Raw genomic sequence first — 112,422 nt, 5'->3', positions numbered from 1 at the left:
GCGGATTGATGTATTTCCTGCTTCGTAGGCTGTTACGATCTTCTTTCTGAAATCTAGGGAATATGCTGGCATAGCTCTTTTTTTCCTGCTTTTCTGTTTCTTTCCATTGTACCCCTTAATGCCTCAACAGGCTGTAAGTCCCACATTTTATTGCTTTCCTCTTGATCAATTGTTATTGTTTATTAGATTTAATATATACTAAATTACGTTTTATATTACAAGTAATCCTTAAAATGATATTTCAGGTAGGAGATATTTTGTCGGTTGAGTTATTTGCTCATACTCGACATTTCTTTGTTTATATTGGCGATGGAAAAATAGTAGAGTGGGGACCTTGGGATGGAATGTCTTGGATGGGCGGCAAAGGTCATGTTTTTACAAAAGAATTATTTAAATCTGGCTCAGAATATAAATCGCTAGGTAGTGATGGAGAATTAAAAGAAATTACTCTAGAGCAACGCACAGGAGCTAGTGAGTCTTTGATTAATCAGAGAATTAGAGAGATGACCACAGGGATTGACTATCATTTAGGGCATCGCAATTGTGAACATTTTGCTTATTATGTTACTGGGTACACAGGTTATTCCAAGCAAAGTGTTTCCCATATGTTTACTGATCACGATCCATTTACAAGCAATCCTATGATTCAAAATATCCGTGACCTAAAAGACGAGCTTTTGAGGTCTAGTCATTGTGGAGTAGTTGGCTTATCTAGAGGCGACTTTAAAGGTTCTACTCTTGTTGGCAAACTAAACGATGGTCATTATGTCTATCACTACAGCCATCCTTTAGGTGGTCAGCATCTATATGTGACTACTATTCCTAAATCTCAAAACTTTGAGGCTAGTTATGATTCAGTTCTTCTAGCGTACTATGGCGCATTTATAGGCAGAGGTGAAATCCTGAGTATTGTTAGAAAAGTAAGGGGATGCTAAACGCTTTACTGACCTTAGCTATTTATGTCTAAAAAATACTTTGCATTTAAGAGTGATGAAAAGATGTTAACCAATAGCCCAACTGTATTTGCCGAAGAACTAGCCAATGAGCTAGACAAAATTCCTGAGCAATATTGGTCAAACCTTTTGCAGATTATTCGTTTATTTCGTGAAAGCGTCACGTCAGAATCAGAAAATCATTCCCAAGATCCTACAATTGTCGAAGCCATTGAAGACTTAGGGCTAGTCCATGCCATGCTAGAAGTTAAAGATGAAAAGCCGCTTAGTCTCCAAGAAGCCCTTGCCGAAATGGAAAGAGAATGAACGTAAATTACCTTCCCAGCTTTCTCAAAGAACTTAAAGCTCTGAGAAGTACCCCTTACTTCAAACCCATAAACACCCTTGTATTTGAGGAGATTCCCAAACTTGCTGGGTTAGCAGACATCAAAAATGTCAAAAAATTACAGGGATATGAAAATGCCTATCGAATCAAAGTAGGAGATTATCGAATTGGCGTAATCCTGAATGGAGAAACTGTTACATTTTGTAGGGTCTTGCATCGCAAGGAAATTTATCGCTATTTTCCGTAAACTAACTCTCCCATCACCGAAGCCCAAGGAATTGGTTGCTCCCCTAACCTTTCTGACTCAGCGCCGCATACAAGGTGGATTTATTCACAGGCGTAGATGGACTGCAAATCAGCACAAATGGACTAGCCGATTAACTGCACCATTGAACCTGCATCGGTTTTGGATACTTCGATCAGAGTGTTGAATGCCTCTTTCATTTGGGGCATATGCGTAATTACGAGAATGCACTCGAAATTGGGCGCGATCGCATTGATGGCACTGACGAGGCGATCGCATCCTAATTGATCCTGACTGCCAAAGCCTTCATCGATGATTAGGGTTTGGAGGCTGCTGCCTTTGCGTTGGGCAAGCACGCGGGAGAGGGCAAGGCGCACCGCGAAATTAATTCTAAAGGCTTCGCCGCCTGAATAGGTTTCGTAGGGTCTTGTGCCTTTGGTGTCGGCAATTTCGATGTCGAGGGTTTCGATGAGGCGATCGCTTTTTTTACCAGATTTTTGGGTGATGAAGCGCACATTTAATTGACGATCGCTGAGTTGCGCGAGAATTTGATTTGCTTCCACTTCAATTTGCGGTAAGACATTTTCCAGCATTAGGGCTTGGATGCCATTTTTGCCAAAGGCTTGATGGAGCTCTGTGTGAATGCGTTGCCGATGGCGCGTGGTTTCAATTTGGGCGAGGGTGGCTTGATGTTGTTGGCGGCTTTGTTCTAGTTGTTGTTGCGACCGTTGGAGACTGCCGATTTGGGCAAGCAAACTATCCATTTGCGATCGCCAGTTTTGGAGATTTTGATGGATGGTATTAATTTCGCTGGCATGGTTGCCATGCAACGCTTGAACTTGGGTTTGCAGTTCGGTAATTTGATGGGTGATTTTTTGTAGTTCCTGTTGGGCAGTATTGATATTTTGTTGTAATTGATGTAACTGTTGCTGAAGTTCGGGATATTCCTGTTCGGCACGGTTAAGTTCTTGATATTTCAATAAGGCGGCGGTTAGTTCTTGTTTTTGATTGCGAAGTTGTTGATGGCGATCAGGGGCATATGCCAATTGGGTCAGGGCGCGATCGCATTGTTCCAGTTCATGCTGCACTTCCAAATCAATCAAATTTTTAACTAACCGCTCTTGCAACTGTTGGCTTTTGGTTTGCAGATCGGGGATTTTTTGAGTAAGATTCTCGGCTTGCCGTTGAGCATTTTTTAGTTCTGCAAGCTTGACCTCTGCCCAGCGCCACCGTTCCACATCACCCCGCGCTAGGGCATGGTTTTTTTCATCATAGGCAAATTTATGGATATTTTGCTCAATTAGTGTCATCTCTTCCCAAGCTTCGGGCATATAGGTTTGATGTTGCAGGGAATGATTTAACTCCTCAATTTCACGATCAATATTTGCCAGTCTTTGTTTTGCCTCCGCGATCGCCTTGAGTCTTTCTTGCAAAGTTCCCTTACGCTGAATCAGGTCATTTAAGGGCGCAATTTCTTTTTTGAGATGGCGATATTCTTCGCGCAATACTTCAATTTCGCAATTAGAAGCGGCTTGTTGTTCTTTAACCAGCCAAATTTCCGCTTGCAGATTGCGTGATTCCTGTTGGTGTTTTTGTTGGACTAGTTGCCAATGGTTAGCATCGAGGGGGCGATCGCATAATGGACATGGCGCATTGGGGACGGTCAACTGACGCATTTTTGCTTCTAATTTATTAAAAGCGGCTTCGCTATCAGCAAGACGGGTTTTTAATCTTTCCAAAAAATCGCGCCGTTCCAAACCCTTCTCATGGACACGCTGTTGATAGACCTGCTTTTTTTGCAATAGCGTAATTTGGCGATCTAGCTCTTGGGCATGGCTCAGTAACTGCTCATGGTTTTTGACCTGCGATCGCAATAGTTCTTGTTTTGCCAATAGTTCTTCCAACTTGGCAGAGAGGCGGGTTTGCTCACGGTCTAACTGATGGCGCAGGACTTGATGGCGATGCACTAGGGGCGTTGATTGAGCATGGAGGCGATCAAATTCTTGCAGGATTGCCCGCGCTTTGTGCAGTTCTAAAACTGCGGCATCGATTTCTGGCGATCGCGCGAGAATGGTTTGCAGTTCCTTTTCTTGCTGTGTCAAACTCTCTAACTGGGCTTGATAGTGGCGCAACTGTCCTTTGAGTTCGCTTTGAAGACTGGCGAGTTTATGGCTAAATTCACCACGCCGATCGCTGAGTTGTTGATATTTTTGAAATTTGCCCTCTAACTCCGCCTCTTGACTAGAAATGCCTTGATAGCGTTCATAGTCCTGCAAAATTGCCGATCGCTGGGCAATATAAGCTTCTAAATGCTGCGATCGCTTGGTGTAACTGGCTAACTGACGCTCCATCTGTGCGAGATTTTGACTGAGAGAACTATGCTGTTGCTGTAGCCAAGTTAACTGCTGTAATAGGCTTTGATAGCGTTTTTGTTGCTCTTCCACAATTTGCAACCTTTGCCGATCGCGACTTTCCCATGATTGCAAATCCGTTAATTGCGATCGCAAGATCTCCAACTGTGGTGCGATCGCCTCCCCCGCCACAATCTGCCCCTGCAAATGCGCCAATAAATTCTCTAGAACCGTAATTTCTGCTTTGCTATTGCGGGCAATTTCCTTCGCCCTTTCTGACAATTCATCATATTGCGATAGGGAGAGCATATCCGCCAAGATCTGTTTGCGATCGCTTGGGCGTTTGAGCATAAATTCATCGGCACGACCTTGGCGCAAATAGGCAGAATTGATGAAGGTTTCATAGTCCATTTTTAGATGGGAAATAATCGCCTGTTGCGTTGACTGCACCTTGCGCTCGGTCAGAGATTTAAACTTGCCTGCACTCTGCACCTGAAATTCTAAAGATGTGGAGCTGTTGCGCGATCGCGTGCGAATAATCCGATAAATTTCACCACCTGCAATAAATGTAAAATCAACTTGACATTCCTTCGCGCCCCCATGAATCACATCATCCTGACTCGCCACCCGACTCATTCCCCAAACTGCCCAAGCGATCGCCTCTAAAAGTGAAGACTTACCCGCCCCATTCGCGCCACAAATGCAGGCTACGTGCAGCCCACTAAAATCTAAGGCAAGTTGTTGATAGCTCAAGAAATTCTTTAAGCGTAATTTCTGAGGGATCATTTATGGCAGTCCTTAATAATCACTTGTAGTTATTCTTACGCAATTATCATGATAATGTATACGACAATCCTATTCCACTTAAGTAGGATGTGTTAGCGATAGCGTAACGCATCTCCTTTAAGCAATTGATACGTTACGTTGCACTAACGCATCCTACAAATAATTAAGCCTTCCTACTTATAATTATTAGTCAATATCAAGTTAATATCAAAATCTCAACCCGTAAACTGCTATGGAAATATGGGAAAAAATCAGCCGCCAAAGGGTCAGATACATTGTCGATAGCTACCAGCTAGAGGGTGAAGACAATGCAGATTTTGATGACTACTTAGAAGATCTGTTGCAAGCCTATGCACCACCACAGATCGAGTTAGCATTAGTACAAGTTTTGTCTGAGAGTTGGCAAACTGTTCCCATTGTGCGCGGTGTTAATTTTTTAGAGCGATCGCATCAACTTTTAAAAACATGGGAAAATAGTATTATTAATACTAAGGTTTCACCGTTGCATTTTCATCTAGTTACGGGGCTAGATCCGACACCAGTATTCGGGGACACGAAAACCACAGCGCTGAAAACCCCTTCTGCAAGCCCTATTGCTTAGGAAATATTGCTTAGGAAATATTTGGGGTTATGGATTTGTCTAGGGAATCTCTATTTCGCTATATCGTTATTTAGTTCTAAAAGTGCCGATGCCTAATTTATTTAGTTGGATATTAGATAAATCACCAAAATTGTCGCAATTTAACCATTATTCACCAAGCAAAAAGTCAAGTTTTTATTATTGGGGGATCTTGATTTTATTGTCAATGATGGCCTATGGAGGAAATTACGGGCGATTACCGCTATTTTTTGGCGTGGATTTCTTATTTGGCAGTATTTTTAGCTTTATTGCCACTTATTTATATGGCTTACCCATGGGCTTAGCGGTATCAGCGATCGCTAGTGTTCATACCTATGTGATTTGGGGACAGCCCTATGCAGGAATTTTACTAGTCTTAGAAACCTTGTGGGTGGGGCTAGGAATCAGGCGCGATCGCCAAAGGGGGCAATCGTCGAATATGGTACTGCTGGTGCTGTTTTATTGGATTTGCTTGGGTGTACCCCTATGTTTTGCCTCGTACTTCTTTATTCTCAAATTTAGTACCCTTTCGGCGATCTTAGTGGTGCTAAAGCAGGCAGTAAACGGAGCATTTAATACCCTAATCGCGCACCTGTTGCTAGATTACCTGCCTTTGCGCCAATGGTTATATGTCAGGTATAAAGATGGGATTTCTAAGGACGGCAATAGCGATCGCCGTCCAATTCAGCAAATGCTATTCAATTTACTGATTGCCTTTGTATTTTTTCCAGTTTTAAGCATTGCTGTTTTAACGGGCTATCAGGCTCTAGACTACATCCACAATCAAATTCACACCCAATTAAATTCCAGCACCACCGATGTCGTGAACCAGATACAGGATTGGCACAATCGCAATATGCTGACCCTGAATAAATTGGCAACGATCGCCACAGATCGAGATCTCCTCGAAACCCAATTTGCCGTAGAAACGATCGCCAGAACCAATGTCGCATTTCATCGGATCTACATCACCGATGCAGAAGGCAATGTAATTACGGCTTATCCTGTCATTCCTGAATCATCGTTAAAAAGTGCCAACCAGTTAGTTTCCTTTTACAAGTTTTGGCAACAGGCAAAGTCGACCATGGGAGTGATCGTCAGTGATATTCATACTGAAACTATCTTTAATCAGTCACATATCGATATTATTGTGCCGATTGTTTCAGATAATCAGTTTAAAGGTGCTGTGATTGGGCAAATCAGTTTGGATAAGCCCCAAAATCACCTAATTAAAAGTACCTCGCCTTGGCAAGCTGAAGCAGCACTATTGGGGCGATCGCAGGAAATTATCGCGAATACCGATTCCCAAGGCTTTAAGAATTACCAACGCGGTAGTATTTGGCATCCCGAATTATTGGGTGAAATTAGACCATTTCGAGCAAATCAAGTGCATTGGCTGCCTCGCATTAAAGGGGCAGCGATTATGATCCGATGGCGCAAATCCTATTACATTCAAAGGGCTAACCTGAGCAATCAAGCCCCTTGGACGATCGCCGTGCAGCTATCGCCTGTGGAGTTTATTGATCTTTTAGAAAATCTATATGTGTACATTCTGGCAATTGTGGTGGTAATTATTTTTATCGCTACCGCGATCGCCACTGCCATTAGTCGCCGTCTGATTAAGCCCATCAATAAGCTGATCTATCTCACCTCCGATCTGTCCAATAATCTCGTCCAGCAAACCAACTTAGCATGGCAAGAAACCAAACTAAGGGAAATTGATAGTTTGGGGCTAAATTTTCAATTGATGGCGGAAGCTCTGCGGGGGAAATTTCAGGAAATCAAGCAAACCAATTTATGGCTAGAGGAAAGGGTCGCAGAACGCACCAGGGAATTATTGCAAAGCAAACAGCAACTGCAAAAAATGACTGACGCAATTCCAGGGGCTGTCTATCAGTTTTGCCGCGATCGCGATGGCAATTATTCGGTCCTATTTATGAGTCAGGGTGCTTACGATATCTATGAAATTACAGTGGAAGAGATTTGTGCCGATGTCTATCAAATTATTAACCTCACTTTGCCAGAAGATAGCACCGACTTGTTGCAATCTATAGAAAATTCAGCTAGTGACCTGTCGCCATGGATTTATGAATATCGCATTCAGCCCCCTAGCGGCAAGGTGAAATGGCTATCTGGGCGATCGCAGCCCATATTGCAAGGGGATGGCTGCATTATTTGGAATGGAATTATTACCGACATTACAAATATTAAAAATACAGAGCAAGCTCTGCAAAAGAGTGAAGAGCGTTGGCAATTGGCGATCGAAGCTACCAATGATGGGATCTGGGACTGGGATATGCAGACAAATGTCACTTTCCGTTCTGAACGTTGGTACACAATGCTGGGTTTATCCCAAGATGTTGATCTTGAGCAGCCTCTTGACTACTTGGGCTTCATTCACCCCGATGATCACGATCAGATGCTGCAATTGCAGACAGATTATTTTTCGCGTAAAATACCACGCTGTTCAATTGAATATCGGATGCTTTGTGCTGATGGTGGTTATAAGTGGATTCTCAGCCATGCGATAGGACGGTGGGATGCCCAAGGGAATATTTTGCGCTTAGTGGGTGTAAATACGGACATTACGGAACGGAAGTTAGCGATCGCGGCTCTAGAAAAACGGGAGAGCTATCTAGAAATGTTGGTGAATGTGCAGCGTTATCTACTAGCTGACCATTCTAGTTTTAAAGACTATGGGCATATCTTGTCGCTAATTGGTAAAGTATCAGATTTTGACTCCATGAAAATGTTTGCCTGCCAAGTGGTCAATGATCATGACATCGATCTCGATCGCCCAGAAACTCATCAAGGCAATTGGATTGATGTATTTGGTCATGGTCGCTATCAAATCGATCTCTATGCCGATTGGCGATCAACAGGCATAGCCAAGCCCACCCCGCCCCAGACTTGGCGGTTCATTCAAAAACTTGCGCGATCGCAGTGGCTATCAAGATTAATCAATGGCGAAACCATTAACTATGCCCTTTGTAATATCGCTAACGAAGATTTAGATATTCTCACAGACAAATCCCTCGCCTCGATTTTGATCATGCCAATTATGGCAAACGGGCGCTTCTGGGGATTTCTAAGCTGCCTCGATTATCACAATGACCGTCTCCGCGAACATACTGAGGTTAGTTTGCTGACAATTTCCGCTTCAGCGATCGCTATGCACATCGAGCGCCAAGAGGCACAGATGGAAATGTTGCAAGCAATGGAAGCTGCCCAAACTGCCAACCGTGCCAAGAGCGAGTTCTTAGCCACGATGAGCCATGAAATTCGCACCCCGATGAATGCCGTAATCGGCATGACCAGCCTGTTGCTAGAGACTAATCTAGATGCTGAACAGGAAGAATTTGCCGCGACTGTCAAGCTCAGCAGTGAGAACCTTTTAGCGATTATCAATGACATTTTAGACTTCTCTAAAATTGAGTCTGGTCATCTTAGTCTTGAGGCACGCCCATTAAACATTCGTGAATGTATTGAAAACACCTTGGAGATTTTGGCTGTTTCGGCAAATGCGAAGGAGATAGAACTGGCTTACTGTATTGAGGAGGATGTACCTGAGCAAATTATTGGCGATATTACTAGGCTGCGGCAAGTTTTGATTAATTTATTGAGTAATGCGATCAAATTTACCCATAGGGGGGAAGTTAGTGTTAAAGTGTCGCGGCGATTGCTACAGACAGAGATCGCGCCGAGCAATCGCGCCGAGCTGATGCCAACCTCTTGCCCACCTTCTTGCCAACTAGTATTTACTGTCCAAGATACAGGTATCGGCATTCCCCAAGAGCGATACGATCGCTTATTTAAACCCTTTAGTCAGGTTGACTCTTCGACAACACGCCAATATGGTGGCACAGGGCTAGGATTAGCGATCGCCAATCGCCTCACTCAACTCATGGGTGGCACGATCAGCCTCGAAAGTACAATCAATGTTGGTTCAACCTTTACCTTTACAATCATTGCCGAAGTCGCCCATGGCGCTCCCCAGTCTTGGAGTGACAATGCCATTAACATCAATAATATCAATGGAGACTCGCTCCTCAACTTAGCGGGTAAGCGGTTGCTAATTGTTGAAGACAATATAACGACCTGTCAAGAGTTAGTATTTTTTGCCAAGAGTTTAAAAATGCAACCGAGCGTTACTAACTCTAGCCAAGAGGCAATCGCTTGGTTGAAGCAAGGGCAGAACTTTGATTTTGCGATCGTTGATGCTTGTATCCCCGTTTATTATCAGGGTTCAGGAGCCATATCAGAAGTCGCTCTTCCCAATTTCAATCAATGCCAAATGCCAGTGTTATTGCGATCGCACCTGACACAAATTCCCTTGATCCTGTTAACCCCAAATTGTAAATGTGCGCCGATCAAAGATGATCCAATGATGGCTTTTGTCGCCAAACCGATTAAGCGATCGCATCTCTGTAGCGCCCTACTCAGGGTTTATAACTATAACTCCCCAAGGTTATCACTCAAATCTACCTCCCCCACAATTTTCGATCAACAATTAGCAACGAGAATTCCATTAAATATTCTATTGGCTGAAGATAATGAAGTTAATCAAAGGGTAGCAATTCTATTTCTCAAGCGTTTAGGCTATGAGGCTGATGTGGTGGCTAATGGCAAAGAGGCGATCGCCGCCCTGCATTCTCAGAGCTATGATGTAATTTTGATGGATGTATTTATGCCTGAAATGGATGGACTCACTGCCACAAAAAAAATACATCAAGAATTTGATCGCCCGCCTTGGATTATTGCCCTCACTGCTAACGCCCTGCAAGGCGATCGAGATGCCTGTCTAGAAGCTGGAATGCAGGACTATATCAGTAAGCCTATTCAAATCCAAGAACTGATGTCAGCGCTTGAGCAGGCTTATCTAGCCAAATCCCGATAAAGTGGCTGCACCATTTTATCAGAATCTAGCGAAGCGATAAACTTAACTGCTGAATCGCGAATGGCTTGCTTGTCTGGATCAGTTTTTTTGTCATAGGTATTGACCATCAGCGACACACGCCCATTTTCGGCAAAGCTGTCGCGATGTTGATCCACAAAATGCCAATACAAATAATTAAACGGACAGGCTTGATCGCCAACTTTTTCTTTAACGTCATATTTGCATTTGGCGCAACAATCACTCATTTTATTGATGTAATTGCCGCCCGAAACATAGGGCTTAGAAGCTAGAATTCCGCCATCGGCAAAAGTAGACATTCCCAAAACATTGGGCAACTCGACCCATTCATAGGCATCGATATAGGCGAGCCAAAACCATCGATTTAGTTGTCGTGGATCGGTATTCGTTAAATTACTAAAATTACTCAGTACCATCAAGCGCTGAATATGATGGGAATAGCCATAATTTAAAACATTAGTCACCGCATCACGCATACAGGCTAAGTCTGTATCGGCATTCCAATAAAGCTGTGGCAAATTATTAGTAAATCCAAAATAGTTTTGCGTGCGGGCAGTGGGCATCTGCGCTTCATAATAAACACGAATATACTCACGCCAACCAAGGATTTGCCTGATAAATCCTTCTACAGAATTTAGAGGTACTAAATTATTTTGATCTAAATTATTTTGATCTTCATAGGCGGCGATCGCCATTTCGCATATTTCTTGAGGCATCAGCAAGCCGTTATTTAGATAGACCGACAGCACCGAATGGAAAAGGAATGGCTCTCCTGTTTTGATCGCATCTTCATAAGCGCCAAAGTTAGCCAAACGGGACTGCATAAATAATTTCGCTAAGTCCAGAGCTTGCTCACGGGTGACAGCATAACTAAACCTGTCTAAGTTGCCAAAGGCATCTGGCAAATAGCTTTTCACCAAGTCAATTACTTCTTGGGTAATAGCATCTGGGGCAATTTCAGGAATTTCAGGGATTACAATTTTCTTGGGCAGACTCTTACGATTTTCTTTGTCATAGTTCCAACTGCCACCCATCGGTTTGTCCCCTTCCATCAAGTAGCCAGTTTGCTTACGAAGCTCCCGATAAAAAGTCTCTAAGCGATAGCCCTTTTTAATCTTAGGTTTATATTTCTCAGCATTAGCAATAAAAAAGCTATTGGCAATTTTCTGGACACGACCATTAAACTTATGTGCTAAGGACTCAAATTGCGATCGCGTATCCCATTCCGACGGCTGCATATAGGTAAGCGCCAAGTGAGGATACTCAGCTAACAGGCTATCGATAGCATCGGCATGAAAGCCTTCTGTAAATAGGTTTAATACAGGAAAGCCCTGCTGGTGACAGGCGATCGCAAAATGCCTTTGAGTGCTAAGAATATAGACTAATTTTTGCTTGTGGTGCGGTATGACCATTGCATATTTTCGGGATTCTACAAATATAATCAGTGGCTTTTGCGCGAGCAATTCCTTTGGAAAAGCCTCTAAATTAAGCTGATCATAGAGTATCAATAGAGCGCGATCGCCGCTATTTAATTTCAAGTTTAGTGGTGCAGAAATTGGATGGTTGGCAATTGCTGATAGAAATAGGCAGGCAGTCTCTAGCATTTTGTAAGGTTGTTATTTCTTGAAGATCTGTAAAGAAATTGTGGATAAATAGGTGACGCTCCTATGGGTAAGTAGGTGAAGCCAATTAAACGATCTGACTTATGCAGCGACAAGATGCGACTTTTTGATGAAGTAGGGCTTTCACCCAAATCCCTATATGGGCATTCATTTTATCGCTCTTTGCTCCAAGGCTTTGTTAACGCGATCGATTTGTTTCGGCGCTTCTATTGGCGCGAAAAGATCGCCATATAGTTCCTTTAAGCCTAGCTTTAATTCGTGCAATGTTGGCTGGATATGATTTAAAGTTGTATTCATTTCTTACATCCTTGCTCAAAGGCTTTGTTAGCTGTGATAAAAACGGTCATTTTCTAAGGGAAGTAACGATAAAATTCTTTGCGGTGTAATGTGCGGATGACTTCTACTGTATTGCCAGAAATTTCTATGCCAATGCGATAGTCACCGACTCGAATACGGTAACGGGTTGAATATCCTTGCATGGCTTTTATGTTCGATAGTTCTTGCAAGCTCTGAGTTTCAGGCAAAGTTGTAAAGGCAATTTCATAGATGCGTTGATATACTGATGAGCCTTTCAGGTTTTTGAGGTCTTTTAAAAATGACTGGCGGTACTTTACTTCCATTTTAGTCTTCCAATCTAATCCTCTAAAAAAGCTAGAGCTTCAGCACGGGAGTAAAGAGGAGTGTTTTTACCTTCATCCATTGCTTTATGGAGACAATAATCTTCTATGGCTTCGCTAAGATTTTCTAGAGAGAAGTTGTCGATGGGTAAAAGTTGCCGCCAAATCTCGATGGGGATGACAACGGCGGTGGGTTGTCCTTCTTGGTTGGTTATATACTCAAGGTTTAATAGGGGCATTACATTTACCTTAGTGAATATTTTTCATGAAAGCTGCTTTGATTGTATCAAACATCTTTGTGTTACTCATGCGCTTAACTATTCTCTTAAATCGCAATTTCGTATACAACCGAAAAGTGAATGCGCTTTTATGCTAAAAATTGTTGCTTGGTAGCTCCTTCCATCAGTTCAGCAATATTAGAACAGACTGTGGCAATATCAAGCAGATAGGCTGGATCGCGTTTCATAAATCACCTGTGCAGTATTTAAAATTGCTTTGCGTCGAATCCAGTTTGGGCTGTCTATAACTGCTTGTTTGGTAACTAGGTCAACTTTACGATGAAATATATCTTCTAGTTGCCATTCCATTGTCACTAAGTCTAGAAGGCTATTTTGTGAGTTAGGTGCAAATACTACCAGACAATCAATATCACTATCAGGGCGAAAGTCATCGCGTAGGACGGAACCAAAGAGGGCAAATTCGACTATCTGCCAACGTTGACAAAATTCTCGAATCTGTGACAAAGGAAGATTAATGTTTGTGACTAAACTTGGATTCATTTTATCGCTCCTTGCTCAAAGGCTTTGTTAATTGATTTTAGTCTAAGTTTCTTTTGGAGGATGCCAACCTGCGCTAATCCATTCGCGTCTGACCATCAATGCACAGGTATTGTTAAGCTGCAAAGCGAGAACTGTGGCGCGACCGCAAGCTGTACGCCCGACAATATGTGTGCCATCTTCTGACCAAGCAAAATGTCGATGCCATTTTTGAGTGCGTGGGTTGAATAATTGCACTAGACGACCTGTTTCTGGATCTTGTTTATGGGTTTGAGTTCCTTTAAAGTTGTTGCATAATCGGCAAGCAAGCCATAGGTTCTTTTCGTCATCAGTGCCACTTTGGGATTTGGGAATAATGTGATCGATTTCTAGCATTCCCAAAACATATTTTTGTTGACTACGGCAATAGCCACAACAATCTTTTGCTGCCTTCCGAACCCTTGCTCTAGTTTCTTCGGAAATTTTGCTACTCATACGCTTAAGGGTTGCCTTAGTCCACGTTTGACGCTTTCATTTAGGGCTTGGGCTTTGCGGAGCAGTCCTGCTTGATAAATTTCCATTAACATTTCTAGCTCGGACTGCTCGGCGGTGGTCAGGGTTCTTTCTTGTTGGGTCTGCAAAAGTTGACTTAATTTTTGATCTTGAGATGGTTCCATCTGAAGTTCGGTGAGGGCAATTACTTGCTGATCGCTTAGGGTTGATACATTGGCTAGGTTTAAGTTAGGTTCTTGTTTGGGTGGTTCGAGTTGTATGTTTTGAGATGGGGATGTTTGGGTGTTGGAAATTGGGATGAAGAGGTCAGTTAGTAACTTGTCCCTCAGTAATGAGCGATCTTCTTCGGGGAGGGATTTGATTAACTGGGCGATCGAATCCACTAATTGAGTATTCATTGTATGTTTCCTCTAAAGGCTTTGTTAACTCTCTCGATTTGTTTCGGCGCTTCCATTTGTGCGAAAAGTTCTAGTGCTTTTGCTTTATATTCTTCTGCTTGGTTATGTTCGCCTATTGCCTGATATGTTAGAGCAAGCTGGAAATACTCTTCTGCAAGTTGAGATTTAACTTGAATTCTATCCAACAGCTTAATACATTCTAAATGTTGGCTAATTGTATCATTTAAATATTTTCTTTCCTGGGTAAGATAAAAATTTTGTCTGTAAAAAAGAGCTTTACTTCCACAAAACCTAGCTTGGAACATTATCGGTTTGCAGCCTCTATTGCAGATTTCTTGAACCCTCAGTATCTGAGTTTGCGCTTCTCTCAAATCAGTTTTCAAGTAAAATCTAATTAAATAACATCTTGCGTAACCTTCTGAGAGATAGTCTTTAACTACTTCAAAGTTCTCTATAGCATGAAGCATAGTATCAATAGCTTCACTAGAATTGTTTTGAGCATAAAGCGACAAAGACTTGTAAGCTAGAGAATCTCCAGATTCTCTATACAGAACTTCTAATTTACTTGAATGATTTGAACATTTTAACGACTGCTCAGCGTACGAAATACCTTTATCATATTCACATAAATCATGATAGATAGAAGAAAAAGATCGAAAAATACTACTTTTCATTCTTTCTAGATAGTGTTTTTCTTTTTTGATTTTTTCTTCTTCTAGTAGATTTATTTTATCAATATTATTCAAAGCAATATTGCAATGCTGGATAGCTTTATTAAACTCTCCAAGATGACGATAACAACGAGCCAAATAGTTATGGCAGTCTGAGTGTAGTCTTTGATGACAATAATCTGATTCCGATTCAACATAACATTTAGCTTTTTCAAAGAACTCAATAGCTAGTTTATAGTCAGTATTGTAATAATAACACGCTCCAATTGTCCCCAATAATTGAGTTTTATCTATGCCCTCCAATTTGTCTATCAGTTTCTTTAGGCAATTAGCTATTTGTGATGAATACCCCCAAAACCTTAAGTAAGCGTATCGGTTTCTTTCATAACCAGTTATATTTGTCTTCTCAATAAAAATCAAAAAAGCATTTTTATAATTTTCAATTGTGTAATAGTGATAAAAGGCTTCAAAAACATTTAAATGGTTTTGTAAAAAAGTTTTATCTACAATTGTAGATTCCCAATATTCTGCTGCTTTGAGATTTACTATTTCCCAATTGATTTTATCTTCTAATAAGCGCAATTTGGTGAATTCACGAACAGCAGGGTGTAAATAGTATTCGCCTTTAGCTTCAATCAAAGAAGTTTTACTCAGATAATTTACAACCCCAATTCTTTGAGATTCAGCTACATCCCATAACAAACAAATCAACCCATCAAAAGGAACAGTTTTTACATCCTGATAGCGATAGCAACCCATCCGACAAAGCAGCTTATAAGCATTAGGTTGATTATCTCGCAACCAATCCATTTCCACCGAAATCAAAGTCTCTAGTTCCGAATCTGCCAACAAAGCATCCTTGTATCGACTCCAATAGGCTCCAATATTGCCATCAAAACGGTTTTTAATCGCACCATGTAGAATATCCATTACCTTTGCATTCCCGTTATAGGCAACACACATCTGCAATAACGCCTCAGAATCTGCCCCATTCTCGCAATCATGGAAATATTGCTGCCATGCTGTAATGTCTAGACCCTCCAGTGAATACTCATGTACCCTCGCTCGTGGAGTAATCAGCGATCGCCGACTGGTGATCAGCGTAAACGAAGAGACATCGCGATCGCCCAACACCGCCAACAAAGCATCATAGCCGCGCAACTTCTCCCGAAAGCGATAATTTTCATCTAACGCAGGTTCGAGATTATCGATTAGCACTCCAATAGGATTTGCCCGATCCGCTAACTTCTCTCTCAAAATATCCAAATTAATCCCAAAATCCCGACTAGGCTCCTCATCAAAATCTTTCCGTAAGATTTGCGACACCTTCTCTTCCGCAGGCGTAACGTTCCCCGACTCCAAACCCATCTCGAGCCGAATCACTTTCTTAAAATACGTCTGCAAAAACTCACGCGCTAGGGTTGATTTGCCTACACCCGCCCCAGCCTTGATTAAGACGATTTTGGCTTGTCTGCTGAGATTTGCGAGATTAGTCAGATCGCGATCGCGTCCAATAAACTCAAGGGTTGTTAATTCTGGGATTGATTCGGGATTAGGGATATTTTGGGGATTAGTTGGGGTTGAGGGGCGATCACTGTTTCCGTCCTTATTTTCCTGCTTTTCATATAACTCCACCAAATAGTCGGTTAATACCTTTCTCTTTCTATTACCATCTACAGGGCTTAACTCTGGATGCTTTTGCCAAAAGAATTCATATATTTGTTTTAGGTAGCTATCGGTTGTCTGTCTTGGCTGAACGTTACCATTGCTATCTTTGAGAAATTCTTCACAGCATTTTTCAATCGATTTACCACGACCTTCTTCTCCAAACACAGCAATAAGTGTTGGAATATATTTTGGGTTCAGTAATTTTGATTTCGCGATTTTTAGAATAAATTCATTTAAATTCATAATAGCAATCCCTGTTTAAACATTTTCAATCAATTCTTGAACCCACACGATCAATGGTGGCAAATCTTCAGTGATAATTATTTCCTGTAATCGTTGCCGTAAAGATCTATAAAACGCGCTTTGCCCTCTCTATTACTAAATCCTGTATATAGGGCTTGAGTGAGTCAGGCGTACCCAAATCGATCGCACAACCCAATAATTTTTCAAGATAAATTTGCAATCGAGCCAACGTAAACAAACCCACAGGCTGCGAAAACTCAACTAATAAATCAACATCACTACTAGCCTTAGCCTGATCTCGTGCCACCGATCCAAACAAAAACAGCGATGCAACATGAAAAACACAAATCGCCTCACGCTGTTGGCGCAAGGTATGAATGACCTCATCACAGCGTAAAACCGATGCCGTAATAGTGTTGGCTTCGCCCGAAAGTCTCACAGCTTTAAAGTGTTTGTTAATTTGCTTATTGGCATTATAGGGTATTTTTTCGGGCTGCGATCGCTATTCTACGGTTTAGCTCAGGGCAAACACAGGGCAAATCAAGGGAATCTATGGGTTTAAATTAATCTGGCTAGATGTTTTTATTAAGGTCTTACTAATTTCCGAGACTTACCACAACTAAATCAATGAGGTATCCCATGCAACAAGACAAAATTTCGCAGTTTAAAGTAGTTAATTTATTTGTTCTATTGCTTCCTGCATCACTGTTCTCAATTATATCTCCCCTTCTAAAAACTGAAACTGCAATAGCTGGCAACCTCTACAACAACTGGAATTATGCTGCTGACCGCATTGGAGACAGTCTTGATGTTAACAACACTGGTATCTATGACATTGGTGGAACTGCCGTTAAAGTAGACAACGATTATGTATGGGTAGGCATTACGGGTAATCTACCAATTTCAGGATTGAATACAGGACTCACTTACGGGGGATTTCGTGTCCCCAGTCAAAATATTGGCTACGGTGATTATTTCTTTGACTTTGGCAATAGCAACTTTATAAGCGCTAGCAACTCATCGAATTTGTTTGCTATTCGCTTTGCTGATAACAATGACTCGGCGGCAGCAGCTTTAGGTGTTTATTCTAATGTCAAAGCTAAAAGCGTAGTAACGACAAACGCTGGTTACTGGAATCCTGGATCGCATCGCAGCACTGTTTTTTCTAAAACAGGCGTTGATCCAACAACAGGTGAATTTGCTTGGAATGATCCTTACTATAGTTATCCGATGAATAGCTTTTTTGTTCCCCTTTTTTTATGTCCGAAGTATTGCAAGACAATGACGCGATATATTGGGGATGCTCAGGCTGCAAAGCAAGAATTAGAGATAAGCTTGGTTCCATGATCAATTCGGTTATGCAAAGACTCAGTGTAAATATGCTCATCATGGCTAGTGCTATGGGAATATGTATTCCCAGCTTAGACGGGGCTGTTAATCTTGCGATCGCCGCCGACTTGGTGGATCTCAACTCGCAAATCCAATCGGCGAAAGGGCAAACTAGCTCTATGCAAAGGATTCGTAAACATGGCAAATTGATCATCGGGGTCAAGGATAACCTGCCTCCCCTAGGATTTCGCGATCGCCAACAAAATATGGCTAGTAAATTAATGGGCTTAGAAATAGACATCGCCCGCGAGTTAGCCAAGGAATTAAATTTAGGCTTAGAGCTTCTGCCTGTCACCAATCGCGATCGCCTATCCGTATTACAAAGCAATCAAATTGACCTAGCGATCGCCCAAATTACAGTAACCACTAACCGATCTCGCCTAGTGGATTTTTCACTACCCTACTACACCGATAGCACCGTTCTGATTGCGCCGCGCCATATTTCCATCAGTGAACTTCAACAGGCTAATATTGCTGTTCTCAAAAACTCTACTGCGATCGCCGCGATCCAATGGAAACTGCCACGGGCGATCATTGTCGGTGCTGATTCATACCAAGCGGGTTTAGCGGCTCTAAAGAAGGGAACAGTTCAAGCTTTTGTGGGCGATCGCAGTAGCTTGACGCAATGGTTGCTGGATAATCCTGATTACCAGATTACTGGTCAACCCCTAGCGTTGCATAGCCTAGCGATCGCTTTGCCGAGAGGTTTGCAGCATTTAGAATTGCGGGAGGCAGTATTTGCCATTGTCGAAAAGTGGCGCAAAAATGGCTGGCTTCAAAATAGGATCAAGTATTGGGGGCTATAAAATCCAATAAAATTAAATCCCGTAAAATTGAATAAAAACATCTTGAATTCCTATGATACCTTTGAAATGGCTACTCCTCATAATTTCTGCCCTAGGGTTTGGTAAAACCAAAAAATGGCATAGCCATTTTTTGGTTTGTGGCTAACTGCGATCGCCTGTATAGCCCGAAGCATTGGCTAACTCTTCTAAGCTGCGCCGTCCCGATAACATTTGCCCTTTGATTTCCCAAGTGGGGTATCCTGTAATCCCCTTTTGTTGGCATAAAGCAGTTTGAGGATTTTCTCCTTTCGGATCACACTCTACATAAGGAATTGACTTTTTGGCTTCCCCAAAAATTGCCTTCTGTTCCGCACAGTGTGAACACCAATATGCACCATACATCTTGGCATTGGTCGCTGTTAAATGCTGTGCTAAGCGCCCTGCAAAGGAGTTAGACTGAGCTGCGATCTTGCCTTGACTAGCATAGACCCCCACAGTGCCAGTCAAAGTCACTACCGCCACGATCGCCCCTGTAAAAAACAGATTGCCAATATCCTTCCAAGGATTGCCAAATACTGTCAGTAACCAGATGGTGGTCATTGTCACCGCAGATGAGATGCAATAGAGGCATACCTGTGGCTGTCCACCAATGCTACCCGATGCCAGCAAGTACATCAAATAGCCACTAAATACAAAGGTTGCTGAAGATAACATAAACATCAGATAGGCGGTTAGTTCCTTGAGTTGCGCCTGCGCCTTTGGCTCATCACGTTTTAGTAAGAGAGGCACACCAGCCAGCAGCCCCAAGGTGAGATATCCCAAAGCCCCAAAAATCGTTAGGGGAATACCAAATATCTTGGCATATTCACTGGTCAGTACCAGGTCACAACCGCTACCCTCAACGCTACAAAGAGCCGTTTTCTGTCCTAAAAAATGCGTGACCGTCAAATAGGTGGTAAGGGAAAAGCCAAATAGGGTTAAAACAGTGATCGCAGGGCGCGACCACCGATGCAACCAAGGCTCAGATCTTTTTCGCATAGCTGTTCCTGACAATTTGCACCTACCTAAATCAATAATACTCTGTTGATTTTAATACAAAGCATAAAGCTACGTGCTGAAACCCAAATCAGAAAATCCCTGTGATTCGATTTGGGGGTGGTGGGCGTAACTAGATTAAACCCTATGGTGCAACTAGAAACCCTATATTGCACTTCCAATGATGCTAATGGCTAAACCCCCCCCTGGCAGAATTACTGCTGACGATCAAGATGTGCTTTGTCCTGTAAATTTTAGTGTTTTACCATCATACAGTCTATTGTAATAAAGCTTTAGAAGCGCGGATGGGTGGCAACTAATTTTTGTAACGCGGGTAAAACTGGACAAGGCTCAACGCGATCGCTGCGATTTTCAAGGGTATTCCAGCCAAAGGGAGCCGAATTTGCCGCCGATAGCCAGAGCAGTCGTTTAGCGCGGGTCATCCCCACATAAAGCAGTCGAAACTCTTCTGCTTGTTTGACATAGGTGCATTTTTGCCATGCCCTTTGAGCATCGAGGATCGGTTCGTGATGAATAATTGCGCCAATCTGAATCCGCGTCACTTCGGCAATGCCAAAATCTCCCAAAAATTTATTTGACTCTGGAATATATGGCTCCCCTGGACAAATTCGTTTATGGAGAAAGGGCATAAATACCACATCCCAATCTAACCCTTTAGCTTTATGCAGCCCAATTAAAGTCACCTGTCCACTGACAATATAGCGATCCTCATGGTTCTCACCTTCGATCGCCTCAAACTTCTCCGACTCCACAATTTCTTTGAGAGATTCTATGACTGTGTGCATAGAATAATTGCCAATTAACTGCTGATTGAGATGATCGCCCAATTTATCGGCAGTTGCCAATAGCCCCGCCTCATCGTCATAGAGAGTGAAGGCAATAAAGGGAATCAGGTTATAGAGGGGCAGTTCTATTTTGGCGCGGAGCAGTCCCACGCATTTAGCTTGGGCTTCTTGGGCAATTTCTGAAAGGGGTGCATCGATCAAGGTGGGATAAAGGAACTTCTCAGGGGTGCTGGCAAGCTCATTGAGATCCTGTTGTGAGGAGATTTTTTGGCGACCTTTTAGCACTTCTAGCGCCGCTTTGAGGTTGTCGGGGGAGTGGGGGCGTTCCATAAATTGCAGAATTGCCAACATATCCATTGGCACTCGCGATTGGCGATCGCTTTGTTCCACATCATAGATTTTAATATTATGCCTTTCCGTTAACCATGCTAGGGACTTGCTGATAAATTGACCTTGGTTATGTTGTCTAACTAAAATGGCGATACTTAATAGTGGATTTTGTTGTAGTAACTGCACAATCCGTTTGCCAATTAGTTCCACTTCTTCTTCAATCGTGGCGATCTCATTTCCCAAATGGATTTCTATACCTCGATCAATGGGATCGGGATTTTTTTGCGGATCACCTTCAGGAACAGGGTGAATTTTTTGGGGGTAAAAGGGCTTGTTAACCTCGTTATTCTCATTAGTCTTACTGTAATGATGGTTTACCCAACTTAGGACATAGTTTGCTGCCTGCATAATATTTTGAGTGCTACGTCCCGCCTCCTTGAGGGGCAGTAATCGCCCTAGCTTGTGACAGCGATCGCAAAAATCGTTAAAGAAGCGTGGATCGGCGGTGGTAAATGTGGAATTGATGGCTTGATTGGGATCACCCACTCGCATTAAATTTTTTACTTCCTGTTGAGTGCCTTGTCGATGACTAACCGATAGAATCTCTAATAACTTAGTTTGCAATGGTGAAGAATCTTGAGCCTCATCTTCAAAAACTGCAAAAATTTTCTCTTGCCAATGGCGGCGCACCTCTGGATTGTCTAAGACCTTTAAAGCTCCTAAAATCATGTCGTCATAATCGATCGCTTTCTCCTGTTTTAATAATCTGCCGTAGATTTCATAGATGCCTGCGGCAATTTCGAGAATGTTGCTATCATCGGACGCTGTGACCTGTCGCAAATCATCAGGACTTAGCCCCGAACTCTTGGCATTGGCGATCGCCTCTCTGCCCACCGATGGCAAAATATCTGTCCTCAATACAGTTTGGCGGCGCAACCGTTCCGTATCTTCGCCATCAAAGCCCCGCCCCTCCAATAGCAAGGCGTAAATTTTGGGGTTCTCTTTGACCCACAGACTCGCAGCACTGCGGATTAGACGTAACTTTTGTGCCTCAGAGACAATCGTAGTCTCACCGATGCCCGACAATTCCCGATGGTTATTGGCGATCGTATAGGCTAAACTATGCAGCGTGCTGACGGTGAAGGCACTAGAGGGCAGTCGCAATTCTTTTAAATGCGCTAATACCTTTTTGCGAATATTACTCACCGCCGAACGGGTCAAGGTGACGATTACCAGTTGCTGTTGGCGATGCAATTGAAATTTGGCGATCGCGATCGCGGCTGCCACTGCCATGCCCGTAGATTTACCAGCTCCTGGTACGGCTGCCACTGCCAACTCGCCCCCCTCCCAATCCGCCATTGCCTGTTGTCCTTGGCGCAGGGTTTGACGTAAGCGATCGATAATTTCCGTTGATGCCATAAATTTGGGATTTGTAATCATTTGTCATTAAATCAGAATGACCTCAAAATTTAAGCCCTAGGACTCAGCAATTTCTCAAAATAAAGGCTAAGATATCAATTATGAGCGGTGCATTGCGCCGCTCATAATTATTTAAGTAACTATCTGCTACATTAACCATTCATGAAATAACGCATTATGTCTACAACACAACCAGAGTCCCACGTTGCTCAAGACCGCATTATCTTTTTTGATACCACTCTCCGCGATGGTGAACAGTCCCCAGGCGCAACACTGAACGTGGAACAAAAACTGCTAATCGCGCAGCAACTGGCTCGACTTGGTGTAGACATCATTGAGGCAGGTTTTCCCTTTGCGAGTAAGGGCGATTTTCATGCTGTCCAAGAAATTGCCAAGCTCGTTGGCAGTGAGTCTGGCCCGACGATTTGCGGCTTAGCGAGGGCAACCAAAGCCGATATCGATGCGGCGGCGGAAGCTGTAAAACCTGCGGCAAAGGGTCGCATCCATACTTTCTTGGCAACTTCGGATATTCATTTGAAGTACAAGCTCCGCAAGAGCCGCGCCGAAGTCTTGGCGATCGTCCCTGAAATGGTTGCCTACGCTAAATCTAAAATTGACGACATCGAATTTTCGCCTGAAGATGCAGGACGCTCCGATCCAGAGTTTCTCTATCAAGTATTAGAGGCAGCGATCGCCGCAGGAGCAACCACAGTTAATATTCCTGATACCGTCGGCTACTTAACTCCTTCGGAATTTGGCGCTTTGATCAAGGGCATTAAGGATAATGTGCCGAATATTGATCGCGCCATTATTTCGGTGCATGGTCATAATGATCTTGGTCTAGCGGTGGCAAATTTCCTTGAAGCTGCCAAAAATGGCGCACGCCAAATGGAATGCACAATTAATGGCATTGGCGAACGCGCAGGTAACGCCGCTCTCGAAGAATTGGTGATGGCACTCCATGTGCGCCGTGCCTATTTCAACACCTTCCTCGGTCGTCCCGAAGATTCTCCTGCGCCCCTCTGCAATATTGACACCAAGCAGATTTATAAGACCTCGCGCCTTGTCTCTAATCTCACAGGAATGTTGGTACAACCCAATAAGGCGATCGTTGGTGCGAATGCCTTCGCCCATGAGTCGGGTATTCATCAAGATGGCGTTCTCAAAAATCGCCTCACCTACGAGATCATGGACGCACAATCCATCGGCTTAACCGATAATTTGATCGTGCTTGGCAAGCTCTCTGGACGCAATGCCCTCAGTTCAAGGTTAAAGGAACTCGGTTTTGAGCTATCCGAACAGGAACTCAATGCTGCCTTTATCCGCTTTAAGGAAGTTGCCGATAAAAAACGGGAAATTAGCGATCGCGATTTAGAGGCGATCGTCAATGACGAAATTCGCCATGCCCCCGAAGCTTTCAAACTCGATCATGTGCAAGTTAGCTGTGGCGATCGCGCCATTCCTACTGCCACTGTCACCGTGGTTATGCCCAATGGTCAAGAAATTACCGATGCTTCCGTTGGTACGGGGCCTGTTGATGCCATTTACAAAGCGATTAACCGCATCGTCAATGTCCCCAATAACCTGATCGAGTATTCAGTGCAGTCTGTCACCGCAGGCATTGATGCCCTCGGTGAAGTGACGATCCGCCTCAAGCATCCCGATGTCGGTACTTTTTCAGGACATTCCGCTAATACTGATGTGATTGTTGCTTCCGCAAGAGCCTATCTCAATGCTCTCAATAAGCTCCATTTTGCCCTCCAATCGCCCAATGTTTCCAACCATGAAAGGATTGGCGATCGTGAAAAGCTCAAGCAAGAAGCAACTCTGTAATTGCGGTAAGCCTCAATGCGGTGCGAGTCGCCGCAGCGTCTAATTCTTCCCTGAGAAGAGAGTGTCTCTATGGGCGAACATATTTCTGTTCTGCCTAAATTCCGATGGATCTACAGACCTCGATTAAGGGCAGTAATATGCCATTTTGGGTTTGTCCATTGGTGCTAAACTCGCTGTGGCACAGATAGAGCCGATCGCCTGCACGGTCTAGCAAATCGGCAATCAATCTTTGCAGACGCTGCATATCTGTATTTTGTTGATCTGTCATTGTCCATTGCTCACCATGCCAACCTTTAAGAAAGATTGGTGCAGCAAACAGCGCTGCCGCACCACCCTGTAACCATAGTTCTGAACTCGCATCTAGCCAAAATTGCCAACGGTGCGATCGCCTTGCTGAGCGATATTGAAAGATCGTAGCCAAGATAATGCCATCATCGGGCAGATTAGGCGCATAGGGATCGGCGGTGGCAATGCCTTGGCGGATGAGTTGAATAAATTTTTCGAGAATTACTGGCTCTTGATCCCCAAGACGCTGCCCTAGTTGCCAATGGTGTTGCGCGGTTTCAATTAACTTTTGCAATGTGGCAGTCTGTTCATAATTAAGTTTGCGGGGCTTGAAAAATTTTTGGATTGCACGATCTAAAAATAGAAGTGGTGTAGTCTGTTGCGGTGATTGTTCTGATCGCCATTGACGCAATTGTTCATAGGCTTTGGTGGCTCTATAACCAAGGCGATTCCATTGGGCAAAGGTATCGGCGGCAAGCAATTGGGGCATTTCAGGGTGTGGGGCAAAGCAGGAATCGGCTAACATCCCTGCACGGACAGGATCGATCGCCTCCGTAAGAACCACGAGCATTTCGGCAACATGGTCGCGACTGAGCAGATGTCCTAGTTTGGGATAGCCCAAGAGCATCAGGGTCAGCAGCGATCGCACCTGTGCCGATTGCGAAAGGGGACGCTGATCGTTGAGAGGGAAGACATTAATATTTTTCTTGTGGAGGATTTCGACGATCGCATATTTGGCAATATTGTCCAATCCAGGAGCAATGATGGCGATTTCATTTGCCTTGACTGTTCCTGACTCAATGGCGGCGGCGATCACTTCAGCTACATTGCGAAATAACTTAGCGCGAGAAATGGAATCGATGCTATGGAGTTGGTCGTAGGGTTCGGCAAAGTTATAGCTTGTAGGATTGTTGAGCAGGTCAAGGCATGGATCTGTAATCTGAGAGCCAAGGACTACCGTTGCTGACGGTTGATGGAGAACCTCACACTTGGGTTTTATGTCCTGTTGCCAATAGTCAGGATCGGCTCCTAATCCTAATCTGGCTGAACCATTGCGATTAAATGAGAAAACTCCTTCAGCCCCCTGATCGAGCAGAAATCTACATAAATCGGCGATGATCGCAGGCATTTCATCGGCGCGATCGATCATCACATAGGCAAAGCGCCGCCTTAGTTGTTCTTGATAGCGAGGATTAGGTAGGAGATACTGCACAAACAAATCAGCGACAATGCCATAGGTCAGCAGACCTGCCTCCCAACAATATTTACGCCATTCTTGCAATGCCGCCCCCATCTCTAGCCAGAGCGGTGCTTGGGTGCTGTCGATGCCCTTAGCAAGCATTTCAGGAATTGACTCAATGGCATAACCGCCATAGGCTGCCAATAGCAATAGATCTAACATCCGTCGTACTAAGCGATCGCGACCAACCCCTTCCATTTCCAGATGCCCATCAAGGCGCTGTTGCCAACATTGGGCGGCTAGTTCCTGTTCATTTTCTACCCGCAACACTAGAGGAAACTGCGCCTTAATGCCCAATTCCCTGACTAAAAATGTCCAATAGAGACGCACTTCATTCTGCAAAAAGCTGAGAGGGGTCGAGGCAGTAATAGGATAACGTCCATGGGTAAAGAGCAGTAGGTGATCGCTAAAATTGCGCCGTTGCTCGGAGTCGATCGCCAATAATAATACTTTTTGAGAAGCAGCTTGGGGATTAGCGCGATGACAAAAGTCCTGTTCTGCCCATATGCCGAACTGTTGGATCATGCGTTCTCTTTTGCCATTGCCACTCCCACCTTCAATCCATAGATTCACAACGATTTACTCTTGCTGGTTTATTCTTATACATACCATTTTAATCTTAAATATTTTCTATGACCCCTTGGCGATCGCATCTTGCCCGTAGTCTGCACCAACACCGCAATCAACCTGAGGCACGCTTTTTTCATTTGGCAACGGTGGATGCAGCCCAGCGCCCTCGCAATCGGACTGTGGTTTTTCGCGGATTTCTAGAACATAGCGATCGCTATCTAGATTGTCTTAAAATTGTGACCGATCGTCGCAGTCAAAAATATGACCAGATCACTGCCAACCCCTATGCTGAGGTCAGTTGGTATTTTCCGAAGACACGATCACAATTTCGGATTTTGGGACAGTTAATCTTAATCGATCAAGAGCGTGATGATCCTGAACTGCAAAGTTTTCGTCAAGGTGCATGGCAATCTCTATCCGATGCGGCGCGATCTCAATTTGCTTGGGATACACCGCGATCGCTGCGATTAGATCCTCACAAAATTGCTGAGGTGGCGATCGTAGATGTCTTGCAGCCCCTTGACTGGTTCTGCCTAATACTATTAGCGCCCATGGAAGTTGATCGCCTAGAATTGCGTGGCACACCCCAAAACCGATGGCTATACCACAAAACCCCAGAGGGTTGGACTGAGCAAGCGGTAAATCCGTAGTTTGGCAATGACAGCAATTAATTGTGACAGCCAAGCAGGGCAACCAAGGGGGGATTGCCCCTGCCTGAATAATTCATATCTAATCTTTAGGTTTAAAAATGGCTCGAACAGGCAAATGATCGGAGACTTCCGAAAAATATTGGCGATCGCTGCTAAAGCCTAAATCTTTTTGAGGCGCTAAAATCTGCACAGAACTAGGAATATATTCTTCTTCAGCTCCCTTCGGTGATTGAGAAACAGCAATATGGTCGATCACACAACCAGTGCCGCGATTGGAAAACCGCAATCTACCATCGGCAAACTTAGGTTGTCCACGCTTTTTTAGACAATTTTCCTTAGCATCGGTTTCGATCGCTTTGGTTAAGAAGGTAAGCGGTAAATCCCGCAGTCCGCGATTTTGTTCAGCCCAAGAGGGACTATTAAAGTCTCCTAATAAAATCAAATCGGGATCGGATTGAGGATTTGCTTGATATTGAATAACCTCTTGCCCTAGGCGATCGCTCTGGTTTTGACGGAGGCGATCGCTATCCTTGCCACCGCCTCCCTTTTGGTGCAGTATCACAAGCGTAAAGTCAAAGACGCGACTCTCATTATTTTGGGAATTAGTTTTGAGATAGGTGACGAGGGGCGAGCGTAAAGTGCCAGTGATATTCACCTTGCGCCATTCTGTAACCCTTTGAGCAATCAATAGATCCCGCCGATAAAAAAGTGCTACCCTCTGCTTCTGCCCAGTTTCACCCAAAATAAATTCCCATTTTGGCAAACTGCCCTTAAGTTTCTCTGCGCCAATGGGACTAATTTCCTGTAAGCCAATCACATCAAAATTATTTTCAATAATCTTGGCAATATTAGTTAATTTCTGTGTATTTAAACCATCAAAATTTTGCAGATTAAAAGTGCCGATCCGAATTTGCGGAGTGGATCTAGGGGCGCTAGAACAAGCGATCGCGATCGGTATCAGGCAAACAGCGATCGTAAATGCTTTCGATCTGCGATAAAGCCGCCAAAAATATGTCATTTTAATCATTTGCTCATATGGGTAAATCCTACATTCCGCTTTGAATTGGTGGCTTGGCTGTTGGTAAATGCTTGAACACGGATATGCGGATTACTCAGATTACACGGATTTTTTGAGTTTGGAATAAAGTGAATTTGGCTGCTGAGGGTTTTACTATTGCTTGCGTCATTGGTTTAGGCTAATGACTGATTAATAATTAATATTCTATACCAATCAAACTTGAACGCGGATTAAGGGGATTACGCTGACTGCGCGGGTTTTTTGGATGAGAATAGATCAAAATCAGTGAAATCCATTAATCCATATGCTCTGTGGCTTACCGTCAAATATCAGCTAGTAAGTAATTGTGGCTAATCTGGCAACTTTTCGTCCCAATCTGCGGTCTTGTAAAACATAAGAATTTAGTAAATTGAGGGTATGGACATGGATATGCACAAGTTAGACGGAACTGGAAAAAAGCGCTGGGGATGGGGGGCGATCGCAGGACTAACTATGGCTTTGGCGATTACTGCCCCTAGCATTGCTCAAAATGTGCAAAATATGAGCCTTGGTCGTGGATTCCGTGATGATCCTGCAACCATGAAAGGAACGGCTGGCGGCAGGGTAAGTCTTGCCAGTATTGCTGGAATTACGGATAATTGTCGTGGTTTTGCCAATACTGCACCAAACCATACGGTGACTTTAACGGATAATTTTCCTGCGCTCGATATTTTGGTTCGTCCCGACAATATCAATGATGACCCAACCTTATTGATTAAGGGTTCAAATGGAGATATTTTGTGTGCCGATGAAGAAGGCGGCGGTCGCAGACCACAGATTAACAGCCGTTTGGTCAAGGGCAGTTACCAAATTTGGGTTGGCTCCAAGACTCCTAATCAATCCTTTAATTACACCTTGTCATTAAGTGAAGCGCGGCAAAAATGAAATTCTTGAAACAATCTATGGCGGCTGTCATTTTGGGCAGCCTTAGTTTATTAGCGACATCAGCGATCATTGGTGCAACTAGCGCTCAGGAAAAGCTAAAGCCGATCGCCCCCAGATTTGCGCCCGATCCGCAGTTATATTCTGGTGTGGCGGGTGGGGATACGCCTGTACAGGATCTCGCGGGTGGTCAGGCTAATGGCAAGTGCCAAGGCTTTACTAGATTTTCCCCTAGTCACGCTTTGACCGTGCAGCGCAATTTTGGCTTTTTGAGCCTACAAGTATCTAGCGATCGCAATTTGTCATTGTTAGTTAAAGGTCCCGATGGTACTTATTGTCGCAATGGCAAAAGTCCAGAACTGTCTGGGGCATGGGTATCTGGCAAGTATGAGATTTGGGTGGGTACTGATGATGGAGAGTCTGTCAATTATCGGCTCTCGATTAGTGAGACTAGCCAATAATGGTTCAAAAAAATCGTGCTTCGCACGATTTTTTTGTTGAACTTAGGATTGCTTAGTAATATTCCAGTAAGTAAGTTGTTGATTTGGCTCAATGGCAACGCCTTTTACACCAGTTTGGGCAAAAGCATATTGTTTATTTTGCCAGAGAGGAATAAACGGCACATCTTGGGCAAGAATTTCTTGGATCTGTTGGAGTATTTGCGATCGCTTGGTGGCATCCCTTTCTTGACGCTGGGCGGTAATTAGTTCATTCATTTTGGGGTTGTTATAGAAGGAGCCTTGATATTGGCTGCTGCCCTCAACGCAGCGATCTCCCTCCGCCTTCTCGCATTCTAAAAACGTCTTGATATAGTTATCAGGATCGAGAATGTCGGGAATCCAATCTAATAAGTAGGTGGGGTAAACACCGCGATCAATAAAGGCATAGCCCACAGTATTTTCGACACGCTCAGTTTTGATCTGCAAAATCTTACCCATATTTTTCTGAATCGAAGCCCTCAAGGTGCTGGCAATTATGTCACCATTACCGCCATATCTGGGGGGATACCAAATAGTAATTTGAGCAGGCTTGTCATCGGAATAGCCCGCCTCTTCTAGTAGCTTTCGGGCTAATTGCGGATTACTTTGACCATATCTTTGCTCAAACACGGGCTTAGACTCATCAAAGGAGCTAGGAATTAAACTATAGAGAGGGGTGCGTTGATTAAAAAATATGCGTTCCCCTAGTAAGGGGCGATCGATGGCGGCGGCGAGTGCCTGACGGACACGCACATCATTGAGGGGGGCTTGTTGTGTATTTACCACCATATATAAAATTGTTGCCCCCTTTGCTGAGGCGATCGTCCAGCCATTTTCTTGGGCGTTGGCTTCTATATTTCTCACCTGTGTGGGTGTGAGGGTCTGGAAAGCGACATCCACGGCTCCTGTTTTAAAAGCATTAAGCAAGTTCGAGTTAGATGAAAAGAATTGAATATCAATACCTTTGTTGACAGGATTTCTGCCCCAATAGTCGGGAAAAGCATCTAGCCGTAAGTAACTGCCCTCAACATATTGGGTGACTTGATAGGGGCCCGTACCCACCAATTTGTCCGCTAGAAACTGAACTTTGCCTGTCTTTTTATCAATTAAATGTTTGTAGACATTGGGGGAAATTGCTGATGCCCCTGTGAAGGCAAGAAATTTCGGGAAAAATTGCAGGGGCTGTTTGAGTTTAAAAACGATCTCCGCATCGCTGGGAGTCTCAATTTTATCGATGATATCGCCCAATATAAATGCAGGAGATCCCTTGGCTTTGATGAAGCGATCCAAGGAAAATTTCATTGTATAGGCATTAAAATTAGTACGATCATGATATTTAATGCCAGTCTTGATAGGGATGGTATAGGTTAAGCCATCGGCGCTCAATTTGGGCATATCGGCGGCTAATTGGGGAATTAGTTCGTTTGTGCCTTCTTTGTAAGTGTAGAGGCGCTCAAGACTGTTGTAAAACACATTGCTGGCAAAAAATTCGTTAGCATCGGCAGGATCGAGGGTACGGATTTTGCTGGTTGTACCTAAAACGATGCGCTCACTGGTGCGATCGCTAATTCCTAACTTGTTAGGATTATTGGTGATGCTTCTACTATTGCCACAACCCCACAGTGCGGTTATCACTAGTAAGGCGATCGCAAACCAAGCCAAAAAACGACGCAGCAAATATCTCATTGATCTCTTATGCAGTAAGCCTGTCATCATTTGTATAGTTGTCGCCAATCTTGTTAGGATGTAAAACCAGAATACGAGGGTTGGCGCTTTGTGCTAACCCTCGCTTCTTGGTTTTGATTTGTCTTAACGCAAGTGACTACAGCTATAGATTGTATCAATACATAAGAAAGTATAAAAATGATTATTCGCCTATTTCAAAAACAGGATAGCGATCGCATCGCCAAATTATTTCATGATACCGTTCGCGAAGTAAATATTCGTGATTATTCCCTTGCTCAAGTCAGGGCTTGGGCTCCCGATGATCTGAATTTTTGCGATTGGGAAGCTGAATGTTTAGACACATTTACCTATGTTGCTGAAGAAAAGGGTGAAATAGTTGGCTTTGCTCAGTTAGAGGCAAATGGACATATTGATTGTTTCTTTTGCCATAAAAGTTATCAGCGCTGTGGGGTTGGCACAAGGCTATATCGAGCGATCGAGGCTAAGGCTTTAGAATTAGGGTTAGAGATTCTATTTGTGGAGGTTAGCATTACCGCAAGGGCATTTTTTAAAAGTCGCGGCTTTAGTTTGGTAAAGGAACAGCAAGTATCCTGTCGAGGCGAAAAGTTGACCAATTTTGTGATGGAAAAGTCGCTTAAAGGCTATTTAAGCGCTGACTTGCAGAATTATCAATCAGGATATAAATCAGATTCTAAATTAGTATCTCAATCAACATCTCAATCAGTAGTAGTTGCCACTTTTTATCACTTTGCTAGCTTAGAAAATTATCAAGAAATGCGTCCTGCGATCATTGAATTTTGCGATCGCCACCAGTTAAAGGGAGTAATTTTATTAGCACAGGAAGGAATTAATTCCACCATTGCGGGTACTCGTAATGGCATTGATGCGTTATTGCACTATTTACGGAATGATCCCAGATTACAGAATTTAGAACATAAGGAGAGCTATTGTGAGGTGATGCCCTATGCCACCTTGAAGGTGAAACTGCGGCAGGAACTAATTAAGTTGGGTGTATCGGGCATCGATCCGAGTAAGGAGGTGGGAATTTATGTGGAGCCAAAGGATTGGAATGATTTGATTAGTGATCCCGAAGTGCTAGTCATTGATACGCGCAATGTCTATGAGGTGGAGTTCGGCACTTTTAAAGGGGCAGTCAATCCTAATTTAGACTTTTTCCACGAGTTCCCTGATTATGTGCAGAATCAATTAGGCGATCGCCAGCATACTAAGGTTGCCATGTTCTGCACGGGCGGCATTCGCTGCGAAAAGGCAAGTGCCTATATGCTGTCACAAGGCTTTAAGGAGGTTTATCATCTCAAGGGCGGCATTCTCAAATATTTAGCCGAAGTCCCCCCCGCAGAAAGTCTATGGCATGGAGAATGCTTTGTTTTTGATGATCGCATAGCGGTTATTTAGATACAGCCCTTGGCGATGCAAGTTGTTACAACAGTCGCGGCGGATGGCGGAAGGCTTTAGCGATCGCAGGATTTAATAAGATGATTAGGGCGATCGCACTCACGATCGCCAAGTAAGGATTGATTTTCATCAATTTAGAAGTGGGATGCGAAGTATTTACGACCAGAACATCGTCTAAAATTGTGGGAATCTGGAGGAGATTGTCGGGAGAGGGTGGGGAGATCCAATGCAAACTCGCGGCGATCGCAGGGAACATAATTGCGCTGAAAAAACAAATACTTAAAAACCTAGCCCATGACTTGCGATGCCATAGCCCGATCGCTAACAAGATGGGGACAACACTAATACCCATGAAGGCAATTGCTGATACTAACTGCAAATTGATCGCATCGGGATCAACTAGGGGCATATTTTTTTCGACCAGCCGATAGTCATAAAAATTTACTGCCCGATCATAGATTAGGAAGCCACTGGCACTAATCATAACTACTACTAGCAAAACAATCGGTAGGGGTGGAATGGGGAATTTGGTTTTAGGCATAGGGTTTCCTTATGAATATGTGCAACGCCTTTTAAGGTTGGGTGAGATAGCGGGGTAAATGGCGCATCAACTTGCTAGATTGCAGCATCCGCAAAATATAAAAGCTAGAAGTGGGGAGAAAGATAATCATTGACCAGCCAAATTGATCGGGAACTTCAATTTGAAAGAAATTGGGAAATAACAACATCATGGCTATTCCTAAGGCGATCGCTACAAATCCTAATATTGCAGCATTGGTATTTTTGCCAAAAGACCGCATTTTCCAAATAGAAATATCGGTGATACTCCAAAATACAAATAGGCAAAATAATGTGCCGATCAAGGTGCTAACGCATTGGGCTTGACCTCTGGCAATATCCTGGAAGGTTTCAGAATTGAGCATGGTGGAACTATAGGGAATCTTGAGCAATGCCCAACCGCTCAGGTAATAAGAGAAGATATAACCAATGGTCATGGCGATCGCCCCAAATAGACCTGCGAGGCAACTATAGCCCAAGACATCCCGCAAAAAGTTCTCAATGCGTTTAGTTTTGAGCCAACCGAAGGCAATCCACACTGTTGGCAGCGCCACAACTGCCATGGTTAAAATCGTCATTTGACGCGGCTCAATGGGAAAGGGAAGCTGCACAAATCCTGCAAAAGATATGGTGAGGATGACCATAATATTTTTGGTGAGGTAAATCAATGCTGAAGAGAGAATCTTTTGCTTGATGGCATCCCCTGCGGCGAAGGCTTGGGGCAAGGCGGCGAGATTATTGTCCAGTAACACGATATCAGCAACGTCTTTACTGATTTGTGCGCCGTCATTCATGGCGATCGCCAGTTGCGCCTCTTTAAAGGCTGGCACATCATTCACGCCATCGCCCACCATCCCCACATAGCCGCCCCTTTTCACCATTGCCGAAATCAAGCGCCGTTTCATTTCAGGCACGATTCTGCCGAATACGGAGCCAGAAGCCGCCGCCTGACTAAAGGTTTTTTGATCCATTGCTTCTAATGTTGCTTGCGTAAATACGGCATCATCTGGCACAGCAATACCTGCTTGGCGGGCAATGGAGGTCACGGTTTCCACACTATCGCCCGAAATGACTTTGATGCGAATGTTTTGATTTTGTAAAGAGGCAATCGTGGCGATCGCATCGGGGCGCAAACTATCTTCGAGCAGGACTAAGCCGCGAGCGCGGCGTTGAGTGGGTAATGCAGGATTTTTACCGAGTTCGATACTGCCATCACTGGTGACAATGGCGATCGCCCGCAAGCCTTGCCGCGCATATTGCTTAGACTGCTCTAATAAGTCATCATCTGTTAGCAAAATCTCAGGTGCGCCCACCATAATCGTCACATCTAGATCAATGGCGATCGCGCCCCATTTGCGACTAGAGCTAAAGGGAACTTCACCAATGGCTAAAGCAGGCGATCGGGGCTTGTCGGTATAGGCAGCCATCGCTTTGGCGCTGCTGTTTTGGGTTGCCATGAGATTGGCATAGAGAGCAATCAATTCTCGGAGAGAATCCCCATCGGTATCGCCAAAGGGAATAATCTCTTTGACCGTTAATTTGTTTTGGGTGAGGGTTCCCGTTTTGTCAGTGCAGAGAATCCGCACGCTATTCATGGAGTCTACGGCATTAATTTTTTGGATTAATGTCCGCCGCTTACTGATTTCCACCGCACCGATCGCAAAGGCAACACTAATGGATAGCACTAGCCCTGCGGGGACGAAACTGTTAATAATCACAGAGGCATAGCGGATCGTATCCACCATTGTCCGTCCTGAATTGAGGCTAGAGGCAATATGCAGGAATGCCGCTACGATCAACACTAAAATAAAAATTTCGACTAAGACATCGATTTTTTTCTGCAAAGGGGTAAATACGCGCTTATAGACCCGTGATGACTGCGAGAGTTTGACCGCGTAGCTCTCGTTGCCAATTTTGTCCGCCCGAAATACGCAACTCCCCGATAAACAGAATGAGCCTGACAGGACAATATCGCCAATCTGCTTTGCCACAGGGTCAGATTCACCCGTGAGCAAGGATTCGTCCATTTCCACATTTTGGGACATTACCACTGCCCCATCTACGGGGGCGCGATCGCCAGGATTAAGTTCAATGAGGTCATCGCGCACCACTTCACCCACCGCGATCGCCAACGTCTCACCATCACGCCGTACCCGCACCTGCTGCACCGATAACAGCGCCAATTTATCGAGGGTCAGCTTTGCCTGCATTTCCTGCGCCACCCCCACCAAAATATTCATGAATACTGAGAAGCCTGAAAATATAGCATCCGTAACCTGTCCAAGGGCAATGAGCAGTACCAAAATTATGCCAAAGGTGACATTGAACAGGGTAAAGACGTTTTCTTGAAAAATTTCTTTATAGGTGCGGCTAGAACGCAACACAACCACATTGACATCGCCCCTTTGTTGGCGATCGCGCACCTCTGAAGCACTTAGTCCATTAACTGGCTCATTAACTAGTTCATTAATTTCTGGCGCTGGTAACTCTGATGAATTGGCGGCTATTAGTTCAGACATACAGGCATTTGGTGACAGATGTAAAACTAATAGCAGATATTACCCCTTTTGACAGCGATCATATTACTTAGCAAAGAAGCGGCGCTTCGCGCCGCTTCTTTTTTATTGGTTTTTATAGCCCCGCGATCGCCTGATCGACAATTTCGAGGGCGCGATCGACCTCCGCCGCCGAAACGGTGAGGGGTGGCACAAAGCGCACCACCTTTACCCCCGCAGGGACGAGCAGCAGCCCCGATGTGATCGCCGCCCCCACCACATCACGGGCTTGGATCGTGCTAGATTCTTGCAATACCAGACCATCGATCAAGCCCCAGCCGCGCACCGAGGCGAGATGTTGAGGGTAGCGATCGCACATTGCTTGCAGCCCTGTCCGCAATTGTTGACCGCGCTCTCTCGCATTGGCAATCAGGTTATCCTGTACCATCGTGTTGCAAACGGCGATCGCCACCGCACAGGCAAAGGGATTGCCGCCGAAGGTGCTGGCATGATCCCCTGGCTCAAAAACATCACAATGCGCCTTGCACATCATCGCACCAATGGGAATGCCGCCGCCCAAGCCCTTTGCCGAAGTGAAAATATCAGGCTGAATACCCAGATTCTCATAGCCCCAGAGCTTCCCACTCCGTCCCATGCCCACCTGCACTTCATCGATGATCAGCAGGATCTTATGCTCGTCACAAATTTCACGGATACGGGCAAAGTAGGCGCGATCGCCTGGATTAACGCCGCCTTCACCTTGTAATGGCTCCAGCATGATTGCACAGAGCCGCCCTGCATACTTAGCAACTGCCGCCTCTAGCGCTGCCGTATCGTTGTAAGGGATATAGTCAAAACCTGAGACAAGGGGCGCAAAATTCTTATGATATTTGGGCTGCCCCGTGGCGGTGACAGTGGCTAGGGTGCGTCCATGAAAACTGGCATTGGCGGTTAAAATCACAGGACCGCTAATGCCCAGTTTGGTATGGGCATATTTACGTGCTAATTTAATTGCACCTTCATTTGCCTCCGCCCCAGAATTACAGAAAAAAGCCTTGTCCGCACAGGAATTTTGGACTAGCCACTTAGCCAATTGACCTTGGGGCGCAAAATAAAATAAATTGGAGGCGTGGTGCAGGGTGTTGATCTGGTCGGTTACAGCCTTCACCATCGCAGGGTGAGCATGACCCAAAGTGCAGGTGGCAATGCCTGCCACAAAGTCTAAATATTCTTTGCCATTGCTGTCCCACACGCGACAGCCTTCTCCCCGTTCTAGGGCGATCGGAAATCGCGCATAGGTATTCATCACATATTGATTAAATTCGGCGATCGCATCGGGGGCGACATTAACTACTGGCTCTGCTATGAGGGTGGTTGGCGACATGGGTAAAAACTAGATAAAGTTAGGAGAATGCTGGTAATTTTATTATCTAATGATATAGAAGTGTTTGACTGTACTTCTGTAGTTGAATTAGCGAAACTGCTATAGGTCTAAGAAGCCATAAAAATATGCCATACATAATTCAAAATCAAGGAACTCCCCAAGAACGTATCTGTGAATTACGATATGGCATCAACACCATTGGGCGGGGCTTAGACAACAGTATTGTCGTGGAAGATGATGCTCGCAGCCTGTCTCGCCACCATGCCGAAATCCAGCTAACTGATAACGGCATTTTTTTAACCGATCTCAACAGCAGCAATGGTACTTTTGTCAATCAGACCAAGATTATCCAACAAAAGCTCCGTGATGGCGATTTGGTGCAGTTTGGCAGTGTCGTTTTTAAGCTTGTCGATCATGAAAATGAATCATTGCCTAGCAACTTGCAAGGCACAAATTCGGGACTGTCGATTTTGATGCGTGTCTCACCTGAAAAGTCGCGGGTAAATATGCAGGACTTGCTCAAACAGCAGGATTTTAGCAAAGCTGGCTCTGTACTTATGATTCAGGGTGGTGATGAGTCGCAACGCACGGCGGCTAAGTTGCAAGTATTGCTAGAGGTGAGTCAAGAGCTGGCTTCGCCAGAGGGCTATGCCACACTACCCGCCAAAATCCTAGAGTTGCTGCTCAAAATTATGTCGGTCGATCGCGCTGTGTTGTTACTAGTCGATGAGGTGACAGGCAAATTAGAACCCAAGGCATATCAATTTAGTAACCCTGAGACAAATCCTAATTTGGACTTTTACAGCAGCAGAATTACTAATTTTGTGTTGAAACAGGGGGATGCAATTATTAGTGATGATGTCTTAGGCGATCGCCGTTTTGATAGCTCTTTGTCGATTATTCAGCAATCTATCCAAGCGGCAATGTGTGCGCCGCTAAAGCCAAGGGATCGCGTGATCGGCGTGCTGTATGTGGATAACCTCTCAAGGGGTTCTGCCTATAACCAAGAGGATTTAGAGTTTTTGAGTAGCCTTGCTAATCAAGCAGCGATCGCAATCGAAAATGCCAACCTCTATCAAAATATGCAAGCGGAAGTGATTCGCCGTACCAAATTAGAAAGGTTTTTCCCCGCCGCCGTCAGCAAAAAAATTGAGGAAGGTTGGGACTTAAATCGGATTGTGGAAACCGAAGTCACGGCGCTATTTTCTGATATTAGCGGCTTCACCGAAATGACTGCACAAATGCAGCCTCGCAAGGTTTTGGAGTTTCTCAATGAATACTTTAAGGTCATGGTTGAGCATATTGTGTTTCCCTTTGGCGGCACGTTAGAGAAGTATATTGCCGATGCCCTATTGGCGGTGTGGGGTTCTCCCTATCAAGGACAGGATGATGCAATTATGGCGGTCAATGCGGCGATCGCCATGCAATGGGCAATGCAAAAGTTAAATCAAGAATGGACTACACAAGGACGGGATTTGCAGATTCAGATTCACATCGGACTAAATACGGGCATGGTGGCGGCAGGCAATATTGGCTCTGAGAACCTGATTCAATATACAAATATTGGCGACACGATGAATGTTGCTAGTCGCATCTGTACCGCCGCCCAAGCAGGGGAAGTATATATTTCAGCAAGTACGATGGCAAAGATTGCTCAGTTTAATCTGCCCTTAGAGAAACTAGCGCTAATCAAGGTCAAGGGTAAAGATGAACCACTTCAGTTATATCGGGTGCTTTGGCAAGATGTGGACATCAAAGAGGTAATTAGCGAAACCCAAACTCGACTGCCACTTTTGTAACTTTTTCAATATAAGGGGCGATACAAGGGGCGATACAGGGGGCGACAGCTATAATAGGGATTATTAATAAATCTTTACGATAAGCATTTACCCATGCCAGATCATACCCACATCCATGTCAGAGGCGCAAAGCAGCACAATCTCAAGAATGTTGACCTGACAATTCCCCGCGATCGCTTAGTGGTGTTTACAGGGGTGTCTGGTTCTGGCAAATCATCCCTCGCCTTTGATACGATCTTTGCTGAGGGTCAGAGGCGCTATGTGGAATCCCTGAGTGCCTATGCGCGGCAATTTTTGGGTCAGGTGGATAAGCCCGATGTTGATTATATTGAGGGTTTGAGTCCCGCCATTTCCATCGATCAAAAATCCACTTCCCATAACCCCCGCTCCACCGTCGGCACGGTGACAGAGATTTATGATTATTTGCGGCTGCTCTTTGGTCGGGCAGGATCGCCCCACTGCCCCATCTGCGATCGCAATATTGCGCCCCAAACCATCGATCGCATGGTGGATGCAATTATGGAACTCAGCGATCGCACTAAGTTTCAATTATTAGCGCCTGTCATTCGTGGCAAAAAGGGAACCCATAAAAAATTACTATCAGGATTAGCAGGGGAAGGATTTGCGCGGGTGCGTATTGATGGCGAAGTGCGGGAACTCAGTGACAATATCGAACTGGATAAGAATAAGGTTCACGATATTGAAATTGTGGTTGACAGATTAGTTCGCAAAAATGATATTCAGGAACGCTTAACGGATTCCCTTGCTACCTGTTTAAAACGGGCGGAAGGCATTGCAATGGTGGAGATTTTGCCCTCACCCCCTCAGCCCTCACCCCCAGCCCCTCTCCCTCTGGGAGAGGGGGGTAAGAGTCATATGCTAACCTTTTCTGAAAACTTTGCCTGTCCAGAACATGGCGCGGTAATGGAAGAATTATCGCCACGAATGTTTTCCTTTAATTCACCCTATGGCGCTTGTCCTGCCTGTCATGGTTTAGGACATATCAAGACTTTCAACCCTGAGTTATTAGTTCCCGATCCCTCTTTACCTGTTTATGCAGCGATCGCGCCTTGGGCAGACAAAACCCACACCTATTACATCTCTCTGCTTTCCAGTGTGGGCGAATATGCAGGATTTGAAATTAATACCCCTTGGCACGAGCTATCACAGTCACAGATCGATATCATCCTTCATGGCACGACTGAGAAGATTTTAATCAAGCCTGATTCTCTCTATCGCGATCGCGGTGAGGGCTATTACAAACGCTATGAAGGGGCGATCGCCATGCTAGAACAGCAGTATCAAGAAGCAGGCGAATCGCAAAAACAGAAGTTAGAGAATTATCTGGTCGAACAACCCTGCGCCACCTGTAATGGCACAAGACTCAAACCCGAATCCCTCGCCGTTCGCATTGGGGGCTATAACATCATTGATTTTGTTTCCGTTCCCATTGGCACTTGTTTAGAACGTTTGCAGAATTTAGAACTTGATGCCAGAACTAGACAGATCGGCGATCGCGTCTTGCAAGAAATCACCGCCCGTTTACAATTCCTATTAGATGTCGGTCTTGACTACCTCACCCTCGATCGCTCCACCATGTCCCTCTCTGGCGGTGAAGCCCAACGCATTCGCCTCGCCACCCAGATCGGCTCAGGCTTAACAGGGGTTCTCTATGTCCTTGATGAGCCGAGTATTGGACTCCATCAGCGCGATAACTCGCGATTATTGGCAACCCTCACCAAACTTCGCGATCTCGGCAATACCCTGATCGTGGTTGAGCATGATGAAGAAACCATTCGCGCCGCCGATTATCTGGTGGATATTGGTCCTGGGGCAGGGGTACATGGGGGGCGGATCGTGGCACAGGGCAGCGTTAAGGATATTGAGCAGCATCCCGAATCCCTCACTGGCGCATATCTCTCCAAACAAAAACAAATCCTTACCCCCGCCACAAGGCGCGAAGGTAATGGCAAGCATTTAGAAATTTGTAATGCCCATTTGAATAATCTCAAAAATGTGAATGTGCAACTTCCATTAGGAATGTTAGTTTGTATCACAGGCGTATCAGGCTCAGGCAAATCGACATTAATTAATGATCTGTTGCACAATTCCCTCGATCATCACTTCTCGCGCAAAGTACCCGCCCCTAAAGGCATTGACGCAGTGCAGGGCTTAAAACATCTGGATAAATTTATCGTCATCGATCAGTCCCCAATCGGACGCACCCCCCGTTCCAACCCTGCCACCTATACAGGGCTGTTTGATGTCATTCGCGAAACCTTTGCCCTCACCACTGCCGCCAAAACCAGAGGCTACAAAGCAGGACAATTCTCTTTTAATGTCAAGGGCGGACGCTGTGAAGCTTGCTCTGGTCAAGGCGTAAATGTGATTTCCATGAACTTTCTGCCCGATGTCTATGTGCAGTGTGATGTCTGCAAAGGCGCAAGGTATAACCGCGAAACCCTGCAAGTGAAGTATAAAGAGAAGACGATCGCCGATGTCTTAGATATGACTATCGAAGAAGCGATGCACTTCTTTGAGAATATTCCCTCTGCCCATACCAAATTGGGAATGCTGGTGGATGTGGGTTTGGGCTATGTGCGACTAGGACAATCTGCACCCACCCTCTCAGGCGGCGAAGCCCAGCGCGTCAAGTTGGCAACGGAGCTCGCCAGACGCGCCACAGGCAAAACCCTCTATCTCATCGATGAACCAACGACGGGATTAAGCTTCTATGATGTTCACAAATTATTGGATGTGATGCAGCGCCTTGTGGATAAGGGCAATAGCATCATTACCATTGAGCATAATCTTGATGTGATCCGTTGTGCGGATTGGGTGGTGGATTTAGGTCCTGAAGGCGGCGATCGCGGTGGCGCAATTATTGCTGAAGGGACACCTGAGCAGGTTGCCAAGGTCAAGAAGTCCTATACAGGGCAGTATCTCAAGCAGGTTTTAGCGGAATATCCCCGTGCGGCAATGACATCTTAAGGTCAGTAGAATTATTGTTTGATGAGTTCTATACCCAATTTGCTGCCAATTTCCATGACGTTATTGGCAAAGTCGGTCATATTGGCGATGGGTTTATAGTGTAGTTTTAGGAGTTGATGATTTGGCAGGGCTTGGGTGGCGTAGGTTTGACCGTCATCATCGCTAAATTCGACTTCGTAAACTTCGGGGGCAAGGATTTCAACGATGGTTCCGACTTGTCCTGCTAGGAGTTGGTGTTGGGGTAGGTCGTTTTTTAGAGCAACAATGTCTAAGAGGTTGAGTTTAGGTGGGGGAAGCATTAGTTTTACCTCAATATCTAAGATAATATTTCCTTCTGTAGGGGTAGAGCATTTGCACCACAATCTGCCAACTCTCCACCAAAATCTCATTTTGCAAATGCTCTACCCTCTTTGCTTTCACCGATAAATTGTCCCTGCGTTGTGAGGTTCAGGGCAGAGCATTCCCGAATTAAGGGAATCTGCAAAGTTATGGATTTTTGCGGGAATGCTTTGCCCCTACGTCTGTATTGGGTGATTTGCCTTGAATCAATAGGAGTATGCGTTTGTAAATTTCGTTAATGCTTAATTAACTCAATGCCTAGTTTATTGCTTATTTCCAGAACATTGTTAGCGAAGTCGGTTGTACTTGCGATCGCGCCAAAGGTGACGGTGGCAGCAGTGAATAGTGCTAGTAGTCTTTTTTTGAGTTTGGGAAGGTTGCGTTCTGGTGAGGGTTTCTGTATTTCAAGTTCGACATCTTCGACATCAATGATGAGTTCTTCGCGAATGTCTGACGGAAATTGATCGGCGGTTTGACGGAGGTTGGTGATTAGTTGCAGTAGTTCGGCTACGCTTGCGCCGCTTGTTTGGGTGATATGAGAAGCTTGTAGACTGGCGTTGTCTTTGACTTCATTGGCAAAGTTAGCAATGTTTGCGCCTTGAAGGTTAGTTGTATATTTAGATTCTTGTGACATAGCATTTGCCTCTGCTTTATTGATAATTGGTCTACTGACAGCTAGTTTAGCAATGTCGCGCATATCTTCGTATGACTGATCTCTCTTGTTCACTTTTTGACGTGCTTCTATGGCTTCGATGCCGTCAAGTAATTCGCGGATATTGTAATCACGATCGCTACCTTCAGGAGAATAGTCTGTTTTTCCTCTTTGCTCAAGACTAATCAAATGGTTATAACTCACCGTAACTTTAGGATTGTCAGGCAATGGAACACGCTCATCGACTTCTAGAGCCGAGATGCTGTGATGGATCGATTCAAAGGTATTGCGAATGGCGGCGAGGGAAGATCGGCGGGTGTTGGGATTGCCATCAATACGGATGAAGATTTTCGCATCGGCGAGATCGGCTTTGATGTAGGCGCGATTGCCTTCGGGGAATGCGAGGATTACGCCAGTGCGCCAGTAGGTGCGTTTAGAGATGCTGTGGTGCATTTTGACTATGAAGCGGGAAATGACGCTGCTAAATAGAATTTTGTAGTGATATTCAAGGTTTAGGGTGTTTTCCCATGTGCCTGTGTCGGGTTCTTCTTCGTCAAGGAGTTCGGGAATTAGGTAAGTGGGTTTATTGGGATTAGCATCAAGGGGAAAACATAGCTCGAATTTTTGCATCATGTCGATGATGAATTGCCGATCGCGGTCATTATGATAACAGTCGCGATCGCTTTGATTTTTGGGTTTGAGAACGCGGGTGAGGTTTTGCCAATCGAGCATTCCCTTTTGTTTGGTGCTGAGTTGATTGTCATTGAGAATGCGATATACGCCGCCTGTGACCCATTCGGGATTGAGAACGCTGGTGTCTTGCAGTCTAGTATCTTCAGAGAAATTCAGGACGATGCCCAATAGGTGTAGGAGGCGAATCAGGTCGCGGCGTTCTTGGGAATCGCTAATATTTTGATTATCGCAAATACGCTCATATTCGCCATAGCTGATATGGTCGCGGGTGTCCTGTTCGATTTGCTCCTTGAGTTGAAACCATTGCTGGGGCAGTGGATTAAACACATGATCCATTGCCGCGATTTGTCGATAGATTTCTTGGCGCAGTTCGTCAATGCCTGTCCCTGTTTTGCAGGAGGTTTCAAAGAAGCCTTGAATGTTGGGATATTTGGCTTGCAGGTGGCGGCGGTTGAGTTTGAGAGGATGCTCATCGCTTTTGTTGGCAATAATCAGGACGGGGGCATCTTTGCCGAAGCTCTCAATAATTTTTAGCCAATATTCGACATCGTTGTTGCCTTCGTCTTTGCGAGCATTGAGTACTAAAAGATAGAGGCTGCGCTCGGTCAAAAAGAACTGATGGGTGGCGTGCATAATCTCCTGTCCGCCAAAGTCCCAAACTCTTAGCTTGACTTTCTCTTCACGGGCTGTGATTTGCCAATGTCTGATATCAATACCTTCGGTTTTGTTTTCATCGGGTTTGAAGTTGCGATCGATCAATTGCCGCACCAGTGAGGTTTTGCCGACTGCCCCATGTCCAATCAAGATTACTTTCGCTTCATTCAATAGTCGTACTGATTTTCCAATTCCTGTCTTCCCCTGCATGAAAACTATCCGTCTATTTGGATCATTTAATGAGTCTTTTAGTATTTGTAAGTATCTTTCTCTTCCGATAAATTCTATATTTTGCTGATCTTGTTGCAACTTTTGCCAATATCTGAGAATTGCCGCAGGGTTTTCATAGTCATTGAGAATTTCGGGTGGGATTGGTAAGGGATTATCTATGAGGTCAAGTATTTCAAGATTTGTTAAGTTTGCGATCGCATCTGGGATCTGAGTGATTTGGTTGTCACTGAGGTCAAGTATTTCAAGATTTGTTAAATTTGCGATCGCATCTGGGATCTGAGTGATTTGGTTGTCTCCGAGGTAAAGCTGAGTGAGATTGGTTAGGTTGGCGATCGCATCTGGGATCTGAGTGATTTGGTTGTCTCTGAGGTCAAGCTGAGTGAGATTGGTTAGGTTGGCGATCGCATCTGGGATCTGCGTGATTTGGTTGTCACTGAGGTAAAGCCAAATGAGATTGCTTAGGTTGGCGATCTCATCTTGTATCGCTGTGATTTGGTTGTGTGCAATACGTAGTTCTTTGAGATTAGTTAACTGAAAAATCTCTTGGGGAATAGCCGTAAAACGATTTCCTTTGCCTCTTCCCCCACTAAACCACTTCCCTAAAATCAACTTTTCCAGACTTTGCAACCGTCCAATTTCGGGCGGTAAAGTTTCCAGATCGTTCCCCGACAGATCCAACTCTGTCCAGCCCTCCCGTTCTGCTTGGGCGATGATTGCTCGTAGTTCGGCATCTGTCATAAGGAAAAAGTAGAAAGGAAAAAGGAAAAAATGAGATACATCAACCTAAACTTGAGCTACTTATTCAAGTTCTTTTGCCAAGACTGCGGATGGCGATGTAAATGCATCACTGAGACAATGACGATCTCATCTTGTTCGATTACATAAACAATTCCATAAGGGAACCTCTGTAATCTACATCTACGGATTTTGTCATCCAAAAGACTCCATGCTTGCGGATTTTTGACAATTCGAGAAATAGACGATTTCACCTCATTCAAGAAACGAGAACCCAATCCCGCAGAACTTTTCTCATAAAACTCGATCGCTAGTTTCAATTCGTCTCTAGCTGGAGATAAAAACTTGACATCCATAATTTAAAGTAATGCCTCAATCTCAGCAAAAACTCTTTGTCCATCAATTGCCTCTATCTGACCAGATTGATAAGCAGTTAGGCGGCTCTGAGACTCACGCAACCAAGCCAAATCGATTTCTTCACGATCTGACGAATCAAGGCTGTGCCACAAAACATCAATCAAATGAATCCTTTCTGTAAAATCAAGCTGCAAAGCTTGTTGAATCAAAATAGCGCCATCCATAAATTTATTTTTTTAATAAGGTGACATTATCCAATAATATCCTACAACCTTCAAAATCTTCATGCCGACATCAAAGCAACCTCAACCTCCTCAGACCGCCAAGCCGCATAGGACAACGCCGCCGTAATATCCTCTTTCTCTAAATAAGGATAAGCATTTAAAATTTCTTCAAACGAATGTCCAACCGCTAATAGTCCAACCAACGTACCCACAGTAACCCGCATTCCACGAATACAAGGCTTACCGCCCATCACTTGAGAATCCAAGGTAATTCGCTCTAGGTATTTCATTCTTAAAACCTCACTAAATTACTATCAAGATTGTACATAACTACGCAGATCGGCGATCGCTTCCTCCCCAGTCTGAGCCGTTAAAACACCAGAGCGATACTCAATCAAACCCTCACGACATTTCTCTAGAATTTGCTGCCTTCTCACCTCAGCATTCCGTTTCCTGAGAATATCAATCAATATCTCCTGCTGATCGATTGACAACTGACTAACCGCATCAAGCGCACTTTCAAACGTAATCATAATTCACCCTAATCGAGCAGATTAGTAATATTCTACAAGATTTTTTAGATAGGCGATCGCATTGCAAAGGGGAAATTTTTTCTTGCTAAAAAGTCTAATTATCATCAGAAAGAGGCTGGTGAATGCGAATACGTCCGCGTTGCACTATCCAAAGCTTACCAGTTATATCCTCGCGATCCAAACCACCGATCAGATGTCAAACCTTGCGCCACCACAGTCGCAACATCATGCCCTGCTTGTCGTAATTGCATGATACCGCGATCGCCCAAATTTTCATCTAACTTCAGCTTCACGCAGTTTGCTCCAAAGGAATATCAATATATCGATCCCGCGACATTTCAGCACCATAGGCAATACAAGCATAAATATCTTCTACCTGTAATTGGGGATACTCTTCAATTAATTCAGCGATCGTCATTCCACTTGCCAAAAAATCAAGAATCAAAGACACCCAAATCCGATGACCTCGAATGCAAGGTTTACCAAAACAAATATTTGGATTTATGGAAATTCGAGCTAAAAGTTTTTGTCGATTCATCATTTTTCCATTCAAAACAAGTTTTGTAGATCTGCATCACTTTACTAGTGACATTTTACAAGATCTTTTAGATAGGCGATCGGCTATATTTTCATGCTGACACCAAAGCAGCCTCTACCTCCTCAGACCGCCAAGCCGCATAGGGCAAAGCTGCCATAATATCCTCTTTCTCTAAATTAAGGATAAACCTTTAAAATCTCTTCAACCGAATGTCCAACCGCCAATAGCCCAACCAATGTACCCACATTCACCCGCATTCCCCGAATGCAAGGCTTACCACCCATCACATCAGAATCCAAGGTAATTCGCGCTAGATATTTCATTCTTAAAACCTCACTAAATCACTATCAAGATTCTACATAACTACGCAGATCGGCGATCGCTTCCTCCGCAGTCTGAGCCTTTAAAACACCAGCACGATACTCAGCCAAACCCTCACGACATTCCTCTAGAATCTGCCGCCTTCTCACCTCAGCGTTCCGTTTTCTGAGAATATCAATTAACATTTCCTGCTGATCGATTGACAACTGACTAACCGCATCAAGCTCACTTTCAAATGTAATCATAATTCACCCTAATCGAAAAGCTTTTTGTCCCTTTGGACATCTTTCCACTGAGCGCTCCATCCCTTCCCAAATCTAGAGAATATGCTGGCATAGCTCTTTTTTTCCTGTTTTTCTGTTTCTATCCATTGTACCCCTTAATGCCTCAACAGACTGTAAGAAAAGTAGTTGGTGATTCCGCCTTGGATGGAAAGCTAATAGAGAGGCTTGTAGTTAGCCCAGTAAGGGTAAAACCTTACTGGACTAGTTGATTGGATACTTGTCCATAAAACTAGTAACTATAAAGCCTCAATAGACTGTATCAGGGTAAAACACTAAAATTTACAGGACAAAGCACATCTTGATCGTCAGCAGTAATTCTGCCAGGGGGGGTTGAGCCATTAGCATCATTGGAAGTGCAATATAGGGTTTCTAGTTGCACCATAGAGTTTAATCTAGTTACGCCCACCACCCCCAAAAAGCTTTTTAAGCCTGCGCCTCGTGGCTCTGCGGCGCTGGTGACAATACGATCAATCTGTACAGGGGTTGCTGTGCCTGTGAGACTGCCAGTAACGATTTTATAGCTATAAGCACTAGAAGTAGTATTTTCACCTAAACTCAATAAACCGAGGCTATTGGCAAATTTGTTTTTTTCCATGTAGTAAGCGTGTTGGAGTCGATTCATGACGCTGACATAGGACTTAGCTTCGGCAAATTTGGCTTTTTGGGCTTGATTGAGAAAGGAGGGTAAGGCGATCGCCGCGAGAATGCCGATAATAATAATCACAACTAACAGTTCAACTAGGGTAAAGCCTTGGCTATCTGGCTGTCCTTGTTGATTGCGGCGATCGCGTAGCAACAAACCGACTAACAAACTAATGGCAAAACGTAAACTTTGATTCTTCACTTTCCCTTACCTTGTCTTAAATGTTTGACCCGTAGACCCCTTATGATAATTTACCCACTTTGGGGATACTTTAACTCATCAAAATCCGAAAATATGGCTGACACCAGACTCACCCTAAAATTAGAGTAGCGGCGCTAGTAGTCTGATTCTGGGGTTTTAATGCTATAGACGAAGCAACAAATCGTATAAGTCCTGAGCAAATTTGGAGGGATTCCAGAGAGGGGATAGGGTTTCAGGCTGTTTAGCTTGGTAAAGCGCGATCGATAGGGACTCACGCAAATCGCGATCCTTGCCGAGGCGCTCACCCCACTGCACATATTCCTCCCAGTTCCACGCGATGCCCTCTTGGATGCCTAAAGTTTGGAAAAAAGAATAGCCAAAGCGGGAAAACATTTGCGCTCCGACAATGGTGACAACGGGTAAACCTTGCCAAAATGCTTCTAGGCTATGGGTGCAGCTATTGTAGGGGTAGGAGTCAAGGAGGATATCGGCTAGTTGATAGGTGGAACGATGTTCTTCTTCGGTTTTAGTGCGGGGTGGCAAAAACTTGATGCGACCACAATCAACATGGTAGCGATCGCAGGCTTGCTCATAGATGCCTTTGATCACCTCTAGCTCGCCTTTGCCCTTATGCAGTAGCACGCTGTTGGGAACGCGCTGTAAAATTTGGGCGATCGCCGAGGCTGTAGCAGGGTTAAACTTATGTCCTGCGGAAATTGTGAGATATACCAATTGTTCTGGCGCAATGCCTAAAGATTGTCTAACGGCTTGGCGATCGATGGGAACGCTTGCTAATTCCTGCATAGCAACATAGGAGTCAGGCATTCGCAACAACCGTTCGACAAAGTGCGGTTCGACCTCAGGGGGTAGCAGATGGCGATCGCCTAAAAAATAGTTGTTTTGAGTCAAATATGGTGAAGCAAAACCAGCCCAAGAAATGCAATGCTTAGCGGGTTTCGCCGCCATAATTGGCGCATGGAGGTTGTTCATCATAGCATCTAGGTCAATCAACACATCAAGATCGTCATTGATGAGCTGTTGGGTTATTTCTGCAATTTGCCTTTCTTCACTGGTCGCTTGCATTTTGTACAGGCGATCGCCAAGCTGCTCAAACTGTTGGGTGATCTCATCAGCAGGAAATTGGGCGGTGAGATAGAAATGCGTATCAGGTGCAATTTTGGCTAGCTCGAATAGCCAATCCTTAGAACACCAAGCCACAGAATGGCGGCGCAATAGTCCAGACATGATGCCAATGCGGAGCGATTTGTGGGGTGGGGATTGACTAGCTGTATTGGTAAGGATTTTGGGCGTAAATTGAAATTGAGGATGATCGTCAAAAAAGTTCTGTAACCAAGATTGCCGCGAGTGATCGCCAATAAAGTCAAATAATTGACCATTGAGTACGGGGTCATCGCGGAGGAAAGGCACTAAAAACAGCAAATTAAGGTACAGCGATCGCCAATCTTCGGCACTTAACCAATCGGGATTGGCATAGATTTGCGACTCCAGTTCCAGAAAATAGGTCAAGGCTTGGTCGTACATTCCCGACATTAGGTAACTCTTCACGCGCAGAGAGGCGGCTGACCAATGGCATTGAGGAATTGATTGGGGAATTGATTGGGGAATTGCTGTTTGAATTAATTGAGGATCGCTCGCATTTAACGCATTTAATTCATGGCAAACCTGTAAATATATTTCCGTAACATTGCGCCAGTCGCTATGTATTTGCAAGCCTGAATTAGCCAGAATTATTAATCCTTCGATTAAATTTTCATATATTTCTAGCCTCTCAGGGGCTAAGTTTACCGCTTCTTGGTATGCGGCGATCGCTTCATAAATTTTATGCTCACGGCGATAAAGTAAACCCAAATAGTAATAAGTATCGACATCAAGGTTTTCTAAACTTTGTGGATATTGCGATCGTAATATTTCTAAACTCGTGAATAACAGAGGAACTATCTCTGGGGCGATCGTAAATTTTTGAGCTGTGAGCATTTCTAGGCATTGACCAAGAGCTTCCCAATCGGGTTCTAAATCGGACTCACTAGAGTTAACCGCCGCTTGCAGAGAAGCTTTTAATGCTTGCAACCAATTTTCTAGACTTGGTAAGTTTTCGCAAGCATAGCGATACAACACCCAAGCCAGCCACCAGTTGCCCAAATCTTTTTGTTTATTCCCCTCTATTACTAAACTTTCTGCTAATTTCAATAAAAATTCAGATGCTTCAACCTCGCCTAACGAACTAAGGGCATCTAGCCATGCCATTTGTGCTTCCTGCTCATTACCTTGTAATAGCAGCTCGATTCCTAACTGAAGAGAAGGGTGGTTAGTGTGCGACATAGAGCGATTATAAAACTATAGATGTGATTTGCAACGTGATTTGCGATGTAACAAGTCACATTTATGCTTCCTAACCCCAAGTCATTGGCAGAAACTGATCGTCATTGGCAATTTCCACCGATGCGCCATTGGTGCGAATTACAAATAAGCCCTTGCGATAGGCATAAACATCAACCCCCTCATTAATTTCAATTACCGCCACTGCCCCATAGAGACTGTATTGAGCATACTCTGGAAAAGCGGTTTTAAAATTGATCAGTCGCCCAATCATTTCATCAACATCATCTTTAGACAGGCGCGATTTGCACTCCACCGCCACCACCTTCATCCCGTTTACGCCCAAAATGTCAATTTCCATAGGCATACCAGACGCAAGCGGCGATCGCACCCTTTCCATGGTATGCGTGATCAAAATGCCGCGATCGCGAAACATTCGCACCACCGCAGGGCGGACTAATTCTTCCACAAAGCTTCCCCATCTTGTTGTCAGGCTGTCAACAGCTTTACTTGTACGTTCAACAGTTTTTTCTAATTTGGCTAGACGGCGATCGGCATCAGCAGCACGGCGATCGGCTTCGGTGCGAGATTTTGCCAGACTTTGCTCAAATTCGGCACGGGATGCAGCAATGCTACGGTTAAATTCTATGCGTGATTGATCGAGGGCGGCATTAGTCTGTTCAAATAGTTTATAAATGTCAGCGATGGTAATTGCTTCTGCCATAGTTATTTGTTAATCAGTCCACTGCTCTTATTTTATCGCGCTATTCCTAGCAAAACCCAAAAAGCGATGGGCGGCGCTTCGCGCCGCCCATCGCTTTTTGGGTTTTATGTACTTACCAAAACTTGCTTTGCTATAGCTGGGCAAATCCTTTTAAAATCCTGTCAATTCTTATGTCAAGGGCGATCGCATCGCGTGGATTACAAAATACATTGGCATGGAGTCGAGGGTCAGCACATAGACCGATTACCAAAACATTAATATGCTCAATGTAGGAAGCGTTTAAAGCGGCTTTGCCTTCTTCGTATATGAGCGAAATTCCTGGTTGTATGATCGCTAAATTTTGAAAATATCGATTAGTGATGGCAAAGCAGCGATTTATATATTGGTTGAGCAAGGCAAAATTCACCTCAGTTTTGCCTTGAATGTCGCCAAGGGTATAGGCGATCATGTCGATGGGGGTACGATCGCTAACGAAAGGAGCGATCGCAGTTTGCCAAATTTTTTCGGCAGTATCAAGGACATGGTTCTGCACAAATAATCTGGTGGCAAAGTCCATCGGTGCGGCAGGGTCTAGCCCTAAGTCTGCGAAAACTTGGCTAGTGGTTGTCTGCACAAAGGTCATCTCCGTGCGGGAGGCGATCGCTTTTGCCAAAGTCGTCTTGCCCGAGCGATGAGCGCCACAGAGTCCGAGATTGCCGTCAAATTGGGTCATTAGGATCAATGCCCATAGCACGTAAACGTTCGGCAAGGCGATCGGCGCGTTGTTTTTCCTGTTCAGCCCGTAAAGCTTCCTGCTCAGCCCGTAAAGCTTCTTGTTCAGCCCGTAAAGCTTCCTGCTCAGCCCGTAAAGCTTCTTGTTCAGCCCTTAAGGTTTCCTGTTCAGCCCTTTGTTGCAGAGATTCGGCACGGCGGCGTTCTTGGGCGGTGCGCTGTTGCTCTTGCCAAACTTGGATTTCTGACTGTTGCAACCTTTGACTTAGCTCCACGGGTGACAAAAATCTTTGACCATCAGGACGGGAAATAATTAATTCCTGAGCGATCGCCCAATCAAACCTGATGCCAAGTAAGGGGCTAACCCAATTCATCATCGAAGGAATCTGCACTAAGCGATCGCCAATTTTTTGCCAACCTTCTAGCATTAATTCATCGGGATCGTAAATGTAATATTCCTGGACACCATAGGTTTGATAGAAATTAAATTTGTCTTCGAGGGAGTCAATGCCGCGCCGATCCTTGTTGCTAGGTGAAAGAATTTCAAAAACCACCTGCGGCGCAATATTATCTTCCAACCATTGTTTATAAGAGCCTCTGCGACCTTTAGGGCGACCTAGCGCCACCATCACATCAGGGGCAACCCGTTTTTGGCTGCGCCGGACAGGATACCAAAGCAAGTCCCCCGCAATAAATACATGGGGATCATCGGCATACATGATCTCTAGATTTTCTTTAATAATTACGATCCAGCGATATTGCTCAGTATTGTCTGCCATGGGGTTGCCGTCACTGTCGGGATAGTCGATCTCAGGCAGATCCTCTAGGGCGATCGCCTGAGATTCTAGGGATGCTAGTGGTGCTAAAGGCTGTAGAGTCATTGATTCGCCCTCGCTAAAACCGTATGATTTGCGTATTTTAATTATAAATTCACTTCTAAATTATGCTAAATCCCGAAGACGCGCTTAGCCCTAGCAAGGTAATTGCGGCGATCGGCTAGTCCATTTTCTCCGCCATTGATAATGCGGGTAATGCGAACCACATCATCGCGATCGGCATGGGGGTTAAGATTGCGGGTACTCCAAAACCAGCCTGCACTCAAACAAGCTAAATCATAATCACCTAGGCGCTGAGGGTTTCTAATCAGATCAACTCCTAAGGCTCTACCACATTCTTCGTAGTTAGCGCGTCCAGTCACTTGAATTAGTCCGCGCCCTTTAAATCTTACGCCGTCACCTGCTTGGGTATTGCCAAGATCGCGCCGCCATTCATAGTCTGCGCCCGATGCATATTCTTCATTGGTATTAAAGCCATCGCTTTCATGTCCAACCTGAGCGAGGAAATGGGCTTTGCGAAGGGGTGTGGTGATGTTGTAGCGCTCCAATGTGGTGTTGAGATGGGGCAGTAACTTTTCGAGGCGATCGCGCCGAGCATAGGGGGCGATCGCCATTAATTGCGCCTGATTGATATGATTAGTGCCACTAGCAGTATTAGCGACAGCCTCAGGATAAAGCCCTGCATAGGGGGGCTGATTGGGGGTACGGGGCGGCAGGTTGTTGAGAATACGAATCGTAGTATCGACTAGGGCATCTTTAGGATTAGGATCATCCTTTATTGCCGACACCAACTGCTGCATTCGTTGTGCTGCCAAGTTTCTCAAGCCTGACAGGTTCGGGGCATTGTAAAGACCTTCATAGGGTTTACGGATCGCTGGACGCAAGGGTAAACCACTCATTGCCCGAATCAGGTCATCCACTCGATTATCAATATCATTATGCTTAGGGTCGGGAATATTCGCGATCGCACTGGCTAAAAACTGCGCTGCCTGATTGCGCCATGTGGGTAAATCGGCAGCCGCAAATAGACCAGCATAGGGCGATCGCCCTATGGGACGGGCGGGCAAATTACGGATCACGCGAATCAAATCATCGATCGCCCCATCAAATACATTTCCCTCCACATCAGGAATTTTTGGTACAGATGCTTGCAGTGTGGTGGCGGCGCGATTTCGCCATGTGGGTAAGTCGGCGGCAGGAAAAATGCCTGCATAGGGTTGCCGATTGACAGGGCGGAGGGGCAAATTATTCAATGCACGGATAAGATCATCTACTAGTCCATCTTGCTGATTAAGCTCACCCCTAATTTTCGGCACTAGAAAGCCCAAGGATGCAGCAGCTTGCGATCGCCAAATCTCAATTTGTTTCATGACTTTACCTGATACCTGCGTACAAACGATCATCTCATGGTTAGAAACCGCCCAAAAAATAATTTGATAAATAATTTAGAAGACAAGGGATTACCAAAGAAAATATTACCCAACCAAGATATAATTTTCTGCCTGACACTGATGATCGCCAATGGTAAAAATGGCTCCAAAGAGCTTGCGAGTTTATGGACTGATGTCCGTTGTTGCGTACTTAGCAGCATCCCTTGTGACTCTAATAGCCAACTCATGCCCAAAACTAGGAGTAAAGCGATCGCCAAGATTTTTGCCCAACGGCTATCTAATAATTTTAAAAAATCCGCACCCAACTGATTTAAGGACTTGTTAAATATCCGAAAGCATAGCTGATTTAAGGACTTAATAAATGACTGCCCCATAGAAGAAATCTGTCCTTCTTTGGAGTTCGGCGATTGGAAAGACTGCCGCAAAAATGCTAAGGGCGATTTGCTAACTAACCACCAAATCAATAGGGCTATTGCTGTCAAAGAAACTGCCAAAATATTGCAGTCCGTAAAATGATTAGTTGCCGTCTGTAATGCCGTCTGTAATTCATTTGGCATACTCAAACTATCGGCTAGTTTGGCGATAATGGCACGAATAGGATCGCAGAAATACAGGCGCGTAGCCACGTAAGTACTAAAGCCTATAACATATGGCTGCAATCGCAAGTAAATATACTCAGTAATTACTGTGACGATCTGCTGTGATATTTGACCGATCAAAAAGCTATGAACCGAGATAATTCTCTCTGCGATCGGACTCTGTAAAAATTGTTGATTCACCTTTTGACTAAGATCGCCATCAAGGGTTAGCAGAGTCCTAACAATTGGTACTGTAGTAGAGATTTGATCGTAATAGGTCCAAACGGCGATCGCCCCCTTAGCATTGAATGCCTTCGATATGCCAAATCCAGAAGCGAGAACTGGTAATAGTAGCTCACTGTCTAATTTATAAATAATTGCTGTGCGATCTCGACTAGCAAATTCAGCCATATCCGCTTCAACCTGCATTAAAACATCTAAGCTTAATTGCAACTTCAATTCATCATCATCAATAGTCAACCAACTTGATGCGATCGCCATACATTTCTTTGCAATTAATTGCGATTACTTACGATAGGGAATCAATTTTGTGACTAGATCGACAACAGTATTAATGAGCTTTGACCATTGTGATTCAGCATTTTCTACAGCTTGATTATGGATCTTTAAAATTAATTGTGCTTTTTCAGAGGTAAGCTTGGAATTGTCAAACCCAAATAGATCTCCAATAAAGCGATTGCTTAGGTCGCCATCAAGCTGAAACCTAGTCTGGGCATAAATGCGATCGTTGTGAATAATAGTTTGTTCAGCCTCCCATAACTTCCGTAAAAAGCGAGTGGTGGCTGCATCAGGATCAAGGCGATTGCTAGTTTGATTAATATTTTTACTAAAGTCTAACTTGCTAAATTGCTGCTGCACATCTTTATAGTATTTTTGTTCCTGCTCAAACCGAGCTTGAGAAATAGCTAAAGTGTCCTGCTTATATTTGTCAAACTTTGACTTTAATTTTTCATAGTCGCTAACTTCGCTGTTGTAACTGCTATGTTCTTCGGAGGAAATAGCTGCACCTTTTTTTCTAAGAGCCTCTGCCTTCTGAGATAGCTCAATGTACCTGTCTTGCAAAACATCTTCTATTTTGTAAGTAATGCTGTTGAGAATATCTTCATAAAATTTCCTTGCATCAAACTTATCAGTCGAAATATTACTAACGACAATAGTATTGACTTCCAGAGTCGTAATATCTTCTAAAACATCCTTAAGGGTTTCCCGAAACCCACGAAGACTGCCACTCTGATTATCCTGAAGATCATCTGAACTAGTGGTTTGGGGCAATTCTTGGGTTTTTCCTTTTTTCAATGCCATCTCACTTACACTCCTTTCTTGCCATGGTTTCTTGATGCAATGCGGTCAAGTTGTTGCCTAAATCTGTCTCTAAGAGGCAGTTTGACAAGTCTTGCCCCCCTGCCCCCCCTTAAAAGAGGGGGATTTTTTAATATTTCCCCTCTTTCGTAAGGGAGGTAGGGTGGATCAATCGACCTCTTAGTTTGGTAAATATGTTTGCAAAGTATCAAGACTATGCAAACATCGCCCCCCCTGTATTGCGGGATTCTTGCCTTTAATTGAACCTAACGACCAGTCCCTGAAGTGCTATAAAAAGGAATGGAGGCATTGCCAAAGTCTAAATCTTCTTCCTTCTCAGGGGCAGATTCGCCAGTGAGCATGGCTGTAACCTTTTCGCCGATACCAACTAGAGTTTTGAGGTTGTTGGCGATCGTTTCTGAGCCTTTGGCAACCTGTGATTCATGAAATTCGCGCAAGCTGAGATATTCAGCATCTGTCAGGAATCTAGAACCAATCTCGTTTTCGATGTCACCATCGATCAAGTTGATTGTGGTTTTTAAACGATTACCTGGCTTAGCCTCAGTCTCTCCGTTAGCTGCGACCCATGTGACAATCTTCAGTTGTACAAGCTCCGCAAAAACCGCTACCAGAGCATCTCCAAAGTTTTTGGTTTCCTTCAATTCTTTCTGGAAACGGATCGAAGTTGTCGAAGTTGTTGCGGTTGTGACTGCTATGGAGGTTTCGGTTAAAGGGGTTGCGTAAGTCATGGCTGATTATTGTGTGATTAATATGTGTGTTTACCGCTAAAAACAAGCTTTTTACATGAAGCCCCACATGAAGCCTCATATGAAGCCTCGCATGAAACTTAGTTTAGTAAACTAAGCTTGCCATTATCAAACAGACTAACATTTAGTTATTTGAAATCAATTAATTGGTCTACAGTTGCAATAGTAAACTTTAACATTAAACTTCAATGACGATCCTAATGATAATCAGATACTTCAATTATGTCTATTGGCACGAAACTTTCTTGGGGCAGCAGTAGCAGTTGCGAGTAAATCAACTTACCGCTCATGTCCTGCCGATTGATCACAACGCCCATCGGTCTTGGTAATTGGGCAGCATAGGAATCTGCGTAGTAGCGGTAAATTTGTTTAGCGGCTCTCAGAATCGTCGGATCGATCAGTTTTTTGGCGATCGCTTCGGTTGGACGTTCTAGACTTTCAAGGCGTTGGGCGGCATATGTCACAATGGAGTCCCCTTAAATTTGACTGTTATTGACGTTGGCTGGTTTAGAAATTAATTTCAGTGTTGATTTTTGTAAATAGCTTTGGCTTTGAGTTCTCTGTTGTGAGGTTTGTCTGACCAAAAGTTGCAAAAGGACTTTAACTGACTTTAATTCTTTTGGCAAGATTTGAGCATAGGATTATACATGAATCGTCAACTTTTTGAACTCATTTTGAGTCTATTTTGAACTCATAGTGGCATTACATAATTTTTAAGGTTGCGGTCAAGTTTTTTAATTGCCGTCAGCACTACTTAACTTCAGGCGAAATAGCTTGCTATAGAAAGACTGCGGGAAGTCAACATAGCCCTTGTCACGAATACTGCCGACAACCTCAATGAGGTAGCCGACAAATTCTGAGTTTTCGAGGGTGATCTCGTAGCTCATATCTGCATCGCCATCAAAGGTGACTCGGCATAGCACTAGGTCAGATGGCAAGTTTGCCACGCGCCACACGGACACAAAGGAAACAGCAGGACTGCCTTCAATCTTGCGCTCCCCTGCAATTTCGCCTTGCTTGTATAGGGAAATTGCGTAGGGGAGAGCCTGCCGTCTATTTGGCTCGCGGTAGTAGGGCATATAGATGGAAACTTCTTGGGGGGCCGCAGCTTTGAGTTCGACTGTCATATATTTATTGCTTTAATGAATTTTTCTTGCTGTTTTTCAGAGGCACATATATTTTGAAGCGGGCTTTGCCCGCTTCAAAATATCATTACGAAGAGACTTGATCGATAACCGTGATTTTGCCATCGGGCTGCACTTGCCATACGTCATAGTTGCCCTTGACATCACCGAGTTCGTCAAGATCAACATCACCACTCGCTCCCTGATAGTTGATGTCTTTGCCATCTTTTACCAGTTTTAGGGCTTCGCACACATCACTGACTTCTTGCCCAGGGGCATTGGCGATTTCCCGAATTTTGCCTTTGATTGCTTCACCAGTGCCATCCTTGGCGGCTTCAGCAGCGATCGCCACTAAGGCGGCAGCATCGTAGGAGTGCGGTACAAAAGCCCCTAGCTCCTGTCCTGTTTTTTCCTTAAAGCTCTTGGTAAAAGTATCGAGGGACTTGCCACTTGCACCAGGGACAGTACCGATCGCCCCTGCCAAGATCAATTTGCCATCGGGAGTATTGCCAATGAGCTTAGGAAATTCTTCGGTTTTGACACCATCGGTCAATAAAATCTGTACGCCTTGGGTTAGCCCCTGTTCAAAGGCAGTTTTGATCACCGCACCGCCAGAGTCAGGATAGAGAATCGCCGCTACTGCATCAGGTTTGCCGCCAAAGGCACTCTTTGCCTCTGCATCAAAGGTGGTTGCCTTAGGATCGTAACGGGTGGGGCGGTTTTTATTGGTGATTGTGCCGCCTAGTTTTTCAAAGGATTCCACAAAAGCTTTCTCGAAGCCCACGCCATAATCATTGTTGATCACAAGGGTGGCAACCTTTCTCGCTCCTTTTTTGTAAGCTAAGTTGGCTAGGGCTGTGGCTTGGTAAGTGTCAGGGGGGGCAGTGCGATACCAGTAGCCGTTAAATTCGCCTTTTTTTGCCCTTTCGGTAAAGACGGGGCTAGTACTACCTGGGGAAATCATCACTACCTTGTTAGGGACGGCGATCGCGAGGGCGGCGGTGGATACGCTACTGGCAAAGGAGCCAATCACAGCCCCCACATTATCGACCTTGACTAACTTAGTCATTGCTTCAGCACCTGCGGGCGGATCGGTGCGATCGTCTTCTTTGATAAAAGTGATGGGCTTACCCAATACGCCACCGCATTTGTTGACGGTTTCCACTAAAAAATCAATGGATTTGCCCATCGGCGCACCAATGGAAGAAAGATCCCCCGTTGCAGGTAACAATGCTCCTAGGCGCAGAGTATCCTTTGCGCCACCACTTGCGGCATTGTTGCTTGTGCTGGGACTATTCGCGCCTGTACTAGGAGCTTCATTGACTGTAGTGCTAGGTTGACAAGCCACAATCCAAACTGTGGTTATGACCGTCAACATAGCCAGACAGAATGCCGAGAAAAACCTTTTAGTCATGGTTGCGATAAACTAAGATGATGTTTGACTTGTTTGACTATATTTAAGACTATGTTTGACTATAAGGCTAGGTTTTGAAAACTATGTTTTTGCAAGTTGCTTGAACATTCTGTAAATCTATATTTTCTATCTTCGGTTTTCACCTTGTCCGTACCAAGGTGAAAACCGCTATAAATATTCGGATATATAACTCAGGATTGTTCCTCTAAATTAGGTTGAGTGATGTATTTCTTTACCCATGATACAAATATGGGAATTGCCCCCCAATGAATAAGCATCACCGCCGCCGCGACACCTGTAATTTGCCAGATTGTACCTATGCAAATAGCGATCGCAAAAATGATTGTAAATAACACATTCCAAATTAAATCCCAACTTGGTTTGTCCATCGCCCAAAGTGCTTTAGATGCGGCATTGGCATAGGGACGTGGGATTGCCGATAGACAAATGAGAATCAATATGGGAATTGCTGGAATCCATTTCTGTCCAAATACTAAAGGAACATAAATCGGGGCAAGTAATACCTGTGCTAAGACAATGGGAATAATTACTTTGGTGATGGATTGGAAGCTCTGGAGATAGCGATCGCGAAATTGAGCAGGGTCACTTCTGGCTTCGCATAGGTGCGGATAGAGCGCAGCATCAACTGCGGTAATGAAACTAAGGCTAATCCCTAGTCCTGCATTGAAGGCGAAATAATATAAACCAAGGGCTTTAATTCCTAAGAAATGCCCTGCAATTAAATAATCGAGATTATTGCGGAGGGTAGCCAGCATTTGGATACCAAGAATACTGCGCCCAAAATGGATAATCTCTTGCCAACGATGGAGCGTAAAGGATTTGGTCGATCGCCAAGGATTATTGGAGCGATGCACAATTACCCAAATCGGGGCAACGATTACTTTCGGCAAGACGATCGCCCACATTCCGAAGCCTTGCCAAGCCAGAATCATCGTCAAAATATTGTCGGTGGAAATCTGGAGCGCATTGGCTAAAGCCGATACATGGAGGCGGTTTTCACGCTGCGATCGCGCTGCTTGGATCAGTCCCATCGGTAACATTAAATAAACCAAGCCCATCGCACAGATCGGCAGGATTACTTGGCTGTCTTTATAAATCCATGACATCGGCAAAGCAACCAGACATTGAATTAGAAATAAGCCACCGCAAATAAACCAATTAATGTAATAGGCAGTTTGGGATAGTTCTTCAATATCCTCTTCTTTGGCTTGGATCAGCTTATCGAAAATGCCATTGCGCGTGAATACATTCACAAATTCATTAGTCGTTAGTACTAGCGCCGCTAAACCATAGTCATATTCCGATAGCCATCGCGCTAAAACCACCGTGGCAGCCAAGCGCGAGATGCGAATGAGAATTTCTGATAAGCCTAACCAGCCGATATTACGGGCAAAGCGATTTGCCAGTTTTTTCTGAATGAAGCCAATTACTGACTGGATTAATTGAATTATTAGTTGCATAAATCTGATAGCTGCGCCTCCCATGCCGTCATATATTCTTCCCAAGCATTCTGCACATCCATGCGACCTTGTAAGCCCCATGCTTCCAGTTGCGATCGCGGCTTCATGCAGACTTGATCGATCGCTGCGGCTAGAGCCTCAGGATTATTCGCAGGAACTAGTACGCCGCAATCATTTACCTGTTCCGTTAATCCATCTACTTTCGAGACGATTACGGCTTTGGCTGCGGCCTTAGATTCTAAACAAACATTTCCCCAAGGTTCCCAATTAGAAGGAATGATGATCACATCACATTTTGCGAGAAAAGATGGAACATCAGAGATTGAACCTAGGAAATGAATACGCGGATCATCACCAGCTAAGGATTTTAACAAGTCTTCCTGCTCTCCATAGCCACCGACTAGCAATTGGATTTGAGAATTTTGGACTTTTTGCATCGCTCTCAGTAAGGTGTCAAATCCCTTTTGCTGATCAAATCGACCATAGGCTCCGAAAATCAGAGGTGTATCGATAGATTTAAGTGGTAAGGTTAGAAATTCATCTAAAGTACGACATTGCTGAATGGTGCTAAGTTTCCGTGAATTGACAAGGTGGTGCGATCGCATCCATTTTCGCTGTCCTTGGGAAATTGCGACAACCTTATGGGCAAGTCCATAGGCAAGCCGCAACATCAAATGAAATCGCCAAGGCGATCGCACTTTCCACTGTTCAAAGCTTTCAGCATAGTGATGCTCATGGATGAGTAACTTAGTCGCGAACCTAAGTTTTAATAATCGCCATAGCGATCGCCAAGAACAAGGATCATGCCAAATGACCACATCAGGTTTAATTGTCGATAGATTGCCGAGGGCTTCGCTTTCGGAGAGAAAGAGAAACTCAAATTTTTCTTTGAGTCGGGAATTAGTCAGGCTGCCACTGGTGCTTTTGATGCCACCCACATTGCGATCGCTGAGTAGATGCACAATTTTGGGTTTACGTTCTAGAGAATTTATTGATGATGTCATTGGGGAATCTCCTCACTATTTTTATTACTAATTTTGGGAATTGTTTCTAATGGCAAAGCTTCGCTAGCTTCTATTTGCTCATCATTGGGACGTTCTAGAAATCCCATACCGATCGCGATTAATCCCGGCCAAAATAGATAGGCTAAAATTTCCAGATTTTCGCCAAAGGTATAGAGAAAGATCACCAACAACATGGTTAAGCCGAGTTTGGCGGTATCATTGCGCTGAGATTTAATCAGCAAATCCCCCAAGCTATAGAGCATCGGTACTGCTAGAGCCGCGAAGCCCACGATGCCTTTGACAAATAGCAGTCCATACCAAGTGTGATGGGAACCGATGGGCATATACTCCACCATGTGCGGACCACTCTCGACAATGCCATGTCCCCAAATTGGCGCTTCGGTTTGCCATCGGTAGATCGCAATTCTGCCAAGGGCGGCGCGTACTCGTGAGGAATCCTTACGGGCGGCGGCAAATTGTTCAGAAAAGCTTTCTAATCCATCCATTAATATTGGTAAAGTCACCCCTCCCGTGCTAGCGATAAACCCCGCAATCATTAACGCGATCGGTCGTGAAATCCTTGACAATACCTCTACCAAAATCCAGACCACAGGCAAACAGAGTAGGGCTAATCGGGATTTGGAAATTTGACACATCATGATGCAGCCTGCAATCCCCATGTATTTCCATTTTTTGCAAGGTTCACGCAGAATCATAAAGAAATAAATATTTGCCACAAACCCGAGTGCAGGAGCCCAAGGTGTAAATAGTCGCCAACGGGGTGTATTGTCGCCTGGATCAATTTCATAGAGACGGAATTCAAAAAATTCGGGACCTGGCCCGCCGATCGCTTGCAACGGAGAGACAAATAGTTTGGCGGGTAATTTGGCATGGTAAGCAGCAATGAAAATGGGAGAGAACAAAAGCACCATTGTGCAAACCAGAGCTGCTGCTCGATATAACAGCTTGGGACGAATTGGCAAGCATCCCGCCATCGGAAATAGCGCTAAGATTGCCCATCCCTTTGCCCAACCAATGGATGATTTAATAATCTGTCCCATCTCTAGGTAATAGTCCAGATGTCCCATGATCAGCGACACCTGCATAAACACCATGCCCCCAATCCACATCCAAATGCCAATGGGAATCCTAATCCGATCTTTTAATGGAGTATCTGAATCTTGCTGCCACCAACGCCAACACAATATGCCAAATAGGAGCCAAGGCAAAATTGCACCTAATACATATAACCCACCGATAAAATAAATCCCAAAAGTCCAGACGATTGAATACCACACCAATTTCTCTTCGAGATTTTCGGGTTCGATCTTGAACTGTTCAGGAGTTTGCAAAAATTTGAATATATTCATCGCGATTGTCCTGTTTTACTGCGATCGCTGTTGGGAATAGCCCGTAAAGTGGGTAATTCCGTCACCTCCGCTAGTTCCACTTCCTGTGTACGTTTTTGTGCCATTGACTTACGCTTCCACAATAAAAATGTGCCAGCACTGACCAAGAGCGAACCGATAAAAGCTCCCGCCATTACCAGTTTTGGTTGTGGCGAGGCGGGTTCATCTGCCAAGCTGGGGGGCGAGACTAATTGGGCTAAGGGATAGGCGGTAAAAATATCCGACTTGCTCAGGTCAATTTTGGCGAGGGAGGAGGCAAATACCGCTTCGGCAACCTGAGCATCCCGTTGCAGACGATCCAGTTCCAATTGCTTTTGGGTCAAGTCCCGCAGGCGATCGTCAAAGTTCTCAATTTGGCGACCCAATTCCTCAGCTTGCCCAGCGATGCCACTCTGTTCTGCTTGCACAGCCACCAAATCTCGATATAGACCTTCTTTCCCCGCACTCCCGATCGCATTTAAATTGATCCTTGCCAAATCTTGTAAACTCAAGGGGCGCTTTAATAAAAAACTAGCGCGATCGCTAATCGCTTTACCAGCATTCTTTTGTCTAGCCGCTTCCTTGACCACATTGGGATGATTTTCGCCCCATTTAGAGCTTAAAGTCGTCAAAGTCGCCGATGATTCACTAAAATCCCTAAGATTTTGTTGATAAATGGGATCGGATTGCAAAGTAAAGGCGGCGCTGGCTTCTTCGACACTTAAACCGAGATTGTCCGACAATTGTTGAAGGCGATCGCTCAGCAAAATATCCTGCGCCAACATTTCCGCCCTCTGTTTTCGTAACTGCTCCAAACTCACCGCCACTTCCTTCACTTGATCGCTAGTACTCAGCCCCGACCGACTTTTATAAGCAGCCAATTTCTTTTGGGATTCTGCTAATTTAATCTTTGCCATGTCCAGCGTTGCCTGTGTGCCATCATCGCGCCGCGCAATTTCATCCTCACGCAGTTTCGTTACTTTTTGCATCAGTGTATTGTAAAGGGCAAATCCCCTTTCCTGCGCTTCTTTGGCACTAGGGCCTTCGATTTCCACCTGCAAAATGGAAGTATTATCGATTAATTTGCTTTTGGGTTTGCCTAGTTCTGAAGTTTTGATATTTAAGGATGCCGCCGCCGCGCTCAATACAGGCTCATCATTGAGAATATATTGATAATTGGCACGAGGATCGAGGGAAGATCCGCCTGAAGCCGAAGTACTCGAAGAGGAAGCTTGCCCAATGCTTGGTAAGTTCACATTTGCCCCTACATTGCCTCCAGGCAGAATGATTGCCATTTTGCTCACAAATTTAGGCTTTGTCCTTTTGAGATAAGTTAATGCTCCTCCCCAGATCACCGCATTCAGCACTAATCCGATCGCCACATAGCGCCACCACCCAAAACTTGGCGATCGCTTAGGTGCTTTAAGATCAATAGTTTCGGGGGGTAGTTCCTTACTCATTGACTGCTCCCACCAAAAATATCTTTGATCAATTTGATCGGATTGAGAATATCCCCCACAAAATTTAAAACACCCCTAACTTCCGTTACGGTGGAGTCATAACAGGCGACGCTATCCTGTGGCATTAGGAAGGGATTCGTAATTTGATCCTTAGAATTACGGATTAAATCTTCCACGGAGCGATCAATAGCGGTGGTTTCCCCTGAAAGGCGATCAGTTCGTACTAACACCGCACGGCGCGGCACGTTGGTGGGTGCAGTGCCGCCAACACAGTTGGCAGCAAATACCGCCTGCGAAAATCGCGAACCATAGGGGAAACTCGAAGAATCCTTGCCGATCGCGGAAGAAGCATTACTACTTGCAGGTATGGTTAAATTTGATAGAAAAACCGTAATCCCAGGGGGCGTAATTTGGGAAGGTCGGACAATGCGCGGATCGATGGTATCTCTTTTAGGAACGATGATCCTATCCCCTGCGATCAGGGGAATATCTGCCAAAGGCTCACCCGTAAAGATCCCTGACAAATCCACGGTCAGCTTCTTATTTTGGCGAAGGATGCTGATTTTGGTGATGTCGGCATTGGGCGTAATGCCCCCCGCCCCCCGTAGCGCCGAAGTTAAAAACCTGTCAGGGGCATAGTCCCCCGAAGATTGCGTCAGTTGCTGGGCGCGAACCTCCGCACTGCGATTATTGATCAGCACTCGCCCCGTTTGAAAGGTTTCCCCCGAAACATTTACGGCGATCGGGGCAAGCGCCAGAGGCAATACTGAAATCTGCAAGAATTGTGGTTGGAAATATTTCCTCTCAATCAGTTGAATTTGAATCAAGTCTCGGATGGCTGGCAGATCCAAGCCGACTACAGGCAAAGGCTCTAAATATGGAATAGCAATGGTTCCATCGGTATTTACTTCATATACGCCGTTAAATAATTCGCCTTCAGGAATCAGGATGCGAATGCGATCGCCTGGGGATAGGGGGAATGCAGCTAAGGGCTGGACATGAGTAACATTAGTAAAAGCGATCGCTGCCAAGATTAAACATCCCAAATTAGGCGGCAAAACTAAACTTAACCACCTAATTTTGCATTGTTTATGCAAGCTATACGATCCTCTAGACTGCTCCATTGTTTCGTTCAAATAACATTACAATAGTTTTCCAGATTAGCCATAAATCATATTTTAGACTCCAATTGCGCTTGTAGATGAGGTCAAAACCCATCACTTCTTCAAAGCTTCTGACTGTCGAGCGTCCGCTTACTTGCCAGACCCCACTCAGACCTGGTTTGACATCAAGGCGACTCCATTCGGTCATTTTTTCATCGGTATATTCATTCTCTAGCTCATATTGTCCCACCTCCCCAAAGGTTGGCGGTCTTGTACCAATCAGACTCATATCGCCTGTAAGAATGTTCCAAAATTGGGGAAACTCATCAATACTGGTTTTACGCAGGAATTTACCAACTCTGGTAACACGAGGATCATTACTGTTTTTGAAAAACTTACCGCTATCACTATTTTTAGGTGTGCCATCTGTGGAATTAGCAATCTCATTGGTAATTTTTTGCTTTAGCATTTCCGCATTTTTGACCATAGAGCGAAATTTCCAAATCCCAAAGGGCTTGCTCATCAGTCCTGCCCGTTTTTGCTTAAAGAGAATCGATCCACGGCTCTCCAGTTTGATCGCGATCGCAATTGGGATAAACAAAATTGCCGTAAAACTCAGCCCCATCAAAGCACCGAAAATATCGATCAGCCGTTTGGGAAAACTACGCACCGATGGATGCACTGGCAAAGAGGGATCTAGCTCGATCGCAGGATAGAAAAAGTACATTACATAGGCGATCGCGCAGAGAATGGGCATACCAATCAAAGATCCATAAAGTCTATGCAAAAATCGTGATATTGACTGGGGCTTACGGCGCGATCGTTCATCTTTACGTCTTGGCAAACGATTGGTGCGACTTGCTGGCTCAATATAAAAGACATTCTCAAGCTTGGTCATTTTGAGGATTGACAACACCTGAGAGCTGACACTCCAAAGCACCATTTCTGTGGGTTCCGACTTACCCGCTTGAATATCTGCTTGCCGCAAAGTTTTCAAGCAAGATACCAATGCACCAACCCCAGAGCTATCCATAAACTCTGTATGGGACATATCGATGATGATCTTGCGAAAGCTTTCTTCCTCTTGGCACAACTGGCAAAAGTCTTCCTTTAATTTGCGCGCCTCAGGATTGAAAAGGTTATGTCCTGTACTGATTATAACTGTGTCATTAAAATTGGTGATCTGCACATCTTCCAAACCAGACAGCAAAGATTGATGCTCAGTATTGGTGGGTATATATACCGCTTCAGGATAGAGGCGAGCAATGTCTTCAGAGCGCACAACCAACAAGTCCAAAGCCTTACACGATCGCAATAGTTTTGCCGATAGACTCAAATCACGGATGCGTGTTTTTGACTCAATGAAAATCACTTTGCTTTGAAACAAATATTTAGCCACTAATAAAAAGGGAGTCGCCACACCTGCGCCAGTGGAGATCACCAGTTGCGGTCTTTCTTTCCTTAATACATTGATGGCTAAATATAAATTACGAATAAAATTAGGGATGTTGCGATTGGTGGGACTATAAGCCCAAAAAGCTCTCTCAGTAATTAGTTCCGTCTGTGTTGTCCCTGTTTTGAAGGTAATCCAAGTGCGTTGCGAAATAGTTTGCCAATATTTGCTCAACCCTTGCATTCCCTTAAAATGCCCCCCAGACGAGCAGACCAAAAGCAGTTTTTGATAATTTTGACTAGGGTAGCGATCGCTTAAATATTTGCATAATTCTTGATCTTCGTTAAAACTAAGAGGACTGCGCGGCATCGTGATCAACTTCAAAAACTTCACCAAGTCCGCAGGCGATCGGGCAATTAGTACCCCTTGATTTTCCAAATCCTCCGCTAATTCGATCTGGTGATCATCAACGTGTTCATGAAATCTGACCGTGCGCGGCACAAGAATATAGGGCTTGTCAAATTCTTCAAGTAATAGAGTACTGCCTTCGCCACAGTGAGCGATCACGGCACTAGACTTTGCCACCAGTTGTTTAAATTGCGCCTCTGGAACTACTTTACTAATTTTCACATCATCAGGCAGCCTGGTTGAAGCACCATATTGAATGAATACATCTTCATTGATAATCCCCTCCTTGAGCAATAATCCAATCCAATCCATTAACGAATTGAATGTATACTGCTCAGTGCCAACTGTAACAAGTATCATGGTTAGTTATCCCCTAATTTTTTATTTATGTATTAGGCTAAATTGAGCCTATTTACACTAAAGCCAAAGATGCCTAGGCTATCTTTGACTTTAAAAGCCCTTAGATCAGATGCTTACCTAATTGACAAAAGCGGTTGAAATGCCTATCAAACAAGACATAAGAAGACAGTATAAGCATTAGTTAAAGGCTTTTTAGTGATTTTTATCGCTTAGATTTGCGCGTCTACAATTGCATCCCATCTACCACAACTATAACAGGTTACAGATAACTTTGTTTAACTTTTAGCTGAGATCGCCTCACTCAAACGGGTCAGCGCATGGACATAGGCGGCCGTTCGCATTGAAATTTGCTTTAGTTGGGCAATCTGCCAAATCTTCAAGGTTTCATTAACCATGCTCTGCTTGAGTCGCGCATTCACCTCTTCGAGCGTCCAATATAAACCACTACGGTTCTGCACCCATTCAAAATAGCTGACGGTAACGCCCCCTGCATTGATTAAGATATCGGGAAAAACCTGAATGCCTCTTCTTTCCAGAATAGCATCAGCGCTAGGGGTAACAGGTCCATTAGCAATTTCAAAAATGTATTTAGCGCGAATCTCAGTAGCATTATGTTCTGTAATTTGATTTTCGAGCGCCGCAGGAATGAGAATATCCACATCTAACTTCAACAAGTCTTGATTAGAAATAGTTTCATGTTCCACAATACTGCACACCGAATCTTGGCAATAGACCGCCTGAAAATTGCGTGTAGACTGTTTGTAACGAATGATGCTCGGTATGTCCAAGCCTTGTTTGGCATAGATACCGCCCCTAGAATCGCTCACTGCCACCACTCGATAGCCTGCCTTGCCCAAGGCATCGGCGATCGCAGTACCCACATTCCCAAATCCCTGCACAGCGACCGTGGTTTGGTGGCGATCCATGCCTAGCAATGGCATCAATGTCTCGATCGCAAAAAAAGCACCCATCCCCGTTGCCGACTCACGCCCAAGGCTACCACCCATTGCCAAAGGCTTACCCGTAATCGCAGCAGGACATAGCTTCCGTTGAATATTGCTATACTCATTAATCATCCAACCAATAATCGTGGCATTAGTCTGCACATCAGGTGCGGGGATATCGACATCAGCGCCAATAAAATCAGCGATCGCATTGATATAACCACGACTAAGACGCTCCAATTCAAATTTTGAAAGCTGCTTTGGGTCAACGGCGACCCCACCTTTTGCCCCACCAAATGGAAGACTAACCGCCGCACATTTAAAAGTCATCCAAAATGCTAAAGACTTTACCTCATCCATATTTACATCAGGATGGAATCTAATCCCACCTTTAGTGGGACCGCGCAGATCATTATAGCGAACGCGATAGCCTTGAAATACCTGCAAACTACCGTCATCCATCCGCACAGGAATAGATACCTGCAAGCTTGCCTTGGGAAACTTGAGACACTCGATCGCCTCCTCAGAAATATCCACATGGGCGATCGCATCCGCTAAACGTTTACTAGCTTGCTCAAATAAAGATTCAGACATCAAAACTCCCACGCTTCAAGGTTTATGCTTACTATCTATCAGTAGCTAGGCATCAGAAAACTAAAAAACGAGAAAGCCTTCCCGCATACTCCGTGGGCGAGACAACCTCTAATTTTAGTTTTGAATTATGGTGAGCTACTTATAAAATTATAGATGTTTTTAGAGCCTTCTGCTAAAGATGCTTTCCTGTTAGCCAATAGGTAATCATCTCTCCTTTTCCCTTGACATGAATTGAACCACGCTGCTCAAACAGATACTGATCCTTGAGAATTTGATAAGTCACATCTGTGACCTGAATACAATCAGGTAGACCATTGGATTCCATACGACTGGCAATATTCACTGTGTCACCCCAAAGGTCATAAATAAACTTCTTTTTGCCAATCACTCCCGCCACCGCCTGCCCTGTATGAATGCCAATCCTTAGTTGAAAGGTTTTGCCATCAGGACGCTTAAACCTATTGATGACTTTGAGCATTTCTAGGGCTATATTCGCGATCGCCTGAGCATGATCAGGGCGTGGTAAAGGCAGTCCGCCCACCACCATATAAGAGTCCCCAATAGTCTTAATTTTCTCTAATTCATATTGATCAACAAGGCGATCGAACTCTGAAAAAATGGCATTCAACATATCCACAAGATCAGCCGCAGATACTAAACTAGCAAACTCCGTAAAACTAACAATATCAGCAAAAAGAACGGAAACCTCATCAAAAGTATCGGCAATAATTTTGCTATTGCGGTGCAATTGCGAATTAGCGTTCCAAAGTTTATTGACTGAAGACTTTGCGTTGTAGATGGTAGATGATTTGAGGCGATCGGCGATCACCTTTGGTAAAACGTTGAGCAGGAGCCGCTCAGAACGGATTTGCTCAATGCGTAAACCTTCCTCAGCACGACGACGCTCCTGTGCCTCCATGCCCAAAGTTAATAAATCTGCCAAAGAACTCACAAAGCCAATTTCTTCAATTAGCCATAGGCGCTCAACCCCAGTATGTTCCAACATAAGCAGCCCCATCAAATCGCCTCTAATATCAAAGGATGAAACAACCACCGAAACAATGCCCATGGGACGAAAATAAATACGTTCAATCTCGGCTAGATAAGGCTCTTCCTGCAAATCCTCTACAACAAAGCCTTTTTTGTTTTGAAGTTCATTAAAAAAAACAGGCATATTTTCCGCATTCAACATTTCCGCTTCAGTGTGCAAATTTTCACTTCGCACATAAAGATCAAGACAATTGAGACTTGTTTTACTAGCATCAAATAGCCAAATGCTTACCCTCTCAACATCCAAAGTTTGGCTAGCTGACTCAGTAATATCTTGGACTGCCAACATAAAATCGCCAAGATTGAGAGACTTATTTTTGGTAATTTCAATTAATACCTGTTGCTGTTTACGCATTTGCTGTTCACGTCTAAGCAGCAGGAAATTATTACGTTGCAATGAGAGTTGTGAATCGGCTAATTCACTAGTTCGTTGTTGCACCCTTAATTCTAGTTCTGCGTTAGCTTTCTCTAAGCGGTTAAAGGATTCTGTCAACATTTCTGCCATGCGGTTAAAGGATTTTGATAAAACCTTGATTTCACTAGTACCTCTCACCATCACTCGTGAGTCAAGCTCTCCATTGGCGATCGCCTGAGAAGCGCCACTGAGGTTCAGCAAAGGTGAGGTAATTGAACGGGAAGTGATCATGCCAATCAAAATCGAAATCGCCAGAGCCGCAACACTAAATAAAATGGTAATACGGTTGCGATCATAGATGCGTTCCATAAAAGCAGATTCAGGCAAAATTACCACAATTAACCAATCTAAACCATCAGGATCACGCCAAGATTGAACTTGGATAAATTGTTTGCCAATGCTTAAATCAACCTCTAACTCCTCAGTACCAGTAATAGAATCAAAACTGCCAAATTGGCTAGTCAAATATCTAGCAATATCTTTAGAAATTTGGTCTCTGCTATTGAGAATATTTAAGCGCTGGGGCTTGCCATTAATAATGCTAAATGTGCGCTCACTGCTAGAAGTACCCACTACTAATCCAGAACGCTCAATAATAAAAATGCGTGCCGCAGGATCTGGATTGATTTTGCGGAGAAATTCATTGATCTGTGTGAGAATGTGATCGACACCCAAGACCCCAATTAACCTGCGATCAAGATCGTAAAGAGGATAACTATGGGAAATTGACAGAACATCAGGCTGATCCACCCATTGATAGATTCTTGTCCATGTTGGCTTACCAGCCTTAACTGCATCGGCATACCAAGCCTCCTGTCTGACATCTTCAGTGCCAACAACAACGTCTTCTAAGTTTTGACGATTACCCAACTCATCGGTTGAGAATACCGCCGTTTTATGCAAGCCTCTTGCTAGAGTCGTTTCATTAATCAGGAACTTGCCATCATCTTGACGTTCTACACCAACAAATTCCTGATTATCAAAGGCAAAATTAATATAGCCCACATTATAGAGTTTGATTTGCTTCCAAAACCAATGTCCAGTAATTGAAAGATCCTTTAAGTTCAAAATCCCTAACTCCACAGCATCAACGTTGAGTTGGTTAATTTCCTTGGGGGTCTGGAGATATTCACTGAGGCGATCGCTAACGTGATCGCTAATTTCGCTGCTAAGACGATTTGCCAAATCGCCAACTGCCTGCTGCCCATTGCGAAAAGATATGCCCCCCACAACCGCCACAGCAACACAAATTTGCACCACAAATGGAACAACAAGTACTACTCTTAAAGGTAAATTTTTAAGCCGCCATTGCAAAGATAATTGTAGGGATTTAACTGGGTTAACCATGAAATTAGCTTACCCCAATTGCTTAATAAATTTAACTGATTGTTAACAGCAAAGCATTTCCGATGGATACAGGCAATTAGCCTAATTGCTGAATAAGGAAGATTTTGAAAGCTCTGCTTGGCAACATTTTCAAAATTATTGCTTTCAAAACTATGATTGGGGTGCTGGCAAGGGGCTGGAGATAACCGCGATCGCAAAATCATCCCCGCTTATGATTTGACCTGCACGAATTTTGCAAGCTTTACGCAATTCGACCTGACCATCGACCTTAATCCATCCATCAGCAATCATTAATTTAGCAATTCCCCCCGTGTCTGTAATGCCGCAAACCTTAAGCAGATTGCAGAGAGTAATGTATTCGCCATCTAATTCAAAGGTTTGTTGCATGGTATTTAGTCTTGTACTACATAGTTTTTCTAGCATAAAAAAAGAAGAAATAAACCTATAAGGCTTATCTCTTCTTTTTTAGAAATATAGGCAAAGCCTATATTTCAGACTATTTAAAGGCTTGCCGAATCACCAAAGAGCTTAGCTTTTTGGCGATTTGATGCAATTAGGACAAGGAGTTGATTGCGTAGTCGAGCAATGCGTTGTACTCGGTCAAAGCTTGAGGAGACAAGTCACGAGGAGAGCAACCACGGTTACGAGCATAGCTCAATGCTTCAACATAAGGAGCAGTGGGCAAGCCCAAAGCACGATATACTTCGCGTTGACCTGCAATGCCCCATTCATCCAAAGGACCAGTACCGCCAACAACGAGGCTGTATTGGATCAAGCGCATATAGTGCTTGATGTCACGAGCGCACTTTGCCTTGAAGGTGTCATTGGAGTTGGCTTGACCAGCTTCGTTGAGGTAAGGATACTTCTTGATAGCAGCGTCATAAGCTTCCTTAGCAACTGCATCAATGTTGTTAGCGAGCTTTTCAGCAGCTTCTAAACGAGCAGCAGCACGTTGGATTGAACCCTGTACAGATTCTAGGTCAGAGGTGGTAGGAAAACGACCTGCGGCATCAGCAGCAGCGATTACTGTGGTAACTACGGATTTCATTTGTTAAATCTCCAAACTGGATTCTTTTTTATATGGTTATCTTTGGGTTGGTGTCTGGAAGCGACTAGCAAAAGATAAATTGCTCAATAATTTGCTAGCTGTAGCTAAAACTAGCTAAGGGCTGCAATAACGCGGTCAAAGTATCCAGCAGCTTCAGCAGCGATGCTGGCGCAACGATCTTCTACCAGAATCATTTCGTTCTTGCGATACTTAGATCCTGCTCTTGCTTCGGTGTTAGTGCCTTGGATGTGGGCAACAGCGATCGCCTTGAGGATTTGTACTGCGCGGATGGTGGAAGTTGTAGGGACTCCAAGGGCGGAGTAGGTTTCTTTGAGGCCGTTCAAAGCGCGATCATCTAATACGGAAGAATCACCAGCCAACAAAGCGTAGGTAACGTAGCGAAGAATGATTTCGGTGTCACGCAAGCAAGCAGCAAAGCGACGGTTAGGGTATAGGTTGCCACCAGCTTGAATCAAGCCTTGGTTTTCGCAAACGATACCTGCGATGGCATCAGAAACTGCACAGCTAGCATTGCTGGCGATCGCGTTTACTGCGTCTAGACGACGGTTGCCACTGGCTACGAATGCCTTAAGTGCATTGATATCACTTACAACAGAGGTACTTGCATCAGCCGTAACAACAGCTCTAGAAAAAGCGTCAAGTGTCATTTCGCTCTCCTTAAAAATTGGTTATTTTATAAAAACATTTAGGTGCTTGATATGTGTTTGTGTAACATTCAAGACATATAGAACATAAAAGATCGTGGCTTGATGCGTCTCATCTCCATAAAACTAAGTAACAATCCTTAACATGAACGAGATCATCCCTCAAAAACCCCTTCAAAATACATCCCAAAACATTTTTGATTGTCAAATATTTCTGGGTTTTAGTCAGCACCAAGCGCTGTAGCGTAAGATTGTGGTGCATGATTTTTAGTTTTGAGTGGGTTTGGCGATGGCTCCAGTGCGATTGTGTGGTGTGACGAAAATATTTGGCAGTAATTCTGGCGCTCAGGGCAATCACCATGCTGTACTTGCAAATATTGATCTAGAGGTGCGCGATCGCGAGTTTATGGTGTTGGTGGGACCTTCTGGTTGTGGCAAAAGTACGCTTTTACGCATGATTGCAGGGCTAGAGGTGGTTACTGAAGGTGCAATTTATTTGGGCGATCGCCAAATTAATCATTTGCCGCCCAAGGTGAGGGATATCGCGATGGTGTTTCAAAGCTATGCCCTTTACCCGCATATGACGGTTTATAACAATATTGCCTTTGGGCTAAGGCGGCAGCGATCGCCTCAAAATGGCAATAGTTTTCTTGGCTGGTTGCCTAAGTCTCAAAAACAGCGCCAAGAAATTGATCTGAGGGTGCGACAGGTGGCGGAGTCATTGCAAATCGCCCACTTACTCGATCGCAAGCCCAAGGAACTCTCAGGCGGACAAAAACAACGGGTGGCGCTAGGGCGGGCGATCGCCCGTAATCCGCAAGTATTTCTAATGGATGAGCCACTATCAAATCTTGATGCTCAGTTACGCAGTGATACGCGATCGCAAATTGTGCAGTTACAAAAGCAATTGCAGGTGACGACCATCTATGTCACCCATGACCAAGTGGAAGCGATGACTATGGGCGATCGCATTACCGTTCTCCATCAAGGACAAATCCAGCAGGTGGATACGCCCCTCAATATTTATCGCAATCCTGCTAATCAGTTTGTGGCGGGGTTTATGGGTGCGCCGCCGATGAACTTTTTGCCGATGCAAATTGATGGCGATGGTAATTTGCAGGGTTCTCATCTTTTGCAAGCGATCGCGACTTTACCTAGCCAATTTCGTGAGGCGGTAGGCATTAATCGTTCCATTATTCTCGGCTTCCGTGCCGAAGATTTGCAACCAACAAATGCAGAGAATGCTAATTTTGAGGCAGCGATCGAACTGGTGGAGGCACTCGGTTCTGAAACCATTGTTCTATTAAAGTTAGCATCGGCGGCGGTACAAGCGCGGGTATCTGCGGATATAGGGCTAGAAAAAAATTGGCAAATCGGCGATCGCACCTTTTGGCGTTTAGATCTGCATCGTCTCTACGCCTTTGATGTAGATTCAGGAATAACTTTGTATTCGCCCTATTCTTGTTGATTATCATAGGTATAGTCAGCGCTTTGCATCACCTATCCCTGTCATTAAAAAATATTAAATCTAATTCCTATGTCCATCAATAATTCTCAAAATGAGATCGCTCTAGTTTGGCATCGGCGTGATTTACGCATAGATGATAATCCTGCACTGCATGAGGCGATCGCAGAGGTGGGCGATCACGGTCGTGTGGTTGGGTTATTTATCTTCGATCCTGATATTCTCGATGATGGTGTGACGGAGGGAAGTAAGGTTGATTTTATGTTGGGATGTTTGCGGGAGTTGCAAGCCAACTATCGCCGCTTAGGTAGCGATTTGCTATTTATGTATGGTCAGCCCGTTAGTTCCATTTGCGAATTAGCGAAATCAATTAATGCCACCCATGTATTTTTTAATCAGGATGTAGAACCCTTTGCCATCAAGCGCGATCGCGATGCTAAGGAAGCTTTACAGACATTGGGAATTAAAGTCCAGAGTTTTATTGATATTGGTTTAATCGCTCCCGACGCGATCGCCACCCAAGCAGGGGAACCTTACAAAGTCTATACTCCATTTTGGCGCAATTGGCAGAGCAAGCCCAAATCTACGCCCCTAGATGCGCCTAAGCAGATTAAAGGATTAGATCACCATGAAAATCTACCTACTATTCCTTTGCCAAGTTTACGGGAATTAAAATTTATTAATGACATCACCTTACCCAAATTTGGCGAAGCGGCGGCTTTAGAGCTATTAACCAAGTTTTGCGATAGTAATAACATTCTGCGCTATCAAACAGAACGGGACTTGCCTGCCCATGTCGGCACTTCAGGACTAAGCCCTCATTTGCGGTTCGGCACGGTGGGCATTAGGCGGGTATGGGCAGCAGCGATCGCCTCAGAGCAGTTAATCCGCAGTGAAGAGGATCAGCAAGGCGTGACCACATGGAAACAGGAACTAGCATGGCGTGAGTTCTATCAGCACGTTCTCTTTTACTTTCCCGAATTGGCAACAGGAGCATACCGCCCCCAGATGCAAAACTTTCCTTGGGAGGAGGATGAAGAGAAGTTTGAAGCATGGTGTGAGGGGCGCACAGGCTATCCCATTGTTGATGCGGCGATGCGTCAGCTTAATCAAACAGGTTGGATGCACAATCGCTGTCGTATGATTGTGGCGAGTTTTTTGACCAAGGATTTGCTGATCAATTGGCAATGGGGAGAGCGCTATTTTATGCAGAAATTGCTGGATGGTGACTTAGCAGCAAACAATGGCGGCTGGCAATGGAGCGCTTCTAGTGGCATGGACCCCAAACCCTTAAGAATTTTTAATCCTGCGTCACAGGCAAGGAAATACGATCCCGAAGGTGAATATATTCTGCAATGGCTGCCCGAACTCAGGGGCTTAACCACGGCAGAACTATTGAGCGGCAATATCCCACCGCACCAATGCGATCGCCGTCAATATGCGCGTCCTATCGTCGATCACAATACGCAGCAACAAAAGTTTAAGCGCCTCTATCAAGAATGCAAGTCCTAGAAACACAGCAAATCTAAGAATATGCAAAACCAATGCATCAATCCTAGTATTTTCAACTAATTACTTCCGCAATTTCAATCACTTGACCATCGGGATCACGCACTAAAAAATTCAGAGGTTTTTCATTACGAATTTTGTGCTTGATTCCTTTGATTTGAATTTGCAATAAAACTTGTTCCACACAATCACGATTAAAGCAAATATGTCGCCCTCGATTCTGCTCAATCACATTTGCCCCTGGCACAATATGCAACTGTACATTTTTCTTTAATTGATACCAAGCTCCCTCCATATCCGCCGAATACTGTTCTGATGAACGATTGCGGCGCATATCCACAGGTACATATATCGGATCGGCAGGAGCCGCCATACCGTACTCATAGCCATAGTAATAGTGCAGAGGCACATCAGCGATCGGCAACTTTAACTGACCCTCATAGAAATATCTGGCTTGATCAAGATCAGACACCATAATTGTATGCACCTTAGGAGCGCTCGTGAGGAACATCCACATCGCAACGGCATAGGCTCCTAAGAGCATTACCATGATTCCCTGTGTAGAAAAAATTGACTCCATGAGACAACAGTTATAACGTTTTCAGTGATCTTAATTTGTGAGCAATAAATGAGTAAAATATATGATTAAGGGGCTTCTGGTGTTACCGTTGGGGCTGTCGGTGAAGGCAAATCAAGAGGGATTGGGGCAGCATTAGGCGTGGATGGAGTCGCAGGCACAACCTGTGCAGGGCTAGTAACCACAGGAGCAGCAAACCAGCCACCACTAAGCACAATGGTCAAGCCCAAAAACAGCACGGTCAGAAACCAAGTGACTCTATTTAGAGCAGTTTCAGCACTTTTTGTACTCGAAAAAAGCTGAGCCTGACCGCTAAAACCACCTAAACCATCGCTTTTGGGACTATGCAACAGGATCAATACCACTAAGCAAGCTGCTACTACTGACCAAACTATTTTTAAAGTGCCGTACATTGGAAGTTATCTTTATTTAATATGAGATTTATCTGGATATTATTTAGGTTCTGCCCAAAATGCTTACTTACACTTTAGGAATCACATCAATATATTAACGCATCACCAACTTAAAGCGCTAGTTCGTGTCAGTCAGTGTCAACCCTAGCTCCCATAAACAAACTTGCAAGCTGTCCAAACACTAACTATGACAATTGCAGCGATCGCCAAGCTATATAAAGTTAATCTCACTAAGCGAACTGCTGCCCCAACTCAATAGGATTATGGACAGTGATCCGCTTTTTAGAAATAGCAATCATTTTTTGTTTGCGGAGGTCTCCTAATAGCCGCGTCACAGTGACCCGCGTTGAGCCAATCGCTTCGGCGATCGCCTGATGGGACAGCTTGAGGTCGATTGTTACACCTTCACTAGAGGGCGTACCAAAGTCACGGCAGAGAATTAACAAAAAGCTAACCAGTCGCGATCCCATATCACGGTGTGCCAAAGTCTCGATCATCATTTCCGTTTGCAAAATTCGTGACGACAGACCACGCAATAGCACCATTGGTAAATCAGGATCATCTTTGAGCGCTTTTTCTACCTGATCAATGGGAGCAGATAGTAGCTCCACGGGTGTAAAAGCAACAGCATGATAAAAGCGATCGGAGCGATTGCCTGTAATCAAAGACAAAACACCAAACACACTATTCTCACGCAAAAGAGAGACGGTGATTTCCTCTCCTGCTTCATAAACCCTTGACAGCTTAACTGCTCCTTTTACCAAAAAATAAAAACGTTCCGCAGGATCACCTGGGAAAAAAATCGTCTTACCGCGTTCAAACGTTTCCGTCATGGGGGGGAACATTCCCCCATTCATTTCGCGAAAGACATCAACAAGAGCGCGTTCTACCAACCCTGTAAACCCTCTTTGACCAAAAAATAAAAAACAAACGATAATACCCATAGTGAGATTCACTGTAGGCGAGTGAGGCAGTATTCATCACAACCCTGATGCGAATGATGGCAGTTCACGTTAGTGTGATCACACTAACGCGAGAAGTCCAACATCAAATCTAATAAGTGTCTTGAGTCCACAAAGTAGCTTAGCTATTTTGTGGATTAGTATCAAGACTGAGTATGATCCGCAGGAAATACTGGCTATGTGGGTAGTACTTTTCTAAGCTAATAATTCAACTAGCTTCTTAGAAAGTATGCCAGCACACAATCAGTTCTCATTGCTCATGTTAACTTTCATTTTAGTTCGGACTAGCAATACTCTGTGAATGAGTAATACTAGGAGTCTTCTTTAGTGCCAACCTATGAAGATTAATGAAAGTTAATATCACTATTCTCACTTAAACTTACTATATCTACAGGATTTGTATCTTAGTATACATTATCTGAACAAAAAAATGATTTTGGATCATCTAAACATACTGCTCACTGAGGTGTCTTCGTGAACACGCCAGATTGTCTCGCCCATAAGATCAGCCACAGAAAGAACCCTAAGCTGGGGGAAGTAGTTTTCTTGTCTAACGGGGGTGGAGTTGGTGACAATTACCTCCTCGAAGACTCCACTGGAAAGGCGCTCGGCGGCAGGGGGCGAAAAAATCGCATGGGTAGCACAAGCATATACTTGTCTAGCGCCTTCCTTGCGTAACAGTTTAGCCGCTTCATAGATTGTACCTGCGGTGTCGATCATGTCGTCTACTAAAACAGCAGTTTTACCTGACACATCACCAATCACATTCATTACCTCTGCCACATTATGCGCTTGTCGCCGCTTATCGATGATGGCAAGTGGGGCATCATCGAGTTTTTTGGCGAAAGCACGAGCGCGGGCAACGCCGCCGACATCAGGGGAAACTACCACTAGATCGGGTAGTTTTTTGTCATTGAGATAATCTAGTAAAACTGGTGCGCCATATACATGGTCGCAGGGAATATCAAAGTAACCTTGAATTTGGGCTGAGTGCAAGTCCATAGCGATAACTCGGTTTGCGCCCGACTGAACGATTAGGTTAGCGACCAACTTGGCTGTGATAGATTCGCGACCTGCGGTTTTGCGATCAGCTCTTGCATAACCATAGTAGGGCATGACCGCCGTAATCTGCCTTGCCGAGGCACGGCGACAGGCATCAATCATGATTAACAATTCTGTTAAATGATCGTTAACGGGGCGGCAAGTGGGCTGGATTAGGTAAACGTCGCAACCGCGAATCGATTCTTGTACTTGCACATAAACTTCACCATCGGCGAAATTTTTTCTTACCATTGGCCCAAGCTCGATCCCTAAATATCGGGAAATTTCTTGGGCTAGGGGTAGGTTGGCTGAACCAGCAAATAACCTCAAGCGATCGTCACCGCTACCAAGAGATGGTAGTTTATGAAGAGCAGGTCTAGTAGTCGTTAAGTTTGTCACGGCATTTTATCAACAATTAACATAGCTATAATTCCCATTGTCATCCTTAATTAGTTATTCAGTGCATCTAAATTACGGACAAACGGACAAATTGTCGTGGCTATTCTATTTAGGAGGGCGACGGCGCTGTAAAAAGTCGGGAATATCTAGCCCTGGCTTGCTAAACTTGTTTTCAGGTGGGGTGATCGGTGGTGGTGATGTTACAGATGGGCGTGGAGTGGCTATGGTTGATTGGGCTTTTTTCGTAATTTGCGGGGGGATCGCTGGATGGGTTTTTGGGGAGAAGCCTGTGGCGATTACGGTAATCCGAATCTCGCCATCCATCTTAGGATCAATGACTGCCCCAAAGATAATGTTGGCGTTTTGATCAACTACTTCATAGATTGTCTCGGCAGCCGCATTAACCTCGTGGAGGGTCATGTCCTCGCCGCCAGTAATATTGAATACTACACCGTTGGCTCCATCAACAGAGGTCTCAAGCAATGGCGATGATATGGCGGTCATTGCAGCTTCTCGGGCTCTAGATTTGCCTGAACCAACACCGATGCCCATCATTGCGGAGCCTGCGTCTGCCATGATGGCGCGGATGTCGGCAAAGTCGACGTTAACTAATCCTGGGATCATAATAATGTCAGAGATACCTTGGACACCTTGCCGCAGGATGTCATCGGCTACTCGAAATGCTTCTTGGACGGGGGTCTGCTCGGAGATGACGGAAAGTAATTTGTCGTTGGGGATCACGATTAGTGTGTCAACACGACTTTGTAAGCCTGCGATGCCTTCCTCGGCTTGCTGTCCACGTCGTCGCCCTTCAAAGGTAAAGGGACGGGTAACGATGCCAACGGTCAGTGCGCCTGCTTCTTTGGCAACTTCGGCGATGATTGGGGCGGCTCCTGTGCCTGTGCCGCCACCCATGCCTGCGGTGATGAAGACTAAATCTGCACCTTCTACGGCTTGGGCTATGTCATCCCGTGACTCTTCGGCTGCTTTCTGTCCGATCGCGGGGTTGCCGCCAGCACCTAGGCCTTTGGTCAGCTTTTGCCCCATTTGAAAGCGTTTGGAGGCTGATGACTGAAGCAATGCTTGGGCATCGGTATTAAATGACCAAAACTCAACACCAGTAACTTCACTTGCGATCATGCGATTTACAGCATTGCCGCCGCCGCCGCCAACACCAATTACTTTGATTTTTGCAACACTGCCCAACATGATATTTTCCGCTTTTGTGTCAACGCCTAACTGATGTTTCATAAGATTGAGAGAGTGACTGAGTTGCAGTCTAGAGTTATTTGAAAACTCAGAAAGTTCGTCCATTTGTACGTCTAATTCTCCGTTGTCAGAACTGTTTGAGTCCAAATTTGACCAGTTGTTTTGAGATGTCATTTATCGCGCTTTCGTAAATAAAATCGTTGTACTGATGCTTCCCTAGATGTCTCTGCCGTTAGACTCTTTGTGAGTCATGGTTTTGCCGTGGTTTGATAGATATTGAATTTGTGTTTACAAATTTAAACCTACCAGAAAAAGATAATAATAGCCTTAAAAATACAATTTAGACAGAAATTGACATTTTAAAATTACTTTTCTTGGAGTGACTTTTTGTGAGGCTTAAGCTAGATATTGGCTGAATGAGGCTTGGCGGCTAAATTATCAGTATTTTTAACCAAGTTTATGGTTGGTTTGGGGTTGCTTGTTGATTAGTTGGATTGGATTTATTGTTTTGGGTTAGTTTCATCTCTAGTACTGGAGCGCTAGGTTGGGTGAGATCGATGTGAAGTAGGTTTTGGGAGTTTAGCTTGTCTGGCAAAGTTCTCATGCGATCTAGGGTTTCTAACTGGGTGGTAAATAGGGCTGGCTGATATGTACCAAAATATACAAGACCTAGCTCGGTACTAAGGATGAGGTTAGATTGATCGCGGGCATCGACTTGATTGATCTTGACTTGGCTTTGGCTAATCTGCCGATAAAGGGTTGACCAGTTGGCGATGGGGCGATCGCTAGGTTCTAGGACAACTAGCTTCGGTTTTGTGATGCTAGTGGGGTAGGCTTTGACGGGTATCCAGATGCCCTCAGCGTCTAGGAATCCAGTTTGTCCTTTGCGGGTTGAGTTGGCGATCGGCAGGCGCTCACGCACTTGGATCGTCAGTTTGGATGGAAAAATCGTGCGGGACACCACTACTCCAAATACGGGTGCGGAGTTCTCTAGTTGAGTGGCGATCGCTTGGGGTTGAATCTGAAAAATAGATTGAGGGTATTTAATTGGTAAGGCTTTTTTGATGACGTTGGATGAGAGGAGACTATTGCCTTCAATTTCAATCTGGGCAGGACTGCGTAGTTGCCATTCTGGTAACATAGCCACCCACAGCAGCCCTCCAGTCATCCCTGTGATGAAGGTTAGTTGCCAGATTCGTTGCCAGATCCGAATGCGGCGCTGCTTGCGTAATTGTTTGCGACGAGCCACATAGTCTGCCTCTCCAGGGGCGATCAAAACTTCAACGGTCATCTTTGTTCCTAATTTTTTGCTGCCTAAGTCATGGTGCTAGGAGTCAGATGATGGGCTACTAGCAAACTGGCGCTCTAGCATCGCGATTATTTCCGCCCTATGCGTGGAAATGGCAAGGGGATCATTGGCAGTGGGGCGTAAAAACATCACTGGCTCAGGACGCTGATATTTTTTTTGGGCTTGCGCTCTGCTCATCAAAGACTGAATAGCTTTGACAAAAAATATACCTGTACTTGCTACTAAAAGTACAGATATTGATATGTAGATAATTGCGGCGATTACCATATCTGTAATGTTTTACTCAGAAATTATTGATATCCACAATAAGTTAGGCAATCAGGTTTTTCAACTGAAGTTACAAAAATGTATAGATTTGCTTTGCAAAGCTTCATAATCTGTGCGTGAGGTACGGAGAACGCGACAAGGTGAGCGATGAGTTCAAGGGTATGGTTCGCTATAATCAGGCGTGAAATACGCAGTAATTAATATATTCAGGAGCTTTGCAAGCTATGCACGAGCAGGGAACGATTAGTATTCATACCGATAATATATTCCCCATCATTAAAAAGGCTTTGTATTCAGAGCGAGATATTTTTTTGCGGGAGTTGGTTTCTAATGCGGTGGATGCAATCAGCAAGCTGAAAATGGTTTCCTATGCTGGGGAAACAAGTCACACCGTTGAGCCTGAAATTACGGTCACGATTGATAAGGATAAGAAGACGTTGGCGATCGCCGATACGGGGATCGGCATGACGGCGGAGGAGATCAAAAAATATATTAATCAGGTTGCTTTTTCCAGCGCCCAAGAGTTTGCCACGAAGTATGCCAATAGTGGCTCTGGGGATCAACAGATTATTGGCAATTTTGGTTTAGGTTTTTACTCATCATTTATGGTGGCGAGCAATGTGACCATTGACTCCCGTTCTTACAAAGAAGGCGCAGAAGCAATCCATTGGTCTTGCGATGGCTCAACGACCTTTACCCTAGATGATGGCGATCGCGAGGCGGTGGGGACAACGATCACCCTGCAATTACAGGAAGATGCCGAAGAATATCTCAATGAGTTTGAGATTAAGCGGATGATCCGCAATTATTGTGACTTTATGCCCTATCCCATCAAAATGGGCGATGAGGTGATCAATAAGCAAACGGCTCTCTGGGACAAGTCGCCTAAATCGGTGACTAATGATGAATATTTAGAGTTTTATCGTTATCTCTATCCCTATCAGGACGATCCCCTATTCTGGATTCATCTCAATACCGACTATCCCTTTGTGATCAAGGGTATTCTCTATTTTCCGAAGATGAAGGCGGATATCGATCCTAACCGTGGACAGATCAAGCTGTTCTGTAATCATGTGTTTGTGAGTGACAACTGCGATGATGTAATCCCCAAATTTTTGATGCCATTGCGTGGGGCGATCGATAGTACGGATATTCCGCTTAATGTGTCCCGTAGCTTTTTGCAGGGTGATCCCAAGGTTCGTAAGATTCAGGACTTCATTGCTAAAAAGGTGGGCGATCGCCTGACCGCTTTGTACAATGATTCCCGTGAAGAATATCTGAAGTGTTGGCAAGATATCAGCATCTTCATGAAGTTTGGGGCGATGAATAGTGATAAGTTCTATCAACAAATCAAGGAGATCTTGGTGTACCCCTCCACTAGTAGCGCCGATGAGGTCAAGAGCGATAGTGGCAACTACACCACGCTCCAAGCTTATCTAGAGCGCAATAAAGAGAAGCATGAAAATCAAGTTTTCTATACTTCTGATCCGATCGCTCAAGGTACTTACGTAGAGCTGCATAAAAATCAAGGTTTAGAGGTGCTGACCTTTGACTCCTTCATTGATAGCCATTTCATCAATTTTTTGGAGCGTGAATTTAAGGATATTAAGTTTGCGCGGGTGGATGCGGAAATTGATGATCGCTTGGTGGATAAGGATTCCAATACGGAAATCGTCGATCCTAAGACCAATAAAACTAAGAGTGATCGCCTGCAAGAAATTTTCCGTGAGGCGCTGAATAAGCCTAAGCTCACGATCCGCACAGAGGCGATCAAGTCTGAGGATGCGGCATCTGCACCACCTGCGATTATTCTATTGCCAGAGTTTGCCAGACGGATGCAGGAGATGACTGCTTTGATGCAGCAGGGAACCGCTAGCTTCCCTGAAGATCATGTGTTGTTGGTGAATACGGCGCATCCTTTAATGGAAAAGCTAATTTCCCTTGACGATAGCCAGATTGTGGTTAATGGCAAGTCGACATCGGCGGATTTGGCAAATATGATTTGCGCCCATGTCTATGATTTGGCATTGATGGCACAAAAGAGCTTTGACGCTGATAGCATGAAGGGCTTTTTGCAAAGGTCTAACCAGTTATTAACTAGATTAACTAGCAATATTTAGGTTTAAAAAGGGCGCAATCGCGTCCTTTTTGCTTTTAGTTGCTTTTAGTTTATCGCAAAGTGGGAATAAGGGAATGCCAGCCTGATATTTCTTATTATGTAGGCGATCGCACTCAGAATGCACCTCAAAGTATTGCCATTGTTGATCTTGACGAGAGTTTACCCACTGATATCGTGATTGAGATTGCCGATACCTCATTAGGCTATGACCTCGGCGCAAAGCGCTTGCTATATGAAGAAGTGCGCGTTGGTGAATATTGGGTAATCGATGTCCAGAACATGAAAATTACTGCATTCCGCATTTTGCAGGGTTTAGGAAGCGAAAGGATTACAGAATCCTCAGTATTAGGAGGTCTACGATTGAGTTTATTAGAGGAAGCTTTGCAACGTAGCCGTGAAATAGATAATTCCCAAATTGGTTCTTGGTTTATGGAACAGTTAGGTTGAAGTGATCGGTTTTCCCTAATTGCTTTTAATTTGTTTCTCCTAATTGCTAGGGAATGCGATCAAGTGGAAACAGTACCACGTTACCAAAGTTGATGGGGTCTCCTTGCCACCTAATAGTTGTATTACATTGAGGTCGCACCCTTTGTATATTAAAATCATGAATAATCAACAACAAAACAATTTGCCAGTAAATCCTATGAATGAAAAAGACGAGAAAGATGGTGTGAAGTCAGTACCTTTTCAGGTTAGTGCAACTGAGGGCAAGGTTAATTATTCGCAATCTAGTTACCAATATCCCCATGCCACCGTCAAAACTGAGCAAGGGAGTTTCGTAAAAATTGCTATGCGTAACATGGTCAAGAAGGGGGGCAAGTCTCTATTTCACTTTTTCTTAACTGTTTTTGGTGTATTTGGTACTTTGGTGGGTTTAGCGATCGCTTTTCATTAGTCGTTAGCAAGATACTATGAATATTGAAATATATTGCGATATCCAAGCGGCGATCTCTGATGTCCATCCCATATCTAGCGATCAATGGCAAGAATGGTTTGCAAAATGGGCATCATATTTACAAGCTGAAGGTGAAATCAGCAATGATGACTATGAGCTATCTCTTACGATTACCGATGACACAACCATTCAGCAGCTAAACCAACAATATCGACAAATTGATCGTCCTACGGATGTGCTGTCTTTTGCAACGCTGGAGGCAGCAATGCCCGAATTGCCTGAAGGTATGTTTGACTACGTAGAGCCAATATGCTTAGGTGATATCATCATTTCGCAGACGACAGCACTCCGCCAAGCTCAAGAACGACAGCATTCGCTTACCTATGAAATATGCTGGTTGGCGGCGCATGGTTTGTTACATTTAATTGGGTGGGATCACCCTGACGATCAAAGTTTAGAAGCGATGCTTACTCAACAAGATCATCTGCTAAAGCTTATTGATGTTTCACTTTAGTCGAATCTATTCGGAATTAAATCCATGAATAACGATTTATCGCTATCAAGAGCGTTACCCCGACTGTTTTCTATTCAGGTGCCTTCACTGTCCGAGCCAATGCCAGAGACTAATCATTTTCGAGAGCCAGATCATCCTCATCAGCGTAGTGACTCTTTTCAAGTTGCCTCTAACCTACTGCTCAGTTTTAAATATGCGGGACAGGGGATAATTTATGCCTTTCGTACTCAAAGAAATTTTCGGATTCATCTAATGATCGGCGCGATCGCTTTGGGGCTGAGTGTCTATTTGCAAATATCAGCGATCGCCTGTGCTGTAATTAGCCTCACTATCTCTTTCGTGCTGGTGCTAGAACTGCTCAACACTGCCCTAGAAGCGGTGGTCGATCTCACGGTGGGACGCGAGTTTCATCAATTAGCCAAAATTGCCAAAGACTGTGCGGCTGGGGCAGTGTTAATCGCCGCAATCACCGCTTTGGTGGTAGCGAGTGTATTGCTGATACCGCATATTATAATCTTGGTCTTCTAACTCTAAAAAGGGCGCTAAGCGCCCTTTTTTAATTCATATAGAAACTTGCGCCCATGCTGCTATCAATCTCTGATTTCTTTATCCGTAGACCTGTTTTTGCCACGGTCTGTTCTTTGGTAATCACCTTGATGGGGGCAACCTGTATATTTTTACTGCCCGTTGCCCAATATCCCGAAATTACGCCGCCAAAAGTCACAGTAACCACAAACTACGTGGGCGCAAATGCCGAGGTGGTGGAGTCTACGGTCACGAATATTTTAGAAAGAGAACTCAACGGCATTGAGGGAGTGCGCTACATCACCTCCACTAGTTCCAACGATGGTACAAGTATTGTCAATCTTGTATTTGATCTAGACAAAGACAAAGACATTGCGGCGGTGGATGTGCAGAACCGCGTATCTACGGTGCAGGCGCAGTTGCCTGGTCCTGTGCAGCAAACGGGCGTGAGAGTTAGTAAAGAGTCTTCAGGATTTTTGTTTGCGATCGGGGTTTATGCCGAAAATGGGCAGTATGACGATCTGTATTTGAGTAATTATGCCGATCTATATATTGTCGATGCGATCAAAAAGGTTGATGGCGTTGGCAATGTGATCATTTTCGGTGAACGCAAGTATGCGATGCGGGTTTGGCTCGATCCCAATCGCTTGGCAGCCAGAGGCTTAACTTCGCAGGATGTGGTGGCGGCAATCCAGCAACAGAATTTGCAGGTGGGTGTGGGACAGATTGGACAGCAGCCGAATTTGCCCAATCAGCAATATCAGTTATCAGTTTCTGCTAAGGGGCGGCTGCAAAGCGCCGATGAGTTTGCCCAAATTGTGATTAAAACTAATGGCGATGGCTCTTTAATCAAGCTTGGTGATGTGGGGCGCGTGGAATTGGGAGCGGAAAATTATGGCTCTTCCCTGCGGTTTAATGGCACTCGTGGCATTGGGCTAGGGGTGTCGCAGTTACCTGATGCTAATGCCCTTGAAGTAGCCCATGCTGTGAAAAAGATCTTGGAGGGGCTAAGACCTAATTTTCCACCAGGGCTAGATTATAAAATCGCCTTTGATACGACTAGCTTCATTGAGGCGGGGACGGAGGAGGTGATCATTTCGCTGTTAATTGCGATCGCCTTGGTAATCGTAATTATTTATTTGTTCCTGCAAAATTGGCGCTCCACCTTGATCCCTGCGATCGCCATTCCTGTGGCTTTGGTCGGTACTTTTATCTTCATCAAGCTCTTAGATTTTAATATCAATACCCTCACCCTATTCGGCTTGACCCTGGCTACAGGGTTAGTGGTTGATGATGCGATCGTGGTGGTGGAGGATATCACCCGCCGTATTCAAGAAAACCATGAGCCACCGATACAAGCAGCGATCGCGGCAATGAATGAGTTGCAGGGCGCGGTCATTGCCAGTTCCTTAGTGCTAGTGGCGGTATTTGTGCCTGTGGCATTTTTTCCTGGGACAACGGGGCAGTTATACAAGCAATTTGCGCTGACGATCGCCTTCTCGATCACAGTTTCCACATTTAACGCGATCACTCTATCCCCCACCCTTGCCGCGATTTTGCTCAAGCAGGAAGCTCCAAAAAGTAATTGGTTTTTCGATCGACTCAACGGTGTAATTGATCGCACCCGCCAAGGCTATCAATGGAGCGTCACCAAACTGACTGGGTTCAAAGGGATAGTGATGGTGCTGTTTATTGCCTCTCTATTTTTGACCTATTGGGTCTATACGATTGTGCCAAGGGGATTTCTGCCCCAAGAGGATCAGGGCTATTTCATCACGATCGTGCAAGCGCCCGAAGGCGTATCTCTTAATTACACTGAGAAGGTGCTGGAAAACATCGAAGGGATCATGCGCCGCAAGGATGAAAATGGTCAACCTGCCTATCCTGAAATTGCCAATATTTTTGCAGTGGGCGGCTTTAGTTTTAGCGGCAATACGCCAAATAATGGCATTGTCTTTGCCACCCTCAAACCCTGGAAAGAGCGATCGCGATCGGCGGATGCCATCATCGGCGGGTTTGCCCCTGCCCCCTTTGGTTTATTACCCGAACTGATTTCGATCAAAGAAGCATTTGTAGTTCCCTTCCCGCCCCCTGCGATTCAGGGCTTGAGCAACTATGGCGGTTTTGAGTTTCAATTGCAGGACAAAGCCAATCAAGGCTTCCCCGCCATTGAACAGACGATGGGAGCGCTTTTAGGAGCCGCCAGTACCTATCCTGACCCCAGCCGTCCCAGCTTGGCAGGATTGCGCCCCAACTTTAATGGCAATACGCCGCAGCTAACCGTAGAGGTCGATCGCGTCAAAGTAAACGCTTTGCAGGTCTCTTTGCAGGATATTTACGCCACCTTGCAAACCCTGCTCGGTTCCCAATATGTCAATGATTTCAATGCTTTTGGGCGCACCTATCGCGTCTATGTACAGGCAGATGCTCAATTCCGCGCCAACCCCGATGACATCAATAAGATCTATGTGCGATCGCGCAATGGCACAATGATCCCCCTTAGCAATCTGGTCAAGGTGCAGCAAACCGTTGGACCTTCGATCATTAACCATTACAATCTCCTGCGCTCGGTGCAGATCACAGGCAACACCGCCCCAGGGGTTAGTTCGGGACAGGCGATCGATATCATTACTAAAGTTGCTAATCAAGTGCTGCCGAAAACCTTTGATTATGAATGGTCTGGGCTATCCCTAGAAGAAATTGGCTCTGGCAATAGTGCCATTTTTATCTTTGGCTTAGGCGTAGTCTTTGTATTCCTGGTACTCGCCGCCCAATATGAAAACTACATCGATCCCGCGATTATTATGCTCACCGTGCCTTTAGCGGTGTTAGGCGCATTATTGGCAGTGATGTTTCGCAGTTTATCTAGCCCTAACTTTTCTAACGATGTCTATACTCAGATTGGACTCGTGATGCTCGTGGGCATGGCGAGTAAAAATGCAATTTTGATTGTGGAGTTTGCCAACCAGTTACGGGAGCAGGGCTTGAGTATTACTAAGGCTGCGATCGAGGCTTCACAGCAGCGCCTACGCCCAATTTTGATGACTGCCTTCTCCACGATTATCGGCATCTTCCCTCTCGTAATTGCCACTGGGGCAGGAGCCGCCGCCCGTCAGTCCATCGGCACGGCGGTGATGGGGGGGATGTGTGTGGCAACCTTGTTAAGTTTATTTATTGTGCCAATTCTCTATATTGTGGTTAAAAACATTGAAGAAAGAATGAAAGTCGGGCTACATCGTCCAAATCCATAAAAAATAGTGCCTTTCGGGGCGTTTTTTTAATTTGCTTGCATTGCTTCTAGGGCGATCGCTGCCGCCGCCTGCTGTGCCATTTTGATACTCTTGCCCTGCCCTTGCCCCCAACAGCGATCGCCCACCCATACCTCCACCGCAAACAGTCCATCATCAGCATCTATCCGCCGATATTCAGGCAAGCATTTCCAATGCCTTTGGGTCAATTCCACCAGAGCCAACTTGTAATTACCAAAAGCAGGAATCTTTAACAACATCTCGACCGCATTCTGCATATGCAGGTCGAGCCACTTCCGCACAAACTTAACATCACCAAGGGAAATATAAATCGCCGCCATTAAAGCTTCTAGCGAATTTGCCGATACGGTTTGCTCCATCGCCTGCACATTTTGAGCATCCTTACGCATCGCTTCTGATAAAACGATATATTTATGCAAATCGTAGGTTTTGGCTATCTGTGCCAGATTTTTGTCACTGACCAAATGCGCCCGCAACGCCGATAACTCGCCCACTTTTTTATCGCCATATTGCTCCCGCAGAAACAAACTCACCGACAGCTTAAGCACACTATCACCAATAAACTCTAGTTGATCGTTGTTGTAAGCCGTTGAAAAACTAGGATGCACTAGGGCTTGATCTAGCAAATGCCAATTTAACTTATCGTAGTAAGTCTTGCCCAAATGCGTTGCTGTGAGTCCCATTTGGTCTAGCAAACGCACTAGCTCTCTCTGACGACGCGGATCAATGGTCAATGACATGGAATTTATAAAGAAATTATGTATACAATCACGGCTTGTAAAACCCTCGTATTTCAAAATGACTCAGCCGTTTCCTAATAGAAAACCCTTACTGGGTCTGCTTTTCAAGATGTAAAAGTGATGTAAAAATATTGTCACACTTTCGTAGCTTGATCCAAGGGCGCAAGAGCTAAATTTATCTAGTATTGGCGCAGATCGCTGATATAGCCTAAGATCTTAGCATCATGGCAAGACTGGTATCCCCGAACCAAGATTTAGGTTTACAAAAATTCGGCAAATTCCAAACCGTAAATATGGCAAAAGATCCATCACAGGTTAGTTTATGATGGTTAGGCTGTATTGCTTATTCTATGGATAATCCTCAAAATAAAGGGTTTACGTCTAAATATTATGGCGTAGCCTAGAATAAGCATACGACTCTTGTTTTATATTTTATTTTTTAAGGACTAGTGAATAACTAGCCGCCACTCTTGTTTTGATGATTTATGGCTAGATACACTCAACAGTTTGTAGTTGAAATTGCACCTGAACACCTACACTCGGCGATCGTAAAAACGTTAGAGTCATGTCGTTTGGCGATCACCTATGAGACAGAAGACTACGTGCTTGCTCAGGAAATAGAAACTAACGCCACATTCGCTAAGCTGGTGACAGTCGAGGTATTAATTCATCGCTCTGAAATTGAAGGCAATCAGGCGAAGCTAACTAGCGTTACCAAAAACGCAGAATTGCCTCTGCGGGTCAACAACTACTGTCATGGAATCTCCGAGCGCGTTTCCAAGGCTTTTTGTGAAAACCCAGATTGGCACTTATTGGAATTTATTGCGAGTTTTTAGACTGAATGGCAAATTATTATCGGGTGCTTGCTGAAAATAGGCAGGCTAGATTTAACTACGAAATTCTCGAAACCCACGAAGCGGGTATCGAGCTATTGGGTACTGAGGTGAAGTCGATTAAAGCGGGGAAGGCTAACCTGCGCGATGCCTATGGGATTGTGCGAAAGGGCGAGATTATGCTTTTGAATATGTATATTTCGCCACATCATACAACCAGTGTCTACTTCAATCATGAGCCAACCCGCACAAGGCGACTATTACTACACAAAGATGAAATCCGTAAATTAATTGCGGCGGTGCAGCAAAAAGGTTTAACCCTAGTACCGCTTAAGGTCTATCAAAAGGAAGGTTGGATTAAGGCAACCCTGGCTTTGGTAAGACAAAAGAAACTACATGATAAGCGCGAAGACATGAAAAAGCGCGATGACAAGCGCGAAGTTGAAAGAGTCATGAAAAATCGTTAATTCAGTTACTAAATTTAATGGGTTGTCATCATTTCTAGTTCATGTAAGCTGGCGTAAAGTCCTTGCTGAGCAATTAGTTGATCGTGATTGCCTGATTCGACGATTTCGCCTTGCTTTAGTACTAGGATGCGATCTACGTTGCGGATGGTCGATAAACGATGAGCGATGATGATCGTGGTGCGATCGCGCAATAAGATATCTAGAGCCTGTTGAATAAGAAACTCAGTATTTACATCTAGGCTGGCAGTGGCTTCATCGAGTATTAAAATTTTAGGATCACGGATGGCAGCTCTGGCAAAGGCAAGTAACTGTTTTTGTCCGCCCGATAGGTTTGTACCACGCTCACGAATTTGGGTGGCGTAGTTTTCGGGTAGCTCTTGAATGAAGCGATCCACATTCATCAGTTCGGCGGCGGCAATTACCTGTTCGATCGCATAGTCTTCGCCAAGGGTAATGTTGTCCTTAATGTCACCCGAAAACAAAAAGGCATCTTGGAGAATTACGCCCACCGATCGCCGCAATTCTGTTTGGGTAATATCGCGAATATCAACACCATCAATGAGGATACGCCCCTTAGTTGGTTCATAAAGACGGGATAGCAGACGGATAATTGAACTTTTACCTGCGCCCGTGGGACCCACTAGGGCAATTTTTTCCCCTGCTTTGAGGGTGAAATTAATATCCTTAAGAACATATTCATCGGGTTTGTACCCGAACCACACATGGTCAAAGCAAATTTCGCCAGTGCCATCAAGGGGCAAAGATTTGGGATATTCGGGATCGCGAATTTCAATGGGTTCCTGCAAAATCGCATTAATGCGCTCTACGGCAGTAAACCCAGCTTGGATCGTGGTGAATTTTTCGGCAAGTTGACGGATTGGGTCAAAAAGCCGTTGCGAAAATAAAATAAATGCTGAAAGCTCCCCGAAAGTGAGACTATTCTGGACAATTTGTCCGCCCCCTAGCCATAAAACCCCAGCGATCGCCACTAGGGCAATCCATTCAAGGGTAGCAGAGACCGCCGAATCATGGAAAACGGTGCGATTAACCTCATCGACATATTGCTGGTTAACCTTGAAATGCTGCTCAGAGTTGTATTTCTCACGGCGAAATAACTGCACGATATTTACGCCAATGATATTTTCTTGGAGGATTGAGTTTAATTCTGAGAGGCGATCGCGGGCTTTAAAGTTGGCTTTGCGATATTCATATTGAAAATAGACGATTAGAGCGGTTATTGGGATCACCATTGCCACCAATAGCAGGGCAAGATCCCACCGCAACCAAAACATAAATAGGGCAATCGTGGCGATCGCCGCAAAGTCACTGAGGACACCCACAGCCCCTGTCGCAAAAACATCACCTAAGGCTTCGACATCGCTGGTGAGCCGCGTAATTAATTTACCCACGGGGGTACGGTCAAAAAAGCTAGTCGACAGGGATGTAACGTGACGAAATAGATCTTGACGAATATCGGCAGTAATCTGCTGCCCCACTTCCTGCACCAAGTAGCCCTGCCATGATTGAAATGTTAAACGCACAGCGATCGTGATCAAAATTACTAGACAAATCCACCTCAAGCCTAATAGGTCAAGGTTTTTGATCGGACCGTCAATTGCCTGTTGCACCAAAATTGGTTGTATAGCAGCAGCGATCGACAAAGGCACAAGCAAAAACAGCGACAGTACTAGCTTTTGCGAATTGCGCTTAGCATAGGGAAACAAGCTCAAGATCAAGCGCCAATCGCTACTTTTTGGATGGCGATCGCTGTTGATTCGTTTAGGGGATTGAGTCTTAGCAGGACTAGCTTTGGAGGGATTAGACACTATTCGAGATCTCGATTACCTGGGTTACGGGAAGGATCGCTGTTAAGGAATCCAAACACAAACAAACTGATGAAAAATATGACAGTGATGTATACCACTATTTTTAAAGTGAGCATAAAAAAATAATCTCCGTATAAATATCTAAGAATTTATCCTACGTTCAATCTTATCGGAAAATAGGAAAATTACTTATAATTGCTTAAGATTACCTGACGATCAAATAAGTATAATTACTCATTGTCTATTATAACGCTCTACATCACCTGTAAATTTAGAGGAAATCAGAAAAAAATAAGCTTCTACAGCGTACCTTCCTCTCACCCTGCAAATAGACTTGAAAACTTATTGAAAACTTAAGGTTTACTGCATAAAGCTGTAATTGCCTTGCGATCGACTATCGACTTAGTAAATCACCCTAGTAAATCGACTTAATAAATCACCCTAGTAATTTAATTTTCGTTTCTATGCTATTTCTAGGTCTGGTATTGTCTTGGCTTGTTCGAGAAAAATACTGGCAGCAAATGCGTCAAGGGGACGAGCAAATAAGTATCCTTGACCATAAACCATTGCTAAGGAGTTAGGGAAAAGTGATTTCAGTAATTCTAGTTGTTCATTGGTTTCGATTCCTTCTAGCACAACTTCCTTGCCTAAACTAAATGCTAAGGTGGCGATCGCCTTAACAATCAGCCATTCAGCATTATGAATAAATGAATAATCAATCTTTAAAATATCAATGGGGAAATCAGTTAGCCGCCTTAAAGATGAATAGCCCGTACCAAAATCATCAATACAAAACTTAAGCCCTAATGCCTTAAGCTGATATAAATTTTGGAGTGTGATATCGCGATCGCCCATCACTGTACTCTCGGTGATTTCTAGCTTTAAACATTGAGGTTTAATATTATATTCATTTAGTGTTTCCCTAACATAATTTACTAGATTAAACTCAAGCAACTGCTTAGTCGATACATTTACACTTATGGTTAAATTTTCAAGATGAGGATAATAGCTTTGCCATATTCGCAATTGCTGACAGGCAGTATTAATTACCCATCGCCCCACAGCATAAATCAAGTCTGTTGTTTCTATGATCTCAATAAACTCCGCAGGTAAAACTAATCCTCTTTGTGGGTGTTGCCATCTTATTAATGCTTCAAAGCCATTGATTAAACCAGATTGCAAGTTTATGATCGGTTGATAAAAAACTTTAAACTCGTTTCTATTAAAACTTTCACTGATACGTTCATACTCTCGTGGATTAATGCCCGAAATATTGCATAGCTCCCTTTGCAAGCTAATATTTTGTAGCTTTAACAAGTTTGCCTGCTCAATTAACTGGCACTGCATAGAACTCAATCGTAAATGAGTTTCTACTCTCGCTAGTACCTCAACTAACTGAAAAGGCTTGTTAATAAAATCAACACCACCCACAGAAAATGCTTCAACTTTCTCATTAGGTTCTTCTACAGCACTAATGAAAACTATAGGTATATTTTGAGTTGCCACTTCATTTTTTAAAGTAGTACAAACTTCATAGCCATTGACATCTGGCATGAGGATATCTAGCAAGATTAAATCTGGTTGCCGTGATTTTGCAATGGTGATCGCATCTAGTCCACATCTGGCTTCTAAAATATGATAACCCTGATTACCTAACATCTTGGATAGGATCATGAGGTTATAATCATTATCATCGACTATTAAAAGAGTAACTTTACTTTTTTTCATTACATAAAACGAATTTCATAGAGCCTATTGAGGCTTTGAGTAGTACACAAATAGTTTTAAGAGCATTGCTTAGCGACACTTTTAAAACTATTTCTGATTTTTGAGTAAGCGTAAGGTGCTGTAACAATTAAATAAACTAAAACAAGTTTAGAGAAACTGCCTTGCAATATTTTCAACTCTCCTGTTTCTCCTTTAATACAAAGCATTACGGTTTATTTCGGGGACTATGCACAATTAATTGATCAAACCATTTCTCTAGGCGATCGCCCCAAACCTCTAAAGAATACTCTGCTTCTACCTGTTGGCGACAGGCGCGGCGATCAATTTGATCTAGTTGATCTACAGAGCTAATCAGCCCTGACACATTCCCCATATCGACCAGAAAACCAGTGTGGCGATCGCGCACAATTTCGGTTAAGCCGCCACTGCGATAGGAAATCACAGGTACACCACAGGCAAATGCCTCGATCGCCGCATTGCCAAATGCCTCGATCCAGCGTGGAGTCATTAACAATGCGCTACATTGTCCTAGTTTATATTGTAAATCATGGGTGGAGAGAAATCCTTCGTAATGCAATTGAGCATCAGCAAAGGTGGTTTGAATTTCTGACCAATAGTGATAATCCTGAATTAGCCCAAATATATGTAGGGGTAATCCTGTTTTTTGCGCCGTTTTTGCCGCATCTTCCAATCCTTTTTCGGGCGAAATTCTGCCCACCCATGCTAGTTTGGGTGAAGATGGCTTGGCGACAAATTGATAATCATTAATATCAATGCCCTTGCCCATGATCATCAGGCGATCGCCTGCCCTAAAGGTGTCGGCACAGGCGCGAGTATTCACAGCGATCGCTTGCGGACGGATTTGTACCAATTTACTGACCATCTCATCCATCACAGGCGATAGGGAAGACATACTAATCCAATGGGCAACTGGGGTATTTAGAAAAGGCGTAAGATATAGTGGCAGCCAGTCATAGGCAAAATTAAACAAGAGATCAAATTGATCTTGTACTTCCCTTGCATAACTCCACATATTTTCGAGAACTGAGTCTTTGGGAAGAACTACAGCATCTGCGCCAACTTGAGTTTGGGCGGATGTTTGCAACGTACCAGCGATCGCTGTAAGCTTGGCAACACTGGTAACTGAACCCTCTGGCGCAACAATTTCCACGGAATGTCCTTTAGCCATTAAAGCCTTAGCCGCATTCTGCAAAGTTAGTTCTACACCACCACCTATGCCTGAGCCTAACGCCCCAACGGGAGTGGATAGAAATAGAAGCTTTTTAGGTGCTTTTTGAGAAATCATAATTGAATGGGTCAGCAAAAGAAAAAATTAGAAGTTTAGAAATTTAGATTTCCGACTTTTTATGTGATTGCGAAAACTAATTGGTGATTAGGTCGCTAGGCATAAGTAAACTGAAAGACTAGAAAGCCGTCCCACACACTAAACAGTCGGTATAGCTTCTAGTTTTGGGTTTTAATTACGATGGGCTAATTACCTAGAAAAAGTCGGAGATCTAAACCCTTAACTAACCCATTCCAGGAATTAAACCCTTAGTTAACTTTTTGATTGCTGAAGATGCAACATCACGATAGCGCATTTCGCCGCATAGAATCTTGCCCATGCGCTGGGTGGCACTGGGGCGCTTCACGCCAATTTTGTAAGCAAAACTGGGGACACGATAAAATAGGTTGGCGATACGCTGCGCCCACACCATATCTTCGCCCCATTCCTCTTGAATTTTGAGAGTATATTGCTTGAGTGCGTCAGCATTACCTGCGATCGCCTCATCAACTGCCTGCGCCGCATACATCCCTGTGAGCAATGAAGGACGAATTCCCTCAGCCGTAAACGGATCGACAATACAAGCCGATTCGCCCGTAATCACCGCATTTTGCGTATGTAGAGCTTGATTGCCATCCCAGAGACAAATGGGATGCCCAAATTGCTTAATGGAAGTGATATCAATCCCAAATTGTTGAGCATATTTAGCAGTTATCTCTTTAAGGTTCTGTTTCTCACCACCGATAAATGTACCAGCGCCAATAGAATAGCCATCAGCCTTGGGGAAATTCCAGATATAGCCATTTTGGACTCCACCAAAATCAAAGTGCGCGGCGGTGACATCGGGGTTAACCTGCGGTGCTTCCACTTCGAGGGCGGCTCCCATGCGACATTTGCGTTCCTTAAAGCCTAGCCATTTTGCCATTGAGCCTCTAGCCCCATCTGCCCCGATCACATACTTGGCTGCCAAAACCTCATGTTCTGTCGTAACTAGCCAGCGATCGCCCTTCCATTCAACTCCTTTAACAAGTGTGCGATCGCGCAATTCCACACCTAGTTTCTGCCCCTGCTGCACAAGGTAATGATCGAAAACATCGCGGCGCACCATCCACACTGGTTCTAGATTGGCAAGATCGACAATTTCAGGCTCACCCATTTGCCATGTATAGCGAATCTGACTGATCGTGAGGGATACCGCAGGTGCAAAGTCAAAGTCAAACCATTGCTGCACCATCGGCGAAACACCACCGCCACAGGGCTTATAGCGCGGCAGGGCTTCCTTTTCTAGCAATAAAACTGATCGCCCACGCTTTGCCAAGTGATAGGCGGCGGAGCCACCTGATGGACCTGCGCCCACAACAATGCAGTCGTACATAGATAATATTGTTTTTTAATGAAAGTACAAAAAATTTGTATAGATTGTAACCTAATTCATTGTATTGCAAGTTGTACTTGTGCTGTCAAATCTGCAATCATAATCACTATGCCAAGATTTCAAAGTCGACTATTTAACTGGATTGAGCAATCCTTGCCTGTCCGACTGGGACGTAACGCAAGGAGATTACTTGATCGCGCCCTTGATCAGCAGTTAGGACAAATTCGCGAATTACCTCAATTAATTGCTTACCAAGCCGCTAGAGCCGCCCTTTACCCTGTATATTTGCTCAGTAAATCTGCGAAGAAGGCATTACGGGGCTTGCAACAGGCAGATAATAGGGAACTGCATGGGAATGAGCAGAGTATTAATAGAGATATTAATGGAACGGAAATTTCTACTCCATTGCTAGACTCTCAGCAAGACGTTGATTTGAGAGGGCTGGATAATTTAGAAAATCTCTCGCAGATACCACTTTTATTGCGTCCCCTCTCAAGGTTGATCAATTGGATAGAAATCACCAAATCCAAAATAGATCAAGGAATAGATCAAAAAATTAGTGCGATCGCCAAGAGAACAAGCGATCATGTCGTTAAGGTAGGCGACTTAAATGATAACGATCCGCAGGATCTAGATCCAAATCTTGCTAAGTGGATCGCTAATCAATTATTTAGTAAAATCTGGGAGCAAGAAGTTGAAAAAAGAATAGGTAAAAGCAGAAACAATGAAAACAATGAAAACAAGATAGTTATAAATGAATTAAATCAATCTAATCCAGACTTAACAAAGATTGACGAAGTTAATCTAATCAATAGCCTATATCAGAAATTCACCCTAGGTAAAAATAATAGACTAGAGGAGTTGCGAAAAATAATTGAGGCAGCGATCGCCTATTTTTTTGGCGCTCAATCTACTAAAGCAATTGATCAAAGTCAAGATTCTGTTTCTGATTTAAACTCCAATCAAGAGCTTAATTCTAACTCCAATCAAAGTCCAACTATAAAAGCAGCTATTCCTAACTTATTGCCAACCGATCAGCCAATTTCCTCAAGCAAATTAAATGAAGATATTCAAGAAATTAATTCTCTGCAAGAGCGTAATCAATTGGCGGTAAATTCTAATCTCGAAAGAATTAGACAACTGATAGCGGCGGCTATTGACTATTTTATTGGTAAGCGATCTCTAACGGGTGATCGCGCAAATATGGCTAATGACCGTGCATTTGACAATGCAGTTGATCAAGCAAAGCTAGACTCAACATCCTCCTTGAAAAACGTTGCACCAAAGGATCTTGCTAATACTGTTAACCAAGATATAAATCATATATCTAATGAGTCTCAAGACTATTTGCAAATCGAGCAAAAATTAGAAAATTTGCGAAATTTGATCGTACAGGCGATCGCCTACTTCTTTGACAAACAGCGATCGCGGCGAACTTTAGATGAAGCCAACGATCTTGCCCCAACGGATGAAGCTTGGCTAACAATGGAAGATGTTTTCGGTGACGATCAAGGTCCTTGGCCATTGCCGTTGGAATATGAATCACCAGCCTTCACGAAGTCCATGAATGTAAGCAATCCTGCGGCAATTAATTCTTCGGGCGAGTTACAAAATTGTGAAACTACTACCAGCCAAATTTATCAAGACCGTCTGGATGGCAGTTTATATTTCACCGAAGAAGAAGTGGCGCAATCGAAAATGCCAAACAGCGATCGCCCCCTAAGAGCATGGCTTGAGGCAAAGGCAACTCTATGGGGATATGCGGCTAACCCTGTAATGGATGCAATCTTTTGGCTAGATCAAGTGATTCTCAAATGCGAAAACTTCATCATTGCATTTTGGCAGAAGTGCGTGAGATTAATTAAATCGATTTTGATTTTGCCTAGGGCGAAGTGAAACCCGCTATAGCGCTGAATTAGTTTGTGCTAAGAAGCTTCGCAGACGGCGGGAGATCAATTCTCGGCTACCCATACGGCGACCGAGTTCCTTTTCCAATGCACCAACTGGGGTTAAATTTTGGGGCGCACGTGGATCACGAATTGGGTGCGAAGCATATTGTGGAACGAGATAGGTGCTTTGATCGGCGATCGCTTGGGCGCGATCAATATCAATACTGCCATCAAGATCTATGCGAACAATGCCATGTAAATCGTGATATCCCATTTGCCTATAGCCAATATTCACATTGCCCGATCGCAAATACCAACTGAGGTTAGAGCCATTGCTATGGCAAATGCGGAACATAGGGGTGCGTTCTCCGACCTGTAGCGATCGCAGCACCTGCGCTTGCTCACCTTTGAGATAGGACTTACCCATCGTTTTTACATAGCCAATGGTCACGTTGGGCGTTTGATAGACCCGATAGAGTAAGGGCCCATCACGGACGATCAGGGTATCTTTGTCTAGGATGCTGTCGTCAAGGGAGAGCTTATTGGCAATGCGAAGTTCTTCATCAAGCATGGCACTTTGGACAATTTGTGAAGGCGTATCAGGCTCATTGCTATTGTCAGTGAGGCAATGATCGTATTTCAAGATGCCGCGTCCAGTCTCAGGACAGGGGATCTCGGTAATAGGAGCCGCCAGACCACCGCCAAGGGCAATGATGCGCTTAACTTCTGTGGCAACACATTTAGCACGGCTAATGGTGCGATCTACTAACACTGCCCCCACCGCGATCGTGGCAAAGGCTCCGTAAAGGATCTCGTCAGCACTTCTACCCAAAAACCTTGCATCCAATCGTAACCGACCATCGATGAAGAGAATTTGATTAGGCAGTGCTGGCGCGATCGCGTTACGAATACTCTGCCAAGAGCCGTTGCCATGCTCAACCTCTGTATTTACAGAATCCTTACTGACATCCTCAGCATTGACACTCACGGGCGCGTCATAATCCATTCCCCAAGGTTCTAGGCGAATGTTATATTCAGTCCAAAAATTAGCATTTAACGATCTTGGAATATCAGCAATCATAGTAATAATTGAAAGATCAGACCCATAGCAGTTTTCCTGAAGACTGACGCAAAAGAACTGACAACCCTGATTTTTTGTCTATGGGCAGTTCATGAATTGTCCATAGCTTTGGCTATAGTTTTGGCTATTTCGCATAAGCCCTATGCCCATCGCTTTGGGTTTACACATGAATATACAGCGCGAGGATGCTGATGTAAATTTGCAGTACAATAAAGCATAGTTTCTTGATCATTGTGGCTATGAGTCAAACCGATAACCTCGAAGAACGTTTTCGTGAGCTAGAGCGCGAAGTCATGGGGAAACAAAAAGCGAACCCCGAACCAGACAAACGGGCGGAGCCAGAGTTTGTGGCTGTGGGGCAGAGCGTGGAAGCCGCAAAAACTGGGCTAGGCAGCCTAATTGCCTGGGTAAACAGCCTCACGGGTGCAACCAAAGTGGCAGCGATTGTAGTGATTGGCTTAGTTGCCTTTACACTCTTGAATTTTGTGTTTAAATTAGTGACCGCCGCCATCTCTATCGGTATTATGGCGCTAGTGGGTTTCATCTTGTATAAAGTATTCTTTGATCCAACCCCCAAGGTTTAAATATCATGAGCATTTCTCGCCGCCCGATTCAGCCTAAGTTGCGTTCTATGCCCTTGCGAAAGTCGCCATCGGCGTTGTATATCCAGATGCATCAACTGGCTAATGAAAAGGAGCGCTTGCAGGAGGAGTTAGTGAGGGTAAGCGATCGCCAACAACAGATTATGAATCGCCTTGCAGAACTCGATCGCAGCCTTGCTCAATTAGATAGCGATGTGGAAAATAATGCAATAAGTGCGGAAATGTCAGAGGCACAGTTTATTAACAAGATCAAAGCTAAGCCCAAGGAACGGGTGCAGGTGGTGCATGGGGTCAGCTATGAGAGTATGACCATTGAGTATTAAACAAAACGAGGGGAGGGGCAGCGCTTTGTGTTGCCCCCCCATTCTGTTTATAGCAAGGATTGAACGCAAATTGCGGTAACTATACTGGCGATCGCTATATAATCATGGTCTAACTCATAGCGTAACTAGAAAAAAGACTGATATGGGCAAAAACAAGGACAAAGCTACCGATAAAGATTCAACGGGCTTAATTAATATTGGCATTTCTGAAGAACATCGCACTGCGATCGCCAATGGACTGTCGCGCCTATTGGCAGACACCTATACCCTCTACCTCAAAACCCATAATTTTCATTGGAATGTCACAGGTCCAATGTTTAACACCCTGCACCTGATGTTTGAGGCGCAATATACGGAGCTAGCCCTTGCCGTTGACCTGATTGCTGAGCGCATTCGTTCCCTCGGTTTACCCGCCCCTGGTACATATTCCGCCTATGCCAGCCTTTCTTCGATACCTGAGACTGAGGGCGTGCCGAAGGCAACAGAAATGATTAAGCTATTGGTGGAAGGTCAAGAGGCAGTCGTCAGAACAGCCCGTTCAATTTTCCCGATCGCTGAAACTGCCAATGACGAACCAACTGCCGACCTACTAACCCAGCGTTTGCAAGTCCATGAAAAGACGGCATGGATGTTGAGAAGCTTACTAGAGGAATAGAACTAGTTGGCTAATTCACTATTTTTGACGGCTGTACCTGCCATATTTTTATTGCTGCAAATTCCCGCAACCTTGATTTTGCTCAAACGTCTCAGTACTGCCCGCGATCGTAACCCACCATTACAGCCCTTAGCGTCAGATCCGCAGTCAATCACCCCACAAGTATCCATCGTTATTCCCACTCTCAATGAAATTGAGCGGTTGCCAACCTGTCTAGAGGGCTTGCGCCATCAGGCGGCGCGGGAAATTATCGTGGTGGATAGCCGATCGCAGGATGGCACACCTGAGTATGTACAGAAGTTGCAAAAGGAATTTCCGATTCCCCTGAAATTAGTCACCGATGATCCCTTGCCTGAAGGTTGGGTGGGGCGACCTTGGGCTTTGCACAATGGCTTTTTGCAGAGCGATCCCAGTAGCGAGTGGATTTTGGGGATTGATGCGGATACTGTGCCACAGCATGGCTTAGTAGCCAGTTTTGTGCAGCAAGCGACCATTGATGGTTTTGATATTGTGTCCTTATCGCCAAAATTCATTCTCAAAACTGCGGGTGAACAATGGCTCCAGCCAGCTTTGTTGATTACTCTAATCTATAGATTTGGAGCAACAGGCGATCGCAGCCAATTTACGGAAGATCGGGTGATGGCAAATGGTCAATGCTTTTTATCCAAACGCGCTAAGCTCGTGGAACTCAATGGCTATGAATTGGCGAAGTCTTCCTTTTGCGATGATGTCACCCTTGCGAGAGCCGCCGCCCAACGGGGTGCTAAGGTAGGGTTTTTAGATGGCGCGGCGCTGATGCAGGTGCGAATGTATACTTCCATGGCAGAAACATGGCGCGAATGGGGGCGATCGCTGGATCTCAAAGATGCATCCACGCCTAGCCAAACCCTTGGCGATTGCTTACTGCTCACGGCGGTGCAGGGTTTACCATTGCCAATATTACTAACGCTTCTGTTGTGGCAATATGTCGCCCTACTGCCCATGAGCCTAGCCATGAATATTTGGTTGTGGCTCAATGCTTTCCTCGTTTTGATCCGAGTGCTATTGGTCTTTGGCATTCGCGGCAGCTATACCGATGTGGGCTTTGGGTTTTGGCTATCTCCCCTCGCTGATCCCTTCGCCGTGTTTCGCATTTGGCTTTCAGCCTCTAGCAAGCCCAAAAGTTGGCGGGGGCGTACCTATGACTAAACGCTGCCTTTTTTGCATCGTACATCCTAGCGCAAAATTAGGTGTTAATATAGAGCCGCGCTGGAAGCATGGTTTTTTAAATCCACTTTTTCGATAGACTTCCGAACACAATAACCTGTAAAGCAAATGTGCTGAATACCATACTTAGAGGTCATTACAAAATTGTGCGTCACCTTGGTGGTGGTGGCTTTGGTCAGACCTATCTAGCTGAAGATATTGACCTGCCCACTCATCCTATTTGTGTTGTCAAGCATTTGAAGCCAATATCCAATGAAACCTTTGTATTGGAAACTGCCAAACGTTTGTTTGATCAAGAAGCAGAAATTCTCTATGCGCTGGGTTCCCACGATCGCATTCCCCGTTTATTGGCACACTTTCAAGAAGGTAAAGATTTTTACTTAGTTCAAGAATTTGCGGATGGTCATGACCTAACCCAAGAAATTGGCAATGGTAAGCGATCGCCTGAAACGGCGGTAACTAAATTGCTCAAAGAAGTTTTAGAAATTTTGGTATTTGTTCATGGGCGCAATGTTGTTCACCGTGACATCAAACCAGCCAATTTAATTAGACGTAAAGCCGATCGCCAAATTGTATTAATTGACTTTGGTGCAGTCAAAGAAATCGGCGGCTTAGCAGCAGATGCACAGGGCAGTACCAACTTAACTATTGCGATCGGTTCCCCTGGCTATATGCCCATTGAGCAATTGAACGGCAAACCACGCTTTAGCAGCGACATCTATGCAGTGGGGATGATGGCAATCCAAGCAATCACAGGTGCAGAACCACGGCTATTTCCAGAACATCCTGAGACGGCGGAATTGATATGGCGCGATCGCTTGCAGGGCAGTTATTCGTCACAGTTTCTCGATATTCTCGACAAAATGGTGCGCTATGACTTCCGCCAACGCTATCAGAATGCTCAAGATGTGCTGCAAGCGATCGAGCAGATAAACTCCAACAGTGATTTGCCCACTGTAGTCCACTCCTCCGATACTAATCAAAATACTAGTCAAAATACCAATCAAAATACTAGTCAAAATACAGATTCGCCCCCCACGCCCTCACCAGCAGCCCCATCTATTCCAACAAATCCCCATTCAACCGTTGTTTTGTCAAACTCCTCAAGTCGGCAAATGCCGCCGCTATGGCTCTTGCTTGCAGGAGGTGCGGGTCTAGTTGCCCTGCTCAGCATTATTTTTGTCAAACTCAGCAAACCGCCCATTCCCGACATTATTGCCAACAGCCCAAGCGTCCCATTATCCTTACCCGTTCCGCCCCCTGTTGTGCCACCAATAAATGCCCCAATTGCCATACCAACTCCATCGCAATCGACTCCCCCTTCAGTCATTGCAGCGCCATCGCCACCATTATCTGTAGAAGATCTACTAGCACAAGCGCTTGTGTTAAATCGTAATAACAAACCTCAAGAAGCTCTGGCAAAGGTGGAAGTAGCTTTGAAAATCGAGCCTGACAATATTGCTGCTTGGCGAACGAAGGTTTTATTGTTGCGAACTTTAGGACGGAAGGATGAGGCGATCGCCGCTTTTGCAAAGGTGTTAGAGTTGAAACCCGATGAACGCGATCTAGATATTCCTAACTTGCGTGAACCGCCCTTCAAAAAAACTAATAAGCAAAAGAACTGAAACGGAATTGTTTAGGACTTACGCAAGAGACCTTGAAGCCCTGATTCTAGTGTAGGGGCAGTTCATGAATTGCCCCTGATTTTGGTCGCTTTACGTAGGTCCTAGCATTAATCTTCGATGCCGATCGCTTTTCTCTTAGCACTGATCTTATCGACAATCTGCTCAGTCGAAGGAGCAAATGCAGACTTAGACTTATCTTTACCCATTTGCATACCTGCATTAATCTTAGCGCCAATTTCCTCAGAAGTGGGAATGAAGAGTTGCTTATTCTTCATAAACAATTCCTTCTTTTGAGCAGGGGTAAGAGTGGCAAAGATGTCCTTCTTGGGAATGGACTTAAAAACTGCGCTTAGCTTGTTCTTTTGAGCAGGGGTAAGAGTTACCGCCTTGAAAGCTTTACGAAAACTAGTACCAGCCGCGACTTTAGATGCAAATTCAACCTGCTGTTCTGGAGTGAGAACACTCTCAATTTGTGGCAAAATTTCTGTCTCCAGTTGCTTGAGCAGGCTGGCTGTTTCGGGAGATGTCACAGGCTTAACTGTTGGTGGTTCAGGTGCGGGAATAATCGCCGCAGGTGCAATTGTATCCTCTGGCACAGCAACTTCGGCGGTAACTTCTGGCTCAGTAATTGCTTCAGTCTCAACAACTTCGCCTTCTGCAACAATTGCTATAGGAGAAAATTGGGCGGCTTGTACATCAAGCACATTACCCAATAACAAGCCAGTTAAGATGACAACACCTATTAATGCAGTTAGCAATTTTGATGATAGTTTGTTCATTTTTCTAATCAAGGATAGTTTTGTGGATATTTACTAATAATTTTATTCTGGATCTGTTTACTGCTTTCCTAGATAAAGAGCAGATGGCGCGAAACTCAGCACTGCTAATCCTTGGTTTTTAATGTCTAGATTTGTAGTGGGAAGAAAGCCGTCAATCATTAATACAAATCGATTTCCATTAAAGCCAGCAAACAACTCTCATTTTTTAAGCTTTGTTCGACTTTTGGTAATAATCGCTAAAGGCAGCGATCGCCAAGATCGTAATAATGACTAAGGGAAGAGCTAAACTCCACCAAGTCTCTGAGACTAACACAAAAATTGCTGCTAATAGCCCACCAAGAGCAAAGCCAACAATTGTTGGTACAAAGCGACCAATTCTTTCTAAAGATTCTGCCGCTTCACTGGAAGTTATTTCAGTCTGAACCTTAGCAAACTTGGCACTTAAATATTGCACCACATCAATAGTGAGTTGCGTCGTATTGCCAGTCATCACTGTGGTGGGTATATAGCTTCGGAATACGCCCCTTGCCTCTTTCATGAGCGCATTTTGAATTGCCATTGCCACAACACCAGAGATACCAATAGGTAAAATCAAATCTTCTTGAACATCAAGTAGTAATGCTGGAGATAATGTCATACCCAAAAACAAGAAAACAGCCAATGCGATCGCCTCAACCGACAACAAAATCCCAAATACGCACCAGTTTTTGCTTCGAGCATAACGAGCTATTAGCGAGGTCAATGCCACTGTGATGACAAAAGTGGGTAACATCAGTAGCCGCGTGATCGTTGTTTCTGTATCCGAACTCACAAAGGAAGATCCAGCTAAGGCAATATTGCCAGTCACATGGGCAGTAAATACTCCAAATAGAATGATAAAGGCAGAAGTATCAACAAAGCCAGCTACCCAGCTTAATAAAAAACCTGCTGGGCCATCGCTAATCAAAAAAGAGCTAAGGCTAAACTTAGTTCGTGTTTGGGGAAGTACAGAGGTCATTGATTTGCCTTGGATGGGGTTCACGTCTTAACTAACAAATTAGCTATAGGAGTTTTCAAATGAGTATGCACTCATTTGAAAACAAAAAAGTCAAGCCTAGCAAGGATTTTAAGTCTTCATTTTGCCTTTAGTGAAATGAAAACTGCTACAAGTTCAGAAACTACTCAGGAGCCACTTCTGAAGACTCAGGTGCAGACTCTTCAATCGTAGGTTCTTCAGCCGTAGGCTCTTCAACTGCTGCCTCTTTAGCTTTCTTCGCCTCTAATTTTGCCAACTCCTTTTGCTTCTTAGCTTCTAGCTTTGCCGCTTTTTTCGCCGCTTTTTTTGCTGCCTTTGCTGCTGCTGCTTCAGCTTCCGCCGCCTCTTTTAGCTTCTTGGCTTCTAGCTTTGCCGCAGCCTTAGCTTTCTTGGCTTCCAGTTTAGCATCTGGTTGGACTACGGGTGTTTCTGCTTCGGTTAGTTCTTCCTCAGCATCAGCAATCAAGACCGCAGATACTACGCCATTGGTCAGTATATCTGATGCAATTGGATTCATGCTTGCTTGAGCATTGACTGGCATTCCCAGAAATACGCTAAGAGACAGTAATATTGCTGCACACAGGGCGCTAAATCTAGCCGTTAGTTGACCAATAGATGAACTGGTTTGATTCTTGAACATGGATTTGATCCTCTGGAATTTATCCTTTTGCTGTTGACGATGCGTAACCTATAGCGCAAAGCGCTCAAACCCCAACCAAGACAAAATTTGAAAGTGTTACATTGCGACACTTTTAAATTTTGCCTTGTGCTTTGTTTGCTTGGCAATTGGTGTAACTAAAATATGGGTTTGCATTTAGATTGCATTTAGTTAGCATCAACCGCTAGATTACTCGTATACTGTATACAAAAACTGCCAATATAGCAACAGGCAAGGCAAAGCTATGACTGCCGTAATTATGAAACCGCCCTCGCGATCGCTTTGAGAGATCTATTTTTAGGATGGGAAGGGAGTGCTATCGTATATGTACTTGAGATTCAGCAATTTAGACATTTGCGTAAAAATTTGCTCCTCGGTAAATGGCTTTGTAATCAATCCATCAAATCCATAAAGTAATAGATCCTCTTGCTGAATGTCGACTAAGTTGGCAGTCAAGGCAATAATTTTCACCTTCTGAGAATTTGACATATTCAGGCTTGACTCAATTTTCCTGATTTCTGAAGTGGCAGCATACCCATCTAATATGGGCATTCTGATGTCCATCCAAATTAAATGTGGCGACCACGATCGCCATAGCGCAATCACTTCTTCGCCATTACCCACCTCGCGCAATTCAAACCCTAGGGGCGCAATAATTCTTGCTAATAGCTGACGATTAAAGCGCATATCTTCCGCGACTAAAATCCGATACTTTTGTTTGCCTTCTATGCCAACAATGCGGCTATGGGGCTTGATAGTGTAGTCAACACAATCATCTAAAGATTGAATGGGAATATAAAACTGAAAAACTGAACCTTGGTTAACTCGACTCTCCACAGACATTTGACCACCCATGAGTTTGATGTAGTTATAGCTGATGGAAAGCCCTAGACCTGTCCCCTCCTGCGATCGCATTCCCGAGGCCGTTTGCACAAAAGGTTGAAATAATTTCGCAATCTCAGATTCCTCAATGCCTACCCCAGTATCTTCCACTGCACAATGCAAACATAAGGAATTTGAATTAGCTAATAAAGTATTTACATTTTCTAAGGCATTATCTAATGATTGGTGAGGATCAGGTTCAACAGAAATCCGCAAGCGCACATAACCATCATTAGTAAATTTGATTGCATTACCCATTAAGTTAATTAGGACTTGCCGCAATTTTCCCTCATCAGTATAAATACGCTGCGGCACATCGGGCTGGATACTTACATCTAGTTCTAGATTCTTCTCTATGGCTTTGAGAGACAACATTTCCCGCACAGTAGCGGTGATATCGTATAGATAGCATTCTTTCAATCGCAACAATACACTGCCTGCCTCTAGTTTTGACATTTCCAGAATGTCATTAATCATTGTCAATAGATGATTGCCACTATTACAAATAGCTTGTAAGTCAGCTTGATGCTGGGCATTTAGCTCTTGGTCATAAAGCATAAGTTGAGCAAATCCCAAAATGGCATTCAGGGGGGTACGTAGTTCATGACTCATATTTGCTAAAAATGCAGCTTTAGATCGACTAGCAGCTTCAGCAGATTCCTTTGCTTTTTTGAGGGCATGGGTGCGCTGTTCAACGCGCTGCTCTAATAGATTTGCCTGTTCTCTCAGGCGCGATTCAGATTCTCGCAGGGCGATTTCAGTGTTTTTTAACAATGTAACATCATAGAATGTATTTAGTAGAACTTGTTTTCCTTTGAGCCACAGTAGATGTAGGGAAGCCAAGACCCATATGGGGGGCTGTTCACCTCTATTGAGGCGAATTTCGTAATCGCGGACTTTTTGATTTGTCACAAAGTAGTCCTTTAATTCCAACCATTCTGTTTCCAAATAATACAGATCGGTAACTGATGTATTGAGCAAATCGCAGGCATCTTTTTGGAGCATCGCGCCAGCACTGGTATTGGCATAACTGATCAAGCCAGTATCAATATCACTAACCAGCATGGCGATACTGGTTGACTCGGCGATCGCCCGAAACTGTTCTTCGCTCTGGCGCATAGTTTCCACTGCGCGGTTATACTGTTCGTATTCGATGGTGTCGCCATGTTCGGTTGCTGTTGCCAGCATGATTTCTAAATCGCTTTTATCGCGATACACAATTTCTAAAATTGATTGCAAGGTGGCCTGCGCCATTTTGCGCTCTATCACTTCACTCTTAAGGCTTTTATTTAACTCTAGTAGTTCGGTTTCGATCAAGTCACCATGTTCGATCGCGGTCAAAAGTGAATTTTCTAAGTCTTGATTTTCCATTTGCAGTTGCAAAACATCGCGGCGCAGTTCTGCTATTTCAGCTTGTAGTTGCGATGGACTTTGCGTAGATTCGACTTCAGGCGACTTATTCTTTTTCATTTAGATCTTTGGCGAGCTATGTTATACCAATTCACGCAAGTGTGGCTGCACTTTTGTGAGTTTAAAATCCAAACCCAGTAGAGGTTTTCAAAACATAAAATGGCTAAACCATTTTGTGCTTTGGCACTACCAAATGTGAGCGGGAAGTCACGCACTCTATCCCTTGATAAAGATAAGTGGCGGGACGCAAAGAACTAGAAAATAAGTTGTGCAATCTAAGCGGTAAGTGTTTGGTAGTTCACATTATCATACATCTGGCTGAAACCTTATGCTGCAACTTTCTAAGTTGACAGTCTGACTGTCTAAGGACTCTAGGCCTTTGGTAGTGCTTCAAAGTTGTTGAATCAAAAAATTGGATAAAAATTGCAAAAACAAGCTAGCTAATGCTCCCAACTTCCGAGTCTTATTTGTTTACTAACAATTCTAAAACACTACCCAAGCTTATCACAAAAATCAGCGCATAGGAGGAAATAGTGATAAAAATATTATTGAATTCCGATTTATTGCGATCGCACCGTACCTAAGTCGTAAACACCAGTTTTCCCTTCTGGAATATCAATGGAGAAGATGGCGGGGGGATCGTTAAACATTTTTAACTCATAGCGACCTGGTTTAATTCCTTTTAAGACAAACTTTCCTGTTTTATTCGTGAATATTTGTAAGGGAGTCCACTTGGGATCGGATAGAGAAATAAATTCTCCAGACAGTTGAGATAACGGCTCATCTTTGTTGTTGCGTAATGTACCGCGTAAAAAGATGGTTGCATCAGTGCCGATACGGATCGCCGTGCCACTTTTGTAAGTGGGTAAAATCGCATAGTTGGTTTGACCTAAATCATAACCCACAGGCAAATTTTGAGCAGAAATACGGATTTTGGAAACTTGATAGGGTGACAAATCGGGTAAGACTGCTGGACCGATCGCTTCTATCTGTGCGGCATTACCACCGATCGCATTGGGGTTAATACCGATTACACGACCTTGCAGAGTGGGGTGCGGCGCGACTAAAACGAAGCTACCCGTAACGGGGCGCGAGATCCCCCAATAGCCATCGGCAAATACCAAAGACGTTCCGAAATCCAACTGAGTGGTATTTGTAGTTTGACCATTGCGATTGAGCAAAGCATTTTGGGATAATGAGAACTCTCCTCGATAACCGCGATAGTTGAGTTTACCTGTGAGACTGTCATTTGAAGGGTTGCGGGCGATATCCGCAGCCATGCCAATACCTTCTAAATTTGGGGATGAATTAGTCCAACTTGCCCTTGTGGTGGGAGCATCTTTATTAGTTATATCCATCGCAGCTTGGAGCGTTTGCTGAGTTTGGGGAACTGTCCCTGACCAAGTTATGCCGATTAAAACTTTCGCTCATGTGGGTAAATAGGTGAAATGGTAAAATAGGAAAAAAGTTTTGACGCAACAACAGACATAAACATGATCAAGTTTCCCCTAACTGAACTGTTAGACGATCAAGC

Annotated in this window: 98 protein-coding genes and 2 pseudogenes; 30 read left to right on the top strand and 70 right to left on the bottom strand. The window is 44.4% G+C overall.

The features are described from left to right. Positions 1 to 233 precede the first annotated feature (233 nt). Genes H6F44_RS04210 through H6F44_RS04200 form a run of 3 tightly spaced genes read left to right on the top strand, consistent with a single transcriptional unit; the run spans position 234 to position 1,525 of the window. The gene (locus H6F44_RS04210; protein WP_277874103.1) at positions 234 to 935 is read left to right on the top strand and encodes a lecithin retinol acyltransferase family protein; all 702 of its coding nucleotides are present in this window, start codon (positions 234 to 236) and stop codon (positions 933 to 935) included. 24 nt (positions 936 to 959) lie between these two features. Further along, positions 960 to 1,259 carry a hypothetical protein gene (locus tag H6F44_RS04205; RefSeq protein WP_242016434.1) on the top strand — a complete coding sequence of 100 codons (300 nt, stop codon included), beginning with the start codon at positions 960 to 962 and terminating at the stop codon, positions 1,257 to 1,259. Beyond that, positions 1,256 to 1,525 (top strand): type II toxin-antitoxin system RelE family toxin, encoded by a 270-nt coding sequence (locus H6F44_RS04200; RefSeq protein WP_190349695.1) that lies wholly within the window; start codon positions 1,256 to 1,258, stop codon positions 1,523 to 1,525. Before H6F44_RS04205 ends, H6F44_RS04200 begins: the two co-directional genes overlap by 4 nt. 122 nt (positions 1,526 to 1,647) lie before the next feature. Here H6F44_RS04200 and H6F44_RS04195 read toward each other — a convergent pair whose 3' ends face one another. Continuing rightward, entirely contained in the window at positions 1,648 to 4,659 is a 3,012-nt protein-coding gene (locus H6F44_RS04195) for an AAA family ATPase (protein WP_190349694.1), read from the bottom strand. 232 nt (positions 4,660 to 4,891) lie between these two features. Here H6F44_RS04195 and H6F44_RS04190 point away from each other — a divergent pair, with 232 nt between their 5' ends. Beyond that, positions 4,892 to 5,260 carry a hypothetical protein gene (locus H6F44_RS04190; protein ID WP_190349693.1) on the top strand — a complete coding sequence of 123 codons (369 nt, stop codon included), beginning with the start codon at positions 4,892 to 4,894 and terminating at the stop codon, positions 5,258 to 5,260. Positions 5,261 to 5,450: 190 nt separating this feature from the next. Then, positions 5,451 to 10,175, top strand: a complete 4,725-nt coding sequence (locus H6F44_RS04185) for a response regulator (RefSeq protein WP_190349692.1) — start codon at positions 5,451 to 5,453, stop codon at positions 10,173 to 10,175. Here the strand turns inward: H6F44_RS04185 and H6F44_RS04180 are convergent. The 9 genes from H6F44_RS04180 to H6F44_RS04140 form a co-directional block, all read right to left on the bottom strand. After that, positions 10,154 to 11,797 (bottom strand): cryptochrome/photolyase family protein, encoded by a 1,644-nt coding sequence (locus H6F44_RS04180; protein ID WP_190349691.1) that lies wholly within the window; start codon positions 11,795 to 11,797, stop codon positions 10,154 to 10,156. The genes H6F44_RS04185 and H6F44_RS04180 overlap by 22 nt on opposite strands. A 165-nt stretch (positions 11,798 to 11,962) precedes the next feature. Then, the gene (locus H6F44_RS04175; RefSeq protein WP_190349690.1) at positions 11,963 to 12,112 is read right to left on the bottom strand and encodes a hypothetical protein; all 150 of its coding nucleotides are present in this window, start codon (positions 12,110 to 12,112) and stop codon (positions 11,963 to 11,965) included. Between the two features lie 53 nt (positions 12,113 to 12,165). Further along, positions 12,166 to 12,435: a type II toxin-antitoxin system RelE family toxin gene (locus H6F44_RS04170; RefSeq protein WP_190349689.1), complete on the bottom strand. Its 270-nt coding sequence runs from the start codon at positions 12,433 to 12,435 to the stop codon at positions 12,166 to 12,168. A gap of 14 nt (positions 12,436 to 12,449) precedes the next feature. After that, positions 12,450 to 12,671, bottom strand: coding sequence for a hypothetical protein (locus H6F44_RS04165; protein ID WP_190349688.1), 222 nt, complete (start codon positions 12,669 to 12,671; stop codon positions 12,450 to 12,452). A 198-nt stretch (positions 12,672 to 12,869) separates the two neighbouring features. Beyond that, entirely contained in the window at positions 12,870 to 13,211 is a 342-nt protein-coding gene (locus H6F44_RS04160) for a nucleotidyltransferase family protein (RefSeq protein WP_190349687.1), read from the bottom strand. A 42-nt stretch (positions 13,212 to 13,253) separates the two neighbouring features. Further along, on the bottom strand, positions 13,254 to 13,682 hold the full coding sequence (locus tag H6F44_RS04155; RefSeq protein ID WP_190349686.1) for an HNH endonuclease: 429 nt from the start codon (positions 13,680 to 13,682) through the stop codon (positions 13,254 to 13,256). Next, positions 13,679 to 14,098, bottom strand: coding sequence for a hypothetical protein (locus H6F44_RS04150; protein ID WP_190349685.1), 420 nt, complete (start codon positions 14,096 to 14,098; stop codon positions 13,679 to 13,681). The genes H6F44_RS04155 and H6F44_RS04150 overlap by 4 nt, the downstream gene beginning before the upstream one ends. Then, positions 14,095 to 16,680 carry an ATP-binding protein gene (locus tag H6F44_RS04145; RefSeq protein WP_190349684.1) on the bottom strand — a complete coding sequence of 862 codons (2,586 nt, stop codon included), beginning with the start codon at positions 16,678 to 16,680 and terminating at the stop codon, positions 14,095 to 14,097. The genes H6F44_RS04150 and H6F44_RS04145 overlap by 4 nt, the downstream gene beginning before the upstream one ends. A gap of 106 nt (positions 16,681 to 16,786) precedes the next feature. Further along, the gene (locus H6F44_RS04140; RefSeq protein ID WP_322096163.1) at positions 16,787 to 17,119 is read right to left on the bottom strand and encodes a nucleotidyltransferase family protein; all 333 of its coding nucleotides are present in this window, start codon (positions 17,117 to 17,119) and stop codon (positions 16,787 to 16,789) included. A 200-nt stretch (positions 17,120 to 17,319) separates the two neighbouring features. Here H6F44_RS04140 and H6F44_RS04135 point away from each other — a divergent pair, with 200 nt between their 5' ends. Continuing rightward, positions 17,320 to 18,027 carry an XDD3 family exosortase-dependent surface protein gene (locus H6F44_RS04135; protein ID WP_190349683.1) on the top strand — a complete coding sequence of 236 codons (708 nt, stop codon included), beginning with the start codon at positions 17,320 to 17,322 and terminating at the stop codon, positions 18,025 to 18,027. After that, on the top strand, positions 18,024 to 18,875 hold the full coding sequence (locus H6F44_RS04130; RefSeq protein ID WP_242016433.1) for a transporter substrate-binding domain-containing protein: 852 nt from the start codon (positions 18,024 to 18,026) through the stop codon (positions 18,873 to 18,875). Before H6F44_RS04135 ends, H6F44_RS04130 begins: the two co-directional genes overlap by 4 nt. Positions 18,876 to 19,016: 141 nt before the next feature. Here the strand turns inward: H6F44_RS04130 and H6F44_RS04125 are convergent, their stop codons facing one another. Both H6F44_RS04125 and H6F44_RS04120 read right to left on the bottom strand, forming a co-directional pair. Continuing rightward, the gene (locus H6F44_RS04125; RefSeq protein WP_190349682.1) at positions 19,017 to 19,892 is read right to left on the bottom strand and encodes a vitamin K epoxide reductase family protein; all 876 of its coding nucleotides are present in this window, start codon (positions 19,890 to 19,892) and stop codon (positions 19,017 to 19,019) included. A gap of 290 nt (positions 19,893 to 20,182) precedes the next feature. Then, positions 20,183 to 22,444, bottom strand: a complete 2,262-nt coding sequence (locus tag H6F44_RS04120) for an ATP-dependent helicase (protein WP_190349681.1) — start codon at positions 22,442 to 22,444, stop codon at positions 20,183 to 20,185. Between the two features lie 177 nt (positions 22,445 to 22,621). Between H6F44_RS04120 and H6F44_RS04115 the strand changes: the two genes are divergently transcribed. Next, the gene (locus H6F44_RS04115) at positions 22,622 to 24,277 is read left to right on the top strand and encodes a 2-isopropylmalate synthase (RefSeq protein WP_190349680.1); all 1,656 of its coding nucleotides are present in this window, start codon (positions 22,622 to 22,624) and stop codon (positions 24,275 to 24,277) included. A gap of 94 nt (positions 24,278 to 24,371) precedes the next feature. On the opposite strand, the gene H6F44_RS04110 is transcribed toward H6F44_RS04115, so the two are convergent. Continuing rightward, entirely contained in the window at positions 24,372 to 26,375 is a 2,004-nt protein-coding gene (locus H6F44_RS04110; protein WP_322096162.1) for a hypothetical protein, read from the bottom strand. Between the two features lie 59 nt (positions 26,376 to 26,434). Here H6F44_RS04110 and H6F44_RS04105 point away from each other — a divergent pair, with 59 nt between their 5' ends. Then, entirely contained in the window at positions 26,435 to 27,022 is a 588-nt protein-coding gene (locus tag H6F44_RS04105) for an Npun_F5749 family FMN-dependent PPOX-type flavoprotein (RefSeq protein ID WP_190349679.1), read from the top strand. Positions 27,023 to 27,101: 79 nt separating this feature from the next. Here H6F44_RS04105 and H6F44_RS04100 read toward each other — a convergent pair whose 3' ends face one another. Further along, the gene (locus H6F44_RS04100) at positions 27,102 to 28,040 is read right to left on the bottom strand and encodes an endonuclease/exonuclease/phosphatase family protein (RefSeq protein ID WP_190349678.1); all 939 of its coding nucleotides are present in this window, start codon (positions 28,038 to 28,040) and stop codon (positions 27,102 to 27,104) included. Positions 28,041 to 28,463: 423 nt separating this feature from the next. Here H6F44_RS04100 and H6F44_RS04095 point away from each other — a divergent pair, with 423 nt between their 5' ends. Both H6F44_RS04095 and H6F44_RS04090 read left to right on the top strand, forming a co-directional pair. Beyond that, positions 28,464 to 28,964 (top strand): hypothetical protein, encoded by a 501-nt coding sequence (locus H6F44_RS04095; RefSeq protein ID WP_190349677.1) that lies wholly within the window; start codon positions 28,464 to 28,466, stop codon positions 28,962 to 28,964. Further along, positions 28,961 to 29,422 (top strand): hypothetical protein, encoded by a 462-nt coding sequence (locus H6F44_RS04090; protein ID WP_190349676.1) that lies wholly within the window; start codon positions 28,961 to 28,963, stop codon positions 29,420 to 29,422. Before H6F44_RS04095 ends, H6F44_RS04090 begins: the two co-directional genes overlap by 4 nt. Before the next feature lie 42 nt (positions 29,423 to 29,464). On the opposite strand, the gene H6F44_RS04085 is transcribed toward H6F44_RS04090, so the two are convergent. Next, on the bottom strand, positions 29,465 to 31,126 hold the full coding sequence (locus tag H6F44_RS04085) for an ABC transporter substrate-binding protein (RefSeq protein ID WP_190349675.1): 1,662 nt from the start codon (positions 31,124 to 31,126) through the stop codon (positions 29,465 to 29,467). A gap of 177 nt (positions 31,127 to 31,303) precedes the next feature. Here H6F44_RS04085 and trhO point away from each other — a divergent pair, with 177 nt between their 5' ends. Then, positions 31,304 to 32,542, top strand: a complete 1,239-nt coding sequence (trhO, locus tag H6F44_RS23080) for an oxygen-dependent tRNA uridine(34) hydroxylase TrhO (RefSeq protein ID WP_190349674.1) — start codon at positions 31,304 to 31,306, stop codon at positions 32,540 to 32,542. A 25-nt stretch (positions 32,543 to 32,567) separates the two neighbouring features. On the opposite strand, the gene H6F44_RS04075 is transcribed toward trhO, so the two are convergent. From H6F44_RS04075 to H6F44_RS04065, 3 genes are all read right to left on the bottom strand, one after another. After that, positions 32,568 to 33,083 carry a hypothetical protein gene (locus H6F44_RS04075; RefSeq protein WP_190349673.1) on the bottom strand — a complete coding sequence of 172 codons (516 nt, stop codon included), beginning with the start codon at positions 33,081 to 33,083 and terminating at the stop codon, positions 32,568 to 32,570. Between the two features lie 31 nt (positions 33,084 to 33,114). Further along, the gene (locus H6F44_RS04070; RefSeq protein WP_190349672.1) at positions 33,115 to 35,619 is read right to left on the bottom strand and encodes an HAD-IC family P-type ATPase; all 2,505 of its coding nucleotides are present in this window, start codon (positions 35,617 to 35,619) and stop codon (positions 33,115 to 33,117) included. Between the two features lie 112 nt (positions 35,620 to 35,731). Next, positions 35,732 to 36,979: an aspartate aminotransferase family protein gene (locus H6F44_RS04065; protein WP_190349671.1), complete on the bottom strand. Its 1,248-nt coding sequence runs from the start codon at positions 36,977 to 36,979 to the stop codon at positions 35,732 to 35,734. 125 nt (positions 36,980 to 37,104) lie between these two features. Between H6F44_RS04065 and H6F44_RS04060 the strand changes: the two genes are divergently transcribed. Then, a complete protein-coding gene (locus tag H6F44_RS04060; protein ID WP_190349670.1) occupies positions 37,105 to 38,778 on the top strand; it encodes an adenylate/guanylate cyclase domain-containing protein in 1,674 nt (557 codons plus the stop codon). Positions 38,779 to 38,871: 93 nt separating this feature from the next. After that, positions 38,872 to 41,769, top strand: a complete 2,898-nt coding sequence (gene uvrA, locus H6F44_RS04055) for an excinuclease ABC subunit UvrA (RefSeq protein WP_190349669.1) — start codon at positions 38,872 to 38,874, stop codon at positions 41,767 to 41,769. A gap of 11 nt (positions 41,770 to 41,780) precedes the next feature. On the opposite strand, the gene H6F44_RS04050 is transcribed toward uvrA, so the two are convergent. From H6F44_RS04050 to cpeB, 33 genes and pseudogenes are all read right to left on the bottom strand, one after another. After that, positions 41,781 to 42,068 carry a DUF4926 domain-containing protein gene (locus H6F44_RS04050; protein ID WP_190349668.1) on the bottom strand — a complete coding sequence of 96 codons (288 nt, stop codon included), beginning with the start codon at positions 42,066 to 42,068 and terminating at the stop codon, positions 41,781 to 41,783. A gap of 275 nt (positions 42,069 to 42,343) precedes the next feature. Continuing rightward, a complete protein-coding gene (locus H6F44_RS04045; RefSeq protein ID WP_190349667.1) occupies positions 42,344 to 45,076 on the bottom strand; it encodes a COR domain-containing protein in 2,733 nt (910 codons plus the stop codon). A 56-nt stretch (positions 45,077 to 45,132) separates the two neighbouring features. Next, positions 45,133 to 45,429, bottom strand: a complete 297-nt coding sequence (locus tag H6F44_RS04040; protein WP_190349666.1) for a type II toxin-antitoxin system RelE/ParE family toxin — start codon at positions 45,427 to 45,429, stop codon at positions 45,133 to 45,135. Positions 45,430 to 45,432: 3 nt separating this feature from the next. After that, complete coding sequence (locus tag H6F44_RS04035; protein WP_190349665.1) at positions 45,433 to 45,654, bottom strand: addiction module protein; 222 nt, start codon at positions 45,652 to 45,654, stop codon at positions 45,433 to 45,435. 59 nt (positions 45,655 to 45,713) lie between these two features. Continuing rightward, positions 45,714 to 45,944: a DUF433 domain-containing protein gene (locus H6F44_RS04030; protein ID WP_190349664.1), complete on the bottom strand. Its 231-nt coding sequence runs from the start codon at positions 45,942 to 45,944 to the stop codon at positions 45,714 to 45,716. A gap of 24 nt (positions 45,945 to 45,968) precedes the next feature. After that, positions 45,969 to 46,187 (bottom strand): hypothetical protein, encoded by a 219-nt coding sequence (locus H6F44_RS04025; RefSeq protein ID WP_190349663.1) that lies wholly within the window; start codon positions 46,185 to 46,187, stop codon positions 45,969 to 45,971. Positions 46,188 to 46,342: 155 nt separating this feature from the next. Next, positions 46,343 to 46,480 carry a DUF5615 family PIN-like protein gene (locus H6F44_RS04020; protein ID WP_199301976.1) on the bottom strand — a complete coding sequence of 46 codons (138 nt, stop codon included), beginning with the start codon at positions 46,478 to 46,480 and terminating at the stop codon, positions 46,343 to 46,345. Further along, positions 46,477 to 46,725 carry a DUF433 domain-containing protein gene (locus H6F44_RS04015; protein WP_190349662.1) on the bottom strand — a complete coding sequence of 83 codons (249 nt, stop codon included), beginning with the start codon at positions 46,723 to 46,725 and terminating at the stop codon, positions 46,477 to 46,479. Before H6F44_RS04015 ends, H6F44_RS04020 begins: the two co-directional genes overlap by 4 nt. Positions 46,726 to 46,816: 91 nt before the next feature. Continuing rightward, positions 46,817 to 47,048 (bottom strand): annotated as a pseudogene (locus H6F44_RS23905) (DUF433 domain-containing protein). A 24-nt stretch (positions 47,049 to 47,072) separates the two neighbouring features. Beyond that, positions 47,073 to 47,291, bottom strand: a complete 219-nt coding sequence (locus H6F44_RS04005) for a hypothetical protein (protein WP_190349661.1) — start codon at positions 47,289 to 47,291, stop codon at positions 47,073 to 47,075. Between the two features lie 298 nt (positions 47,292 to 47,589). Next, positions 47,590 to 48,174 carry a type IV pilin-like G/H family protein gene (locus tag H6F44_RS04000; protein WP_322096161.1) on the bottom strand — a complete coding sequence of 195 codons (585 nt, stop codon included), beginning with the start codon at positions 48,172 to 48,174 and terminating at the stop codon, positions 47,590 to 47,592. A 162-nt stretch (positions 48,175 to 48,336) separates the two neighbouring features. Beyond that, positions 48,337 to 50,514, bottom strand: a complete 2,178-nt coding sequence (locus tag H6F44_RS03995) for an O-linked N-acetylglucosamine transferase, SPINDLY family protein (RefSeq protein ID WP_190349660.1) — start codon at positions 50,512 to 50,514, stop codon at positions 48,337 to 48,339. 70 nt (positions 50,515 to 50,584) lie between these two features. After that, positions 50,585 to 51,235: a DUF3782 domain-containing protein gene (locus H6F44_RS03990; protein WP_190349659.1), complete on the bottom strand. Its 651-nt coding sequence runs from the start codon at positions 51,233 to 51,235 to the stop codon at positions 50,585 to 50,587. Between the two features lie 130 nt (positions 51,236 to 51,365). Continuing rightward, positions 51,366 to 51,947 (bottom strand): DEAD/DEAH box helicase family protein, encoded by a 582-nt coding sequence (locus tag H6F44_RS03985; protein ID WP_190349658.1) that lies wholly within the window; start codon positions 51,945 to 51,947, stop codon positions 51,366 to 51,368. Next, positions 51,934 to 52,827 carry a Uma2 family endonuclease gene (locus H6F44_RS03980; protein WP_190349657.1) on the bottom strand — a complete coding sequence of 298 codons (894 nt, stop codon included), beginning with the start codon at positions 52,825 to 52,827 and terminating at the stop codon, positions 51,934 to 51,936. Before H6F44_RS03980 ends, H6F44_RS03985 begins: the two co-directional genes overlap by 14 nt. Before the next feature lie 65 nt (positions 52,828 to 52,892). Then, positions 52,893 to 54,152: a glycoside hydrolase family 19 protein gene (locus H6F44_RS03975; RefSeq protein ID WP_190349656.1), complete on the bottom strand. Its 1,260-nt coding sequence runs from the start codon at positions 54,150 to 54,152 to the stop codon at positions 52,893 to 52,895. A gap of 29 nt (positions 54,153 to 54,181) precedes the next feature. After that, positions 54,182 to 55,252: a hypothetical protein gene (locus tag H6F44_RS03970; protein ID WP_190349655.1), complete on the bottom strand. Its 1,071-nt coding sequence runs from the start codon at positions 55,250 to 55,252 to the stop codon at positions 54,182 to 54,184. A gap of 24 nt (positions 55,253 to 55,276) precedes the next feature. Continuing rightward, complete coding sequence (locus tag H6F44_RS03965; RefSeq protein WP_190349654.1) at positions 55,277 to 56,074, bottom strand: hypothetical protein; 798 nt, start codon at positions 56,072 to 56,074, stop codon at positions 55,277 to 55,279. A gap of 263 nt (positions 56,075 to 56,337) precedes the next feature. Further along, the gene (locus H6F44_RS03960) at positions 56,338 to 56,820 is read right to left on the bottom strand and encodes a hypothetical protein (RefSeq protein WP_190349653.1); all 483 of its coding nucleotides are present in this window, start codon (positions 56,818 to 56,820) and stop codon (positions 56,338 to 56,340) included. Positions 56,821 to 57,035: 215 nt separating this feature from the next. Then, complete coding sequence (locus H6F44_RS03955) at positions 57,036 to 57,302, bottom strand: hypothetical protein (RefSeq protein WP_190349652.1); 267 nt, start codon at positions 57,300 to 57,302, stop codon at positions 57,036 to 57,038. A 270-nt stretch (positions 57,303 to 57,572) separates the two neighbouring features. After that, positions 57,573 to 57,965 carry a type IV pilus biogenesis protein EbsA gene (gene ebsA / locus H6F44_RS03950; protein ID WP_190349651.1) on the bottom strand — a complete coding sequence of 131 codons (393 nt, stop codon included), beginning with the start codon at positions 57,963 to 57,965 and terminating at the stop codon, positions 57,573 to 57,575. A gap of 85 nt (positions 57,966 to 58,050) precedes the next feature. Then, positions 58,051 to 59,376 carry an ABC transporter substrate-binding protein gene (locus H6F44_RS03945; protein ID WP_190349650.1) on the bottom strand — a complete coding sequence of 442 codons (1,326 nt, stop codon included), beginning with the start codon at positions 59,374 to 59,376 and terminating at the stop codon, positions 58,051 to 58,053. A 191-nt stretch (positions 59,377 to 59,567) separates the two neighbouring features. Then, positions 59,568 to 60,857 carry a lipopolysaccharide biosynthesis protein gene (locus H6F44_RS03940; protein WP_190349649.1) on the bottom strand — a complete coding sequence of 430 codons (1,290 nt, stop codon included), beginning with the start codon at positions 60,855 to 60,857 and terminating at the stop codon, positions 59,568 to 59,570. Further along, the gene (locus H6F44_RS03935) at positions 60,848 to 61,861 is read right to left on the bottom strand and encodes a glycosyltransferase (RefSeq protein WP_190349648.1); all 1,014 of its coding nucleotides are present in this window, start codon (positions 61,859 to 61,861) and stop codon (positions 60,848 to 60,850) included. Before H6F44_RS03935 ends, H6F44_RS03940 begins: the two co-directional genes overlap by 10 nt. Then, positions 61,858 to 63,231 carry an O-antigen ligase family protein gene (locus H6F44_RS03930; protein ID WP_199301975.1) on the bottom strand — a complete coding sequence of 458 codons (1,374 nt, stop codon included), beginning with the start codon at positions 63,229 to 63,231 and terminating at the stop codon, positions 61,858 to 61,860. The genes H6F44_RS03935 and H6F44_RS03930 overlap by 4 nt, the downstream gene beginning before the upstream one ends. After that, positions 63,228 to 64,709: a GumC family protein gene (locus H6F44_RS03925; RefSeq protein ID WP_190349647.1), complete on the bottom strand. Its 1,482-nt coding sequence runs from the start codon at positions 64,707 to 64,709 to the stop codon at positions 63,228 to 63,230. Before H6F44_RS03925 ends, H6F44_RS03930 begins: the two co-directional genes overlap by 4 nt. Then, positions 64,706 to 65,806: a polysaccharide biosynthesis/export family protein gene (locus H6F44_RS03920; protein ID WP_242016431.1), complete on the bottom strand. Its 1,101-nt coding sequence runs from the start codon at positions 65,804 to 65,806 to the stop codon at positions 64,706 to 64,708. Before H6F44_RS03920 ends, H6F44_RS03925 begins: the two co-directional genes overlap by 4 nt. 13 nt (positions 65,807 to 65,819) lie before the next feature. Next, a complete protein-coding gene (locus tag H6F44_RS23070) occupies positions 65,820 to 67,973 on the bottom strand; it encodes a sugar transferase (protein ID WP_190349646.1) in 2,154 nt (717 codons plus the stop codon). A 275-nt stretch (positions 67,974 to 68,248) separates the two neighbouring features. Further along, entirely contained in the window at positions 68,249 to 69,511 is a 1,263-nt protein-coding gene (locus tag H6F44_RS03910) for a Glu/Leu/Phe/Val family dehydrogenase (protein ID WP_190349645.1), read from the bottom strand. Positions 69,512 to 69,683: 172 nt separating this feature from the next. Next, entirely contained in the window at positions 69,684 to 72,323 is a 2,640-nt protein-coding gene (locus H6F44_RS03905; RefSeq protein ID WP_190349644.1) for an adenylate/guanylate cyclase domain-containing protein, read from the bottom strand. A gap of 150 nt (positions 72,324 to 72,473) precedes the next feature. After that, positions 72,474 to 72,710: an RNA-binding S4 domain-containing protein gene (locus H6F44_RS03900; RefSeq protein ID WP_190349643.1), complete on the bottom strand. Its 237-nt coding sequence runs from the start codon at positions 72,708 to 72,710 to the stop codon at positions 72,474 to 72,476. 166 nt (positions 72,711 to 72,876) lie between these two features. Further along, positions 72,877 to 73,371, bottom strand: coding sequence for a globin family protein (locus tag H6F44_RS03895; protein WP_190349642.1), 495 nt, complete (start codon positions 73,369 to 73,371; stop codon positions 72,877 to 72,879). A gap of 110 nt (positions 73,372 to 73,481) precedes the next feature. Then, positions 73,482 to 74,039, bottom strand: coding sequence for a C-phycoerythrin subunit beta (cpeB, locus tag H6F44_RS03890; protein ID WP_190349641.1), 558 nt, complete (start codon positions 74,037 to 74,039; stop codon positions 73,482 to 73,484). Between the two features lie 286 nt (positions 74,040 to 74,325). On the opposite strand from cpeB, the gene H6F44_RS03885 reads away from it, so the two are divergent. Beyond that, positions 74,326 to 75,504 carry an ABC transporter ATP-binding protein gene (locus H6F44_RS03885; protein WP_190349640.1) on the top strand — a complete coding sequence of 393 codons (1,179 nt, stop codon included), beginning with the start codon at positions 74,326 to 74,328 and terminating at the stop codon, positions 75,502 to 75,504. A gap of 69 nt (positions 75,505 to 75,573) precedes the next feature. Then, positions 75,574 to 77,013 carry a cryptochrome/photolyase family protein gene (locus tag H6F44_RS03880; protein WP_190349639.1) on the top strand — a complete coding sequence of 480 codons (1,440 nt, stop codon included), beginning with the start codon at positions 75,574 to 75,576 and terminating at the stop codon, positions 77,011 to 77,013. A 52-nt stretch (positions 77,014 to 77,065) separates the two neighbouring features. On the opposite strand, the gene H6F44_RS03875 is transcribed toward H6F44_RS03880, so the two are convergent. The 7 genes from H6F44_RS03875 to H6F44_RS03845 all read right to left on the bottom strand — a co-directional run bounded on the left by H6F44_RS03875 (position 77,066) and on the right by H6F44_RS03845 (position 83,187). Further along, positions 77,066 to 77,590: a VOC family protein gene (locus H6F44_RS03875; RefSeq protein WP_190349638.1), complete on the bottom strand. Its 525-nt coding sequence runs from the start codon at positions 77,588 to 77,590 to the stop codon at positions 77,066 to 77,068. Between the two features lie 65 nt (positions 77,591 to 77,655). Next, on the bottom strand, positions 77,656 to 78,000 hold the full coding sequence (secG, locus tag H6F44_RS03870) for a preprotein translocase subunit SecG (RefSeq protein WP_190349637.1): 345 nt from the start codon (positions 77,998 to 78,000) through the stop codon (positions 77,656 to 77,658). 230 nt (positions 78,001 to 78,230) lie between these two features. Next, entirely contained in the window at positions 78,231 to 78,944 is a 714-nt protein-coding gene (ntcA, locus tag H6F44_RS03865; protein ID WP_199301974.1) for a global nitrogen regulator NtcA, read from the bottom strand. Positions 78,945 to 79,403: 459 nt separating this feature from the next. After that, on the bottom strand, positions 79,404 to 80,402 hold the full coding sequence (locus H6F44_RS03860; protein WP_190349636.1) for a ribose-phosphate pyrophosphokinase: 999 nt from the start codon (positions 80,400 to 80,402) through the stop codon (positions 79,404 to 79,406). 105 nt (positions 80,403 to 80,507) lie between these two features. Further along, positions 80,508 to 81,785, bottom strand: coding sequence for a cell division protein FtsZ (ftsZ, locus tag H6F44_RS03855; RefSeq protein ID WP_190349635.1), 1,278 nt, complete (start codon positions 81,783 to 81,785; stop codon positions 80,508 to 80,510). Between the two features lie 283 nt (positions 81,786 to 82,068). After that, entirely contained in the window at positions 82,069 to 82,902 is an 834-nt protein-coding gene (locus H6F44_RS03850; RefSeq protein ID WP_190349634.1) for a cell division protein FtsQ/DivIB, read from the bottom strand. A gap of 36 nt (positions 82,903 to 82,938) precedes the next feature. Next, positions 82,939 to 83,187, bottom strand: a complete 249-nt coding sequence (locus H6F44_RS03845; protein WP_190349633.1) for a hypothetical protein — start codon at positions 83,185 to 83,187, stop codon at positions 82,939 to 82,941. 224 nt (positions 83,188 to 83,411) lie between these two features. Between H6F44_RS03845 and htpG the strand changes: the two genes are divergently transcribed. From htpG to H6F44_RS03815, 6 genes and pseudogenes are all read left to right on the top strand, one after another. Further along, positions 83,412 to 85,307, top strand: a complete 1,896-nt coding sequence (gene htpG / locus H6F44_RS03840) for a molecular chaperone HtpG (protein ID WP_190349699.1) — start codon at positions 83,412 to 83,414, stop codon at positions 85,305 to 85,307. 59 nt (positions 85,308 to 85,366) lie between these two features. Beyond that, positions 85,367 to 85,753: a Uma2 family endonuclease gene (locus H6F44_RS03835; protein ID WP_322096160.1), complete on the top strand. Its 387-nt coding sequence runs from the start codon at positions 85,367 to 85,369 to the stop codon at positions 85,751 to 85,753. 325 nt (positions 85,754 to 86,078) lie between these two features. Further along, a pseudogene (locus tag H6F44_RS23900) lies at positions 86,079 to 86,201 on the top strand (DUF3285 domain-containing protein); the annotation flags it as partial. Between the two features lie 16 nt (positions 86,202 to 86,217). Next, complete coding sequence (ybeY, locus tag H6F44_RS03825) at positions 86,218 to 86,715, top strand: rRNA maturation RNase YbeY (RefSeq protein WP_190349632.1); 498 nt, start codon at positions 86,218 to 86,220, stop codon at positions 86,713 to 86,715. Between the two features lie 24 nt (positions 86,716 to 86,739). Further along, on the top strand, positions 86,740 to 87,243 hold the full coding sequence (locus H6F44_RS03820) for a diacylglycerol kinase (RefSeq protein WP_190349631.1): 504 nt from the start codon (positions 86,740 to 86,742) through the stop codon (positions 87,241 to 87,243). A gap of 53 nt (positions 87,244 to 87,296) precedes the next feature. Next, on the top strand, positions 87,297 to 90,491 hold the full coding sequence (locus H6F44_RS03815; protein ID WP_190349630.1) for an efflux RND transporter permease subunit: 3,195 nt from the start codon (positions 87,297 to 87,299) through the stop codon (positions 90,489 to 90,491). A gap of 26 nt (positions 90,492 to 90,517) precedes the next feature. On the opposite strand, the gene rnc is transcribed toward H6F44_RS03815, so the two are convergent. Further along, positions 90,518 to 91,249: a ribonuclease III gene (gene rnc / locus H6F44_RS03810; protein WP_190349629.1), complete on the bottom strand. Its 732-nt coding sequence runs from the start codon at positions 91,247 to 91,249 to the stop codon at positions 90,518 to 90,520. Between the two features lie 485 nt (positions 91,250 to 91,734). On the opposite strand from rnc, the gene H6F44_RS03805 reads away from it, so the two are divergent. Both H6F44_RS03805 and smpB read left to right on the top strand, forming a co-directional pair. Then, positions 91,735 to 92,085 (top strand): hypothetical protein, encoded by a 351-nt coding sequence (locus H6F44_RS03805; protein ID WP_190349628.1) that lies wholly within the window; start codon positions 91,735 to 91,737, stop codon positions 92,083 to 92,085. Positions 92,086 to 92,090: 5 nt separating this feature from the next. Continuing rightward, positions 92,091 to 92,549, top strand: a complete 459-nt coding sequence (gene smpB, locus H6F44_RS03800) for an SsrA-binding protein SmpB (RefSeq protein WP_190349627.1) — start codon at positions 92,091 to 92,093, stop codon at positions 92,547 to 92,549. A gap of 14 nt (positions 92,550 to 92,563) precedes the next feature. Here smpB and H6F44_RS03795 read toward each other — a convergent pair whose 3' ends face one another. The 5 genes from H6F44_RS03795 to H6F44_RS03775 form a co-directional block, all read right to left on the bottom strand. After that, positions 92,564 to 94,324, bottom strand: a complete 1,761-nt coding sequence (locus tag H6F44_RS03795) for an ABC transporter ATP-binding protein (RefSeq protein ID WP_407681860.1) — start codon at positions 94,322 to 94,324, stop codon at positions 92,564 to 92,566. A 50-nt stretch (positions 94,325 to 94,374) separates the two neighbouring features. After that, positions 94,375 to 94,491 carry a photosystem II reaction center protein I gene (locus H6F44_RS03790; RefSeq protein WP_071590106.1) on the bottom strand — a complete coding sequence of 39 codons (117 nt, stop codon included), beginning with the start codon at positions 94,489 to 94,491 and terminating at the stop codon, positions 94,375 to 94,377. A gap of 346 nt (positions 94,492 to 94,837) precedes the next feature. Further along, positions 94,838 to 96,103 (bottom strand): GGDEF/EAL domain-containing response regulator, encoded by a 1,266-nt coding sequence (locus H6F44_RS03785; protein ID WP_190349626.1) that lies wholly within the window; start codon positions 96,101 to 96,103, stop codon positions 94,838 to 94,840. Between the two features lie 205 nt (positions 96,104 to 96,308). Next, on the bottom strand, positions 96,309 to 97,409 hold the full coding sequence (locus H6F44_RS03780) for a glycosyltransferase family 4 protein (RefSeq protein ID WP_190349625.1): 1,101 nt from the start codon (positions 97,407 to 97,409) through the stop codon (positions 96,309 to 96,311). Between the two features lie 223 nt (positions 97,410 to 97,632). Then, the gene (locus tag H6F44_RS03775) at positions 97,633 to 98,763 is read right to left on the bottom strand and encodes a geranylgeranyl reductase family protein (protein WP_190349624.1); all 1,131 of its coding nucleotides are present in this window, start codon (positions 98,761 to 98,763) and stop codon (positions 97,633 to 97,635) included. 108 nt (positions 98,764 to 98,871) lie between these two features. Between H6F44_RS03775 and H6F44_RS03770 the strand changes: the two genes are divergently transcribed. Continuing rightward, on the top strand, positions 98,872 to 100,659 hold the full coding sequence (locus H6F44_RS03770; RefSeq protein WP_190349623.1) for a hypothetical protein: 1,788 nt from the start codon (positions 98,872 to 98,874) through the stop codon (positions 100,657 to 100,659). Between the two features lie 6 nt (positions 100,660 to 100,665). Here H6F44_RS03770 and H6F44_RS03765 read toward each other — a convergent pair whose 3' ends face one another. Next, positions 100,666 to 101,733: a hypothetical protein gene (locus H6F44_RS03765; protein ID WP_190349622.1), complete on the bottom strand. Its 1,068-nt coding sequence runs from the start codon at positions 101,731 to 101,733 to the stop codon at positions 100,666 to 100,668. Between the two features lie 239 nt (positions 101,734 to 101,972). Here H6F44_RS03765 and H6F44_RS03760 point away from each other — a divergent pair, with 239 nt between their 5' ends. From H6F44_RS03760 to H6F44_RS03740, 5 genes are all read left to right on the top strand, one after another. Continuing rightward, positions 101,973 to 102,317, top strand: a complete 345-nt coding sequence (locus tag H6F44_RS03760; RefSeq protein ID WP_190349621.1) for a hypothetical protein — start codon at positions 101,973 to 101,975, stop codon at positions 102,315 to 102,317. A 5-nt stretch (positions 102,318 to 102,322) separates the two neighbouring features. Next, positions 102,323 to 102,658: a hypothetical protein gene (locus H6F44_RS03755; protein ID WP_190349620.1), complete on the top strand. Its 336-nt coding sequence runs from the start codon at positions 102,323 to 102,325 to the stop codon at positions 102,656 to 102,658. A 142-nt stretch (positions 102,659 to 102,800) separates the two neighbouring features. Continuing rightward, positions 102,801 to 103,313: a Dps family protein gene (locus H6F44_RS03750; RefSeq protein ID WP_190349619.1), complete on the top strand. Its 513-nt coding sequence runs from the start codon at positions 102,801 to 102,803 to the stop codon at positions 103,311 to 103,313. A gap of 6 nt (positions 103,314 to 103,319) precedes the next feature. Continuing rightward, positions 103,320 to 104,501, top strand: a complete 1,182-nt coding sequence (locus tag H6F44_RS03745; protein ID WP_190349617.1) for a glycosyltransferase — start codon at positions 103,320 to 103,322, stop codon at positions 104,499 to 104,501. Between the two features lie 128 nt (positions 104,502 to 104,629). Beyond that, positions 104,630 to 106,144 (top strand): protein kinase domain-containing protein, encoded by a 1,515-nt coding sequence (locus H6F44_RS03740; RefSeq protein WP_190349615.1) that lies wholly within the window; start codon positions 104,630 to 104,632, stop codon positions 106,142 to 106,144. A gap of 107 nt (positions 106,145 to 106,251) precedes the next feature. Here H6F44_RS03740 and H6F44_RS03735 read toward each other — a convergent pair whose 3' ends face one another. The 5 genes from H6F44_RS03735 to H6F44_RS03715 all read right to left on the bottom strand — a co-directional run bounded on the left by H6F44_RS03735 (position 106,252) and on the right by H6F44_RS03715 (position 112,246). Further along, positions 106,252 to 106,923 carry a hypothetical protein gene (locus H6F44_RS03735; RefSeq protein WP_190349613.1) on the bottom strand — a complete coding sequence of 224 codons (672 nt, stop codon included), beginning with the start codon at positions 106,921 to 106,923 and terminating at the stop codon, positions 106,252 to 106,254. A 205-nt stretch (positions 106,924 to 107,128) separates the two neighbouring features. After that, positions 107,129 to 107,920, bottom strand: a complete 792-nt coding sequence (locus tag H6F44_RS03730; protein ID WP_190349611.1) for a YoaK family protein — start codon at positions 107,918 to 107,920, stop codon at positions 107,129 to 107,131. Positions 107,921 to 108,080: 160 nt separating this feature from the next. Continuing rightward, the gene (locus H6F44_RS03725) at positions 108,081 to 108,578 is read right to left on the bottom strand and encodes a hypothetical protein (RefSeq protein WP_190349610.1); all 498 of its coding nucleotides are present in this window, start codon (positions 108,576 to 108,578) and stop codon (positions 108,081 to 108,083) included. Between the two features lie 315 nt (positions 108,579 to 108,893). Beyond that, positions 108,894 to 110,948 carry an ATP-binding protein gene (locus H6F44_RS03720; protein ID WP_190349609.1) on the bottom strand — a complete coding sequence of 685 codons (2,055 nt, stop codon included), beginning with the start codon at positions 110,946 to 110,948 and terminating at the stop codon, positions 108,894 to 108,896. A 500-nt stretch (positions 110,949 to 111,448) separates the two neighbouring features. Beyond that, positions 111,449 to 112,246, bottom strand: coding sequence for a fimbria/pilus outer membrane usher protein (locus tag H6F44_RS03715; protein ID WP_190349607.1), 798 nt, complete (start codon positions 112,244 to 112,246; stop codon positions 111,449 to 111,451). Positions 112,247 to 112,422 lie beyond the last annotated feature (176 nt).

Source organism: Pseudanabaena cinerea FACHB-1277 (assembly GCF_014696345.1).
In the GTDB taxonomy this organism is placed as follows: Bacteria; Cyanobacteriota; Cyanobacteriia; order Pseudanabaenales; family Pseudanabaenaceae; genus Pseudanabaena; species Pseudanabaena cinerea.
The sequence above is the reverse complement of the archived record's forward strand: the minus strand, read 5'-3'. Positions and strand labels throughout refer to the sequence as shown.

Coding starts and splice junctions, on each gene's coding strand:
- H6F44_RS03935 (WP_190349648.1), bottom strand. CDS start 61,861: ATGACATCATCAATAAATTCTCTAGAACGTAAACCCAAAATTGTGCAT.
- H6F44_RS04085 (WP_190349675.1), bottom strand. CDS start 31,126: ATGAGATATTTGCTGCGTCGTTTTTTGGCTTGGTTTGCGATCGCCTTA.
- H6F44_RS03985 (WP_190349658.1), bottom strand. CDS start 51,947: ATGACCCAATTTGACGGCAATCTCGGACTCTGTGGCGCTCATCGCTCG.
- H6F44_RS03980 (WP_190349657.1), bottom strand. CDS start 52,827: ATGACTCTACAGCCTTTAGCACCACTAGCATCCCTAGAATCTCAGGCG.
- htpG (WP_190349699.1), top strand. CDS start 83,412: ATGCACGAGCAGGGAACGATTAGTATTCATACCGATAATATATTCCCC.
- H6F44_RS03805 (WP_190349628.1), top strand. CDS start 91,735: ATGGCTAGATACACTCAACAGTTTGTAGTTGAAATTGCACCTGAACAC.
- H6F44_RS03820 (WP_190349631.1), top strand. CDS start 86,740: ATGAATAACGATTTATCGCTATCAAGAGCGTTACCCCGACTGTTTTCT.
- H6F44_RS04130 (WP_242016433.1), top strand. CDS start 18,024: ATGATCAATTCGGTTATGCAAAGACTCAGTGTAAATATGCTCATCATG.
- H6F44_RS04100 (WP_190349678.1), bottom strand. CDS start 28,040: ATGACATATTTTTGGCGGCTTTATCGCAGATCGAAAGCATTTACGATC.
- H6F44_RS03910 (WP_190349645.1), bottom strand. CDS start 69,511: ATGTCTGAATCTTTATTTGAGCAAGCTAGTAAACGTTTAGCGGATGCG.
- H6F44_RS04180 (WP_190349691.1), bottom strand. CDS start 11,797: ATGCTAGAGACTGCCTGCCTATTTCTATCAGCAATTGCCAACCATCCA.
- H6F44_RS04115 (WP_190349680.1), top strand. CDS start 22,622: ATGTCTACAACACAACCAGAGTCCCACGTTGCTCAAGACCGCATTATC.
- H6F44_RS03990 (WP_190349659.1), bottom strand. CDS start 51,235: ATGGCAGAAGCAATTACCATCGCTGACATTTATAAACTATTTGAACAG.
- smpB (WP_190349627.1), top strand. CDS start 92,091: ATGGCAAATTATTATCGGGTGCTTGCTGAAAATAGGCAGGCTAGATTT.
- H6F44_RS03760 (WP_190349621.1), top strand. CDS start 101,973: ATGAGTCAAACCGATAACCTCGAAGAACGTTTTCGTGAGCTAGAGCGC.
- H6F44_RS04035 (WP_190349665.1), bottom strand. CDS start 45,654: ATGGATGGCGCTATTTTGATTCAACAAGCTTTGCAGCTTGATTTTACA.
- H6F44_RS03875 (WP_190349638.1), bottom strand. CDS start 77,590: ATGGAGTCAATTTTTTCTACACAGGGAATCATGGTAATGCTCTTAGGA.
- H6F44_RS03755 (WP_190349620.1), top strand. CDS start 102,323: ATGAGCATTTCTCGCCGCCCGATTCAGCCTAAGTTGCGTTCTATGCCC.
- uvrA (WP_190349669.1), top strand. CDS start 38,872: ATGCCAGATCATACCCACATCCATGTCAGAGGCGCAAAGCAGCACAAT.
- H6F44_RS04160 (WP_190349687.1), bottom strand. CDS start 13,211: ATGAATCCAAGTTTAGTCACAAACATTAATCTTCCTTTGTCACAGATT.
- H6F44_RS03770 (WP_190349623.1), top strand. CDS start 98,872: ATGCCAAGATTTCAAAGTCGACTATTTAACTGGATTGAGCAATCCTTG.
- H6F44_RS03940 (WP_190349649.1), bottom strand. CDS start 60,857: ATGCAACTAATAATTCAATTAATCCAGTCAGTAATTGGCTTCATTCAG.
- H6F44_RS03730 (WP_190349611.1), bottom strand. CDS start 107,920: ATGACCTCTGTACTTCCCCAAACACGAACTAAGTTTAGCCTTAGCTCT.
- H6F44_RS03925 (WP_190349647.1), bottom strand. CDS start 64,709: ATGAGTAAGGAACTACCCCCCGAAACTATTGATCTTAAAGCACCTAAG.
- H6F44_RS04015 (WP_190349662.1), bottom strand. CDS start 46,725: ATGAATCGACAAAAACTTTTAGCTCGAATTTCCATAAATCCAAATATT.
- H6F44_RS04050 (WP_190349668.1), bottom strand. CDS start 42,068: ATGCTTCCCCCACCTAAACTCAACCTCTTAGACATTGTTGCTCTAAAA.
- secG (WP_190349637.1), bottom strand. CDS start 78,000: ATGTACGGCACTTTAAAAATAGTTTGGTCAGTAGTAGCAGCTTGCTTA.
- H6F44_RS03725 (WP_190349610.1), bottom strand. CDS start 108,578: ATGTTCAAGAATCAAACCAGTTCATCTATTGGTCAACTAACGGCTAGA.
- ntcA (WP_199301974.1), bottom strand. CDS start 78,944: ATGGGTATTATCGTTTGTTTTTTATTTTTTGGTCAAAGAGGGTTTACA.
- H6F44_RS04195 (WP_190349694.1), bottom strand. CDS start 4,659: ATGATCCCTCAGAAATTACGCTTAAAGAATTTCTTGAGCTATCAACAA.
- rnc (WP_190349629.1), bottom strand. CDS start 91,249: ATGTCATTGACCATTGATCCGCGTCGTCAGAGAGAGCTAGTGCGTTTG.
- H6F44_RS04125 (WP_190349682.1), bottom strand. CDS start 19,892: ATGCGAAAAAGATCTGAGCCTTGGTTGCATCGGTGGTCGCGCCCTGCG.
- H6F44_RS04075 (WP_190349673.1), bottom strand. CDS start 33,083: ATGCCTAAAACCAAATTCCCCATTCCACCCCTACCGATTGTTTTGCTA.
- H6F44_RS04090 (WP_190349676.1), top strand. CDS start 28,961: ATGAAATTCTTGAAACAATCTATGGCGGCTGTCATTTTGGGCAGCCTT.
- H6F44_RS03895 (WP_190349642.1), bottom strand. CDS start 73,371: ATGAAATCCGTAGTTACCACAGTAATCGCTGCTGCTGATGCCGCAGGT.
- H6F44_RS04070 (WP_190349672.1), bottom strand. CDS start 35,619: ATGTCTGAACTAATAGCCGCCAATTCATCAGAGTTACCAGCGCCAGAA.
- H6F44_RS04040 (WP_190349666.1), bottom strand. CDS start 45,429: ATGGATGTCAAGTTTTTATCTCCAGCTAGAGACGAATTGAAACTAGCG.
- H6F44_RS04150 (WP_190349685.1), bottom strand. CDS start 14,098: ATGAATACTCAATTAGTGGATTCGATCGCCCAGTTAATCAAATCCCTC.
- H6F44_RS04190 (WP_190349693.1), top strand. CDS start 4,892: ATGGAAATATGGGAAAAAATCAGCCGCCAAAGGGTCAGATACATTGTC.
- H6F44_RS03880 (WP_190349639.1), top strand. CDS start 75,574: ATGTCCATCAATAATTCTCAAAATGAGATCGCTCTAGTTTGGCATCGG.
- H6F44_RS03775 (WP_190349624.1), bottom strand. CDS start 98,763: ATGTACGACTGCATTGTTGTGGGCGCAGGTCCATCAGGTGGCTCCGCC.
- H6F44_RS03845 (WP_190349633.1), bottom strand. CDS start 83,187: ATGGTAATCGCCGCAATTATCTACATATCAATATCTGTACTTTTAGTA.
- H6F44_RS04170 (WP_190349689.1), bottom strand. CDS start 12,435: ATGGAAGTAAAGTACCGCCAGTCATTTTTAAAAGACCTCAAAAACCTG.
- H6F44_RS04210 (WP_277874103.1), top strand. CDS start 234: ATGATATTTCAGGTAGGAGATATTTTGTCGGTTGAGTTATTTGCTCAT.
- ybeY (WP_190349632.1), top strand. CDS start 86,218: ATGAATATTGAAATATATTGCGATATCCAAGCGGCGATCTCTGATGTC.
- cpeB (WP_190349641.1), bottom strand. CDS start 74,039: ATGACACTTGACGCTTTTTCTAGAGCTGTTGTTACGGCTGATGCAAGT.
- H6F44_RS04060 (WP_190349670.1), top strand. CDS start 37,105: ATGCCATACATAATTCAAAATCAAGGAACTCCCCAAGAACGTATCTGT.
- trhO (WP_190349674.1), top strand. CDS start 31,304: ATGATTATTCGCCTATTTCAAAAACAGGATAGCGATCGCATCGCCAAA.
- H6F44_RS04105 (WP_190349679.1), top strand. CDS start 26,435: ATGACCCCTTGGCGATCGCATCTTGCCCGTAGTCTGCACCAACACCGC.
- H6F44_RS04120 (WP_190349681.1), bottom strand. CDS start 22,444: ATGGCATCAACGGAAATTATCGATCGCTTACGTCAAACCCTGCGCCAA.
- H6F44_RS03790 (WP_071590106.1), bottom strand. CDS start 94,491: ATGCTCACTTTAAAAATAGTGGTATACATCACTGTCATATTTTTCATC.
- H6F44_RS04175 (WP_190349690.1), bottom strand. CDS start 12,112: ATGAATACAACTTTAAATCATATCCAGCCAACATTGCACGAATTAAAG.
- H6F44_RS03780 (WP_190349625.1), bottom strand. CDS start 97,409: ATGATTTCTCAAAAAGCACCTAAAAAGCTTCTATTTCTATCCACTCCC.
- H6F44_RS03735 (WP_190349613.1), bottom strand. CDS start 106,923: ATGAACAAACTATCATCAAAATTGCTAACTGCATTAATAGGTGTTGTC.
- H6F44_RS03945 (WP_190349650.1), bottom strand. CDS start 59,376: ATGACTAAAAGGTTTTTCTCGGCATTCTGTCTGGCTATGTTGACGGTC.
- H6F44_RS03930 (WP_199301975.1), bottom strand. CDS start 63,231: ATGAATATATTCAAATTTTTGCAAACTCCTGAACAGTTCAAGATCGAA.
- H6F44_RS03750 (WP_190349619.1), top strand. CDS start 102,801: ATGGGCAAAAACAAGGACAAAGCTACCGATAAAGATTCAACGGGCTTA.
- ftsZ (WP_190349635.1), bottom strand. CDS start 81,785: ATGACATCTCAAAACAACTGGTCAAATTTGGACTCAAACAGTTCTGAC.
- H6F44_RS04045 (WP_190349667.1), bottom strand. CDS start 45,076: ATGACAGATGCCGAACTACGAGCAATCATCGCCCAAGCAGAACGGGAG.
- H6F44_RS03715 (WP_190349607.1), bottom strand. CDS start 112,246: ATGGATATAACTAATAAAGATGCTCCCACCACAAGGGCAAGTTGGACT.
- ebsA (WP_190349651.1), bottom strand. CDS start 57,965: ATGACAGTCGAACTCAAAGCTGCGGCCCCCCAAGAAGTTTCCATCTAT.
- H6F44_RS03785 (WP_190349626.1), bottom strand. CDS start 96,103: ATGAAAAAAAGTAAAGTTACTCTTTTAATAGTCGATGATAATGATTAT.
- H6F44_RS03960 (WP_190349653.1), bottom strand. CDS start 56,820: ATGACTTACGCAACCCCTTTAACCGAAACCTCCATAGCAGTCACAACC.
- H6F44_RS04065 (WP_190349671.1), bottom strand. CDS start 36,979: ATGTCGCCAACCACCCTCATAGCAGAGCCAGTAGTTAATGTCGCCCCC.
- H6F44_RS03815 (WP_190349630.1), top strand. CDS start 87,297: ATGCTGCTATCAATCTCTGATTTCTTTATCCGTAGACCTGTTTTTGCC.
- H6F44_RS03885 (WP_190349640.1), top strand. CDS start 74,326: ATGGCTCCAGTGCGATTGTGTGGTGTGACGAAAATATTTGGCAGTAAT.
- H6F44_RS04025 (WP_190349663.1), bottom strand. CDS start 46,187: ATGATTACGTTTGAAAGTGCGCTTGATGCGGTTAGTCAGTTGTCAATC.
- H6F44_RS23070 (WP_190349646.1), bottom strand. CDS start 67,973: ATGATACTTGTTACAGTTGGCACTGAGCAGTATACATTCAATTCGTTA.
- H6F44_RS04095 (WP_190349677.1), top strand. CDS start 28,464: ATGGATATGCACAAGTTAGACGGAACTGGAAAAAAGCGCTGGGGATGG.
- H6F44_RS03900 (WP_190349643.1), bottom strand. CDS start 72,710: ATGCAACAAACCTTTGAATTAGATGGCGAATACATTACTCTCTGCAAT.
- H6F44_RS03850 (WP_190349634.1), bottom strand. CDS start 82,902: ATGACCGTTGAAGTTTTGATCGCCCCTGGAGAGGCAGACTATGTGGCT.
- H6F44_RS04145 (WP_190349684.1), bottom strand. CDS start 16,680: ATGAATTTAAATGAATTTATTCTAAAAATCGCGAAATCAAAATTACTG.
- H6F44_RS04155 (WP_190349686.1), bottom strand. CDS start 13,682: ATGAGTAGCAAAATTTCCGAAGAAACTAGAGCAAGGGTTCGGAAGGCA.
- H6F44_RS04135 (WP_190349683.1), top strand. CDS start 17,320: ATGCAACAAGACAAAATTTCGCAGTTTAAAGTAGTTAATTTATTTGTT.
- H6F44_RS03720 (WP_190349609.1), bottom strand. CDS start 110,948: ATGAAAAAGAATAAGTCGCCTGAAGTCGAATCTACGCAAAGTCCATCG.
- H6F44_RS03905 (WP_190349644.1), bottom strand. CDS start 72,323: ATGGTTAACCCAGTTAAATCCCTACAATTATCTTTGCAATGGCGGCTT.
- H6F44_RS03975 (WP_190349656.1), bottom strand. CDS start 54,152: ATGAAACAAATTGAGATTTGGCGATCGCAAGCTGCTGCATCCTTGGGC.
- H6F44_RS03965 (WP_190349654.1), bottom strand. CDS start 56,074: ATGGCATTGAAAAAAGGAAAAACCCAAGAATTGCCCCAAACCACTAGT.
- H6F44_RS04030 (WP_190349664.1), bottom strand. CDS start 45,944: ATGAAATACCTAGAGCGAATTACCTTGGATTCTCAAGTGATGGGCGGT.
- H6F44_RS03995 (WP_190349660.1), bottom strand. CDS start 50,514: ATGTCGCACACTAACCACCCTTCTCTTCAGTTAGGAATCGAGCTGCTA.
- H6F44_RS04165 (WP_190349688.1), bottom strand. CDS start 12,671: ATGCCCCTATTAAACCTTGAGTATATAACCAACCAAGAAGGACAACCC.
- H6F44_RS04205 (WP_242016434.1), top strand. CDS start 960: ATGTCTAAAAAATACTTTGCATTTAAGAGTGATGAAAAGATGTTAACC.
- H6F44_RS03765 (WP_190349622.1), bottom strand. CDS start 101,733: ATGATTGCTGATATTCCAAGATCGTTAAATGCTAATTTTTGGACTGAA.
- H6F44_RS04200 (WP_190349695.1), top strand. CDS start 1,256: ATGAACGTAAATTACCTTCCCAGCTTTCTCAAAGAACTTAAAGCTCTG.
- H6F44_RS04005 (WP_190349661.1), bottom strand. CDS start 47,291: ATGATTACATTTGAAAGTGAGCTTGATGCGGTTAGTCAGTTGTCAATC.
- H6F44_RS03970 (WP_190349655.1), bottom strand. CDS start 55,252: ATGGCGATCGCATCAAGTTGGTTGACTATTGATGATGATGAATTGAAG.